The sequence below is a fragment of the Methanoculleus nereidis genome, from assembly GCF_032944295.1.
GTDB lineage: Archaea > Halobacteriota > Methanomicrobia > Methanomicrobiales > Methanoculleaceae > Methanoculleus > Methanoculleus nereidis.
In genome coordinates this window covers 1-111557 of the sequence record NZ_JABFFQ010000001.1, presented here as the reverse complement: position 1 = coordinate 111557, position 111557 = coordinate 1, and the positions used below count along the sequence as shown (strand labels likewise).

The 111557-nt window shown below is 60.7% G+C and carries 114 protein-coding genes and 2 tRNA genes (1 of these 116 running past the window's edge); 45 read left to right on the top strand and 71 right to left on the bottom strand.

Going from position 1 to position 111557, the window contains the following annotated elements; genetic code table 11:
• The 5 genes from HL657_RS00580 to HL657_RS00560 all read right to left on the bottom strand — a co-directional run.
• On the bottom strand, positions 1 to 794 hold the 5' portion of the coding sequence (locus HL657_RS00580) for an adenosylcobinamide amidohydrolase (protein WP_317294920.1). 91 nt of this gene lie to the left of the window's left edge; only the first 794 of its 885 coding nucleotides appear in the window; the start codon lies at positions 792 to 794; its stop codon lies beyond the left edge, outside the window.
• Positions 791 to 1153, bottom strand: coding sequence for an anaerobic ribonucleoside-triphosphate reductase (gene nrdD / locus HL657_RS00575; protein WP_317294919.1), 363 nt, complete (start codon positions 1151 to 1153; stop codon positions 791 to 793). Before nrdD ends, HL657_RS00580 begins: the two co-directional genes overlap by 4 nt.
• 117 nt (positions 1154 to 1270) lie before the next feature.
• Positions 1271 to 1906, bottom strand: a complete 636-nt coding sequence (pyrF, locus tag HL657_RS00570) for an orotidine-5'-phosphate decarboxylase (protein WP_317294918.1) — start codon at positions 1904 to 1906, stop codon at positions 1271 to 1273.
• Positions 1903 to 2838 (bottom strand): deoxyhypusine synthase, encoded by a 936-nt coding sequence (locus HL657_RS00565; protein ID WP_317294917.1) that lies wholly within the window; start codon positions 2836 to 2838, stop codon positions 1903 to 1905. The genes pyrF and HL657_RS00565 overlap by 4 nt, the downstream gene beginning before the upstream one ends.
• 487 nt (positions 2839 to 3325) lie before the next feature.
• Complete coding sequence (locus HL657_RS00560; protein WP_317294916.1) at positions 3326 to 4600, bottom strand: tRNA(Ile)(2)-agmatinylcytidine synthase; 1275 nt, start codon at positions 4598 to 4600, stop codon at positions 3326 to 3328.
• Positions 4601 to 4647: 47 nt separating this feature from the next.
• Between HL657_RS00560 and HL657_RS00555 the strand changes: the two genes are divergently transcribed.
• The 3 genes from HL657_RS00555 (at position 4648) to HL657_RS00545 (ending at position 9702) form a co-directional block, all read left to right on the top strand.
• Positions 4648 to 5562 carry a transcriptional regulator gene (locus HL657_RS00555; protein ID WP_317294915.1) on the top strand — a complete coding sequence of 305 codons (915 nt, stop codon included), beginning with the start codon at positions 4648 to 4650 and terminating at the stop codon, positions 5560 to 5562.
• 57 nt (positions 5563 to 5619) lie between these two features.
• Positions 5620 to 7287 carry a thermosome subunit alpha gene (thsA, locus tag HL657_RS00550; protein ID WP_317294914.1) on the top strand — a complete coding sequence of 556 codons (1668 nt, stop codon included), beginning with the start codon at positions 5620 to 5622 and terminating at the stop codon, positions 7285 to 7287.
• A 534-nt stretch (positions 7288 to 7821) separates the two neighbouring features.
• The gene (locus HL657_RS00545; protein ID WP_317294913.1) at positions 7822 to 9702 is read left to right on the top strand and encodes a HAMP domain-containing sensor histidine kinase; all 1881 of its coding nucleotides are present in this window, start codon (positions 7822 to 7824) and stop codon (positions 9700 to 9702) included.
• Positions 9703 to 9704: 2 nt separating this feature from the next.
• On the opposite strand, the gene HL657_RS00540 is transcribed toward HL657_RS00545, so the two are convergent.
• Both HL657_RS00540 and lysS read right to left on the bottom strand, forming a co-directional pair.
• A complete protein-coding gene (locus HL657_RS00540; RefSeq protein WP_317294912.1) occupies positions 9705 to 9899 on the bottom strand; it encodes a YwbE family protein in 195 nt (64 codons plus the stop codon).
• 19 nt (positions 9900 to 9918) lie between these two features.
• Positions 9919 to 11445, bottom strand: coding sequence for a lysine--tRNA ligase (gene lysS / locus HL657_RS00535; protein ID WP_317294911.1), 1527 nt, complete (start codon positions 11443 to 11445; stop codon positions 9919 to 9921).
• A 266-nt stretch (positions 11446 to 11711) separates the two neighbouring features.
• Between lysS and udg the strand changes: the two genes are divergently transcribed.
• Together udg and HL657_RS00525 are read left to right on the top strand one after the other, a co-directional pair.
• A complete protein-coding gene (gene udg / locus HL657_RS00530; RefSeq protein ID WP_317294910.1) occupies positions 11712 to 12329 on the top strand; it encodes a type-4 uracil-DNA glycosylase in 618 nt (205 codons plus the stop codon).
• A 6-nt stretch (positions 12330 to 12335) separates the two neighbouring features.
• A complete protein-coding gene (locus tag HL657_RS00525) occupies positions 12336 to 12767 on the top strand; it encodes a bis(5'-nucleosyl)-tetraphosphatase (protein WP_317294909.1) in 432 nt (143 codons plus the stop codon).
• A 19-nt stretch (positions 12768 to 12786) separates the two neighbouring features.
• Here HL657_RS00525 and HL657_RS00520 read toward each other — a convergent pair whose 3' ends face one another.
• The 5 genes from HL657_RS00520 to HL657_RS00500 form a co-directional block, all read right to left on the bottom strand.
• Positions 12787 to 13137: a DUF1622 domain-containing protein gene (locus HL657_RS00520; RefSeq protein WP_317294908.1), complete on the bottom strand. Its 351-nt coding sequence runs from the start codon at positions 13135 to 13137 to the stop codon at positions 12787 to 12789.
• Between the two features lie 58 nt (positions 13138 to 13195).
• On the bottom strand, positions 13196 to 13963 hold the full coding sequence (locus HL657_RS00515; RefSeq protein ID WP_317294907.1) for an ABC transporter ATP-binding protein: 768 nt from the start codon (positions 13961 to 13963) through the stop codon (positions 13196 to 13198).
• A complete protein-coding gene (locus HL657_RS00510) occupies positions 13960 to 15072 on the bottom strand; it encodes a FecCD family ABC transporter permease (RefSeq protein WP_317294906.1) in 1113 nt (370 codons plus the stop codon). Before HL657_RS00510 ends, HL657_RS00515 begins: the two co-directional genes overlap by 4 nt.
• Before the next feature lie 30 nt (positions 15073 to 15102).
• Complete coding sequence (locus HL657_RS00505) at positions 15103 to 16257, bottom strand: iron ABC transporter substrate-binding protein (protein WP_317294905.1); 1155 nt, start codon at positions 16255 to 16257, stop codon at positions 15103 to 15105.
• Positions 16258 to 16536: 279 nt separating this feature from the next.
• The gene (locus HL657_RS00500; RefSeq protein WP_317294904.1) at positions 16537 to 17691 is read right to left on the bottom strand and encodes an iron ABC transporter substrate-binding protein; all 1155 of its coding nucleotides are present in this window, start codon (positions 17689 to 17691) and stop codon (positions 16537 to 16539) included.
• Positions 17692 to 18025: 334 nt separating this feature from the next.
• Between HL657_RS00500 and HL657_RS00495 the strand changes: the two genes are divergently transcribed.
• From HL657_RS00495 to HL657_RS00485, 3 genes are all read left to right on the top strand, one after another.
• The gene (locus HL657_RS00495) at positions 18026 to 20011 is read left to right on the top strand and encodes an acetate--CoA ligase family protein (protein ID WP_394804634.1); all 1986 of its coding nucleotides are present in this window, start codon (positions 18026 to 18028) and stop codon (positions 20009 to 20011) included.
• Between the two features lie 140 nt (positions 20012 to 20151).
• Positions 20152 to 21555 carry an MBL fold metallo-hydrolase gene (locus tag HL657_RS00490; RefSeq protein WP_317294902.1) on the top strand — a complete coding sequence of 468 codons (1404 nt, stop codon included), beginning with the start codon at positions 20152 to 20154 and terminating at the stop codon, positions 21553 to 21555.
• Between the two features lie 142 nt (positions 21556 to 21697).
• Complete coding sequence (locus HL657_RS00485) at positions 21698 to 21925, top strand: dodecin family protein (protein WP_317294901.1); 228 nt, start codon at positions 21698 to 21700, stop codon at positions 21923 to 21925.
• A gap of 80 nt (positions 21926 to 22005) precedes the next feature.
• Here the strand turns inward: HL657_RS00485 and HL657_RS00480 are convergent, their stop codons facing one another.
• From HL657_RS00480 to HL657_RS00470, 3 genes are all read right to left on the bottom strand, one after another.
• Positions 22006 to 22530 carry an OsmC family protein gene (locus tag HL657_RS00480; RefSeq protein ID WP_317294900.1) on the bottom strand — a complete coding sequence of 175 codons (525 nt, stop codon included), beginning with the start codon at positions 22528 to 22530 and terminating at the stop codon, positions 22006 to 22008.
• Between the two features lie 29 nt (positions 22531 to 22559).
• Positions 22560 to 24725: a thioredoxin domain-containing protein gene (locus HL657_RS00475; protein WP_317294899.1), complete on the bottom strand. Its 2166-nt coding sequence runs from the start codon at positions 24723 to 24725 to the stop codon at positions 22560 to 22562.
• A gap of 254 nt (positions 24726 to 24979) precedes the next feature.
• The gene (locus HL657_RS00470; protein ID WP_317294898.1) at positions 24980 to 25282 is read right to left on the bottom strand and encodes an Hsp20/alpha crystallin family protein; all 303 of its coding nucleotides are present in this window, start codon (positions 25280 to 25282) and stop codon (positions 24980 to 24982) included.
• 160 nt (positions 25283 to 25442) lie between these two features.
• Between HL657_RS00470 and HL657_RS00465 the strand changes: the two genes are divergently transcribed.
• Positions 25443 to 25835, top strand: coding sequence for a hypothetical protein (locus HL657_RS00465; RefSeq protein ID WP_317294897.1), 393 nt, complete (start codon positions 25443 to 25445; stop codon positions 25833 to 25835).
• Here the strand turns inward: HL657_RS00465 and HL657_RS00460 are convergent.
• The 7 genes from HL657_RS00460 to HL657_RS00430 form a co-directional block, all read right to left on the bottom strand.
• Positions 25813 to 26058 carry a 4Fe-4S binding protein gene (locus HL657_RS00460; RefSeq protein ID WP_317294896.1) on the bottom strand — a complete coding sequence of 82 codons (246 nt, stop codon included), beginning with the start codon at positions 26056 to 26058 and terminating at the stop codon, positions 25813 to 25815. The genes HL657_RS00465 and HL657_RS00460 overlap by 23 nt on opposite strands.
• The gene (locus HL657_RS00455) at positions 26055 to 26582 is read right to left on the bottom strand and encodes a 2-oxoacid:acceptor oxidoreductase family protein (protein WP_317294895.1); all 528 of its coding nucleotides are present in this window, start codon (positions 26580 to 26582) and stop codon (positions 26055 to 26057) included. The genes HL657_RS00460 and HL657_RS00455 overlap by 4 nt, the downstream gene beginning before the upstream one ends.
• Positions 26575 to 27687: a transketolase C-terminal domain-containing protein gene (locus tag HL657_RS00450; protein WP_317294894.1), complete on the bottom strand. Its 1113-nt coding sequence runs from the start codon at positions 27685 to 27687 to the stop codon at positions 26575 to 26577. The genes HL657_RS00455 and HL657_RS00450 overlap by 8 nt, the downstream gene beginning before the upstream one ends.
• The gene (locus tag HL657_RS00445) at positions 27681 to 28595 is read right to left on the bottom strand and encodes a thiamine pyrophosphate-dependent enzyme (protein ID WP_317294893.1); all 915 of its coding nucleotides are present in this window, start codon (positions 28593 to 28595) and stop codon (positions 27681 to 27683) included. Before HL657_RS00445 ends, HL657_RS00450 begins: the two co-directional genes overlap by 7 nt.
• 159 nt (positions 28596 to 28754) lie before the next feature.
• Positions 28755 to 29816 carry a CapA family protein gene (locus HL657_RS00440; RefSeq protein WP_317294892.1) on the bottom strand — a complete coding sequence of 354 codons (1062 nt, stop codon included), beginning with the start codon at positions 29814 to 29816 and terminating at the stop codon, positions 28755 to 28757.
• 53 nt (positions 29817 to 29869) lie between these two features.
• Positions 29870 to 31276 (bottom strand): phenylacetate--CoA ligase family protein, encoded by a 1407-nt coding sequence (locus HL657_RS00435; RefSeq protein ID WP_317294891.1) that lies wholly within the window; start codon positions 31274 to 31276, stop codon positions 29870 to 29872.
• 107 nt (positions 31277 to 31383) lie between these two features.
• The gene (locus HL657_RS00430; RefSeq protein WP_317294890.1) at positions 31384 to 31575 is read right to left on the bottom strand and encodes a hypothetical protein; all 192 of its coding nucleotides are present in this window, start codon (positions 31573 to 31575) and stop codon (positions 31384 to 31386) included.
• Positions 31576 to 31766: 191 nt separating this feature from the next.
• Here HL657_RS00430 and HL657_RS00425 point away from each other — a divergent pair, with 191 nt between their 5' ends.
• From HL657_RS00425 to HL657_RS00415, 3 genes are all read left to right on the top strand, one after another.
• Positions 31767 to 32783: a GNAT family N-acetyltransferase gene (locus HL657_RS00425; RefSeq protein WP_317294889.1), complete on the top strand. Its 1017-nt coding sequence runs from the start codon at positions 31767 to 31769 to the stop codon at positions 32781 to 32783.
• A gap of 222 nt (positions 32784 to 33005) precedes the next feature.
• Positions 33006 to 34034, top strand: a complete 1029-nt coding sequence (locus HL657_RS00420) for a GNAT family N-acetyltransferase (protein ID WP_317294888.1) — start codon at positions 33006 to 33008, stop codon at positions 34032 to 34034.
• Between the two features lie 247 nt (positions 34035 to 34281).
• Complete coding sequence (locus HL657_RS00415; RefSeq protein ID WP_317294887.1) at positions 34282 to 35223, top strand: GNAT family N-acetyltransferase; 942 nt, start codon at positions 34282 to 34284, stop codon at positions 35221 to 35223.
• Here HL657_RS00415 and HL657_RS00410 read toward each other — a convergent pair.
• Complete coding sequence (locus HL657_RS00410) at positions 35211 to 36515, bottom strand: phenylacetate--CoA ligase family protein (RefSeq protein ID WP_317294886.1); 1305 nt, start codon at positions 36513 to 36515, stop codon at positions 35211 to 35213. The two genes, HL657_RS00415 and HL657_RS00410, sit on opposite strands and share 13 nt — an antisense overlap.
• A 109-nt stretch (positions 36516 to 36624) precedes the next feature.
• Positions 36625 to 38088, bottom strand: coding sequence for a phenylacetate--CoA ligase family protein (locus tag HL657_RS00405; protein WP_449566844.1), 1464 nt, complete (start codon positions 38086 to 38088; stop codon positions 36625 to 36627).
• 539 nt (positions 38089 to 38627) lie between these two features.
• On the opposite strand from HL657_RS00405, the gene HL657_RS00400 reads away from it, so the two are divergent.
• A complete protein-coding gene (locus HL657_RS00400; protein WP_317294885.1) occupies positions 38628 to 39737 on the top strand; it encodes an archaeosine biosynthesis radical SAM protein RaSEA in 1110 nt (369 codons plus the stop codon).
• Between the two features lie 662 nt (positions 39738 to 40399).
• Here the strand turns inward: HL657_RS00400 and HL657_RS00395 are convergent.
• The 8 genes from HL657_RS00395 to HL657_RS00360 form a co-directional block, all read right to left on the bottom strand.
• A complete protein-coding gene (locus HL657_RS00395; protein WP_317294884.1) occupies positions 40400 to 42547 on the bottom strand; it encodes a bi-domain-containing oxidoreductase in 2148 nt (715 codons plus the stop codon).
• The gene (locus HL657_RS00390; RefSeq protein WP_317294883.1) at positions 42544 to 43734 is read right to left on the bottom strand and encodes a prenyltransferase/squalene oxidase repeat-containing protein; all 1191 of its coding nucleotides are present in this window, start codon (positions 43732 to 43734) and stop codon (positions 42544 to 42546) included. The genes HL657_RS00395 and HL657_RS00390 overlap by 4 nt, the downstream gene beginning before the upstream one ends.
• Positions 43719 to 44927, bottom strand: a complete 1209-nt coding sequence (locus HL657_RS00385; protein ID WP_317294882.1) for a glycosyltransferase family 4 protein — start codon at positions 44925 to 44927, stop codon at positions 43719 to 43721. The genes HL657_RS00390 and HL657_RS00385 overlap by 16 nt, the downstream gene beginning before the upstream one ends.
• 66 nt (positions 44928 to 44993) lie before the next feature.
• On the bottom strand, positions 44994 to 46367 hold the full coding sequence (locus tag HL657_RS00380) for a nucleotide sugar dehydrogenase (RefSeq protein WP_317294881.1): 1374 nt from the start codon (positions 46365 to 46367) through the stop codon (positions 44994 to 44996).
• A gap of 19 nt (positions 46368 to 46386) precedes the next feature.
• Complete coding sequence (wecB, locus tag HL657_RS00375) at positions 46387 to 47466, bottom strand: non-hydrolyzing UDP-N-acetylglucosamine 2-epimerase (protein ID WP_317294880.1); 1080 nt, start codon at positions 47464 to 47466, stop codon at positions 46387 to 46389.
• A 37-nt stretch (positions 47467 to 47503) separates the two neighbouring features.
• Positions 47504 to 48658, bottom strand: a complete 1155-nt coding sequence (locus tag HL657_RS00370) for a glycosyltransferase family 2 protein (RefSeq protein WP_317294879.1) — start codon at positions 48656 to 48658, stop codon at positions 47504 to 47506.
• A gap of 419 nt (positions 48659 to 49077) precedes the next feature.
• On the bottom strand, positions 49078 to 49890 hold the full coding sequence (gene truA, locus HL657_RS00365; RefSeq protein WP_317294878.1) for a tRNA pseudouridine(38-40) synthase TruA: 813 nt from the start codon (positions 49888 to 49890) through the stop codon (positions 49078 to 49080).
• Positions 49887 to 50552, bottom strand: a complete 666-nt coding sequence (locus tag HL657_RS00360) for a PHP domain-containing protein (RefSeq protein ID WP_317294877.1) — start codon at positions 50550 to 50552, stop codon at positions 49887 to 49889. Before HL657_RS00360 ends, truA begins: the two co-directional genes overlap by 4 nt.
• Before the next feature lie 44 nt (positions 50553 to 50596).
• On the opposite strand from HL657_RS00360, the gene HL657_RS00355 reads away from it, so the two are divergent.
• The 6 genes from HL657_RS00355 to HL657_RS00330 all read left to right on the top strand — a co-directional run bounded on the left by HL657_RS00355 (position 50597) and on the right by HL657_RS00330 (position 56675).
• The gene (locus HL657_RS00355; RefSeq protein WP_317294876.1) at positions 50597 to 52021 is read left to right on the top strand and encodes a dihydropteroate synthase-like protein; all 1425 of its coding nucleotides are present in this window, start codon (positions 50597 to 50599) and stop codon (positions 52019 to 52021) included.
• Between the two features lie 249 nt (positions 52022 to 52270).
• Positions 52271 to 53206, top strand: coding sequence for a fasciclin domain-containing protein (locus tag HL657_RS00350; protein ID WP_317294875.1), 936 nt, complete (start codon positions 52271 to 52273; stop codon positions 53204 to 53206).
• Between the two features lie 95 nt (positions 53207 to 53301).
• The gene (locus tag HL657_RS00345) at positions 53302 to 53673 is read left to right on the top strand and encodes a Mov34/MPN/PAD-1 family protein (protein WP_317294874.1); all 372 of its coding nucleotides are present in this window, start codon (positions 53302 to 53304) and stop codon (positions 53671 to 53673) included.
• The gene (locus HL657_RS00340) at positions 53670 to 54119 is read left to right on the top strand and encodes an adenylyltransferase/cytidyltransferase family protein (protein WP_317294873.1); all 450 of its coding nucleotides are present in this window, start codon (positions 53670 to 53672) and stop codon (positions 54117 to 54119) included. Before HL657_RS00345 ends, HL657_RS00340 begins: the two co-directional genes overlap by 4 nt.
• A gap of 44 nt (positions 54120 to 54163) precedes the next feature.
• A complete protein-coding gene (locus HL657_RS00335) occupies positions 54164 to 54844 on the top strand; it encodes a small multi-drug export protein (RefSeq protein ID WP_317294872.1) in 681 nt (226 codons plus the stop codon).
• Positions 54845 to 55190: 346 nt separating this feature from the next.
• On the top strand, positions 55191 to 56675 hold the full coding sequence (locus tag HL657_RS00330) for a PAS domain-containing protein (protein WP_317294871.1): 1485 nt from the start codon (positions 55191 to 55193) through the stop codon (positions 56673 to 56675).
• 9 nt (positions 56676 to 56684) lie between these two features.
• On the opposite strand, the gene HL657_RS00325 is transcribed toward HL657_RS00330, so the two are convergent.
• The gene (locus tag HL657_RS00325; RefSeq protein ID WP_317294870.1) at positions 56685 to 57368 is read right to left on the bottom strand and encodes a M48 family metallopeptidase; all 684 of its coding nucleotides are present in this window, start codon (positions 57366 to 57368) and stop codon (positions 56685 to 56687) included.
• 116 nt (positions 57369 to 57484) lie between these two features.
• Here HL657_RS00325 and HL657_RS00320 point away from each other — a divergent pair, with 116 nt between their 5' ends.
• Entirely contained in the window at positions 57485 to 58093 is a 609-nt protein-coding gene (locus tag HL657_RS00320) for a MerR family transcriptional regulator (RefSeq protein ID WP_317294869.1), read from the top strand.
• A 404-nt stretch (positions 58094 to 58497) separates the two neighbouring features.
• On the opposite strand, the gene HL657_RS00315 is transcribed toward HL657_RS00320, so the two are convergent.
• A complete protein-coding gene (locus tag HL657_RS00315; RefSeq protein WP_317294868.1) occupies positions 58498 to 58929 on the bottom strand; it encodes a DUF61 family protein in 432 nt (143 codons plus the stop codon).
• Between the two features lie 226 nt (positions 58930 to 59155).
• On the opposite strand from HL657_RS00315, the gene HL657_RS00310 reads away from it, so the two are divergent.
• The 4 genes from HL657_RS00310 to HL657_RS00295 all read left to right on the top strand — a co-directional run bounded on the left by HL657_RS00310 (position 59156) and on the right by HL657_RS00295 (position 62987).
• Positions 59156 to 60172, top strand: a complete 1017-nt coding sequence (locus tag HL657_RS00310; protein WP_317294867.1) for a M28 family metallopeptidase — start codon at positions 59156 to 59158, stop codon at positions 60170 to 60172.
• 195 nt (positions 60173 to 60367) lie between these two features.
• Positions 60368 to 61873, top strand: coding sequence for a glutamine synthetase family protein (locus tag HL657_RS00305; RefSeq protein WP_317294866.1), 1506 nt, complete (start codon positions 60368 to 60370; stop codon positions 61871 to 61873).
• 232 nt (positions 61874 to 62105) lie between these two features.
• Entirely contained in the window at positions 62106 to 62399 is a 294-nt protein-coding gene (locus HL657_RS00300; RefSeq protein ID WP_317294865.1) for a hypothetical protein, read from the top strand.
• A gap of 201 nt (positions 62400 to 62600) precedes the next feature.
• Positions 62601 to 62987, top strand: coding sequence for a YybH family protein (locus tag HL657_RS00295; RefSeq protein ID WP_317294864.1), 387 nt, complete (start codon positions 62601 to 62603; stop codon positions 62985 to 62987).
• A gap of 154 nt (positions 62988 to 63141) precedes the next feature.
• Here HL657_RS00295 and HL657_RS00290 read toward each other — a convergent pair whose 3' ends face one another.
• Positions 63142 to 64092, bottom strand: coding sequence for a cache domain-containing protein (locus HL657_RS00290; RefSeq protein ID WP_317294863.1), 951 nt, complete (start codon positions 64090 to 64092; stop codon positions 63142 to 63144).
• A 137-nt stretch (positions 64093 to 64229) separates the two neighbouring features.
• On the opposite strand from HL657_RS00290, the gene HL657_RS00285 reads away from it, so the two are divergent.
• The 3 genes from HL657_RS00285 to HL657_RS00275 all read left to right on the top strand — a co-directional run bounded on the left by HL657_RS00285 (position 64230) and on the right by HL657_RS00275 (position 66609).
• Entirely contained in the window at positions 64230 to 64922 is a 693-nt protein-coding gene (locus HL657_RS00285) for a lactate utilization protein (protein WP_317294862.1), read from the top strand.
• Positions 64923 to 65152: 230 nt separating this feature from the next.
• Positions 65153 to 65974 (top strand): mechanosensitive ion channel family protein, encoded by an 822-nt coding sequence (locus HL657_RS00280; RefSeq protein ID WP_317294861.1) that lies wholly within the window; start codon positions 65153 to 65155, stop codon positions 65972 to 65974.
• Between the two features lie 365 nt (positions 65975 to 66339).
• Complete coding sequence (locus HL657_RS00275) at positions 66340 to 66609, top strand: hypothetical protein (protein ID WP_317294860.1); 270 nt, start codon at positions 66340 to 66342, stop codon at positions 66607 to 66609.
• Between the two features lie 310 nt (positions 66610 to 66919).
• Here the strand turns inward: HL657_RS00275 and HL657_RS00270 are convergent, their stop codons facing one another.
• The 5 genes from HL657_RS00270 to HL657_RS00250 all read right to left on the bottom strand — a co-directional run bounded on the left by HL657_RS00270 (position 66920) and on the right by HL657_RS00250 (position 72700).
• Positions 66920 to 68389: an RNB domain-containing ribonuclease gene (locus HL657_RS00270; protein ID WP_317294859.1), complete on the bottom strand. Its 1470-nt coding sequence runs from the start codon at positions 68387 to 68389 to the stop codon at positions 66920 to 66922.
• 103 nt (positions 68390 to 68492) lie between these two features.
• Positions 68493 to 69143 (bottom strand): phosphate signaling complex protein PhoU, encoded by a 651-nt coding sequence (phoU, locus tag HL657_RS00265; RefSeq protein WP_317294858.1) that lies wholly within the window; start codon positions 69141 to 69143, stop codon positions 68493 to 68495.
• Between the two features lie 5 nt (positions 69144 to 69148).
• Positions 69149 to 69910, bottom strand: coding sequence for a phosphate ABC transporter ATP-binding protein PstB (gene pstB, locus HL657_RS00260; RefSeq protein WP_317294857.1), 762 nt, complete (start codon positions 69908 to 69910; stop codon positions 69149 to 69151).
• 2 nt (positions 69911 to 69912) lie between these two features.
• Entirely contained in the window at positions 69913 to 71805 is a 1893-nt protein-coding gene (pstA, locus tag HL657_RS00255) for a phosphate ABC transporter permease PstA (protein ID WP_317294856.1), read from the bottom strand.
• Positions 71806 to 71836: 31 nt separating this feature from the next.
• Positions 71837 to 72700 carry a phosphate ABC transporter substrate-binding protein gene (locus tag HL657_RS00250; RefSeq protein WP_317294855.1) on the bottom strand — a complete coding sequence of 288 codons (864 nt, stop codon included), beginning with the start codon at positions 72698 to 72700 and terminating at the stop codon, positions 71837 to 71839.
• Between the two features lie 134 nt (positions 72701 to 72834).
• On the opposite strand from HL657_RS00250, the gene HL657_RS00245 reads away from it, so the two are divergent.
• Positions 72835 to 73845: a phosphate signaling complex PhoU family protein gene (locus tag HL657_RS00245; protein WP_317294854.1), complete on the top strand. Its 1011-nt coding sequence runs from the start codon at positions 72835 to 72837 to the stop codon at positions 73843 to 73845.
• A gap of 13 nt (positions 73846 to 73858) precedes the next feature.
• On the opposite strand, the gene HL657_RS00240 is transcribed toward HL657_RS00245, so the two are convergent.
• Both HL657_RS00240 and HL657_RS00235 read right to left on the bottom strand, forming a co-directional pair.
• Positions 73859 to 74698: a class I SAM-dependent methyltransferase gene (locus HL657_RS00240; protein WP_317294853.1), complete on the bottom strand. Its 840-nt coding sequence runs from the start codon at positions 74696 to 74698 to the stop codon at positions 73859 to 73861.
• Between the two features lie 57 nt (positions 74699 to 74755).
• Positions 74756 to 75760: a YbgA family protein gene (locus tag HL657_RS00235; protein ID WP_317294852.1), complete on the bottom strand. Its 1005-nt coding sequence runs from the start codon at positions 75758 to 75760 to the stop codon at positions 74756 to 74758.
• A 110-nt stretch (positions 75761 to 75870) separates the two neighbouring features.
• Between HL657_RS00235 and HL657_RS00230 the strand changes: the two genes are divergently transcribed.
• Both HL657_RS00230 and HL657_RS00225 read left to right on the top strand, forming a co-directional pair.
• Positions 75871 to 76464: a flavodoxin family protein gene (locus tag HL657_RS00230; protein ID WP_317294851.1), complete on the top strand. Its 594-nt coding sequence runs from the start codon at positions 75871 to 75873 to the stop codon at positions 76462 to 76464.
• 184 nt (positions 76465 to 76648) lie between these two features.
• Positions 76649 to 77410: a CPBP family intramembrane glutamic endopeptidase gene (locus HL657_RS00225; RefSeq protein WP_317294850.1), complete on the top strand. Its 762-nt coding sequence runs from the start codon at positions 76649 to 76651 to the stop codon at positions 77408 to 77410.
• A gap of 39 nt (positions 77411 to 77449) precedes the next feature.
• Here the strand turns inward: HL657_RS00225 and HL657_RS00220 are convergent, their stop codons facing one another.
• The 6 genes from HL657_RS00220 to HL657_RS00195 form a co-directional block, all read right to left on the bottom strand.
• A complete protein-coding gene (locus HL657_RS00220; protein ID WP_317294849.1) occupies positions 77450 to 77839 on the bottom strand; it encodes a VOC family protein in 390 nt (129 codons plus the stop codon).
• A gap of 102 nt (positions 77840 to 77941) precedes the next feature.
• Complete coding sequence (locus HL657_RS00215; RefSeq protein WP_317294848.1) at positions 77942 to 79306, bottom strand: PFL family protein; 1365 nt, start codon at positions 79304 to 79306, stop codon at positions 77942 to 77944.
• A gap of 8 nt (positions 79307 to 79314) precedes the next feature.
• A complete protein-coding gene (locus HL657_RS00210; protein ID WP_317294847.1) occupies positions 79315 to 79587 on the bottom strand; it encodes an ACT domain-containing protein in 273 nt (90 codons plus the stop codon).
• A gap of 112 nt (positions 79588 to 79699) precedes the next feature.
• Complete coding sequence (locus HL657_RS00205; protein ID WP_317294846.1) at positions 79700 to 80110, bottom strand: VOC family protein; 411 nt, start codon at positions 80108 to 80110, stop codon at positions 79700 to 79702.
• Positions 80111 to 80389: 279 nt separating this feature from the next.
• Entirely contained in the window at positions 80390 to 80698 is a 309-nt protein-coding gene (locus HL657_RS00200; protein WP_317295599.1) for a type II toxin-antitoxin system PemK/MazF family toxin, read from the bottom strand.
• A 17-nt stretch (positions 80699 to 80715) separates the two neighbouring features.
• Positions 80716 to 80907, bottom strand: a complete 192-nt coding sequence (locus HL657_RS00195; protein WP_317294845.1) for a hypothetical protein — start codon at positions 80905 to 80907, stop codon at positions 80716 to 80718.
• A 240-nt stretch (positions 80908 to 81147) separates the two neighbouring features.
• Here HL657_RS00195 and HL657_RS00190 point away from each other — a divergent pair, with 240 nt between their 5' ends.
• Entirely contained in the window at positions 81148 to 81639 is a 492-nt protein-coding gene (locus HL657_RS00190; protein ID WP_317294844.1) for a putative immunity protein, read from the top strand.
• Positions 81640 to 81718: 79 nt separating this feature from the next.
• On the opposite strand, the gene HL657_RS00185 is transcribed toward HL657_RS00190, so the two are convergent.
• Both HL657_RS00185 and HL657_RS00180 read right to left on the bottom strand, forming a co-directional pair.
• Positions 81719 to 82234: a hypothetical protein gene (locus tag HL657_RS00185; protein ID WP_317294843.1), complete on the bottom strand. Its 516-nt coding sequence runs from the start codon at positions 82232 to 82234 to the stop codon at positions 81719 to 81721.
• Positions 82235 to 82246: 12 nt separating this feature from the next.
• Positions 82247 to 82531, bottom strand: coding sequence for an NAD(P)H-dependent oxidoreductase (locus HL657_RS00180; RefSeq protein WP_317294842.1), 285 nt, complete (start codon positions 82529 to 82531; stop codon positions 82247 to 82249).
• Between the two features lie 540 nt (positions 82532 to 83071).
• Between HL657_RS00180 and HL657_RS00175 the strand changes: the two genes are divergently transcribed.
• A complete protein-coding gene (locus HL657_RS00175) occupies positions 83072 to 84340 on the top strand; it encodes a cation diffusion facilitator family transporter (RefSeq protein ID WP_317294841.1) in 1269 nt (422 codons plus the stop codon).
• Positions 84341 to 84458: 118 nt separating this feature from the next.
• Here HL657_RS00175 and HL657_RS00170 read toward each other — a convergent pair whose 3' ends face one another.
• The gene (locus HL657_RS00170) at positions 84459 to 84596 is read right to left on the bottom strand and encodes a hypothetical protein (protein WP_317294840.1); all 138 of its coding nucleotides are present in this window, start codon (positions 84594 to 84596) and stop codon (positions 84459 to 84461) included.
• Positions 84597 to 84879: 283 nt separating this feature from the next.
• Here HL657_RS00170 and HL657_RS00165 point away from each other — a divergent pair, with 283 nt between their 5' ends.
• On the top strand, positions 84880 to 85380 hold the full coding sequence (locus tag HL657_RS00165) for a shikimate kinase (RefSeq protein WP_317294839.1): 501 nt from the start codon (positions 84880 to 84882) through the stop codon (positions 85378 to 85380).
• 18 nt (positions 85381 to 85398) lie between these two features.
• Here the strand turns inward: HL657_RS00165 and HL657_RS00160 are convergent, their stop codons facing one another.
• Positions 85399 to 86037: a hypothetical protein gene (locus HL657_RS00160; RefSeq protein ID WP_317294838.1), complete on the bottom strand. Its 639-nt coding sequence runs from the start codon at positions 86035 to 86037 to the stop codon at positions 85399 to 85401.
• Positions 86038 to 86509: 472 nt separating this feature from the next.
• Positions 86510 to 87538 carry a dimethylarginine dimethylaminohydrolase family protein gene (locus tag HL657_RS00155; RefSeq protein WP_317294837.1) on the bottom strand — a complete coding sequence of 343 codons (1029 nt, stop codon included), beginning with the start codon at positions 87536 to 87538 and terminating at the stop codon, positions 86510 to 86512.
• 133 nt (positions 87539 to 87671) lie between these two features.
• Here HL657_RS00155 and HL657_RS00150 point away from each other — a divergent pair, with 133 nt between their 5' ends.
• Positions 87672 to 87794 (top strand): hypothetical protein, encoded by a 123-nt coding sequence (locus tag HL657_RS00150; RefSeq protein ID WP_317294836.1) that lies wholly within the window; start codon positions 87672 to 87674, stop codon positions 87792 to 87794.
• A 529-nt stretch (positions 87795 to 88323) separates the two neighbouring features.
• A complete protein-coding gene (locus HL657_RS00145) occupies positions 88324 to 89190 on the top strand; it encodes a hypothetical protein (RefSeq protein ID WP_317294835.1) in 867 nt (288 codons plus the stop codon).
• A 78-nt stretch (positions 89191 to 89268) separates the two neighbouring features.
• Here the strand turns inward: HL657_RS00145 and HL657_RS00140 are convergent.
• From HL657_RS00140 to htpX, 3 genes are all read right to left on the bottom strand, one after another.
• Positions 89269 to 89342, bottom strand: a tRNA-Val gene (locus tag HL657_RS00140).
• 2 nt (positions 89343 to 89344) lie between these two features.
• Positions 89345 to 89415: transfer RNA gene (locus HL657_RS00135), tRNA-Gly, on the bottom strand.
• A gap of 70 nt (positions 89416 to 89485) precedes the next feature.
• Positions 89486 to 90379 (bottom strand): zinc metalloprotease HtpX, encoded by an 894-nt coding sequence (gene htpX, locus HL657_RS00130; protein ID WP_048115137.1) that lies wholly within the window; start codon positions 90377 to 90379, stop codon positions 89486 to 89488.
• 138 nt (positions 90380 to 90517) lie between these two features.
• Here htpX and HL657_RS00125 point away from each other — a divergent pair, with 138 nt between their 5' ends.
• Positions 90518 to 91282: a sulfide-dependent adenosine diphosphate thiazole synthase gene (locus HL657_RS00125; RefSeq protein ID WP_317294834.1), complete on the top strand. Its 765-nt coding sequence runs from the start codon at positions 90518 to 90520 to the stop codon at positions 91280 to 91282.
• 43 nt (positions 91283 to 91325) lie between these two features.
• Positions 91326 to 91976, top strand: a complete 651-nt coding sequence (locus tag HL657_RS00120) for a putative phosphothreonine lyase domain-containing protein (protein ID WP_317294833.1) — start codon at positions 91326 to 91328, stop codon at positions 91974 to 91976.
• Between the two features lie 77 nt (positions 91977 to 92053).
• On the opposite strand, the gene HL657_RS00115 is transcribed toward HL657_RS00120, so the two are convergent.
• The 10 genes from HL657_RS00115 to HL657_RS00070 form a co-directional block, all read right to left on the bottom strand.
• Positions 92054 to 92200, bottom strand: coding sequence for a 50S ribosomal protein L40e (locus HL657_RS00115; RefSeq protein ID WP_214020928.1), 147 nt, complete (start codon positions 92198 to 92200; stop codon positions 92054 to 92056).
• Positions 92201 to 92228: 28 nt separating this feature from the next.
• Entirely contained in the window at positions 92229 to 92807 is a 579-nt protein-coding gene (gene rdgB, locus HL657_RS00110; protein ID WP_317294832.1) for an RdgB/HAM1 family non-canonical purine NTP pyrophosphatase, read from the bottom strand.
• Positions 92804 to 94387 (bottom strand): bifunctional N(6)-L-threonylcarbamoyladenine synthase/serine/threonine protein kinase, encoded by a 1584-nt coding sequence (locus HL657_RS00105; protein WP_317294831.1) that lies wholly within the window; start codon positions 94385 to 94387, stop codon positions 92804 to 92806. The genes rdgB and HL657_RS00105 overlap by 4 nt, the downstream gene beginning before the upstream one ends.
• Before the next feature lie 92 nt (positions 94388 to 94479).
• Positions 94480 to 94635, bottom strand: a complete 156-nt coding sequence (locus tag HL657_RS00100; protein ID WP_317294830.1) for a 30S ribosomal protein S27ae — start codon at positions 94633 to 94635, stop codon at positions 94480 to 94482.
• A gap of 5 nt (positions 94636 to 94640) precedes the next feature.
• Positions 94641 to 94934 (bottom strand): 30S ribosomal protein S24e, encoded by a 294-nt coding sequence (locus HL657_RS00095; protein ID WP_317294829.1) that lies wholly within the window; start codon positions 94932 to 94934, stop codon positions 94641 to 94643.
• A 96-nt stretch (positions 94935 to 95030) separates the two neighbouring features.
• Positions 95031 to 95516, bottom strand: coding sequence for a GTP-dependent dephospho-CoA kinase family protein (locus tag HL657_RS00090; RefSeq protein WP_317294828.1), 486 nt, complete (start codon positions 95514 to 95516; stop codon positions 95031 to 95033).
• A complete protein-coding gene (spt4, locus tag HL657_RS00085) occupies positions 95516 to 95716 on the bottom strand; it encodes a transcription elongation factor subunit Spt4 (RefSeq protein WP_292730558.1) in 201 nt (66 codons plus the stop codon). Before spt4 ends, HL657_RS00090 begins: the two co-directional genes overlap by 1 nt.
• A gap of 1 nt (position 95717) precedes the next feature.
• Positions 95718 to 96287: a DNA-directed RNA polymerase gene (locus HL657_RS00080; protein WP_317294827.1), complete on the bottom strand. Its 570-nt coding sequence runs from the start codon at positions 96285 to 96287 to the stop codon at positions 95718 to 95720.
• Positions 96288 to 96293: 6 nt separating this feature from the next.
• Positions 96294 to 96674 carry a type II toxin-antitoxin system VapC family toxin gene (locus HL657_RS00075; protein ID WP_317294826.1) on the bottom strand — a complete coding sequence of 127 codons (381 nt, stop codon included), beginning with the start codon at positions 96672 to 96674 and terminating at the stop codon, positions 96294 to 96296.
• Positions 96671 to 97906: a translation initiation factor IF-2 subunit gamma gene (locus HL657_RS00070; RefSeq protein WP_317294825.1), complete on the bottom strand. Its 1236-nt coding sequence runs from the start codon at positions 97904 to 97906 to the stop codon at positions 96671 to 96673. The genes HL657_RS00075 and HL657_RS00070 overlap by 4 nt, the downstream gene beginning before the upstream one ends.
• 209 nt (positions 97907 to 98115) lie before the next feature.
• On the opposite strand from HL657_RS00070, the gene nikR reads away from it, so the two are divergent.
• Positions 98116 to 98538: a nickel-responsive transcriptional regulator NikR gene (nikR, locus tag HL657_RS00065; RefSeq protein WP_317294824.1), complete on the top strand. Its 423-nt coding sequence runs from the start codon at positions 98116 to 98118 to the stop codon at positions 98536 to 98538.
• Here the strand turns inward: nikR and HL657_RS00060 are convergent.
• Complete coding sequence (locus HL657_RS00060) at positions 98535 to 98849, bottom strand: DUF2098 domain-containing protein (protein ID WP_317294823.1); 315 nt, start codon at positions 98847 to 98849, stop codon at positions 98535 to 98537. The two genes, nikR and HL657_RS00060, sit on opposite strands and share 4 nt — an antisense overlap.
• 32 nt (positions 98850 to 98881) lie before the next feature.
• Here HL657_RS00060 and HL657_RS00055 point away from each other — a divergent pair, with 32 nt between their 5' ends.
• On the top strand, positions 98882 to 100057 hold the full coding sequence (locus HL657_RS00055; protein ID WP_317294822.1) for a YcaO-related McrA-glycine thioamidation protein: 1176 nt from the start codon (positions 98882 to 98884) through the stop codon (positions 100055 to 100057).
• Between the two features lie 13 nt (positions 100058 to 100070).
• On the opposite strand, the gene HL657_RS00050 is transcribed toward HL657_RS00055, so the two are convergent.
• The 3 genes from HL657_RS00050 to HL657_RS00040 form a co-directional block, all read right to left on the bottom strand.
• Positions 100071 to 101039 (bottom strand): histone deacetylase family protein, encoded by a 969-nt coding sequence (locus tag HL657_RS00050; protein WP_317294821.1) that lies wholly within the window; start codon positions 101037 to 101039, stop codon positions 100071 to 100073.
• A 5-nt stretch (positions 101040 to 101044) separates the two neighbouring features.
• A complete protein-coding gene (locus HL657_RS00045) occupies positions 101045 to 103690 on the bottom strand; it encodes an oligosaccharyl transferase, archaeosortase A system-associated (RefSeq protein ID WP_317294820.1) in 2646 nt (881 codons plus the stop codon).
• 94 nt (positions 103691 to 103784) lie between these two features.
• Complete coding sequence (locus tag HL657_RS00040) at positions 103785 to 104918, bottom strand: glycosyltransferase (RefSeq protein WP_317294819.1); 1134 nt, start codon at positions 104916 to 104918, stop codon at positions 103785 to 103787.
• Positions 104919 to 105863: 945 nt separating this feature from the next.
• Here HL657_RS00040 and HL657_RS00035 point away from each other — a divergent pair.
• The 5 genes from HL657_RS00035 (at position 105864) to HL657_RS00015 (ending at position 110924) form a co-directional block, all read left to right on the top strand.
• Entirely contained in the window at positions 105864 to 106340 is a 477-nt protein-coding gene (locus HL657_RS00035) for a dTDP-4-dehydrorhamnose 3,5-epimerase family protein (protein WP_317294818.1), read from the top strand.
• A 13-nt stretch (positions 106341 to 106353) separates the two neighbouring features.
• A complete protein-coding gene (rfbB, locus tag HL657_RS00030) occupies positions 106354 to 107325 on the top strand; it encodes a dTDP-glucose 4,6-dehydratase (protein WP_317294817.1) in 972 nt (323 codons plus the stop codon).
• Positions 107322 to 108914 (top strand): dTDP-4-dehydrorhamnose reductase, encoded by a 1593-nt coding sequence (gene rfbD / locus HL657_RS00025; protein WP_317294816.1) that lies wholly within the window; start codon positions 107322 to 107324, stop codon positions 108912 to 108914. Before rfbB ends, rfbD begins: the two co-directional genes overlap by 4 nt.
• Positions 108915 to 108967: 53 nt before the next feature.
• Entirely contained in the window at positions 108968 to 109657 is a 690-nt protein-coding gene (locus tag HL657_RS00020; protein WP_317294815.1) for a class I SAM-dependent methyltransferase, read from the top strand.
• A 166-nt stretch (positions 109658 to 109823) separates the two neighbouring features.
• Entirely contained in the window at positions 109824 to 110924 is a 1101-nt protein-coding gene (locus HL657_RS00015; RefSeq protein WP_317294814.1) for a glycosyltransferase family 2 protein, read from the top strand.
• On the opposite strand, the gene HL657_RS00010 is transcribed toward HL657_RS00015, so the two are convergent.
• Positions 110913 to 111071, bottom strand: a complete 159-nt coding sequence (locus HL657_RS00010; protein WP_317294813.1) for a hypothetical protein — start codon at positions 111069 to 111071, stop codon at positions 110913 to 110915. The two genes, HL657_RS00015 and HL657_RS00010, sit on opposite strands and share 12 nt — an antisense overlap.
• Positions 111072 to 111118: 47 nt before the next feature.
• Here HL657_RS00010 and HL657_RS00005 point away from each other — a divergent pair, with 47 nt between their 5' ends.
• On the top strand, positions 111119 to 111436 hold the full coding sequence (locus tag HL657_RS00005) for a helix-turn-helix domain-containing protein (RefSeq protein ID WP_317294812.1): 318 nt from the start codon (positions 111119 to 111121) through the stop codon (positions 111434 to 111436).
• Positions 111437 to 111557: the final 121 nt, after the last annotated feature.

Genomic DNA, 111557 nt, shown 5'->3' with positions numbered 1-111557 from the left:
GTACAGCCGGCACACCCCCAGATTCTGCTGCCGTTAGAACTCTCAACCCATTCGCCGAGCTCCTCGTCGGCACAGGGGTAGCAGGGGCAGTAGCAGTAGTCGCAGCGCTGCCCCGGGAAGTGGCAGGGGTAGTAGGGGCAGTTCTCCTTCTGCCACTCCACCCAGTGGTCCCCACCGTAGCGGCTGTAGATGAAGAACGACGGCTCGCTCCGCATGACCTTGCCCTGCTGCCGCGCGAGGGCCTCCGGGAGGCCACGGAGGACAGCCGCGTGAACCCTGCTGCCGACTTCGGTCAGGGTTCCCGCATAGGTGTGTGCAGGTTTTGCGTCGCGGTCGCAGGCGACGGCGACCGCATCGGTGGTGGTCCCCGGGAAGTCGTAGCCGAGGTCGTGAAGCGCCTGGGCCTTCGCCCCCGTTACGGTGACGATCGTTTCAAGGAGCGCCGAATCAACCATCCCCTCCCGGCTGTAGACGATGATGTTGATGGTGTGCGGGGCGGTGGGGGACGCTGTCGGGTTCGTCACCCCGGCGGTGATGAAGACCGTGACGAAGTCGTACTGGAGCACGCAGAGGTGGCGCATCCGAACGGCGGTCATAAGGCCGAAGTAGTCCCGGAAGATCCCGTGCCGGGCGGCAAGAAGTTCGAGGTGGCGCACCGGATCGCCCACGAAGTCATGGGGCACCGTGTGATTCAAGACGGTCGTGACGTCGGTGATACCGCCGTGAACCCCGGTGCTCGCTGCCCTGAACCGGCCGCGAAGAAAAAGAGTATCGTTCCTGACAAAATATCTCATACGACGGAATAACGGGTTCGGTCTTTCAGTTCTTGCTGTTTGCCCGCGTTCCAGCCCGCAACGTCCTGGAGGTATCCGGTGACCCTGCTGATCTGCATGACATCGTGGCTCCCGCACTCGGGACAGACGGCCTTGCCGCAGAGCGGGCAGTACTCGATGCTCTCGACGATTTCGTGGTGACAGTCACAATGGTCGAGCGGGCACATGAGCTCGAGCGACGCTTCGCCGCAGTGGGGACAGGGGGTCTCGTCAACGACGAAGTGGCAGGTGTGGCACTTGTACCGCCGCTCACTTACGGGGATTTCGTCGAGACTCCGGTATTTCTCCGCCAGTTTAAGTTGTTCGGGGCTCCAGTTCATGATACCAATATCTGCAGGGGAATATATATCCCTTTAGATGCGGGATGTGCCGCATCCGCCTCAGAACACTCATAGGGTTCGTCATCTCCCTCGATGGGGATCGGAACGGAGAACTCATCACCGGCGGATGCGGGAGAAGCGCTCGGCTTCGGCCGCCGGGTTTTCCGCCTCATAAATGCTCCTTCCCACGATGACCCCGTCGACCAGCCGGGCCACTGTATCGAGGTCGCCGCCCTGCGCCCCCACGCCTGGGGAGTAGATCGCCTTGCTGCCGACGATCTCCCGGAGCCGGCTGATCCGCTCCGGACGGGTGGCTGGAGCGATGATGCCGTCGGCCCGGCAGGTGACGGCAAGTTCCGCAATGCTTTCGGCCACGCCGCCGTGGAAGAACTCGGTCGCCCCCGGATGGCTCATCTCGGCGACGATGTACGCCGCCCCGCTGTGGTTGTGCGCCACTTCGACGCAGGTTCTTGCGGCATCGGGTCCCACGAACCCGTGGGCGATCACGGCGTCGAACCCGGCGGAGAAGACCGCCTCGCAGATGAGGCGATTGGTGTTCGGGATGTCCGCGACCTTGAAGTCGGCGATGAGCGGGAGGGCGAGATCGGCGAGATCCTCGACGATCGAGAGGCCTGTCGAGAGGACCAGGGGGTAGCCGATCTTGAGCGCGTCGATGAAGGGCGCGCAGGACTCCGCGACGCTCACCGCCTGTTTCCGGTCGAGCACGTCCAGAGAGAGGACAAGTTCGGTCATCCCTCCAGCCTCTCAAGGGTTGCCGCAACGAGGAGCGGCAGGTTGATGGTCGCGTCGCCGTAGACCGTCGCGGCGGTGGCTTCTCCGGTGAGTTTGCCCCACGACCGGGCCTCGTCGAGCGTCGCCCCCGAGAGGCCGCCGAGGTCCGGCCGGTCGCCGGTGAGCTGCACCGCGTAGTCAAACCCGGTCTCGGTCATCAGTTTGCTCTGCAGGATGTAGTTCTTCGGGACGCCGCCGCCGACGAGGATGGTGCCGGCCCGTTCGGCCTCAAAGCACCGGTCAAGGAGCCCGGGCATATCGTCGAACGCGCTGACCGTGACGTTGTGCGTCTGGGAAAAGAGCCAGTACTGCAGCCCGATCATCGAGTCCTGGATGGCCGGGCAATAGATCGGCACCCCGGCCTTTGCCGCCGCGGAGAGGATCCCCGAGTCAAGCTGGCTGCCGATCCGGTCAAGAAGATCGGAGATCGAGACCGTCGAGCCTTCGGGGAGGGATGAGTAGACATCCTGCAGGAACTCCTCGAACCGGATGAACGCCTCGTTCGGGAGGAAGATGTCGTAGATCCGGTTGACCCCCTCCTCGCAGAGTTCGGCATCGGAGACGTCGGAGGCCCCATGGTAGTGGTGGCAGCCGATCGCCTCGATGACGTCGTGGGTGAGGTTCGCCCCCGTTGAGACGAGCACGTCGATATGCCCTCTCTTGATGAGGTCGGCGACGATCCCCCCCATCCCGCCGGGCACCATCGCGCCCGAGAGGCCGAAGAACTTCAGTGCTTTCTCGTCGCGGAGCATCCGCTCGTAGATGTTGACCGCCTGCCACAGCGATCCCCCGTTGTAGGCTCCGGCTTTCCCGAGTTCGTCGACGAGTTCGCCGACCGTCATCCTGGGGTGCACCCGTGCCTGCTGAACCGCGTCCCCGTACTTGAAGGTCATGATACCGTTACACCAGCTTCTGTACGAGGTATTGGCATTCATGCACGATAAGGGATCGTCTTTTCGTGAGGCTGCCGGGGAGTGCCCGCCGGGCGAAAGGGGTGCTCTGTTAAAAAATGCCATAATGTTGCGGGGCCCGGCGGTCGGGTCCCCGCTGCCAGACAGGGGATGATTGGTTATTCGACACGGGATGATCCCACTCGTCCCACCGTGTCGGAGTCCGGTATACCCGGACCATCTCTTTAGAGAGTGGACTTTCGGGCCGGAAACGGAAAGGCATCCAGAAGGCTGCCTTCGTCTTCGTTCCGTGCATACTCGGCCGCGAACTCGTACAGCCTGCCGTAAAACCCCGTCTGCCAGGGTGGCACCGTCGCGGACGGAGGGGTCAGGGCACGCATACTTTCGCCGCAGATAGTCGGCACGGGATCACCAGGGGATAAGTTAACACCCAAACGTTATAAATCTTTTTTTGTAAAGTTCATTTGGTTTACGTGATAGGGGGTGCATCACATCCCTGGCTGGATTGAAGCACGACCTCTTCCCACGCCGGGACACCGCGCACCAGCGGGCGCGCAAGATGCCGGCGAGCAGTAGGGGGCACCTCGTACCACCCGGGCTGGATCCGGCGCTCCAGCACCTTGACCTCGGGCTCGCGGCTGCGAGCCCCACAGACCCGGCACTTGTAGCCCTTTCCCGTCCCGGCGCTCGTCATCCGCTTTGCGCAGCCCGGGCAGACCGGTGGGCGGATCCGGACCACGTCAGCGAGGCGGGCGACCCCGAGTTTCTCAAGGTTCAGGCTCCCTCCTTTGTAACTCCCGGCCGTGGCCACCACGTCGCCCGGGACGAGCGCCCTCACGATGGCCCGGAACCCCTTGGTCGGCTCGTAGGCCATACAGCGGAGATCGACGCCGCAATCTTTCAGGAGAAACGAGACGTGGCCGCCGGGCCCGGTGGCCGCGGCCTGTGCGACCGTGCCCCGCACCAGGTACGACCGCCCCTCCCGGAGCGTCGCGACCGATCCCGGCACCAGGTGAGCGTCGGTTCCCTGGTTGGTGGTGTAGACCTGCTCGCAGGCAGGCTCCTCCGAGCGCACGTATGAACGCGCCTCCTTCACCCACGCCGGGCTCTCCCCCCGGATGCCGAAGAGGACGGGGTCGGGCGTATGAGGTACCCCGACCACCACGCCGTTCTCCCGGTCGACCGTGTCCCAGGTGTGGGGGTAGGTCACTTCCTCGGCGCGAAAGAGACTCGCTGTATCCACCTGCCGGGGGGTGCCCCACATCTCCCGCTTCCGGTAGGCGAGCAACTCGTAGGTCTGGTTGGGAAAAACGCTTGAAATCGCCGCTGTTGCGCCGATGAGCCCGCGCCGGTTCTTGTAGCCCCGGTAACGGGCCCCCACTGCCTCAAGCACCCCGACGGCCTCGTCCACGGTGCAGTAGTCCCGAAGCGCCGCGTAGTAAAAGTCCAGCGGCGGATGGATTTCGGAGACCGCCACGCCCGGATTGGTCTTTTTGTCGTCGAACTGCGCGAGTTCCTCCACGCACGCGGTAGCGAGCGCGAACGCCGTCTCCGGATCGCCATCGGCCTCGATAGAGATCGCCGCGTTCCCCCGGGTCTTGTGGATGACGTTCGGATTCAACCGGACCAGACGGGCGTCGACGATGCGAAGCCCCGCCTGCACGAGCCGCCGCACCAGAACCGCCCCGATATAGGTGGTGCACATCCCGCCAGGAGAATCCGTATCATCGATCCCGATCCACATACCCGATAGTTTATATTATTCTCCGGCTATATCGATTCTTACGGGTTATGTCGCAGGATCGCCTTCCTCAGATGGTCATCAGCATCATGCTCCTGGCGAATTTCGATGTCTCGGAGCGATGCAACATCCGTCCACGGAGTTTCGACCTTATCGCGAAGAAAGGCGACAGCCTCGTCATCATTAAAGTCGCTTCTCACATCGACAGCGTGAGCGCCGACATTGCCTGGGACCTCAACCTGATCGCCCGGTACCTGGAAGCAACCCCTCTCATCGTCGGGGAGCGGGCGCGCGACGCAGATCTCGAGCGCGGCGTCGTCTACATCCGCTACGGGCTCTTTGCCCTCAGCCCCGAGACACTTTACGACTACTTCGTGGAGGGGCTCTCGCCGATGGTCTACGCCTCCCCCGGGGGCCTTTACGTGAAGATCAATGGTGACCTCCTGCGGGAGGTGCGTGAGCGCTCTCAGATGTCACTCGGGGACCTCGCATCGCACCTCGGTGTCTCCCGCCGGACGATCAGCAAGTATGAGAGCGGGATGGGTACCACGCTCGATGTCGCCATCAAACTCGAGGAACTCTTCAACGCTCCGCTCGTCGAGACGATCGAGCTCATCGGCCACCGCTCCCCGGAGCCCGAGAAGTCTCTGGAATCTAAGACCGGCGATATTCTCATCGATCTCGAACGCATGGGGATGGAAATCCACGCGATGCGGCAGGCCCCGTTCCAGGCGCTGGCGCTCTTTGACAAGCATACAATCCTGACGGCATACGGTACCTCCCAGAAGGTCGTAAAGCGCGCTTCGCTCATTGGCAACATATCCCAGATCACGAAGACGTTTGCCATGTGCGTCGTCACGGATTACAAAAAGCAGAAAAAAATCGGCACAACCCTCCTTATCGGCGAAGAGCATCTCCACACCCTCGAAGACGGCTCGGAACTGATAGATATGATAAATGAGTGAATAACTTTATATAGAACCACAAACCTACCTTTCTATCGCTTAACAACGGTGATACCTATGTCAAGTCTTGGAGGACAACCAATCTTTATTCTGAAAGAGGGTAGCCAGCGTACCCGTGGCCGTGACGCACAGTCAGGCAACATCGCTGCCGCAAAGGCCGTCGCAGGCGCTGTAAGGACGACGCTTGGGCCCAAGGGCATGGACAAGATGCTCGTCGACACCATCGGCGACGTCGTCATCACGAACGACGGTGTGACCATCTTGAAAGAGATGGACATCGAGCACCCGGCTGCGAAGATGATGGTCGAGATCGCCAAGACCCAGGACGACGAGGTCGGCGACGGCACCACGACCGCAGTGGTGATCGCGGGCGAACTCCTGAAGCGTGCGGAGGATCTCCTCGACCAGGATGTGCACCCCACGGTCATCGCCCACGGCTACCGCATGGCCGCCGATAAGGCACAGGACATCCTCGACGAGATCGCCATCGACGTCAAGCCCGATGACATGGCAATGCTCAGGAAGATTGCCGACACCGCCATGACCGGCAAGGGCGCCGAGGCTGCAAAGGAGAAACTCACTGAGCTCGTCGTCAAGGCGATCACGATGGTCGCCGATGCCGACGGCAACGTCGACACCGAGTTTGTGAAGGTCGAGAAGAAGGTCGGCGGGTCCACCGATGACTCAGAGATCATCGAAGGCATGATCATCGACAAGGAGCGTGTGCACCCGGCAATGCCCCGTGCCGTCAAGGACGCGAAGATCCTGCTCCTGAACGCCGCCGTCGAGTTCAAGAAGACCGAGGTCGACGCCGAGATCAGTATCACGAGCCCCGACCAGCTTCAGATGTTCCTCGACGAAGAGGAGCGGATGATCAAGGGCATCGTCGACAAGATTGTTGCGAGCGGTGCAAACGTCCTCTTCTGCCAGAAGGGCATCGACGACATCGCCCAGCACTATCTCGCCAAGGCCGGTATCTTCTCCGTGCGCCGCGTCAAGAAGAGCGACATGGAGAAACTCGCCCGCGCCACCGGTGCGGCCGTCGTCAGCTCCATCGATGCCATCGCCCCCGAGGAACTCGGTAAGGCGGGCAGCGTTGAGGAGAGGAAGGTCTCCGGCGAAGAGATGATCTTCGTCACCGAGTGCGAGAACCCGAAGGCGGTCTCGATCATCATCCGCGGCGGCACCGAGCACGTCGTCGACGAACTCGACCGTGCACTCGAGGACGCGCTCCGGGTCGTCAGCGTTGCCGTCGAGGACAAGAAGTTCGTCGCCGGCGGCGGCGCGCCCGAGATCGAGCTCTCGCTCCGGCTTCGTGAGTACGCCGCGAGTGTCGGCGGCCGTGCCCAGCTCGCCATCGAGGCGTTTGCAAATGCGCTCGAGATCATCCCGAGGACGCTTGCCGAGAACGCAGGCCTCGACCCGATCGACATGCTCGTCGCTCTCCGCGCCTCCCACGAGAAGGGTGGCAAGAATGCAACGTACATGGGCCTTGACGTCTTCAACGCCGTATCCGGCGACATGCTCGAGACCGGCGTCGTCGAGCCCCTGCGGGTGAAGACCCAGGCAATCGCAAGCGCCGCCGAGGCAGCCGTCATGATCCTCCGGATCGACGATGTCATTGCCTCGTCCAAGTCCGCCGGCCCCTCTCCTGAGGAGATGGCTGCTATGGGTGGCGGCATGGGCGGCGGTATGGGCGGCATGGGCATGCCCCCGATGATGTGAGATCACCGTACCGCCCCACGATACGATCTGGGACCGCGATCCGGCCCCGGTAATCTCCTTTTTTTGCCCCGGGCCCACCGCTGCGTAACTCCTTTTCCTCAACGCGGGTTTGCAGGAGAGTATGTCCTGCAGATTTTTCCAGAGCAAACGGATGAAATGTATCTCCGCGGGGCATGAGCGGGAAGGTCCCCTGTGCCCGTGGAGGGTGGAGGCGGCGCCCCATCTTTTGGATCACGTTTGTCCTGCATGGCTTTTTTCATGTCGAAGAAGAACACATAATTTATGTATCCAGTTTACGCTCCGAAAGGCGCCTGAGATGTGGTGGTCGCCCGTAGCTCCTCGTCCGCCCTGCCTCATCGCTCCCGGAGATCCCTCCCTGATCGCGAAGATTAAGGTGGAGAGACATCCATTAGTGACCGCCAAGATGAAAACTCCTGTTCTCTGGAGTGAGCACGATCCGGTACAGATGGTACGACGGGCGTGCATCCGCCGGCCGTTCAATCGCGTGCCCCGTCCGCTGCATGATAACGACCTATGAAGAGCAACCGCATACCCGGTCCAGAAGACCGGCCGTTTACGTCTACTCTTATCATAGCCATCCTTCTCATCGTTATCCCTGCCATCGCCCTCCTTTCGGTCCACGACATCATGCTGGCAGAAGAGAGGATGGCCTCGGACTTCGATACCCTGCAAAGCGTCACCGAAAAGAGCGTCAGGGAATCGATCGTGGACGTGGATACCGGCCTCAAACTCTTTGACGATTCCTTAAACGAGAGAATGCTGAGCGGGTTTTTGCTTTTTCTCCAGGAGTACGAACGAGCGGGTGGGGACCCATCGAAGATGGACCTGTTAGCGCTCAAAGAACGGCTCGGGAGTTCGATGGATCTCTATGTCATCAACGCGTCAGGCGTCATCGAGTACACCACCTATCTCCCTGATCAGGGCCTCGATTTCAGGAATGTCCCGGGTTTCTACGACGAGATCACGCGGATGCGCCTTGGAGACGATTTCTCGCCCGACCGCGTGGTTTACGAGCCCGAAACCGGACAGGTGCGGAAGTACGCCTATATGCCCACGCCGGATCACCGCTACCTGCTTGAACTCGGGCTCGTGCCGGACGCGTTCGTGGAAGAACGGAACCGGTTACGTTCACGGGAAAGCACACAGGAGTTCGTCTCCTTGAACCCCTATCTCGATTCGATCCGTGTTTATGATATCTTCGGCAACCCTGTCGGGGAGGAGGACGGTCGCGCGGATGCGCGAACACAGGCGCTCATCACCGGGACGATCATCCCCGGCCGAACTGACTACGAGGTTGAGGATGCAGAGCACGAAAAACAGATCCGCTACCTCTTCATCGACCTGAAAGACCCGGATTACCCGTCGGATCCGAGCGTTGTCGTCGAGATGACCTACGATACAGGGCTCGTGCAGAGCCAGCTCGACCGGATGCTCTCCTACCGTGCTGCCGTTGCGGTTCTCGCCATCGTCCTCTGCGGCGGGATGATCTTCCTTGTAGCCCGCCGTCTCACGCGCCCCATCAAGGAGATCATCGATGACATCGACGTCATCGCGCAGGGGGATCTCGACCATACGATCCGGGTCTCGGCAACGCGTGAGGTCATGAAACTCGAGCGGAGCATCAATACAATGGTAGCGACCCTTAAAGCGGGTATGAAAAGCCTCCGGGATTCGGAAGAGACGATCCGGGAGTACAGCGGGCACCTGGAAGAGCAGGTCGAAGAGCGCACGGCGGAACTGCAGGAGTCGACCGAGAAGGCCAACCTCTACCTCGACATCATGACGCACGATATCAAGAACGCCATCAATACCGCCACCCTCTATACGGCCCTTCTCACGGAAGAGCTCGTGGGGGAACAGAGGAGTTACACCGAGAAGTTACAGAAGAGTCTCAAAAAGAGCACCGAGATCATCAGGAACGTCACTACCATCAGGCAGATCCAGGAAGAGGCTGCCGTTCTCCGGCCGGTCGCTCTCGACCCGGTCATCCGGGTGGAGCTCGAGCACTACCCTGATGTGCGGGTCACCTACACGGGGACGCCCGCACGGGTGATCGGCGATGATCTCATCTCCGAGATCTTCACAAACCTCATCGGCAACGCGGCGAAGTTCGGCGGGCCGGCGGTCGAGGTCACTATCCGTGTCGAGGAGCGTGGCGAGGAGGTACTCGTCTCGGTCGAGGATACCGGGCCGGGTATCGCCGACGAGGTGAAGCAACGCCTGTTTACCCGCCTCGGCAGTGGGGACGGCAGAAAGAGCGGTGGAGGTCTTGGCCTCTACATCTGCCGGATGCTTATCGAACGTTACGGCGGCCGGATCTGGGTGGACGACCGGGTAGAGGGTCGGCCGGAGGAGGGGACGGCCATCCGGTTCACTCTCCGGAAGGCCGCCTGATGTTATCCGATGATCTCCTGCACCCGCCCGACCTGCCCGTCGCGGAGCCGGACCTTGATGCCGTGCGGGTGGAAGGACGAGTTGGTCAGGATCTCGGCAACGACGCCCCGGGTGCGCTTGCCGGTCCGCTGGTCACGTTTGAGCACGATGTCCACCGTCATCCCGGGTTTGATGGCGGCCCTGTTCTGTCCGTTCATGACAAAAAATTGTGGGGGATCACTCTTCCCCGCCGCCCTCTTCCGCTCCATCCCCGTTCTGCCCGGGCACAGCGGTCTTCATCTGCGGGAAGAGGAGCACCTCCTTGATCGAGTCCTTGCCGGTGAGGAGCATCACCAGGCGGTCGATCCCGATGCCCACGCCGCCCGTCGGGGGCATCCCGTAGCCGAGCGCGTTGATGAAGTCGTAGTCGATCATCTGCGCCTCGAGATCGCCCTTCCGGCGCTTCGCGTCCTGCAGTTCGAGCCGGGCCTTCTGGTCGAGGGGGTCGTTTAACTCCGAGAAGCCGTTCGCCATCTCCATCCCGGCGATGAAGAGCTCGAACCGCTCCGTGAACCCTTCCTTCTCCCGGTGCTTCTTTGCAAGCGGCGAGTTCTCGATGGGGAAGTCGTAGACGAACGTCGGCTGGATGAGGTGCTTCTCGCCGAAGTGCTCGAAGAAGAGCACCAGGTACTCGCCCCGGGTCGTGGCGCTCTCGCAGCCCTCGACGCAGTGTTTGAGGCCGAACACACGGAGTTCTTCGAGGCTCATGGCCCCGATATCGATCCCGGCGTACTCGCGCACCGCCTCCTCCATGGTGAGGCGGCGCCAGGGCCGGGAGAAGTCCAGGTCGTGCCCGGCAAACGAGCAGGCGGTCGTCCTGAGCACCTTCTCCGCGAGATGCCCGAGAATCTCCTCGGTGAGGTCCATCATGTCGTTGTAGTCGCGGTAGGCCTCGTAGACCTCCACCATCGTGAACTCGGGGTTGTGGTTGGTGTCGATATCCTCGTTCCTGAAGTTCTTCGCGATCTCGAAGACCTTATCGAACCCGCCGACGACCAGGCGCTTGAGGTAGAGTTCCGGCGCGATCCGGAGGTAGAGTTTCTGGTCGAGGGCGTTGTGGTGGGTAGTGAACGGCCGGGCGTTCGCGCCGCCGTAGATCGGCTGCAGGGTGGGCGTCTCGAACTCCAGGTAGTCCCGCTCGAAGAGGAACTGTCGCAGGAGGGAGATGATCCTGCTCCGCGTCCGGAAGGTCTCGCGGCTCTCCTCGTTCATGATCAGGTCGAGGTAGCGCTGCCGGTAACGGGTCTCGACGTTCTTGAGCCCGTGGAACTTCTCGGGAAGCGGGCAGACCGATTTTGTCAGGAGTTCGAACCGGTCGACCCAGACGGTGATCTCGCCCATCTTCGTCCGGAAGACGTGGCCAACGACACCGATGATGTCGCCGGCATCGACGTACTGCTTGAAAAGCTCGAACTGCTCCTCGCCGAGGTCGTTTTTCCGGAGGTAGAGCTGGATCCGGCCCCCGGAGTCTCCGATATCGGCGAAGATCGTCTTGCCGTGCTGGCGGACGACGTAGACCCGCCCCGCGGTGCTGACCTCCTCCTCGCTCTTATCGTGCTCGATTGCGGAGAACCGCTCCTTGATTTCGGTGACGGTCTCCCTGCGGTCGAAGGTGTAGGGGTAGATCGTCACCCCGCGTTCGCGCAGTTCCTGTATTTTATCGATCTTTGCCGTATCAAAACAGAAATGTTCCATATCGCTCATTGTGTAAATCGCTCCATTCATCCTGCAGTTCGAGACCTGGCCGGAAATCCCTGTTCGGCGCTGTTCCGGTGAGGCCGGGCCGCACGCTCGCCGGGAAATTCTATATAGTGTTCACCTTCGGGGGTATTAATTTTGAGTAGCGGACTGGCCGCAGGGCTGTCCGCCTCCCCCCTCCTCGCAGGCCGATCCGTCGTGGGCAAGATAGGGCCCGGCGCCAGATCACAATGCATAAGAAGGTTATACGAGTTATCGTCAATAGTGTGGGCATGGTAGAGGATGCGGGAAGAGAGGTGGCGATCGAAAACCTTGCGGCGGTCATCGGCGAATGCCGGAAGTGCCCTCTCTGGGAGAATACCCACCATGCGGTTCCGGGAGAGGGGGCCGCCGGGGCCGACCTCATGCTCATCGGCGAAGCACCGGGGAAGCAGGAAGACCTCACCGGGAGGCCGTTCGTCGGCCGGGCAGGGAAACTCCTCGAAGGCCTCCTCGCGGGAATCGGTCTAACCCGTGACGACGTCTTCATCGCAAACATTGTCAAGCACCGGCCGCCCGGGAATCGCGACCCCCGGGACGAGGAGATCCGGGCCTGCACCCCGTATCTTGAGGAGCAGATCCGGATCATCAGGCCGAAGGTGATCGTGATGCTGGGCCGGCACTCGAGCAGGTATATCCTCTCCTTCCTGCCGGTCGAGTTCGACCGGATCACGGAGATCCGGGGGACGATCTATCCGGGTCTCCTCTTCGGCCACCCGGTCCGCCTCATCCCCACCCTCCACCCCGCCGCCGCGCTCTATAACCCGGCATACCGGGAAGCGCTGGAAGAGGATTTCCGGACCATCGGGCGCGAAATCACGGATATGGGAGGATCTGAGACACAGAACTGAAGGGCCATGGCAAAAGAGCGATCATGCGGGGCGGTTGTCGTCCGACGGGACACGGATCCCCAGTACCTCATCCTGCAGTACGGGGCTGGACACTGGGATCTGGTGAAGGGGCACGGCATACGCGGCGAGAGCGAGGAGGAAACGGTGCTCCGCGAACTAGAGGAGGAGACCGGGATCACCCGGGCCACGTTCGTCCCCGGATTCCGCGAGGAGGTCCACTACTTCTTCCAGCGCCGGGCACACACGGTCTACAAGGAGGTCGTCTACTACCTGATCGAGACCCCGGAGGAAGAGGTGACGCTCTCGGACGAGCATATCGACTACCAGTGGCTCCCGCACGACAGGGCGCTGCAGACGATCACCTTCGCGAACTCCCGAAGGGTCGTCGAGGGGGCGCACGAGCACCTGAAGGCACTCTCGAACCGGAAGGGCAAGTGACCGCGAAATCCCGGTACACTCACATTTTTCTTTCCTCCGGGAGTTCGCTCACCTCCTTTCCAAGGAAGTAACTCACGACCGTCCTGATCGCGACGAGCGCTCCGAGGACGGTCAGGTCCTGGAGCGTCGGTTCGAGGATTGTCTTGATGACGTCGGCGGCAACGAAGAACTCGAGGCCGATCAGGATGCGCGTGGTGAAGACCCAACGGATGTCACGGTAACTGATCGCCCTGATGCGCATCTCCCGCGCCAGAATCTCGACGATCGCGATCACCGCTCCGTAGACGATGAAGAGCGCCCCGAATATACCAAGGACCGTTGCAGTGATCCCGACGAGCGTCTCGAGCACGATATGTCCCCGGTCGGGCATATCGGCGAAGGAGGGCTTATATGTTACTCTTCAGGAGCCCGGAGGGCTTCCCGGGCTCTCAGGTACCTTCCGGCTCCAGGGGGACGACGAAGCGGAACCCGTTGTACCGCTCGACCGTCACGGGAACGCCGTAGACCGCCTCGATGGTCTCCGGCGTCACCACGTCGGGGCCCCCTGCGGCGTGGATGACACCGTCTTTTAGGAGGATGAACCGGTCGGCGTAGCGGAGCGCCATGTTCAGGTCGTGCATCGTCATCACCGCGGCAACGTTGTGCTCCGTCGTCACCTGCCTGACGATCCCGAGGATCTCGAGCTGGTTCTTGAGGTCGAGGCTGCTCGTCGGTTCGTCGAGGAGCAGCACCCGGGGCTCCTGCACGAGCGCTCTCGCGATGCTCACCTTCTGGAGTTCTCCGCCGCTCATCTCGTCGATGTAGCGCAGTTTCAGGTCCTCGAGGCTGAGCATCCGGATCGCCGCCTCGACGATCCGGATATCCACCTCCGTCACGTCCCATCCGATATGCGGCCGGCGGCCGAGAAGAACGGCGTCGAAGACGGTCATCCGGCCGGCTTCGCACCGTTGCGGAACGTAGCCGACCTTCCGGGCGATCTCCATCCGATCCGCGGTGAGGAGATCCGCCCCCTCGATGAGGACGGACCCGGCCTTCGGCCGCAGGATGGTGTTCATGCACTTCAAGAGCGTCGTCTTCCCGACACCGTTTGGGCCCAGGATCGCGAGAACCTGGTGCGGTCGAAGGTCGAACGTGATATCCCGGATGACCGAAGCGCTCCGGTAATTGAACGCCACGCCGTCGACGTCGAGGATCATCGCCGGTACCCCCGTAAGAGCAGGTAGATGAAGACCGGTGCGCCCAGGAATGCCGTGAGCACGGCGACCGGGAGGATGTAGGGGGCCACGATGACCCGGGCGACCGTGTCCGAGGCGAGAAGGAGGATCCCGCCCATGACGCAGGAGCCCGGGATCAGGAAGCGCTGGTCGTCGCCGATGAGCCTCCTCACCATGTGCGGGCAGACGAGTCCCACGAAGCCGATGACCCCGAGGAACGAGACGATTACGGCGGATACGAGCGCCGCGACGACCATCCCGATATCCCGGATCGCCTCGACGCTGACGCCGAGACCCTTCGCGGTCTCGTCGCCGGCGTCGATCGCGTTGTAGTTCCAGCGGTTCGCGATGAAGTAGAGCGAGGCCGCCGCGGTCACGAAGGCCATGATCCCGAGTTCCTGCCAGCTGGCCCGGCCGACGTCGCCGAACGTCCAGAAGACGACGGCGGCGAGCTGGGTGTCGTCGGCGAAGTACTGGAGAAACATCGTCCCCGCCGTGAAGAGCGAGGAGAGGGCGACGCCGGCGAGCACCATCACCTCGGGGGAGGCCCCCCGCAGTCGGGAGATCAGGAGGATCACCGCGGTGGCGAGGAGGCAGAAGATGAACGCCATCAGCGTCGTCACGTAGGGATTGTTGAGGACGACGGCGTCGGCGACCGTCGACTGCATCTGCCCGGTGCCGAGGACGATGACCGAGACGGCCGCACCGAAGGCGCCGGCGTTCGAGATGCCGAGCGTGAACGGCGAGCCGAGCGGGTTACGAAGGATCGACTGCATGGCGACCCCGGCCACCGAGAGCCCGATCCCGGCGACGATCGCGGCAAGCGCCTGCGGGAGGCGGATGTTCCAGACGATCCGGTCGGTGCTGGAGGGGTTGAGAACGGTGCCGGGGTTGAGGAGCAGGATTACCCTGTCGACAATACCGTTCACTATGGATAGGAAGACCTCATACGGGGGGATGCTCACCGCGCCGACCGATATGGATACGATCAGGAGGAGAAAGAGGACGACCACTCCTCCGAGTATCCAGAGGTGCTTTCGCCGCACGTAGCCCATGTAGTCGGCGGGGATGGCCCCGTCCGCAAAGTGCATCTCGTTATCTCCTCCTGCTCGAGCCCGGCATCAGAGGGTGATCTCCTTAAAGCCGAGGTTCCTGTACTCGTTGTTGTGATCGCCGAAGACCGGTTTCCCGACGAAGAAGGTGTAGATCTCGTCGGCCTTCTCCTCGGGGTCGATGTCGGCGAACCGGTCGGGGTAGAGGGTCTTGCCGATGAAGTAGGCGTCGGCAAGGATGGTCTCGTAGTTCACGCTGTAGAAGTTGTACGGGAGAACACCGTAGACCCGGCCTTCCTTCGCGGCGGAGAGCCCCTGGAGCGCGGGGTCGCTCTTCAGTTCCCCGATCGCCCCGTCGTTCTCCAGCTGGGTCGTCCCGAGGTCGACGAAGATGTACCCGGGATCCCAGTCGACGAGCGCCTCTTTCGCGACGTCGGCATGGGCTACACCGAGGCCGGTCGCGGCGTTCTTTGCATTCACCCAGAGGAAGGGTGGATAAGCCGGTTCGGTGGAGATGATGCCGTGGGCGCCCGCCGAAGAGACGCCGCCGATGTAGGCCGTCTTCCGCTCGCTCTTGGGGATGTCGGCGGTCCTGGCTTCAAGGTCGGCAATCGTCGCTTCGATGTAGGCGATCACCTCTTCGGCCCGGTCTTCTTTCTCGAGAACCTCGCCCATCGTGCGGAGCCCGGCGTACATCTCGGCCTTTTCGGCGTCGTTCCGGAGCGAGCCGTAGGGGAACGCCACGACCGGGATGCCAGTCCTCTCCTGGAGTTTGTCGGCCTCGGGACCGCTGGTGCTGTACGCCGTTCCGGTGGAGCCGGTCTTGAAGATGATCTGGGGCCCGATGCCGAGGATCTTCTCCGGGTCATCCTTGCCGCGGAACTCACCGATCAGGGGGAGATCTTTGAACTGCGCCCCGTAGGCGAGGGCGTAAGGACGGCCTTCCATGGGTTGATCCTTCTTCTCCTGGTCGTCGACGCCGATGACGAGGTCCTGGCTCTGCAGGTAGACGAGGTAGCGGAGGCATCCGGAACCCGAGCATACGACGCTCTCCGGCGGCGCCGGGACGGCGACCGACCGACCGAACCCGTCGGTGATCGTGACGGTCTCGCCGGCGCCGTCCAGGACGGTTCCGGTGCCGGTGCACCCGGCGGCGAGCATGGCAAGAACGAGGGCCGCGAGCACCGCAGCCGCGAGGCCTCCTCTATATCGGAACGGTGGCATACTAATACCAGTAATAGTAACACTGTTTATTATAGTTATCGAATCGTCACCTATCCGGTATGACTCAATTCTGATTCGTAATACCTGCGCTGATAATCGGCCGAACCGGTGCAACGCCCCCGGGTATGGCAGACCCCTCTGGTTCGCATGCCAGGAGCGTGGGAGGAGGACGCCATGCCCGGGCTCCGGCTGCACAGGCCGAGAGGAGAGAGGAAGTGGGTTCGTACCTGCTGCACGCATGGTTCCTTTCCACTTCCACCGGGCCTGTTCGATCCCGGGTTACAGCGGGATCTCCCCAAACCCGAGGTTCCTGTACTGACTGTTCAGGTCGGAGAAGACCGGTTTCCCGACAAAGAAGGTGTAGATCTCGTCCGCCTTCTCCTCGGGGTCGATGTCGGTGAACCGGTCGGGGTAGAGGGTCTTGCCGATGAAGTAGGCGTCGGCGAGCACGGTCCCGTAGTTCGTGTTGTAGAAGTTGTACGGCAAAACACCGTAAACCCGGCCTTCCTTCGAGGCTGAGAGCCCCTGGAGCGCGGGGTCGGTCTTCAGTTCTCCGATCGCCCCGTCGTTCTCCATCTGGATCGTGCCGACGTCGATGAAGATGTATTCGGGGTCCCAGTCGACGAGCGCCTCTTTCGCGACGTCGGCGTGTGCTGTGCCGAGCCCGGCCGCGGCGTTCTTCGCGTTGACCCAGAGGAACGGCGGGTAGGCCGGTTCGGTGGAGATGATGCCGTGAGCCCCCGCCGAGGAGACACCGCCGACGTAGGCCGTCTTCTGTTCGCTCTCGGGGATATCGGCGGTCCGGGCTTCGAGGTCGGCGATCGTCGCCTCGATGTAGGCGATCACCTCTTCGGCGCGGTCCTGTTTATCAAGCACCTCGCCCATCGTGCGGAGCCCGGCATACATCTCGGCCTGCTCCGCGTCGTTCCGCAGTGAGCCGTAGGGGAAGGCCACGACCGGGATACCGGTCTTCTCCTGGAGTTTGTCGGCTTCGCCGGCACTGGTTGCGTACGCCGTTCCGGTGGAGCCGGTCTTGAGGATGACTGCGGGCCCGATGCCGAGGATCTTCTCCGGGTCATCCTTGCCGCGGAACTCACCGATCAGGGGGAGGTCCGCAAAGTGCGCCCCGTAGGCGAGGGCGTAAGGACGGCCTTCAATCGCCCGGCCTTCTTTTTCGATATCGTCGACGCCTATGGCGAGGTCCTGGCTCTGCAGGTAGACGAGGTAGCGGAGGCACCCGGAACCCGAGCATACGACGCTCTCCGGCGCCGCCGGAACGGTGACCGACCGACCGAACCCGTCGGTGATCGTGACGGTCTGGTCGGCGCCGCCCTGGACGGTTCCGGTGCTGGTGCACCCGGCGGCGATCATAAGCACAACAAGGGCCGCAAGCATCGCGGCCGCGAGATATCCGGTATATCGATGGTTTGACATACTAAAACTAATAGACGTAATACTATTTATTATAGTTATCGAATTAACGCCTATCTCGTATGACTTATTTTCGATTCGTGTTACCTGTGCCAACGGCCGGTCGTGCCGGTTCACAGGCCCAAACCACGTGTGCCGCATCTGCTGCTCTCTCCGGCAGGAATAGAGTTCGTTCCCGCGAGGTGGATAACTATTATGGGCGGTTCGACCTACCCCTGCAATAGGACACCCGGTCATGCGCACCGGCACGACCGGCGTATTGTGAGGAATGCACATGCCAGAGAGGATGTTAACCGAATCTGAAGGATATCACCTGTTGGGCTCGTGTGGGATACCTGTGCCGCCCCACCATCTGGTTACCAGCGCCGCCGATGCCCGGGAGGCCGCTGGACGGATAGGCTACCCTGTCGTTATGAAAGTCATCTCCCCGGAGATCGTCCACAAAAGCGACGTAGGCGGAGTCATCACCGGGATCGAGGAGGCTGGCGAGGCCGAAGACGCTTTTTCGGCCATTATGCAGAACAGCGCCACCCATGCCCCCGAAGCGGCGATCACCGGTATCATCGTCGAGAAACAGATGCCGGCAGGGCTTGAGGTGCTGATCGGCGGGAAGACCGATCCGTCGTTCGGGAAGGTCATCACGTTCGGTCTCGGGGGGAAACTGGTGGAACTTCTTGAAGACGTCTCCATCCGCATGCTTCCCGTCACCGACGATGAGATTCGCAGAATGATTCGCGAGATCGAGGGCTACCGACTCATCCGGGGGTACCGGGGAGAGCCCCCGAAGGACGAGGAGGCGCTTGTGCGCATCATCGCCGCAATGGCCCGCGTCTTCATTGAAGACCCCCGGATCCAGGAGTTCGACCTGAACCCGGTCATCGTCTACGAGAAAGGGGCCAGCGTCGTCGATGCCAGGATCATCGTCGGGGATACCGTTGGGGGTGAGGCCGCCCGCCTCAGGGTCCGGGCACCCGCGGAGATCTTCTACCCGGACTCGATCGCCGTGATAGGCGCCTCGGCAAGCCCGAAAAAGGTGGGTTACTCTGTCCTCCGGAACTTGCTCTCCTTTCCCGGGAACCTCTATCCGGTCAATCCATCCCGAACGGAACTCTTCGGGCGAAAGACGTACCCCTCCGTTCTGGAGATCCCGGGCCCGGTCGACTGGGCGGTCATCGCTGTCCCCGCCCGCGCTGTCCCGGGGGTGATGGAGGAGTGCGGGGAGAAAGGTGTCCGGCTCGCCGTCATCGTCACCGCCGGGTTCCGCGAGATCGGTGGTGAAGGTGCAGCCCTCGAAGATGAGGTCGTGAAGATCGCAAAGAGGCATGGGATCCGGGTCATCGGCCCGAACTGCCTCGGGATCATGATGCCCCACCAGGGGATCAATGCCACGTTCGACCCGGTCTCGCCACGGCCCGGGGACGTTGCCTTCATCTCCCAGAGCGGCGCGATCATCACCACCGTCGTCGACTGGAGCCTCACTGAGGAGTTCGGGTTCTCAACCGTCGTCAGCGTCGGGAACCAGGCGGATCTCGGGTTCGAGCACTACCTCCGGTTCGCCGAGCAAGACGAAAAGACCCGATCGGTCACCCTGTACGTCGAGGAGATCCAGGACGGACGCGGGTTTGCCCAGATCGTGCGCGAGGTTGCCAGGCGAAAACCGGTGGTGGCGGTGAAGTCCGGGTCGTCCCGGAAGGGCAAGGCTGCAGCGTCGTCCCACACCGGCTCGCTTGCCGGGAGCTACGACGTCTATGTTGCGGCGTTCCGGCAGGCGGGGGTGATCCCGGCCCGGAGCCTGCGGGACGCCTTTAACCTGGCGGAACTCCTGGCGTCCGAGGGCTGCCCGCGAGGCAACCGTGCGATCGCCGTCACCAGTGCGGGAGGGTTCGCCGTCCTCGCCTCCGACTACGCCGAGGCGTACGGGGTCGATATGGTCGACCTCCCCGATGACGTGCTCCGCGAGCTCAACACATTCCTGCCGCCGTTCTGGAATCACGCGAACCCTATGGATATCCTCGGGGATGCGGATGCCACCCGGTTCGCCACTCTCTTCGACGTGCTGATCCGCCACCAGGATTTCTGGGACATCGTGTTCGTGATCGCCGTGCCGACCACGCTCGTCGATCCGGCGCACGTCGCGAACGAGATCGTCCGACTCTCCCGGAACACGGAGAAGATGGTGGTGGGCTGCATGCTCGGCGGCGACAGCATCAGGAGCGGGCTGCGCATCCTCCGGGGCTCCCGGATCCCGAACTTCGAAGAGCTTGAGGATGCGTTCAAGGCGGTGGGAAGCATCCTTGAGGTCAGGGCCGCCCGGAAGGAGTGAGCGGTCCTGCCTGCATCGTAGCGACCGGCAGCCGGGCGGTGACGTCCGTCTCCCTTGCATTCCCGGAAACCTTTTATATACCTCTCCCATATTCCGCCACATCAGAACGACGGGTTCCATCACCCGGGAGATGAATACGGATGCTGTTTGAGAAGATTAAGTCCGATATCCTTGCTCACAATTCATATGTCATCGGGGCGGGCGGAGAGATGGCGGTCATCGATCCGAGGCGAGACTGCCAGATCTACACGAACCTCGCAGAGCACGGGGACATGAAGATCACGAAGATATTTGAGACGCATAAGAACGAGGACTACGTCATCGGCTCCCGGGACCTCGCCCGACCGACCCGGGCGGAGATCTTCCACGGGGCACGGGAGAATTTTGAGTTCGGCACCGGCGTTCGTGAAGGGGAGACGTTTTCGGTCGGCCCTCTCGAGCTCGAGGTCCTGGAGACGCCCGGCCATACCATGGAGAGCATATCGCTCCTGCTCCGTGACCGGTCCGTCTCCGACGATCCCCTGATGGTCTTTACCGGCGACGCGCTCTTTGCCGGTGATGTGGGGAGGACCGATCTCGCCGGCGAGGATAAGCGGCGGGAGGCCTCAGAGATGCTGTATGCGAGCCTGCACGAGAAGCTTCTTCCTCTCCCGGACAGCGTGATCGTCTGCCCCGCGCACGGCGCCGGTTCGGTCTGCGGCGGGAATATCAGCGACCGGGAGTACACGACCATCGGGTTTGAGAAGGCGACGAACAAGCTGCTCTCCCTCTCGAAGGAAGAGTTCGTCGAGCGGAAGGTGAACGAACGGCTCTACGAGCCGCCGTATTTTGCCATGATGCGAAAACTCAACCGGGAAGGCCCGCCCCTGATCTACAACCTGCCGCACCTGCGGGCCTATACGGCCCGGGAGATACGGTCGCTCCTGGACCGGAAGGCGCAGGTCGTCGACATCCGGTCGCCGACGAGCTTCGCCGGCGGGCATATCCCCGGGACCCTCAGCATCTGGCGGAACGGCCTGCCCCTCTACATGGGCTACTACCTGAATTACGAGGACCCGATCATCCTCGTGGACGACTTCAACCTGGACCTGGATCACGCGGTGCGCCACTTCGTGCGGCTCGGCTACGACAACATCGCGGGATACCTCGCGGGCGGGTTTGCAGCCTGGTTCAAGCAGGGCGAGGAGATCGAGAGGAACGGCACCTGGTCCCCCTCCGACCTCGCGGAGCACCTGGACGACCCGTCGATCTGGGTTCTCGACGTCAGGAACGTCAACCACCGGGAGGAGGACGGCCACATCGAGGGCTCCCACCATATCTACGTCGGAGAGCTCGAAGACCACCTGGCAAAGATCCCGGAAGAGAGGCAGATCGTCGTCCACTGCGACGCCGGGTTCAAGGGAAGCCTTGCGGCAAGCATCCTCGAGAAGCATGGGTTCCGGCACGTCACCAACCTGCTCGGCGGCACCATCGGCTGGAAAGCGGCGAACTATCCGCTGGTTAAGGAGGAGGAGAAACCCCTTTCCGCTTCTCCGGCACTGTAGAGGCCGGGAGGGGCGGTGCAGGTTGTTTCGGGTTGTGTCTCCTCATCCACGACCCGGCATACCGTTCCCGACCGGCCGATTGTTGCATACCGGGAATCTTTATCTGGGAGGTATGCCTCAGAGTGGTCGTGGAGGAATGAACATGGCAGCAATGGGTAAGCCCTCCGTGGCCAAAGTCATCGAGTTGATCGGCAGTTCCACGACCGGATGGGAGGATGCCGCGGCAAATGCAGTGAAGGAAGCCGCGAAGACCGTTAAAAACATACGGCATGTCTATCTGAAAGAATGCACCGCGAAGGTGGAAGGCGACAGAATCGTGGAATACCGTGCCAACGTGAACGTTACGTTCATCGTGGAAAGAGAGAGTTGACCTTCTCCCATTATTCTTTTTGGGGCCTTCTTCGAGGCGAGGAGATCACGTGGGTCTCCGCCCCACCTTCCCACGCCCCCTCACTCAGTCCTCGTCTCCTCCCACCCGATGCAGACCCTGACCGGCACTCTCCCTTCAAGCGAAGCCGCGACCGGCGAGCGCCGGTAGCCGCGGTGCACGAGTTCCTCGATCAACTCCTGCGGCGCGTCGGCATCCACCCGGACGGTCAGGCGGACCTCCGCGAGGCCCGGCCGGGCGTCATCGGAGACATTGAGGAACGCCCTGAGGTCGAGGTCGCCCGCAACGTCGATCTCGATCAGGTTGACCTCGATCCCGTCCTCGGCCGCGCTGTAGGCGATACCGGCCGCGATGCAGGCTGAAAGACCCGTCAGCACCAGTTCCGTCGGGCTTGGACCCTGGTTGGTCCCGCCGAGGACGGCCGGCTCGTCGGCCGGAATAGCGAAGTTGCGGACGATCGTGGTGGAGTGCGCACCGCTGCTCCAGCTCGTGATGCCGGAGAGGGTCTTTCTGCCTGCCGCCGGATCCTTCCGCATTCCCTCCTTGAGGGTGTTCACCCTCTCCATATCGACCCCGTTACGCATCATCGTACCAGGCTCCTCCCGTATCCCTCTCGTCAGGTGATGGGTTCCGGCGGTCTTCCCGTCGACCTCATGAGCCGCAGCATCTCGTCGGGATCGGTCGTCGGGATGTCGCAGGCATAGTTGGTGCAGACGTACGCCGTCGCCTTTCCTTCGACCATCTCGACATCCCGGGTAAACCCGGCTATTCCCACTATCTCCGGGCTCTCCTCCTCGGCGGGGCGGAAGATGACGACGGCGTCGGGTGCGTAGTGCGACCGGATGGCACGGACCATCGCCGTTGTGTCTTCAGCGTCCGAAACCCCGGACAGTATCACCTCGAAGTTCGGCCCCAGCATGAACTCGAAGGCAGTGAGGAAATGGGCGTAGGCAATAGGGGACTCACGGACGGTGCCGGCAAAAACCTGCCGCATCCGCTCGCTCGTCTCCTCGAGTTCGAGGTTCGCCGTCATCCGGCCGAGGGCGAAGAGGGCGTACATGGCCACGCTGTTGCCGGAGGGTATCGCCCCGTCGTAGACCGGTTTCTGGCGGACGGGGACGTCGCTATCGTCCGGCACAAAGAAGAACCCGCCATGGCTGCAGTCCCAGTAGTGGGCGACGAGATCCCGGGAGAGTTCGACGGCGGTCTGGAGGTAGCGGGGGGCAAACGATGCCTCGTAGACCTCGATGAGCGCCCAGATCATGAACGCGTAATCGTCGAGGGTCGCGGCGAGATCGGCATCGCCGTTCCGGTAGCGGTGGAGGAGCCGCCCGTCCGGCCGGCGAAGATTGGCGAGGACGAACGCGGCTGCCTTCTCCGCGGCCGCCAGGTACTCCGGGTCGTCGAAGACCCGGGCCGCCTTCGCGAGAGCCGCGATCATGAGAGCATTCCAGTCGGTGAGGATCTTGTCGTCCTTTCCCGGGCGGACCCTCTCTCCCCGGGCTGCAAAGAGTTTCTGCCGGCAACCCTCCACGAACCACGCCAGATCCTCTTCCGATGTCGAGAAGACGTGGACCCAGGATGCCAGAGGCCGCCGCAGGCGGAGGATGTTTTTGCCCGTCCTTCGGCCGCCGGGCTGTTCCCGGTAGTTTCCGGGCTCCGTGACGTTGAAGATTCGCGAAAACCGCTCTCCGTCCTCTTCCCCGAGGACCCGGAGAATTTCGTCCTTTGTCCAGACGTAGAACTTTCCCTCCACGCCCTCGCTGTCGGCGTCCTCCGCCGAGTAAAAGCCGCCTGCAGGGTCGGTCATCTCTCGCAGGACATAGGCGATAGTCTCCCGTGCGGTTCTCGCAAACTCCTCTCTTCCCGTCGCGAGGTACGCCTCCGTATACGCCATAACGAGAAGCGCCTGGTCGTAGAGCATCTTCTCGAAGTGCGGGACGAACCACTCCGCATCCGTCGAATAGCGGTGAAATCCGTAGCCGAGGTGGTCGAAGATCCCGCCCCGTCGCATGGCATGCAGCGTCTTCTCGACCATCGTGTATGCGGGCTCCTTCCCGGTCCGGTGTCCGTAACGGAGCAGAAATATGAGATTATGCGGGGTCGGGAACTTCGGTGCATCGCCAAACCCCCCATTCTCTCCATCAAAGATCCGGAAGAAGGTGTCGTAGGCTTCATCGAGGACCGCTTCGGAGAGCTCGCCCTCACCCGGAGGGGTGCGGGCTGCATTCTGCAGCGCCTGGAGCACCTGGGCGCCGGCGTTCTCGAGTTCCTGCCGCTGGCTCTGCCAGACCTTGCTGATCCGGGGGACGAGGTCTAAAAGGCCGGTCATCCCATAACGGCTCTCCTTCGGGATGTAACTCGCTGCAAAGAACGGCTTTTTGTCGGCTGTCATGAAGATGGTGAGCGGCCACCCTCCGGCTCCGGTCAGCGCGTGGGCGGCCGCCATGTAAACCTGGTCGATATCCGGCCGCTCCTCGCGGTCCACCTTGATACAGACGAAGACGTCGTTTAAGAGTTTCGCGACCTGCGGGTCTGCAAACGATTCCTCCTCCATGACGTGGCACCAGTGGCAGGCCGAGTAGCCGATGGAGAGGAATATCGGTTTGCCCTCCTCCCGCGCCCGGGAGAACGCCTCCTCGGCCCAGGGGTACCAGTCGACGGGGTTATGGGCGTGCTGGAGCAGATATGGGCTCTGTTCGTGGATCAGCCGGTTCGGTGGAAATCCTTCCCGCACCGGCGCTTCTGGCGCTTCCGGGTCATGTCCGCGTGCCGGGTTCATGTTCCTGACGTGCGGATGCAGGCTAATAAAGGTGACTCTTCCCGGTAGAGATGGCGCTCCGGACGGGACCCCCCCCTTCGCGTCTTCGCACCCTTTGGCCCGTCGCGCTTATAGAGTGAGACGCCGGTGTTCCGGAGGGCCTGGATCATCTCATGCTTTAGCCGTCGCCCGTCATCGATTCAGGCCGCTAACGTGACCTCAGATGGGGGCTTTTGTCGGGCCAAAAAAGAAGAGACCCCACCCGCAGGACTTCTTCACTCCGCGATCGGGATCTCCTTCGTCTCCTCCGCGACCGGCTGCATATAGGGAACGTCCACGCTCAGCAGGCCGTTCCTGAAGGTCGCCTTTGCCTTGCCGGTATCGACGGGACAACCGACCGCGTAGGTGCCGACGTAGCGGACGTCACCGCGGGACGCGTCTACGGAGAAGCTGGTCTCCTGCATCTTGAAGGAGATGTCCTTCTTCTCAACGCCCGGCAGTTCAATCTCGATGTGAAGATTCTCTCCGTTTTCATCTGAGTAAGCACAGACATAGGGTGCGACTCTCAATGCTGCCATCTCATAACCTCCTCGACGGCAACAGAGGGGCGGGAGTGCTATTTAACGTTTATCGTCGTCCGGTCTCCTCACGCCCGCAATCCCGGGCGGCGGATCCCGGGCTGTGCGGCACGTGGAACGGGTGAGGGAGGTTTTATCAGGGGGGCGTCAAGTATCATGCATGAGCGAGCGGTTCATTTTCACCCGGTATCGCACCCGCTGCTACCACTGCGGCGAGGACGCCCCCCAGATCATAAAAGCGGTCTCCACGCAGGCACAGGTGATCTGCTCTGCATGTGGGGCAACCCGGATCTTCATCCCACGGTTCGAGAACACCGAAACTATCGGGATTTGCACGCCAATCGGATGTTACGACGTATGGAATATCGAGGCCGCCGGGCGCTGCAAAAATTGCGGGGTCACGGGGCCGCACGACCTCGCGATCGGGTGCAGCCACTTCACGACCCGGTGCCGCAACTGCGGTTATGCGCACTTCTACCGGTTCAACCTGGAATATATGGGGAAATGCCCTGTCAGCGAAACCGAAGAGGTCAACGCTCCTCGCGCACCATAGCGATCGCCTGTTTCGGGCACTCGTTCGCGCAGATGCCGCACCCCTTGCAGTAGTCGAGGTCGATGTTGAGTTCTTCATCGATGACCCCGTCCGGACAGTACTGGGCGCAGAGCCCGCAGGCGTTGCACGTCTCCTTGTCCACCACGGGCCGGAACGTCCGCCACGTCCCGGTCTTCCCCGACGCAGCCTCCTTCGGCCTGCTGAGCGCAAGTCTATCTCTCATATCTTCAGCTCCTCATACGCCGCTCTGGCGACGTTCACGTTCCGCTCGTCGGCAAACATCTCCCGGATCGCCTGCTCCACCGAGGGGAGGGTGACGATGCCCATCTTCGCGAGCGCCCCGAGCACCGGGGTGTTGAGGATGGGGCTCCCGGCGACCACCAGGTTCTGTGCGAGCGCGATCCCGGTCAGGTCGACGTGACGGCAGGTTCCGTTGCACCTGGCAACCGGGTGGGCGCTGTTCAGGAGGACCGTCCCATCGGCCTTGAGGCCCTGCAGGACGTCGACAACATCCATGATGCTCGTATCAAGCACAATCACGAGGTCCGGCTCGTGGATCTGGCTGTAGACTTTAATCGGTTCGTCATCGATCCGGACGAACGAGACGACCGGCGCCCCGCGCCGCTCAGCCCCATAGAACGGGCATGCCGTTGCATATTTTCCGTCTCTGAACGCCGCGAGGGCAAGAAGTTTCGCGGCCGTGACACCGCCCTGCCCACCCCGGGAATGAATCCTGATCTCATACATGGTCACTCACCCCGAACCAGGTCTCCTCGCCGGGATGCCGGTTCCGGACAAAGTCCGCGATATCGTCGTAGGTGACCTCCTGGCCGCCGAGACCGGCGATCACGCTGTAAGGCTCGACGCCTGTCTTCGACTTGATCGAGTGCGCCACCACGCCGCCGAAGCCGAAGGAGTAGTCGCGGTCGATCACCACGACCTCCCGCCCGGATAGATCGAGGTCCGGGAAGGGACGGAACCAGCGCAGGCGCATGGACCCGGCCTTTATTCCCTCGTCGCGGAGGCGGTCGATCGCCACCTCCGCCTCTTTCCCAAGCGATCCCATGGCGACGACGACGACGTCGGCGTCCTCGCACCGGTAGTCCTCGGTAGGCCCGTAGGAGCGGCCGAACCGCTCGGCAAACTCACGCTCGACATCCGCGATCACGCCTCCCGCATCGCGCATCGAGCGCTCGATGTCCCAGCGGAACCGGAAGTAGTCGGCCGGCCCGGTCATGGGGCCGTAGCCGCGGGGATTCTCCGTGTCGATGGCGTGCGGGAGGTGGTAGGGGGGCAGGAAGTCGCCGATCTCGACCGTCTCGAGCGACTGCATGATGTGGCTGAGCGTGAACCCGTCCAGGTTGACCATCACGGGAAGGAGGACCCTCTCGTCCTCGGCGATCTTGAACGCCATCAGGGTGGCGTCGTAGGCCTCCTGGACCGTGCCCACGAAGACCTGCAGCCAGCCCGTGTCGCGCTGGGAGAAGGCGTCGGTGTGCTCCGCCCAGGTGTTCCACCCGGGCCCGAGGGCGCGGTTGACGTTTGCCATGACGATCGGCAGGCGTGCGCCCGCGGCCCAGTGGACCATCTCGTGCATGTAGAGGAGACCGTGCGAGCTCGTCGCCGTGAAGGTGCGCACCCCCCCGACGCTCGCCCCGATGCAGGCGGCCATGGCCGAGTGCTCGCTCTCCACCGGGATGTACTTACTTTCAAGGGCACCGGCGGCGACGTACTCGGCGATCTGCTCGACGATCTCGGTCTGGGGGGTGATCGGGTATGCGGCGATGACACCCGGCCTCGCGGCCTTCACCGCGTCGGCGACCGCCCTGTTGCCGGTCGCGATCGTCAGCATACGCCTGCCTCCTCGCGGGAGAGCCGCTGGATGTTTCGCTCCACCTGCTGCTGCATTTCGGCAAAGATTTCAGGGCTCAGGTTCTTGAACCGGCCCTGGCCCTTGATGTAGTCTTCGAGCGGCGCGGGTCGCTTCATCGCGGCCTTCGACGGGCCGCTGATTGCAAGTTTCCCAAACTCACGCTCGTAGAGGACCCAGGTCCCGGTCTTCACGGCGAGTTTCCCCATCTCGACGGTCTTCTCCGTGGGGTAGCGCCACCCCGGCGGGCACGGTGCGAGAATGTGGATGAACTTGGGACCCTCGATCGAGAGCGCCTTCTTCACCTTCTTGTAGAGGTCGAGAGGGTAGGCGCTGCAGGCGGTCGCCATGTAGGGGGGGTTATGCGCCTCGACGATCCGGTCGAGGTCCTTCTTGGCCGTGGGCTTGCCGCCCGGAGTCGTGGTGGTGCGTGCTCCGAGAGGGGTCGATCCCGACCGCTGCATGCCGGTGTTGCCGTACGCCTCGTTGTCGTAGCAGATGTAAAGGAAATTGGTGCCGCGCTCGAAGGCACCTGAAAGCGCCTGGATCCCGATATCGACCGTCCCGCCGTCGCCCGCGTAGACGATGACGTTGGTCTCCCTCCCCATGGCTGCAAACGCCTCGCTCATACCGGAGGCGCAGGCGGCGGCTGCGGCAAATGCTACATTATAGACGGGCACGTTCATCGCCGTACCGGGATACATCCCCTGGATGACGCTGGTGCAGCAGGCGGGTACGACCAGAGCAGAGTCGGGTCCGGCGGCTTTGAGCACGTAACGCAGACACAGGGAAGAGCTGCACCCCGCGCAGGCGGACGTGCACTTATAGAGATACTCCTCCTTTGGAATCGCTGACAAATTGCTTACACTCCTCGCATTTATATTTGTCATCAATTGTAATGAGGGTTTTGCGATCTTTTTTCCGGGCACCCGGTGGCGTTCCGCAGGAATGACCGGTGAAAATACGCCGGAATGAGATATGCACAGAAAAACGGGGCGGGGGCGGTGCCCGGTTGAACCGGGATCCTGCCCGCCCCCGCTCACCCCCGCTCAGTTTCCGGCGTTCTGTCCGGGCGCGCGCCTCTCCCGCGTCGGCGCCGGGCGAAACAACCGGCGGACCAGGCCGACGTAACACTTCAGGCAGAAAGGTGTGAAGAACCAGGCCCCCATCTCCAGGAGGGGAAAGAGGCCTTTACGGCGTATCCGGTAACGGTAGCTCTCGAGGTTCATCTTCATGTAGACCGGTGCGATCTCCTCAAACCACCTCGCCCTGGTAAGCCTGCCTTCGGCGACCGGCCGCGAGATCTCGTCGAGGAAGTCCAGGATCTCCATACCCAGGGCCCCCTCTGCGGGACGGGGGACGAAATCGTCATCGATGATGAGCGGTGCCGCCTTGTACTCCCCGACGTCGCCGTTCTTCTGCAGGTCGACCGAGAGCATGATCGCCTCCCGTGAGATGTTGTGGGGCCAGCGCGGCTCGAACTGGAACATGCCGAGCGAGTAGGCGATCAGCCCTCCGTGGTAGCGCTCGATCGCCTGCATGGTATGGGAGTGGTGCCCGAGGATCAGGGTGGCCCCTGCATCGATGAGCCGGTGGGCGAGGTCAATCTGCTCGGGGGACGGGTAGTAAGCCATCTCTGTTCCCCAGTGCAGCGAGATGGCGATATGGTCGCACCGGCCCTTAAGGGACGCAATATCCCTGAAGATATCCTCCTCGACCAGCCGGTTGACCGAGACCTCGCGCGATATGGCGAGTTTGCCGATCGTATAGCCCGCAAACCCGATCGAGATGCCGTTCTTCTCGAGGGTGACCGGTTCCTGCCGGCCCTCGGTCGCCGATCCGCCGATGGCGAGGATGCCCCGGCTCTCGAGTGCCTTCAGGGTGTTTTTGAAGCCTTCGGCACCAAGGTCACCGGAATGGTTGTTTGCAACGCTCATGACGTCGAACCCGGCCTTCGCCAGGTGTCGGGCCGCATCCGGGCATGTGAAGATCACGTGATGCTTCTCTGCCGGATCTCCCGTATCCGAGAGGGTGGTCTCGAGGTTCCCGAAGAGGACGTCCTTATCCTGGAGGAGATGACGGACCTCTCCGAACGGGTACCCATTGTTCACAGTCCGGGCCCATGTATCTCCTACTGCCGTTAATCTGAGTTTTTGCATGTTTCTCACACCGAAATGCCCCACTGGCCCAGCGGCAGGTCCTGTATCAGGAACTGGTACTTGCCGCGCCGGGTGCGGGGAATTGTCTCGACGAAGCGGATGGTCACATCCACGTCGCCTTCAAACTTTTTGTCGAGTTCCCGGAGGATGCGTTCCGTATCGCGGTCGGTATACCCCGGTTTTTTCACGATCTTCATCACAACCTCTCCTTCCCTCCTCTGGTAAAACTGGAACTGCGCAACGTTGTCAAAGACGTCGGAGTGCATATTCACCGCCGTCATCGATATGAACCGGTGATCCTTCGTCACGATGAACTCCTGAAGCCTTCCCTCCACCCGCTCAAGCATTGGATAGGCACGGCCGCAGGTGCAGGGACCCTGGCCGAGAACCGCGACGTCCATGGTCCGGTAGCGGATGAGGGGGCAGACGAAGTTGGTGAGGCTCGTCGCGACCACCTCCCCCATGGCACCCGGCTCCTCGGCGGGCCGGCCGTCGCTCCCGATCAGTTCGACGATGCCGTATTCGGGGAAGATGTGGTACCGGGTGCTCTCCTCGCACTCGCCGGCAAGCACCGTCTGCTCGGAGTTCCCGTACCAGGAGAAGACCCGGCACCCGAACGCCTCGGTGAGCAGGTCCCGCTGCCAGGGGTAGAGGTTCTCGGACCCGCAGAGGACCGCTTTGACGGTGGGGAACGGCTCGATGTCGTGCTCCCGCATGTACCGCGCCAGGATCACGGCTACCGAGGGGTATGCCTGGATGAACCGGGGTTTGAACGTGCGGATCCGGTCGATGTAGGCCGGCAGAGTCTCCTCGGTCATGTGGTGGGAGGACATCAGCAGCCACCGGCCGAGGAGTGCCTGCTTCCAGTAGACGCCGTCTTTGGCGGACCCGACGATGTAGCCGCGGAGAACGACGCAGCGGTCGGTGAACCGGTAGCCGACGCGGTCCCACTGGGTCTTCATGAACGCCCATTCCCGGGCCCGGGAGACCCCTTTCTCGTAGTAGAAGCCGACCGGGATGCCGGTGGACCCGCCGGTGGTGACGTACTCGAAGGCCGCTTCCGGGTAGTTTTTGGCCTTCAGGTCGGAGAGGTTGTTCTGCAGGTCCTCCCGGGTCAGGAAGGGGAGGAGAGCAAGGTCGGCCGGCGCCTGGATGTCCCCGGGCACGAGCCCGCGCTCCTGAAAGACCCGGCGGTAGTAAGGGACGTTCTCGTAGGCGTGCTCAAGCAGGCGCGAGAGCGCCTGTGCCTGGTAGGCCGCGAGTTCCTCGGGGCTCCACTGCCGGGACCGCTTGAGGAGGGTGTAAATCTTTTTGTACGCAGAGTACGCGGGGAGGATGCGAAGTGCCCTCGCCGTCACAGAATCTTCAAGCCGGAGAGCCTTCAATCCCCGATGATTCATCCGCACACCCATCGACACTGCTGATATCGATACTCGGCATTAAACGTTGTGCTCCCGGCGAGGAGGAATGACCCCGGCAGCACGGTGGCGGCGGCAGGAGTCCCCGGACATGTGTGGGTTTAAAAGAAGTTCTCGGAGTACGGAATGGAAACCAGATCCCTGCCGGACGCACGGTAAAAATGTTTCAGGAACTCGGGGAAGAGTTTTTTCTCCGAGATGATCACCCAGATGTCGCCGTATGCACCCGATCCGTTGCCCTCCCACGAGCGGAACGAGACGTCGTCCATGGCGAGGAGTCGGAGTGCGACCATGCCCCTACCTCACGTGTTGCCGTATATAATGATTCCTGTCAGGTCAGGCACCCGCGACCCCGGGTTCCCCGGGTCAGCCGGCGATCCATTGCGGGATCCGGTGGGCCCGGAGAAAGGTATATATGGACCCGGGCGGTGATTAGAGGTCAGCGAGCAGCAGACGGCGTAGCAGGGCCGAGGTGACGGAAGGAATGACCGCGATCAGAGTTGACGACAGAGCTACCTGGGACACTTTTATCGACGAGAGCCCTTCGGGACTCCTCTTTCACAAATGGGACTACCTGCACCTGACAGCAAAGCATACGAAGAGCACGCTCCTTCCCTATGCGGTATACCATGGGGATGAGCCGATCTGTGTATTCCCGCTCTTTTGCAGGCGGATACACGGCATTAACGCTGTCTTCTCCCCTCCCCCTCTCACGGTGATACCCCACCTCGGGTGCGTGATGAGCAGGAAGTTCGGGGAGTTTAAACAGAGCAAAAAGGAATCCCTCCTCGGAATGGCCGCTAAGAGTGTCCGGGAGGAGATCCTGAACCTCTCGCCGAACTACCTCTCGATTGCCTTCGTCCCGGAGTTCAACGATATACGCCACTACCTCTGGGACCGCTGCGACGCACGGGTCCGGTACACCTACACCATCAACCTCGAGCGGCCGCTGGAGGAGATCTGGAGCAACCTCCACTACAAGCTCCGTAACAAACTGAAGAAAGCGGCGAAAGCAGGTCTCCGGCTGGAGAAGAGCGGGGATGTCTCCACGCTCCATCGGCTCATCTCCGATCGTTACCGGGACCCGTCGCTCGACATCCCGCCGATCAAGCGCGACTACCTCGAAGACCTCGTGCACGCCTACCCGGACAGGATCGGGATCTACAGCCTCTACGATGCACAGGACGAGACCGTGGCCGTGGTGGCGGCTCACGAGTACAAGCGGTTCCTGCTCTGGATGGGGACGCCGCGGATCGAGACCGTCCACGCCGGAAACGAGTATCTCCAGTGGCTCCTGATAGAGCGTGCGCAGGCCGAAGGCTACCGGACCTTTGAGAACATGGGTGCGAACAACCCGGACCTGGTATTCTTCAAGTCGAGGTTCAACCCGGACCTCACGATGTATTTCGAGATCGAGAAGAAAGATGCCCTCGGGACGGTCTCCGAGTGGGCATACCTCACCTTTTTCAAGAAACTGATGACGGCAGCCGACAGGGTCTAGGGCCCGCTTCCGCCCTTATCAGGCACCGGTCGATGCATGCAATCCCGGGATTCACGGCTCCAGACTCCCGACGATGGGCAGGGTCGGGAGGGGCACCGGGTTTCTCCGGCGGCCGGGGCTCTCCGTGCCCCGCCATGGTTAAGGCAATCGTTAAGTATATATCTGAGACTGCAGGAGGTAAAGCCCGGCCGGAGCGTTCCGGAAGGGCGGAGGAACAACAGCTTGGCAGTCGAGATCGTCACTGAAAAAGAGATCTGGGACTCGTTCATCGATGCCGGTCCGTCGGGTCTCCTCTTTCATAAGTGGGACTTCTTAACGATCACGCAGCGGCATACGGGGTATGCCTTTCTTCCCTACGGCATCTATAAGGGCGAAGAACTCGTCGCTGTCTGCCCTCTCTTCTGCAGGCAGGCAAACGGGATCTCGGTCGTGCTTTCGCCGCCGCCCATGCAGGCGGTCATACCGTACCTCGGGGTGGTTATGGGCAGGGAGTACGCAACGGCAAAGCAGAGCAAAAAAGAGTCGATGCTCCAGCTAATGGCCGACGGAATTGGGGAGGCGGTCCGGGACCTCGCGCCGAACTACCTCTCGATGACCTTCGCCCCGGGCTTTCACGATATTCGCCCGTTCATCTGGGACGGTTACCTGACCCGGATCAACTACTCGTATGCGATCGACCTCGCGCCCCCTCTCGAGACCCTCTGGGGGAACCTGAATGCGAAGCTGCGGACAGGCCTCCGGCGGTTTGAGAAGGATGGTTACTACCTGGAAGAAGGAGACGGCCTCACCCGGTTCTACGAGACGGTACGCCAGCGGTTCAGCCACCCGGAGATGGACATCCCGATGATCACCCGGGACTACTTCGAGGATATCTTCCGTGCGTATCCGGATCACGCCCACGTCTACCACCTCTACGACCGGGACGGGGACCTCAAAGGGGTCGGCACGACCCTGGAGTACAGGCGCTACATCCTCTGGGTCGGCGGGCCGAAGATCAACGGCACGTCGGCGAACGAGTACCTCCAGTGGTGCCTGCTCCGGGACGCTAAAGCGAAGGGCTTTTCGGAGTTCGAGAATACCGGGGCGAACAACCCGAACCTGAATATGCATAAGGCAAAGTACAACCCGGATCTTGCGATCTTTTTCGAGGTGAGCCGGAAAGACGGCGTGGGCAGGGTCGCGGAGTGGGCGTACAGCAACATCGTCAACAGGCCCCTGATCAAGAGGAGAATGGTCCCCTACATCCGGTAAGCGGGAGTGCCCCTCTGGACCCGGGCCGCTTTTGGATCCGCCGAAAACCGTGCAGGCTCCCACTGCCGGGGTCTTCCGGGAAAGGTATAAATATATCCTTTGAGGTATCCTGTAGCGGGCGCGGTCTGGCATGACCGATCCCCGGAAGTCAGGCTCTATGGTGCTCGAAATCGTCAAAGATAGGGAGTTATGGGATTCGTTTGTGGAATCAAGTCCGTATGGGCTGCTGTTCCACAGGTGGGACTACATGACGATCACCGGAGAGCACGCGGGATACCAGCTTCTCCCCTACGGGGTCTACAAGGGAGAGGAACTGGTCTGCCTTGCTCCGCTCTACTTCAAGAACGCGCATGGGGTTAAGATGCTCTTCTCGCCGCCGCCCATGCAGGCGGTCATCCCCTACCAGGGCTTCGTCCCGGGGAAGGAGTTTGACGGGCTGAAGCTGGGCAAGAAGGAGGCGATCATGGATCTCATTGCGAACGACCTCTCCGCGGAGGTCGACGCAATCTCACCGCACTACTTCTCCCTGACCCTTGTTCCCGGCCTCACCGATATCAGGCAGTTCCTCTGGAGGGGGTATGCTCCGAAGGTCCACTACACCTACGTGATCGATCTTACGCGCCCGGTCGAGGCGATCTGGGGCGACTTCCACTACAAACTCCGCAGCAAGATCCGGAAGGCCGAGAAGGCCGGTATGGATCTCGTACGGAGCGCCGATATCTCGACACTGTACGCGTCGATCGCCGAGCGGTTCAGCCAGCCGGAGATGAACATCCCGATGGTCAGCAGGCGCTACTTCGAGGACCTCTTCCGGGCATACCCGGACCATCTCGCGGCTTACTACCTCTACGACCGGGAAGGTGCGCTCACGGGGGCAGTCGCCACCCAGGAGTACAAACGCTTCCTGCTCTGGATGGGAACGCCGCGGATCGAGAGCGCTCACGCCGGGAACGAATACCTCCAGTGGCTCCTGGTCCAGCGTGCAAGGGCCGAAGGATACTCGTACCTGGAGAATATCGGAGCGAACACACCGGACCTGAACTTCTTCAAATCCAAGTTCTGTTCGAGTCTCGGTATGTATATGGAGGTCTTTCGGAAGGATATGGTCGGGACACTGGCGGAATGGGCCTACAGCACTATCGTCAACAAACCCTGGCTGAAGCGCAGGGTCGTCTCTCACATTGAATAGAGATCCCCGATAGTGATCGGGAGTTTCTGGATGAGGTACCGGAACTTGCCGCCTTCGGTGCGGGGGATCTCATCGACGAACTGGACGTGGACGTTCACCTCGTCGCCGAGCTGCCACCGGAGCTCCCTCGTCAACTGCCGGGTGTCCTCCTCCGTGTAGGTTGGCTTTCTGACGACCTTTATGATGAGTTCGCCCCTCTCCTCCTGGTACATCTGGAACTGTCTGATGTTCTCGAACGCTTCTGATTCGTAGTTTATGGGAGTGACGGAGATCGGGTGCCCGCTCCGGGTTATGATGAACTCCTGGAGCCTCCCTTCCACCTTCTCGAGCAGCGGATACCTCCTTCCGCACGAGCACTGCTTCTCGGTAGCGATCGCCACGTCCATGGTCCGGTAGCGGATGAGGGGGAAGACGAAGTTCGTGAGGTTGGTTGTGACCACCTCCCCCATCGCATCCGGCCCCTCGACGGGCCGGCAGTCTCTTCCGATCAGTTCGACGATGCTGTACTCAGGGAAGATGTGGTAGTGAGTGCTCTCCTCGCACTCACCGGCGAGCACCGTCTGCTCGGAGTTCCCATACCAGGAGAAGATCCGGCACCCGAACGCCTCCCCGAGCAGACCCCTCTGCCAGGGGTAGAGGTTCTCGGACCCGCAGAGGATTGCCCTGACAGTGGGGAACGGCTCGATCCCGTGCTCCCGCATATACCGCGCCAGGATCACGGCTGTGGAGGGGTAGGCGTGGATGAACCGGGGCCGGAACTTACGGATCCGGTCGATGTAGGCCGGCAGGGTCTCCTCGGTCATCTGGTGGGAGGACATGATCAGCCATCGGCCGAAGAGCGCCCGCCTCCAGTAAACACCGCTTGATGCCGCATCCACGACATGTCCCCGGAGGACGACACAGCGGTCGGTGAACCGGTAGCCGATACGGTCCCACTGGGCCTTCATGAACGCCCACTCCCGGGCCCGGGACGCTCCTCTCTCGTAGTAGAAGCCCATGGGGGTGCCGGTGGAGCCGGATGTGCATACATACTCGAAGGCCGCTTCCGGGTAGTTCCGGGCTTTCAGGTCAGGGAGGTTGTTCTGGACGATCTGCTTGGTCAGGAAGGGGAGGAGGGCGAGGTCCGCAGGCGCCTGGATGTCCCCGGGCACGAGCCCGCGCTCCTGAAAGACCCGGCGGTAGTAGGGGACGTTCTCGTAGGCGTGCTCGAGCAGGCGCGAGAGCGCCTGTGCCTGGTAAGCCGCGAGTTCCTCAGGGCTCCACCACTGCGACTGCTGGAGAAGCGCGTACATCTGCCGGTACGTACGGTAAGACGGTACCAGGCTGAGCGCTTTTACGGTGAGCGGATTCGCATGGGATGCCCATCTCAGTAGACCGGTCTTCGTATGAACATCTCCCGGGTCAGATGGGTATGTCGGGTGATACATGCTCAACCTTCACCCCCTCTCGTTCGCCGAAGCGTATCGGCAGATCCTGGACAAAGTAGCGGTACTTGCCGCGGGCGGTGAGCGGTATATTGTCGACGTACCTGATGGTGATGGTAACGTCGTCACCGCAGCTCCGGCTCACTTCCCGGTAGAGGTACTCCGCGTCGTGCTGGCTGAATGCCGATTTCCTTACGATATTCAGGACGACTTCTCCGACTTTCTCCTGGTAGAACTGAAACTGTTTAACGTTATCGAACGCATCGGTATCGATGTTCATGGCAATCCCCGGGAGAAATTCTCCTTTACCCGTCACGATGAAATCCTGAACCCGGCCTTCCACGCGTTCGAGCAGCGGGTAGTTCCGCCCGCAGGTGCAGACCCCCTCGGCTGCCGTGGCCAGGTCCATGGTCCGGTAGCGGATGAGGGGGCAGACGAAGTTGGTGAGGCTCGTCGCGACCACCTCCCCCATGGCGCCCGGCCCCTCGGCGGGCCGGCCGTCGCTCCCGATCAGTTCGACGATGCCGTATTCGGGGAAGATGTGGTACCGGGTGCTCTCCTCGCACTCGCCGGCAAGCACCGTCTGCTCGGAGTTCCCGTACCAGGAGAAGACCCGGCACCCGAAGGTTTTGGTGAGCAGGTCCCGCTGCCAGGGGTAGAGGTTCTCGGACCCGCAGAGGACCGCTTTGACGGTGGGGAACGGCTCGATGTCGTGCTCCCGCATGTACCGCGCCAGGATCACGGCCGCGGAGGGGTATCCCTGGATGAACCGAGGTTTGAACGTGCGGATGCGGTCGATGTAGGCCGGCAGGGTCTCTTCGGTCATGTGGTGGGAGGACATCAGCAGCCACCGGCCGCAGAGTGTCTTCTTCCAGAAGGTACCTTCTTTGGCGGACCCGACGATGTAGCCGCGGAGAACAACGCAGCGGTCGGTGAACCGGTAATCGACGCAGTCCCACTGGGTCTTCATGAACGCCCATTCCCGGGCCCGGGAGACCCCTTTCTCGTAGTAGAAGCCGACCGGGATGCCGGTGGACCCGCCGGTGGTGACGTACTCGAAGGCCGCTTCCGGGTAGTTTTTGGCCTTCAGGTCGGAGAGGTTGTTCTGCAGGTCTTCCCGGGTCAGGAAGGGGAGGAGAGTAAGGTCGGCCGGCGCCTGGATGTCCCCGGGCACGAGCCCGCGCTCCTGAAAGACCCGGCGGTAGTAAGGGACGTTCTCGTAGGCGTGCTCGAGCAGGCGCGAGAGCGCCTGCGCCTGGTAGGCCGCGAGTTCCTCTGGACTCCACCGGCGGGACCGCTTGAGAAGAGCGTAGGTCTTGCGATAAATGTTATATGAGGGAAGGATGCCGAGGGCTTTCGCCGTGAACGATTCCCTGCCGCAGAACCTCTCTCCCAGGCGTATCAGGATTTTCTCTCCCCTTTTCGTGTACTCTTCTGTCATACGTACTGGAACGGCACTGTTGTACCGCTTCTCGCCTCATCATCGTTTCCCGGCTCTCACCGGGCTGTCTCTGGCCGCTTCCCGGGCAGTCCGCCGGGAGCACCACCCCGCGGACGATGTTCCTCCCGGTGCATCGAGAGAGTATAGCCTCCGACGTCGTATATAAAAATTGGCATGCTGTCATCTGTTCCATTTGAGATCAGGGTTCTATGGGTGGACGGATAGCCCTCCGGGAGATGTATTGCGGGAGTGCGAATCCGGCTCTTTTTGATAGATGGTCTGATTTCCTTAAATTCCCGCATGATAATGCCATTTGGCAAACATGGCCCGATGAAATGAGCATTTGGATAAACTATAAATATGCAAAAGCCCATCAGGGGTATGTCTTAGCAAGATAAGGCGACAGTCACCGGAGCCGTGCACACCTGATGTGACGGTACATACCCGGGACAGGGGGGATAATCATTCTTCAGAAGGCCGTACCTGATAGCAGTAGCAATGCGGAGATCTTCACGGGTCTCCCAACAGAGAATGACGTTTTGAATGAGATACGGGCACTGGCCGCCGGGTTGCGCAGGCAGAACGGGGAAGGCCCGCAAAACCTCGATTTTACGGTTCCCATCGGCTGGGAGGAGCGGGTAGGCTATCTTGACGACCAGCCTATCAGGCGGTTGATCATCTTCCTCCGGTCTACAGGTTGCGAGTGGGTCGAGAAGACCGGGGGGTGCACCATGTGCGGGTTCTACTGTGCGACGTCCCGGGGCAGGGAGGTCTCGGCAGAAGAGTACGTCGCGCAGTTCGAGCACGTGATGAACGCCGTCGACCTGGGGGATTACCCGATCGTCTCGATCTACAACGATGGGAATATTTTCAACGAACGCGAGATGCCGGTTGCCGCCATCGAGAAGATCTGCTCGTATATCGACGGTTATAAGAACATCAAGAAGGTGGTCGTCGAGTCGAGGATAGATTACTCGCCGGACGAGCACGTGGCAAAGATGAAGAAGGCCTTAAACGGGCGGCAGCTTGAGGTGGCCTTCGGGTTTGAGTCCGCGAACTCCCAGGTGATGAACCTCTGCATCAACAAGGGGTTCTCGGCCAACAACTTTGATGTCTTTCATTCAAGGATGCGGGGGATGGGCGTGCTGACAAAACCGCTCCTCCTCGTAAAGCCGCCGTTCCTTACCGAAGGAGAAGCGATAGACGATATCCTGCAGACCATCTCCTACTGCGTCTCCCGCGGGATCGACTATGTGGACCTCGAGGTGACGACGGTCGAGAAGAACACCGTCGTGCACGAACTCTGGAAGAACAACCTCTACCGCCCGCCGTGGCTCTGGAGCCTGGTCGACCTCCTGCAGCAGTGCCGGGAGCGGTTCGGAGACCGTGCCCACGTCTACGTCAGCCCCTGGAACTACTCGGTCGAGTCCCTCGACTGGGCCCGGAACTGCGGGAAGTGCGATGCCGAGGTCACGAGCGCAATCGAGCGCTACAACTGCCACTTCGATACGACGGAGTTCGACGGGCTGGACGGTTCGTGCCGGGAGGAGTGGGAGAAGGCCGCTATGGTGGAAGATTCCCGCACGATCCCGGAGAGGATCCGGGATCAGCTCGCGTATGTGCGTTCTTCCCGGCTCTCGTCCTCGTAAACGCTTTCCCATATCGATTGTGAGCCCACCGTCCGATGCTCCGGCTCCCCCCGGGCGTTTTTTTGTTGGTGGGATGTTCCGCAGGAACGGAGCATGAGAAACCGTTAGTGGGGCATTGCGCCTGGATTTCACCGCCTGCGGGTATCGGGAGATCCTGGAAAAGAATGGAGTCCCGGCTCGCTCCCGGGGATACGGCTCTCCACCAGCTATACATTGCCTCTGCCCCCTCGGGGGGAGGAGGCTACAGATGTTCGCGTACAGGGTAGAGACAGGGGAGGGGGCACCCCCCTGTCGGCCCCTCTCCCGAACGGCGATGTCTTCCACGGTCCACTGCATGGGGTGACTCTGGAGAAGAACCGTGCACGGCTTTCCACCGGCTATCGCCACGCACTGCCCCCGCCCCTCGCGGGCGGGGGAGGAGGCCGGAGGCCGGGCGGGGTGGGGGTTGTGGGCATCATTTTAGTGGGGTTGAGACAGGGGATGGGGCACGCCCCCTCGAAGAACTTCGTTCTTCTCGAGCTCCTGCCCTACGGCCAGTCGCTCTCCCCAATGGCGATAAACGATGCGTGCCTCTTTCCCGACAGGGGCTTTTTGGGAAGGCTTCGTCATCAAGGCCGTAAAGGGGCCCGTCCTTAGACATCGCAAAAATTGGTTGAACTGTTTCAGAGCCCGACCCGCCCGAGATCGATCTCTCTGGGCACCCCGGTATCGATCGACTCCCACGCCGCAAACGTCGCAAGCGTCGTCGCGACGTTGTCGATAAAGTCCGGCTCCTCACCCTTCACGAACGCCAGGAGCTCCTCGGCAAACCCTTTCTCCTGGGCGAGCCACCGCCTCTCCCTCGATGCCTTCCCGTCCCGCCGGAGTTCGAGGTCGCGGAAGTCGGTGATCCTCCCGACGGCGTTGTCGCAGAAGACCTCGACCGTTTCCTTGGCGTAGGAACGGTCGCCGAGCGTCGTGTAGGTGACGGTGCCGACCGACCCGTCGTCGAAGGTCAGGGTTGCCTGGAAGTTGTCGTACTTCTGCAGGGTCCCGGTCGGCTCGATGGCCCGGGCATAGACCTGGACCGGCCGTGCCCCGGTGATGTACTGCATGAAGTCGATGAAGTGGCAGCACTCCGAGATCAGCATCCCGCCGCCCTGCTCGTCGTCGTGCACCCAGTGTTCGGGCGGGATCTGCCCCGCATTGACCCGGTAGTGCAGGACCATAGGGGTTGCTCTGTTCCCAAAGAACTCTTTCATCCTCTTCGCAAGCGGCGAGTGGCGCCGGTTGAACCCGACCATCAGCCGCTGCTCCGACTCGTTCTGGGCCGCAACGATCTTCCTGAGTCCGTCGATATCGGTGGCGAGCGGTTTCTCCACGAAGACGTCTTTTCCGGCACGCAGCGCGTCGACCGCCATGGGCGCGTGGAGGTCGTTTCTGGTCGCGATCATCACCGCGTCGATATCGCGATCATCGAGGATCCTGTGGTAGTCGGTGGTGCAGTAGGAGAACCCGTACTTCTTCGCCACCGCGTGCGCCGAGAGCCCCGTCGCGGTCGCAAGCCCCGCGAGGTTCACCGGGAGTCCCGTCAGGTGCGGGTAGAGGGCGCTCTGGGCGTGGACCCCGGCACCGATGCACCCGAGCGTGCGGGCACCGGCCGGAACCTTCCGCCTCCGTCCCTCGGGCTCCGGGAGGCGGGTGACGGTGCCGGAGGCGCCCGAACCGTTCGGGCTGTACTGCAGGAGAACCCCGATAAACCGCTCCTTCCCGGTATTGATGAGGTTGTAGGCCTCCGGCGCCTCGTCGAGCGGGAAGGTGTGAGTGATCAGGCGGTCGAGATCGATCCTCTTCTGCCGCACCAGTTCCAGGAACGCCTCCATGTTCCTCTTCTCCGTCCACCGGACGTAGATCGGGTAATCGATCCCCCGCTCCTCGTAGTTGCGGTCGTAGCGGCCGGGGCCGTAGGACCGGGAGACGACGACCTCCGCCTCTTTTGCGTAGAAGATATCCCGGGGCACGTTCATGCCGACGTTCCCGACGACCACGACCCTGCCCTTATCCCTGACCAGGCCGCCGGCGGCCTCGATGGGAGCGCTCGATCGGGTGGCCGCGGTGATGACGACCGCGTCCGCGCCGAACGGCGAGAAGGCGTTCGCCCGCTCTGTAAGGCCGTCGTAGTTCGAGACGACGTCGGCACCGAGGCTTTCTGCGAGTAAAAGCTTCTCCCGGTCGATATCGATACCGATGACCCGGCACCCGGCGGCTTTGAGGATCTGCACGGTTAAAAGCCCGATCAGCCCAAGCCCGATCACCGCCACGTTCTCGCCCACCGTGACCCGGGCGTTCCGAACACCGTGCATCGCGATCGACCCGACGGTCGTGAACGCCGCTTCCTTAAAGCCGACGCCGTCGGGGATCCTGACGCAGAGGTTCTTCGGGACCGCGACATACTCGGCGTGCACTGCATACCCGGCCCCGGCGCAGGCGACACGGTCGCCGACCTCGAAGTCATCGGAGCCGGTCGTCACCACGGTGCCGGCACAGCTGTAGCCGAGCGGTTCGGGTTTTGCAAGGCGGCTCATCGCCTGCTGGTATGCCGAGAGCGGGCCGTCCGTCCCGACCTTCTGGAGTACTTTCTTCACATCGTCGGGCCGGGCCTTAGCCTTGCCGACGAGCGACTGCTGTGCGAGGTTGATCAGCGACGACTCCGTGCCGGCGCTGATGAGGGAGTAGGCGTTCTCGACGACGACCCCCCTCGTTACGGCGGGAACGGGGACGTTCTCCACCTGGATAGACCCTGACTGCAGGTCGAGTAATACCTGTTTCATGCATGTTCCCCCCATACTCCCGACTGGCTGAGGCAGTCGAGCATCTCCGATGTCATGAAGAGATCGGGGAAGTTGTTCGACGGTTCCACGGTCGACGTCCGGATCCCGAGCAGCCGGCAGAGCGCCTCAAAAGACTGCGTCTCCGCGGTCTTGCTGTAACGCCTGCGGGCGATCTCGCGATACATGCCGTAACCGAACCGGAACGCCCGGTGCCGTAACGGGTACTTCCCGAGCGACGCCGCCGTTGCTGCCGTGGCGACGGACGGGACGAGATCGATCCAGGGCCCCGGTTCCCACCGTGGGGCGAGCCCCTGTACGTTCTTATCGAGCCAATCAAGGCAGAGATCGGCGTGATCCCGGTACCGGTCGTCCGTCCGGGAGGCATAGACAAAGGAGGCCTGGGCGAACGCATACGCCCCGGAAAGGTAGTAGGCGAAGGACAGCCCGCTCCTCGACCAGTCGAACCGCCCGTCGGGGCGCTGGGCATTTGCGAGCCACCGGGCACCTTTTGCGAGGCTTTCATCGATCCGTTCTTCGTGGAGCACGTCGTTCATCTTCGCCAGGTAGTACATCGTCACCCCCTGGTAGTGCACGCAGGGGAGTTTGAAGACGTACGGGTAGGTCCCCTTATCGACGGCGTAGGGGTAGAAGCTGCATTTACATTGGTGGTGGACGATGTTCTCCGCCGCCCGCAGGGCGGCCGCACGGGCGTCCTCGTCGCCGTAGCGTTCCGCATACCGGGCAAGGAACGCCCCGCAGGAGGCGTCGACATTCAGGTGGTCGGCGGTATACCCCGAAGACTTCAGAAAATATCCCGGCCGCCTCTCGGCCGCGAGAACGAAGTCCCGGGCCTTCCGGAGCACTTCCTCGTGCGGGTGCCGGTCCGCCGCCTCCAGGAGTGCGTCGCCGATAAATGCGGTGATCAGGGCCGAAGGTTCGTTGTAGTTGACGTGAACCTCGTTGTAGGACCCGTCCGGGTTCTGGCACCCGGCGACATAGTTCAGGATCGGGCCCACGAGCGGGTCGCCGCCCGACCGGAGCAGTGCCTTAGCGACCTCGGCGTGCACGCGGTTCCGGACGATGCCGAAGACCGGGTCGCGGATATACGCGGTCTCGCCGTCAACGATGGCAAGCTCGCGCACCTCCCGGGTAACCCGGAAAAGAAGCGATGTCAGGCGCCTGTCCATGTTATCCTCTCGATGCATTGCTTCAGTTTGAGGGCGACCGATCGCCGGTCGTAGTGCTCGGCGACGTATTCCCGGCCCCGCCGCCCCATCTCCTCCATCTTCTCCGGGTCGTCCAGGAGCGCAGAAAGCGTCGCGGCGATCGCTTCCGGCGTGTTATCGGCGATGACCCCCCCACCCGACTCTTTTGCGAGATGGGCGATCTCGCCGCTCCCGCAGCCGATGAAGGGTATGCCGCATGCCATGTACTCGTAAGCCTTGGTGGGGGCGGCGTACTCGAGGTTTTCGAGCCTCTTTAAGGGCGCCACCCCCACGAGCGATTCAGAGAGCAGCTGCGGGATCTCCTCACGCGGAAGGGTGCCCATAAAGACGATCGAGTCAGTCAGGCTCTCCGTTTTCACCAGCCTCTCAAGGTTTTCCTTCGTGTCACCGTCACCGACGATGAGGAACTTCAGGTTATAGGTGCCGTTCATCGATTTGACGGCGAGGGCCACCTTATCGAGATCCTGAGCGTGCCCAACGTTCCCGGCGTAGATGATCCGCCGCTTCTTTCCGCCGTTCGTGGGGCGGAAGAATTCGGTGTTGACGCCGTTCGGCATCAACTCCATCGGAACCGTGACCCGGTATCGCGACGAGATCCTCCGCCCGAGTTCCTCCGTCGTGACCCCGACGGCATCTGCATGCGAAAGGCACATCTGTTCGAACCTCCGGCTCATCTTCTCATAGAGGCTCCCCTCCCTGAGAAAACCCAGGCTGATCGACGCATCTATCCAGAGATCTCGGATATCGAGGATCCACTTCGCCTTATAGATCCGTTTCAGGACGTACCCCGGGATCCCGGTGAAGAGGGGCGGTGCCGACGTGACGATCGCATCGAACCGGTTCCGGGTGAGAATGAGCCAGAAGGCGGCGTGGATCGGGAAGAGGAGGTAGTAGGCCATCCTGCTTGCAAACCCGGGATTCCCTGAGTCCGGCTGCCAGGTCCAGAGCCGTACAACCCTGATTCCGTTGACCTCCTGCACATCCAACCGATTCCAGGTGCGGGAGAACGAACCGGTGGGGAACGTGGGATGCGGCGCGAGCACGGTCACGCCGATACCCAGTTTTACGAGATGTGCGGCGGTATCGTAAATGCGTGATGCATTCCCTGATTTTTCTGGTGGAAAATGTTGTGATACGATGCATACCTGTTTCATGAAACTCCTCGTGGTGTCTGGGTACGGTTACCGGAGCCCGGCTGATTGTCAAACCATGTGCGGGGACTAAAGGAGCCCCTCCCGCCCGTTCGGAGAGAGCAGAGAAACAGACGGTGGCGATGGAGATGCGATCGACCGCGCAGAGCCTGCGGGATACAGGCTTGCCGGGGCCGCGATCTCGTCCAGCGGTACCAGTTGCACCGATGAACCGTCACCCAGTATGCGGACCGCAAAACCCTGGTCGGTCCACTTCTCGTGGTCAAGAATATTGCGGGCGTCGATGACGAACTTCGTCCTCATTCGAAGCGTTGCGGGTTCTATCATCCGGAAGCAGTCGTGATCGGTGAGGAAAACGATACAGTCGCTCCCGGCAGCTGCGTTCACTGCATCCATGAGGGGGTGCGGGAACTCCACCACGTGTGGGTCGTGGCATCTGATGGAATACCCTTCGTTCTCGGCGAGCTGAATGAATTTAAATGCCGGGCTCTCCCGGGTGTCGCTGATATTACCCTTGTAGGCGACGCCGAAGATGCTGATCGTCGGGTTTCTGATGCCGGAAAGCAGGCTACGGGTGACATGTAGCACGTAGTTTGGCATGGAATCGTTGATCTCCCGTGCCGTGGAGACCATTCTGCACCGCGTTGAGTTCTCGGTCAGGAACCAGGGGTCGATGGCGATGCAGTGGCCCCCGACGCCCGGGCCGGGGTTGAGAACCGTGACCCGGGGGTGCTTGTTCGCGAGGGTGATGGCCTCCCAGACATTGATCCCGCACTCCTCCGCGAGCTGGGCAAACTCGTTCGCGAGCGCAATGTTCACGTCGCGGCAGGTGTTTTCCATCAGTTTGACGAACTCCGCCGTCCGCGTATCGGTCTGGTATATCTGCCCGCGGACGAAGGTCCGGTAGATCGAGGTCGCCTGATCGGTGGAGTCCCGGTCGTACCCCCCGATGATGCGGCAGTTGCCCGCCATCTCCTGAAGGGTCTGCCCGGGGATTGCCCGCTCGGGGCAGTGAGCGTACAGGAAGTCCCCGACAGCGACACCGCTCTTCTCGAGTCTCGGGATGATGACCCGTTCGCTTGTTCCGGGCGGGACGGTCGATTCGAGGATGACCAGGTTCCCTCTGGCAAGGTGGGGGGCGATCATGTCGGCTGCCTTCTTGACGTACGAAAGGTTGGATACCTTCGTTGCCGGATCCAGGGGTGTCGGCACGGCAATCAGAAAGACATCCGCGGCCTCCGGTTCGGTCCTGGCACAGAACCGCCCTCTTGCCTCACGGTACAGGTCTTCGAGCCCAGGCTCCTTGAACGGCAGGTTCCCGTGATTCAGGTAATCCACCAGGCTTTGCTTCACGTCGACGCCTACAACATTCGCTCCGTGAGCCGCAAACAGCAGTGCGGTCGGCAATCCGATGTATCCTAATCCCATCACGCAAATCTTCATGTGTATCTTCCTTGAGCAGTCATTGAGACCGTGCGGCTGCACAGACCATGACAATCATCTTTCCAGCGATTCCATCGCCGTAGGGATTCTCCCAGCCGGTCTTCCAGGCTGCTATCGAGCGGACTCCTTCAAGGATCTTTCCCGAATCGGCTCCTACCAGAATGTTTGATCCGACGTTCAGCGTCTCGGGCCGCTCCGTGTCGTAGCGCATCGTAGCGCAGGGAACACCGAGAACGCAGGTCTCCTCCTGGACGCCGCCGGAATCGGTTAGCACAAGTCTTGCCTGCGACTCCAGCTGCAGAAACTCCAGGAACCCGAAGGGTTTGGTGAGGTTCAACCCGTCGACACCGATGCCGAGTTCCTTGATCCGCTTCTCAGTTCTTGGGTGGACCGGGAAGACGACCGGCAGGGAGAACTCCTTCTGCACCCCCTCAAGGCCTCTCAAGATCTCCTTGAGCCGTGTCCGGTTGTCTACGTTCTCCTGCCGGTGTGCAGTGACGAGGAAGTATTCGCGGGGCTCGAGGTCGAGGTCATTTAAGACGTTGCCTTTTTTCTTCGCTATGTCGAGGTTCTGGTATATCGCATCGACGACAGTGTTGCCGGTCACGCAGATCTTTTGATTGGAGATCCCTTCCGCGAGAAGATTCTCCCGTGCAGTCTCTGTCGGGGCGAAGAGGTAATCCGAGATATGATCGGTCAACACCCGGTTGATCTCTTCCGGCATCCAGCGGTTGAAGCTCCGCAGGCCCGCTTCGATGTGCCCCACCCGCACGTGGAGTTTCGATGCCGCGAGAGCCCCGGCCATGACGGTATTCGTGTCCCCTTGCACCAGAACGATGTCGGGCGACTCTTTCAGGAGGACGTCTTCGACTCCGGTCATAACCTTCGCCGTCTGGCTGGCATGGGTCCCGGAACCCACGTCGAGGCTGTAGTTCGGATCCGGGAGTTCAAGCTCCTCGAAGAAGAGCCGGTCCATCTCATAGGAGTAGTGCTGCCCCGTATGAAGGATAAAGTAGTCAATCCCTCTGCGTTCGCACTCCCTGATGACGGGAGACATCTTGATGATCTCCGGTCGTGTGCCGAGTATCACTCCGATCATTCTACACCTTCCTCTGCATCGTACTGTTCATTCCTGCTCACTCCCGTATCCTTGCAATGAGAGCAAGCATCAGGCCCAGCATGAGTGCGACGGTCCCCGGGATCAGGAGGAACGATGCAAGCATGCCCTGTTCGATCGGGACGAGGCCCGTTTCACTGAATCCCTGGAGGAACTGGAACAGAAAGAAGACTCCGCCGAGCATCGCAACGAGCCCCGGCAGGCCGATATGCAGGAGGGGTTTTCTCTCCACAGCGAGCCAGAATATCGATCCGAGTACCTCTAATCCGTGAGACAGAGGGTTCTTGGTGGATGTGTCGAAATCACCGTACTTGCAGTTGATCGGTGTTTCTCCGATACGCAGGTGCTTCTCCTGGGCTATCCGGAGCATCTCCGATTCGGTTGAAAAGTCGTCCTTCCGCAGCGTACCGAGCATCGACTCCATGGTTTTTCTGTTCAGTGCCCGAAAGCCGCATTGTGAGTCGGTTATCGAACTGCCGGGGCTGGAGGCGATATCGAGCACTGCCCGGCCGAACCGCCGGTAGAAGGGCATCTGGTTGAAAGCCCGAAACCCGATGACGAGGTCGGCGGTGTCGGTGAGGATCGGCTCTACCAAAAGCGGTATCTCCCCGGGGTTGTGCTGGCCGTCTCCATCCATGAGGACCAGACAGTCAAAGTTGCGATCGACTGCATACTTAAGGGCGCTCTTGATCCCCTGTCCCTTCCCCTTCTGGGTCCCGTGCGAGATGACGGCCGCTCCGGCATCCCGGGCAACCTTCGCTGTGTTGTCCGTGCATCCGTCGTCGATCACCAGAACTTCGTCGACATGCTGCCGGGCTCGTAAGACGACGGAACCGATTGCAACCTCCTCGTCGAAACAGGGGATCGCCACGAGTGTCCTCATCACGCTCGACCGCCGGGAAGGAATGGCGGCAGTCTCGGCGGTCTCGCTCACCACCCGCCGGTTCCCCGGAGCTGTTGGTGTCCGTAGAGGATTGACCTGCTCCTGGACCTCATAGCGGAGGGCAGGGATACCTATCGGGCTCTCCTGTCCGATGCTCCGGGGTACATGTCGTTCGATCCATCTGTCTCTCTCTGCACCTATGTACTGTGGCAACGGCACAGTTGTTTCTTCGGCGAACCACCCTTCGACGTGAGCGGGTGGCCTCGCCCGAACCGGATCCTTGTCGTACATCCGCTTTCCCCTCTTGACGTACTGAAACGGGACTGTGCTGGCATATATTAATAGGTTATTATTAAACAAATAACATTGATTATTTTAAAAATAGATCATTTTTGTTTAACATGCGTGTGCTTAAATCTTGATCGTGGTATTTAAATGTCCCGAATCGAGAAGGAAAGGTTGTTCTCTCGCGATATAAGAGGGTGAAGCACAACCACGTTACGATTCTGGCGATATCGAGCTACATCCGGGATCGTTATCCAGAAGCATTAAGTCTGGCGGCTCCGGATGGTGGGGGTGACGTCCGATTTCCCCTGCCGCACCGCTTTTGGAAGATCTATTGTCTGCGGTCTGATCCTTTCGAAAACAGCGATAAGAAGATGGGTCTGTCTCCCGCTCCTCACTGCGCCCTGTTGCCACATTAAGAAGTTTTATATCCGGTGTGTGTCCAGCTGCCGGTCCTCCGGTACCAGGCATGCGGCCACTTCCGCCATGACGGCGTGATAGCGGTGGCGGTCGACAAGGTGCTGGCGACTTTTCTCATCGATCGGGAGTGGTGTGAGGGAGATCCCGTAGTCGATATCCCAGAGGATCAGCCCGTCAGGAGGAGCCGCAGGAATTCTCTGCCCTGCTGGTTCGGTAAGGAGGCGTGCGATATCCCCGGCGACGGCCTCGCCTCGCCCCACCCGATCGAGCGCCGTCGCCATGCACCTGATCATATTCCAGAGGAAACTTTCCCCTGTCACCTCGAAGACGGTAAATGGTCCGTCCTTAAAGACCCGTGCTGTAAGGATCCTCCTCTCCGGGTTCCGGTCGCCGACGCGGGCGAACAAGGAGAAGTCGTGCCGTCCGAGGAATTCCTGTGCCGCTTCATGCATGGCGGCGACGTTTTCTGGGGCGAAGAAATAGTAACGGTAGGTCCTCGATGCGGCGCTATACCGGGGGTGGAACCCGGCCGGCACCCCGGCCCACGCCGTACACCAGATGTCGGCCGGGAGCACCTTGTTCAGCGCTTGAACCGCCCGGTCCGGCTCATCGGTCGAGAACGAGCAGACCTGGCCCCGGGCATGCACCCCGCGATCGGTGCGGCCGGCGGTGACGAATCCTGCCTCCCGCCAGTCGTCGAAGAGCCCGAGAAGCCTGCAGGCCTCGATGAACTCGCCCTCCACTGTGCGGAGCCCCGGTTGCATCTGCGAGCCGAAGAAACGGTCCCCGAAATACGAAAAACGAAACGCCAGTTTCATTGCTGTACCGTTCGCCGGATCCTGCGAAGAGCGCCCTTGATGGACTGGCGGGTGTAGGTGTGGAGCGGGGTCATCCTCCCCCCTGCCATCGTCCGCCCCTCCCTGATTGCAGAGAGAATAGATGCCACATCCGGTTCCGCCGTGACATAGGTTACCCCGAACCCGACGTAGCGTGCGTTATGGGCGTCACTCCCGGCAACGCCGGGTTTCCCGAATCTTCGTGCGATGACCGCAGCCTTCCGGTTCGCCGACCCGGTGATGTAGCGGCTGTTGAAGACCTCCACCGCATCCACCGCACCGATACCGGCCGCGAGCCTCCTCCCGACGCCGTGGCGCCAGCGGTGGTAGGGGTGGGGGAGGATGAGGAGGGCGCCCCGGGCACGGGCCAGGGCGACGGTCTCGAAGAAATCGCGTCCTGCCGGCAGGGGATCGGTGACCCCGAGAGCGAGCAGGTGGCCCTGTCTCGTCGATATCTCGGTGCCCGGGATCACGATCACGGAGGTGTCGCATTCAAGGGCGTAGCGGGCGCCCTCCACTGTATCGTGGTCGGTGATCGCGACGGCGTCGAGGCCGACCGCCTCCGCTCGCCGGAGAATTTCCTCCACACTGCTCTCTCCATCCCTGGAGAACCTTGTATGGACATGCAGGTCGCACCGTAGCATGAGATCAGATTATTTGTCATCCTCTGAATAATAAGTGAAGTGTTATGCACATTCTCCTCCCGACCGGATCGGCAACAGCTGGAATCGTGAAGGCGGCAGCTGAGCGCTTTGGCGGCCGCTATGAGATAGATGTGGCGATCACCGGCGAGATCGCGTCGTTTCTTACCCCCGGCGAACTCCGGAGGCTGCTTGCCGGTGGCGGCTACGACATGGCGATCGTCTCCGGGATGTGCACCGCATCCTTTGCCGCCGTCGAGCGCGAGGTCGGCGTCCCGGTCTACCGCGGCCCGCGGCATGCGGCCGACCTTCCGCTGGTCCTTTCGGTGCTGGATCGCGTCCGGCTCTCAAAGACCGTCCCCGCCGACGAGTTCCTCGCAGAGACACGCCGCGAGGAGGCCTGCCGGCAGGTGGCGCTCCGCGAGGAGGAGGCGGAGGCGGATTTCATCATCCACAGCACAAAGATCGGCGGGGGTTCAAGGATGAAGGTGCTCGCGGAGATCATGGATGCGCATAAGCGCGACGATCTCCTCGCCGACGTCCGACGGTTCTTTGCCGACGGGGCCGATATCGTCGACCTGGGGTTTGGGTTCGACGCGACCCCGGACGATGTCGAACGGTGTTTTGCGGCCCTCGCCAGGGTCGAAGGCCCTCTCGCCGTCGACACCCAGGACCCCTCCCTTATCGCGGCGGCGCTCCCCCGCGCCGACCTGGTGCTCTCCCTGCACGAGGATAACATCCCCACCGTCGGGAAAGCGGTCGCACAGGCCGGGGCCGCGGCGGTCGTGGTGCCGCGTGAGCGGACGCTTCCTGAAAACCTTGCTGCCGCCGAAGCGGCCGGAATCCGCTGCCTGATAGCCGACCCGCTGCTCCAGCCGGTGGGTTCCGGCCTCGTCAATTCGCTTGCCGGGTTTTCTGAGGCTCCGCGCCCACTCTTCTTCGGGGCCGGCAACGTCGTGGAGTTGTTGGATGCGGACTCCCCGGGGGCGAACGCGCTGCTCGCGGGGATGGCGCACGAGGTCGGCGCCGCCGTCATCTTCACGAGCGAGCACAGCGACAAGACACGGGGTTCGGTCGCGGAGATGCGGCGGGCAACCGAGATGATGACCCTCGTGACCGATCGCCCGTATCCCAAAGACCTGGGACTCGACCTCCTGATCCTGAAGGAGAAGCGGCGGCGTCGCGAACCGCCGCTGGAGTATGAGAACGCTATGGATACGCATCCCGTACCGAATGAGATTACCTATGACCCGCTTGGATGCATCCGTATCGGGATCGAGGGTGACTATATCGTCGCTGTTCATAAGGGTCGTGCCGTGCGGGGAAGACACTGGGAAGACGTTTTCTATACACTTCTTTCAAATGGGTGCCTCTCCCGGCTTGATCACGCCGGCTACCTCGGAAAGGAGCTCTTTAAGGCGGAACTTGCCATCCGGTACGGGAGGAGTTTTGAACAGGACGGACCGTTTTGAACAGCCTGATACCGTAGATTTTTCACGATAGGGGGGCGGTTCCGGTCCGGGGGCCTGGTATCTCTGAAATATAATAATATTTATATATTTTCACGGTTATTTTCCGCTCTGTGGCAGCGGCGAGCGGTGCCGAACTCTTCGGGCAGGTATCCCGGTATTGTGAACCCGGGGGCTGGGAGTGCGTTCTGGGCCCGACTCCGTGATGCCGGCCGTTCTCCCTGCCGTGGTTCATAAACGTGGTGAGATTGCATGAGAAGGAATTCAACCATACTCGGGCTCGTAGCGGCCCTGGCCATCGGACTCGTCGCCCTGCCGGTTCTCGCGGCGACCACCGACGTCGATATCCGCGGCGGTGCGTACATCCCCGCCTCGCTCACGGTCGAGGGCAATACAACGGTAACCTGGACGAATTACGACGAGGTAAGCCATACCGTCACCAGCACGGGAGGGCTTTTTGACTCCGGACCGATAGAGCAGAACGAGACGTTCAATCACACGTTCAACGATACGGGGACCTACCCGTACGGCTGTACGCTCAACGCCTCGACACAACGGACACCCATGCAAGGTGTCGTCATCGTCGTCCCGGAGGGGATGGTGGTGGCCCCGGATGAGAACGTGACCCCCGGGGAAGAGTCGAACATGACGCTGGCAGCTCTGATTGCCGGGGATGAGAACCTGACCTCCTTTGCGGACGCCGTCGAGGATGCCGGACTCACGCAGACGGTGCTCGCTGCTGGAGGGCCGTATACGGTCTTTGCCCCGGATAATGCTGCTTTCGAGGTCCTCGGCAACGAGACCCTTGCTGAACTCTCGAACGATACGGAGACACTTGACGCGCTTCTCATGTATCATGTGGTGAGGGGGAACTATACCGCAGAAGATCTGGCTACAGAGGCAAACGTCACCGGGAACGAAACGGTTCTTGAGACGCTTGCCGGGGATAGTCTCAATGTTACGGCTGTCGACGGCGACCTCACGATAGAGAACGCGACCATCGTCACATCCAATCTCACGGCTGACAACGGTGTCATCCACATCATCGACACGGTTCTTGTGCCGCCGGGTTTCGTGCTGCCGCCGGAGAATGTGACCCCGGTGGAGAACGTAACTCCGGCAGAGAATGCGACTGTGGTGGAGAATGCGACTACGGCGGTACTGCCGGAAGAAAGGGTCATCCCTTAAACGATCCCACTTTTTTCTTTCCGGACCCCCGCAGGCCGGGCACGCATGCCGAACGCGAGGGCTTATGTTGCCTCCTCGCCTACCATTCAGTAGAAATGGCCATACACGGGATCAGCAGGGATCTGCTTTCAATGCTCTTCGAACTCGGATGGGAACATCATCCGAACGAGTTCGTTGCCGTGCTGCGAGAGAAGGACGGCATTATCCGGGACCTCGACCTGGTGCCCGGTACCATCGTCGGCGAGGAGAGTGCCTCGTTCTTCATCGATATGCTCCCGCTGGATACTCACCAGGCCGGCAGTGCCCATAGCCACCCGAACGGCGTCCTCTCCCCGTCGTCGGCGGACCTGCGGTTTTTTCCGACCGTGGGGCGATACCACGTCATCGTCGGATACCCCTATACGGGGAGGGACTGGCGGTGCTACCGGGCGGACGGCAGCGTGACACACCTTGAGGTGGTCGAGTGATCCGTGTGGTCGCAACGGGGACATTCGACATCCTCCACCCCGGGCACCTGTACTACCTTGAGGAGTCCCGGAGGCTTGGCGACGAACTCTCCGTGATCGTGGCGCGGGACGCGAATGTAAAGCATAAGCCGCGACCGATCCTCCCGGAGGCGCAGAGGCTCAGGATGGTGCAGGCGTTAAGACCGGTCGACCATGCGCTTCTCGGCGACCTGCATGATATGTTCAGGCCGATAGCAGAGATCCGGCCCGACATCATTACGCTCGGGTTTAACCAGCATTTCGACGAGGAACGTCTCCAGCAGAAGCTCCGGGACCGTGGGCTCGATGCGGACGTCGTCCGGATACCGGGGTATCCCGGCTCTCTCGCCAGTTCGTCGAAGATCATCGAGCGTATTCTGAATACCCGGGGCCCTGCAAGCCCTAACGGCCCTGTCGGTGAGGAGTGACGCCGGCCCAAGAGCGGGTGTTCGCCCGCGGGTGACGGTGGTTCATGTGGCAGATCGATGTATGGGACGATGACGGCGCTGATGGCCAGGCGAGCTGGCTGAAGGTCTCGGTCCCCTTCCTGCTCTGCGCGCTCTTTCTCGCCGCCGTCTGGTTCCTCCTCCCGGCCGAGCAGTGGCTTCTGCTCTTCGGGATGATGGTCGCCTACATCGTCCCGCCGCTCGGCCGGGAGACGATCATCCCGGTCTGCATTCTCTGCGGGGTCCCCTGGTGGCTGGCCGCGTTTGCCCTGGCGTTCCTGGACTTCGCCGGGGGGCTCTTCATGGCCTGGAACTTCCCGCTGGTCCTGCGCATCCCCTATATCGGGTCGTGGGTCAGCCGCTTTGTGACGGCAGGCAGGACGTTTCTCGACCGGCGGCCGTGGCTTGAACGGCTCTACTTCGTCGGTCTCGTTGCCTTTGTGGCCCTCCCCTTCGATGGGTCGGGGAGCATCGTTGGCTCCGTCGTGGGGAGGATGCTCGGGATGACGAAGACAGAGGTCCTCTCCTGCATCACCATCGGCGGCATCATCGGAAGTTTCGGGATCGCTCTTGGCATCGACTACATCGTGAACCTTATCCCGGCAGGGACCGGGTTCTGGTTCTCGCTTGCCGTCTTCCTTCTGATCGGCACCGCGCTCCTGGTGATGTACTGGAATTATTCGCGGAGACTGAAAGCGGATGCCTGAGGCGTATCGGTATCGCCTCTACCCGACAACATTTCAGATCCCTCGCCCGGGTCGGAGCTGATGCGATACAAACAGAAACTCTAATACGCGATCGGGGGGATTGATCATCCTAACCCACCCGGCAGAGATCGGGGAGAGGTCAGAGGGTGGCGGTGCGTCCCCTCTTTATAACGGCGATGGGCGGCTCCGTTCTGCCGCCCGGGATGATCAGGGTATGGATCCGCATTCAACGAACTGTTTGGCAGCAGGCGTTCCTCCGGAGCACCGCAGCGGCGATCAGGGCTTTCGAGGTGAAGGAAATATCGCCGCCGAAACCCCGGCCCGGATGCCTGGTGTTACTACCGCGATGCTAGAGCAGGTGATCGAGACCTCACTCTGCGGGACCTGCATTGTCGATCAGGGAGGGCGCATTGCCTTTGCCAACGCTTCGTTGCTTGCCATGTGGAGGTACGCGCTGTGCGAGGTGGTCGGAAAACCCGTCCCTCTCCTCTGGCTCTCCCCGGAAGAGGGGCGGGACTGCATTGACTGTGCTCTCTCCTCCGGCCGGTGGAGCGGGACGGTTGCTGCCCGGCGGAGGGATTCATCGCCTTTTGATGTCAGGATCTCGATCAACAGCGTTCGTGAACCTGTTACCGCCGATACCTGGCTCCTCCTCTCCTGCATCGACGCTGGCGTGCAGTGCAGGGCTGAAGATACACCGCGCAGCCGCCGCAGCCTTGAGCGGGCTGTTGCGGCGATGCCCGCGCGGTTCGTGGATCACGCGCAGATCGATCCGGCTATCGATGAATCGCTTGAGGATCTCGGCCGCGCATGTGGGGTATGCAGGGCCTACCTCTCCCTCTTCAACGACCCCCGGACACTTCTTGGCACCACGCACGAGTGGTGCCGGCCGGAACAGAACCCCCGGCGGGGGAAGTCCCGGGAATTCCTCACGGGCGACCTTCCCCGGTGGGTCGCGCGGATTCTCGAAGGCGAAACTGTGCTTGTGGACAGAGCGTCCGGGAAAGGGCGGCTGCACAGGGAGGAGCGCGAATTCCTGAAGCGGCATGGCGCTACCGCGGCGCTAATGATCCCGCTCCGGCTGAACGGGGCGGTTGTCGGGTTCGTCGGGTTCGATCTGGACATCGAGGAGAACCGGTTCGTGGACGAGGATGTGGCTCTCCTGTCTGCGGCTGTCCACATCATCGCGGGTGCACTTGACCGGAAACAGTCCGAATACCTCTTTCGGGAGTCAGAAGGCCTCTATCAAATTGTCCTCGATGCCATCACCGATACCGTCACCGTCGTCGATACCCGGCTCACCCTTCTTCTCGCAAACGACGCTTTCATCGCCTGGTGCGAAGACCTCGGGCTTGAGACGAATGTCGTCGGAAAGGACCTCTTTGCTGTTCTCCCGTTCCTGCCTTCCACCACCCGGCAGTTGTACGAGCGGGTCGTACGAACCGGCCGGCCGCTGACATCAGAGCGGTCTCTCAGGTGCGGTGACCAGACCGTGGTTCTTCGAGAGATGCGGATCCCTATCTTCGAACGCGGCAAGGTCGAGAGGATCGTCACCGTCTCCCGGGATATCACCGCCCAGAGGGAGGTTGAGGACCTGAAATCAAAGGCCTACGCTCAGATCGAGCGGAACATGGAACAGTTTGCCCTGCTCGCCGACCATATCCGGAACCCGCTCCAGGCGATCATGGGGCGTGCCGAACTGCTTGACGATGCCACGACACGGGAACAGATCCGGCAGCAGGTGCAGCGGATCAACGGCATCATCGACCAGCTCGACGGGCGGTGGGCTGAGTCGAGGAAACTCTCCATGTTCTGGCGAAAGTATTCCTGATCCCTTCTCTTACTTCCTATCCTGCAGCGTCCCCCACACCCGGTTCCGCTCGAGGATGACCCAGTAGCGCCGCAGTTCGGCTTCCGCCGCCCGGTATTCGGGGTAGTAACTCCCGACGAGACGCCAGAACCGTTTTGAGTGGTTCTGCTCGCGGAGGTGAGCGGCCTCGTGGACGACGACATATTCCCGCAGGGGATCGGGAAGAGCTACGACGCGCAGGTTGATGTTCAGGTTGCCGAGCGTCGAGCAGCTTCCCCACCGGGTCCTCTGCATCTTTACTGCGATCCGCCCCCGCGTCCGGCCGACAAGATCCGGGTAGGTTGCCAGGCGGTCCTGGACCTCCTCCTTCAGCATCCCGGAGAGACTTCTCCTGAGGGCGGGAACGGACGGGCAGGTGACAGTGCCCGAGGCCTCGTCAATCGCAAACAGCGCACCCGGGACCGGGCGGTGAAACTGCCCATGCAGAAGGAGCAGATCCTCCCGCCCGCGCCCTTCAACCGCCAGCCGATCAAACTCCTCGCGCCGTTTCTCGATCCAGGCCGCGTTGCGCTGCAGGAATCCCCCGATGTCGAACGATGGGGGAGCGACCACCCGCAGGGTCCCGTCCGGCCGCACCTGAAGGCGGGCAGACCGCACCGCCTTCCGGACGACGGTCGTTCTATCCGGGACATTCTCCCTCGCTCCCCTGCTCATGTATCAGTACTGGGACGGCAGCACGAAAAATCCCGTGCTCCGGCACGCACCTATACCTGATGACGACAAAGAGGTACGGTAGGGCTCCCGCTCGAGCACCCGGGCGGGTGCAGGGGATGGCATCCATGAACGAGAAGGAACTGAAGATCGGGGATATCGCGCACCTCACCGGGATCTCCGAGCAGGAGGTCAGGGCACTTGTCCAGACCTACGACAGCCTCTTTACCTACCGGACCCTCGGCCGAGCCAGGCTTTTCCCGCAAAAAACGGTCGGAACTGTCCAGAAACTCATCGAACTCTCCGGGAAAGGCCTTTCTCCGGAGGAGATCGTCAAAGAGGCCAAACTTAGCAAAAAACGGGCCGAATCTGAAGGTGCGGCAGAGGAGATCGGTCGGAACGCCGCCCCGCTCCCGCCTGAGGTGGTGATCGATCTCGGGGTGATGCGGGATACGCTGGCCCGGCAGGAACGCCGGATTGCACGACTGGTCGATGAACTCGAGCGGGAGCAGCAAAGGAGAATGGAGGAGGTCGGACGGCTCCAGATGACCGTCGACGATCTGCAGAAACGTCTCTCCAGGCAGCAGGAACAGCTCGCAGTCGTTGCAGAATGGGTGGATTACTTCGACCGGCAGATGGATGAGGCCACCCGCCCGGTGCTTGAACGGGTCCGGCGGACCGTCACGAAGAAGGACGATCCCGGGCAGCCGTCGGGCCGCTCCGGCTGACCCCATGCCCGGGTTATCTCCGGAACCGGGTGCACGGCCCCTCTCTCACCATACGTATGGCGCATCAGTAGCAATAAATAATATAAAGTGTTATAGAAATAACAAGATTTAAATACGATCCCCGCTACCGGCACGCGAGGTGATCGAGATCTCAGAGCAGAAGATGGCTACAGTATTGACCATTGTCATTCAAGCCCTGGTTGTTGGCGGGTTGATAGCCTGTATCGTTGTTGGAACACAGGATCGGCCGTCTTCAGTGGCTTCACCGGACACCGAGGCCGGGCATATGGGTTTCCACCCCGAGAGCGCCTCGCCGGCCGCTTATCCCGTTGTCGGCCACCGGCCGGAGAGCGGACCGGGCGCCGGAGAAAAGATCCTCTCTCTTTTTAGAGCACCCGGTCCCGCTAGTGCATCACGATCTGCATGGCTGTCGGGTACCTGTTCACGATGGCATACACCAGAGGTTTCCCTATCCAGAGCCTCCCACCCTGCATCCTCCGGAGAGGGCTGATCTCGCTGAGGTTCTGGAGGGCCTGCACCGCAGCCTCGTCTGCGAGGAAGAAGCTATCCGGAACTGTGGAGTCGAAGTAGAAGAGGATCGGAAGCCGGAGCCGTCGCTGCAACGCTTCCGGAAGGGCCTGCTCCAGCCGGAGGAGGACGTCCCGGTCAAAGTCGTGCCGGTTCCCGCCCTTCGTGACGGACGAGGGGTGCTCCTCCCGTAAGAGCCGTGAGAGGCGTTTGCGCTCTGAGACGACACCGTCGTTGATCCTGCCGATTTCAAGCCGCATCCACCGCAAAAGGGTCGACTCGTCGCTTGCTGATGGTCGGTCGGGCATATCCGCTCCTGTGGCGATCCTTTTTCGGGTCGGGTTGAGAGACTGATCTCGTTGCCGTGCGATATATACCTGGCCCTGGATGGCACGTCTCCCTATCCGGGACCCCGGACGCAAATTCGCCGATCCGGGTCCGAATGTCCCCCTTTATCGGATCATAACGCTCTCATCTCCCGGCGGAAAGTATATATCTCGACCCCTCCTTTCGGTGCCTTCTGCGTGATCATACATGGAACGGGATTCAGCGCACTGGAAATACACTCAACGGCATGCCTGCTCCCCCAGGGGGCCTCTCTATGTTCTGCTGCTCGCCGGCGTAGCGGTCCTTCTTGCAGCTGCCCCGGCAGCCGGCACCGGCACGCCCGGGGGAGAGTACGACCCCGGGATCGCCGCGATGCTCGCAGAGATCGATGAGTCCGAACTCCGGGACACGACCTACGACCTGCAGAACTTCTCGACCCGGGCATACGGCACCGACGGGAACCGGGAGGCGGGTGCGTACCTCTCCGCAAGGTTTGCCGCCATCCCCGGGCTTGAGGTGGAGTCCATGGACGGCGAATCCGGGAATGTCGTCGCCACGCTTCCCCGGGGCGGCAACGCCTCAGACGGGATCGTGCTGGTGGGCGCGCACTACGACAGCACGTCGACAGATCTTACCCGCGCGCCGGGGGCTACCGACAACGGCTGCGGCGTCGCGATCGTCCTGGAACTCGCCCGGGTGATGAGCAGGCACTCGTTTGACCGGACGGTGCAGTTTGCATTCTGGAACGCTGAAGAGGTCGGAAGACTCGGCAGCATCGACTACGCCGCTGATGCGGCGGCTCCGATCGCGCTCTACCTCAACTACGACTCGTCCTGCTACGATCCTCTTAACCGTTCGGTCCTCGACATCGTCTACGACGAGCGATCGGCAGGTGTCGCGGCACTCATGGCAGACTATAACACACTCTACGGCACGAACTTCGCCCTGACCGAGAACATCCATTCCTGCACCTCGGACCACATATCCTTCCGGGAACGGGGCTATCCGGCCGTGACGACACACAGCGAGGAGCACGGCCCGGCCCATACCCCGGACGACACCATCGACCGTGTGTCGTTAGGGTATGCGAAGAGGAACGCTCAACTGGGCCTCTCGGTGCTCGCGGAGGTGGCGGGGTATCGGGACGAGGGGGCCGATGCCGCCATCCTGAAGGCCCCGATGGTGGTGTGGGACCTCTCCGGAAGGCTGGACGGGGCGGATTGACGATCGGAATGGAGCCGTTATCCGTCGCGCAGGGGAGGCGGGATGATCGCGGTGCCGTTTTCACCCCCGGAAGAGGGCACTCCGTCTCCGATCCGGAGAAACCCCCCTGTATCCGGGAGCACGATGCCCTCGCCGGACCGGATGCGGAGAGGAAAACACTCATTTTTATACGGTCAAAGCCAACGTTAAAGAAATATGAAAGATTCTGAGATCCTGATGAACCCCAATGAGCTGGTACGTTTTCTCAAGAAGGATCCGGCCGATTTTACGAAAGAGGATATCATACGGTTCTGCGAGGAGAACGGAATTGAGATGGTCAATTTCCGGTACGCCGCCGAAGACGGCAAACTTAAGACCCTCAATTTCGTTATCTCCTCAAGGGAGCATCTCGACATCATCCTCTCGGACGGCGAGCGCGTCGACGGCAGCAATCTTTTCTCGTTCATCGAGGCGGGGAGCAGCGACCTCTACGTGATCCCCCGCTACCGCACGGCGTTCGTGAACCCCTTTGCCGAGGTGCCGACGCTCGAGTTCCTCTGCTCGTTTTACGACAACGACGGGAAACCCCTCGAGAGCTCGCCCGAGTACGTACTCCGCAAGGCGGACGAGGAGTTCACCCGCCGGACCGGGTACACCTTCAAGACGCTCGGCGAGCTCGAGTATTACGTCATCGGCCCGCGGGACGATCTCTACCCCGGCCGCGACCAGAAGGGCTACCACTCGGCCGAACCGTTCGTCAAGTTCGCGGACCTGCGGGACGAGGCGATGCGGCTGATTGCCCGCGCCGGCGGCCGGATCAAGTACGGCCACTCTGAGGTCGGATGTTTCTATAATGACGATACCTACTATGAGCAGCACGAGATCGAGTTCCTGCCAATGTCGGTGGAGCAGGCGGTCGAGCAGTTGATCGTCGCGAAGTGGGTCTTGCGGATGCTCGGCAACCAGTACGGCGTCGAGATCAGCTTCGCCCCGAAGATCACCGCCGGCAAGGCCGGGAGCGGGATGCATTTCCACATGCTCGTCGAGAAGGACGGCAAGAACCTGCTGGTCGAGGAAGGCAGGCTGAGCCCGCTCGCCCGGAAGATGATAGCCGGTATTCTCGACGCCTCCGACGCCCTGACGGCCTTCGGGAACACCATCCCGACCTCCTACCTCCGTCTCGTTCCACACCAGGAAGCGCCGACGACGGTCTGCTGGGGCGATCGCAACCGCTCGGTCGTGGTCCGGGTGCCTCTCGGCTGGATCGGCGCCAACGGCATGACCTGTGACGCCAACCCCGGTGAAAACGGCCTTACACCGAACCGTCCGTCGAAGCAGACGTTCGAGTATCGGGTCGCCGACGGCTCGGCCGATCCCTACCTGATCGTCGCCGGCCTCGTCGTGGCGGCGCTACACGGGATCGAGATGCCCGGCGCGCTCGAGATGGCCGAGAAACTCTACGTCAGCGGGAACATATTCCGCCCCGAGTTCAAGGAGCGGCTCGCGGAGTTCCGGCAGCTTCCCGCCTCCTGTGTCGAGTCCGCCGAAGCGCTCAAGGCGAAAAGAGCGCTCTTTGAGCAGAGCGGAATCTTCCCGGCGGGGATGATCGACAGCCGGATCACCACCCTGAAGGCCTTCGATGACCTGGGATTGAGCGAGAAACTGTACGGCAACAACGAAGCGATCCGCGAACTGGTTGAAGAGTTCCTCCACGTGGCGTGAGAGCCGGAGAATACTTTTTTTGCCGGCATTAACCGGGCACCGTCAACACCCCCCGCCCCCTGCACCGATGGCTGCGGCACGGGGCAAACTTATTATCAGGAGGGCACCAGAGGAGGTCGCTCCCGGGAGTGAGGCGGGTTTTCCGGCGGGCGGAGGACACGGCCTCCCGCTATCCCCGGGGGCCGCGCAGAACCGCGACGGGCCGCGCACGTCCGGGTGGTGAGGAAAGCGTATGAGAGGCGAAGCCGAAGAGAAGATGGGGGAAGAATCGAGACCGGTCACGTTTACCTGCTATCGTGTCACCCCGGGAGAGGAAGAAGGCACTCCCGAGGAGGGTATGAACACCTACAGCGTCGTGGTGCTGCTCCCCGACGGGGACATCAAGCACCAGGTCGTCTGGGCGCAGGCGCCCGAGGATATCGGCGATGCGATCCGGGTCCCCCCCGGTTCGCGGGTGATCATGACCGAGATGAAGAACACCCTCGTATGGGACAGCGAAGAGGTGGGGGCCGCACCGGCCTCCTGACCTCTTTTGAGACCGGACCCTTTCGGCCGTCCCGTTCCGAAGACCTGGCCGGAATACTCTCACTCATGCGGCACCGCGGAAGGGAGATTGTGCCTTCCGGTTCGCCGCGGTGTTCTGGTCTGCATAGGCGCTCGAATTCAACAGAAAGATGTCGACAGAGTCCGTTGATGTACCGGACCGACACTCTGTCATGGATGGAGTATGGTTGCCGACGAAGTAAGGAAGGCCATCGACGCGAACAACAAACGATTCTCCGAAGGTTTCCTGAAGGGCGATGCCGCAGTAACGGCATCGGTTCTTGCAGAGGACGCCGTCGTCTTCCCCCCGGACGCTCCCATGATCCAGGGAAGAGAGGCGATCGAGGAGTTCTGGAGAACGGTCATGGCCTCAGGCGTAAAAGAGGTGGAACTGACCACGTTCGAACTCTCAGGGAGCGGCGATTTTCTGCACGAGAGGGGAACGGGCATTCTCAAGGTCCACCCCCCGGGTGGAACGCCTGCCGAGCAGAAGATTAAGTTCGTCGTCGTGTGGAAGCGCACGGCGGACGGCTGGAAGAACCTGTGGGATATCTGGAACGCTACTCCCTGATGCAGGGAGCGGCGAACCCCCCGGATCCGTCAGGTATCTGAAGATGCCCTATCGCAACGGATACGAAGAGGCGTGCCGGTCACGATCGCCTCGTGTACGAAGGGCACCGCAAGGGCGTGGTCCTGTAGCCGTGTAGTTTATGAAAAAGAGGTATTCAGGGGAGCACTGTATCTTCCCCGGTGATCTCGCTTAAGTAGACCCCTGACCCCACCCACCAGGTCTCATCGACCGGAAGGACGTACCCGATCTTGAGTTCGTCGCGGTTCTCCTGCTCGGGGTTTGGCCAGATAAAGACGATGAACCCTCCTCCTGACTCTGCGGTATCCCTGAGCGCCCGGATGTTTTCCATTCCAAACGGATCCTGCCGTTCGATCAGGCTTGTGCCGATCGAGGCCTGCAGGTGGGGGTGGGCGAGGAGCGTCCCGTTGTAATCGTAGGCGTAGAGATAATGCTCCTCTGAATCGACAAACATTCCGGAAGCGTTCGAGATCTCGGCAAACGCTGCTTCCGCCTCCTGTTCACGGCCGTAGGCGGCACCGCGCTCGACGAGGTCGACCATCGCGGAGACGGGTTCGGGATACGGCTCGGTTCCGGGCCCGGCCACGTCGGAGAGGTAGACACCTGAAGCCACCCACCACGTCTCGCCAGCAGGAGCGACGTAGCCGATCTTCGGGATGTAGGTCTCCACCGCCGACTCATTGATGCCCCCGTCATCCGGCGCCGGGTAGAGGTAGGTGATATACCCGCCACCGTTTGCCGCTGTATGTGTACCGATGCGGATCACCGGCAGCCCCCGGACATCGGTCCAGTTCCCGCGGTTGGAACCGATTGCATCTTTCTCGTATGGATGGGCAAGGAGCGCCCCGTTGTAATCGTAAGCGTATACATAGAGAGCTCCCCGCGAGAACCCGCCCGCCTCGTTGTTGAATTCAGCGAGTGCTGCATCTTCTCCGGCGGCCTCCGCGTAGGCGGCGGCCTCCCGGACGAAGTCTGCAAGATCTGCGTGGGTCATATTCTCTTCCACGGTCTCCTGTTCGGAAGGGCCGCTACACCCGGCCGCGAGCACCAGAAGGAAGGCTATTCCGGCGAGGTAAATTCTATTCATATTCCCTTGTGAGGTGCAAGACCAAAAAAACACACCGGAACCTTCTTCGCCGGGAGAACGGTCTGACCTGCTCTCCCAACCTGGCTCATGGAGAGGTATATGTGGGATCGCATCCCCTATCCCGGGCAGGTGATCGGATGGCGAATGTTACCCAGCAGATGGCAAAACCCACGGAGTACAGTGCAGTCAACCTGATGAAGGATGCCGGGGCGGATGCGGAACGATGGAGCCGGATGCCGGATGATGCGGCGATCAAAAGGACGGTTGAGGCGATCGAGGCACGGAACATCAGGGTGAGCCTCGTCGATACGGTGGAGGACGCGCTCAGGACCGTCGTTGACCTGCTGCCTGAAGGAGCTGAGGTCATGAACGGCTACTCGACGACCCTGATCGAGATCGGATACGACCGGGTGCTCAAAGAGAACCCGAAGGGATGGCGGGACTATCACGCGGCCATCACCGCCGAGGACGACACCGAGAAGCGGCACGCGCTCCGCCGCAAGAGCGTGGCCGCCGACTATTTCCTCTCCGGGGTGCAGGCGATCGCCGAGTCGGGCGAGCTCGTTGCGTGCGACAAGACCGGGAGCCGGACGGGAGCGTGGCCTCACGCGGCGGCACACCTCATCCTCGTCTCCGGGACGAACAAGATCGTGCCGACCATCGACGATGCGCTTCAGCGGTGCCGGGAGTACGCCCTGCCCCTCGAGAACCAGCGTGCGCAACACGCCTACGGCACGGGGAGTTACATCGGCAAGCACGTGATCCTCGACCGCGAAGAAGTCGACGGAAGGGTAAACCTGGTCCTGATCCGCCAGCCGCTCGGGTATTGAACCCGGCTGCCCCGCGCGGCGGCACCGGGCCTGCCTGCTAAAGGAAAAGAGCGGCGTCTTCATGGCAGGCGTATGCCCGGTCTGTCTCATTTTTCGGGTGCGGGTCAACCGGATTCATCCTCTCTGTCCGGCCATGCAGGAGCGGTGTGGTCGCGGCTGTGGCGGTGCTCCCCCCTTCTTTCCTCCTCCAGAGGGTTTAGTATATCTGACTTCCCGTGCCACCTTAATGCATGGAGATCGCAGAAATCCTCAGCTTCCCCGTTCCGCTCTCCGACATCACGCTTGAAAGCGTTGTTCTCGCCGTGCTTGTCGCGATCATCGGGTGGATCGTGGTGAAGGTGCTTACGTCTGTCTTCACAAAGATGCTCTCCCGGGCATCTAAACTGCCCACCCTGGTCATCGAGTTCCTGGTCAGGTTCTTCTCGGTCCTGCTCTACGTGATCCTCGTCCTCATCGTCATCGCGACGCTCGGGTTCGATATCTCCTCCGTGGTGCTCGGGCTCTCGGCGGTGATCGGGCTCATCCTCGGTTTCGGCCTCCAGGATACCGTCACCAACCTCGCCGCCGGGGTCTGGCTGGCGGCGTTCCGCCCCATCGACAAGGGTGAGTTCGTCGAGGTCAACGGCATATCCGGGACGGTCACCTCGGTCGGCATCATGGCGACCGAGCTGCTGAAGTTCGACAACACCTACATCACCATCCCGAACTCTCTGGTCTGGGGGAGCCCGGTGATCAACTCCACCCGCATGGATACCCGTCGTGCCGAGGTCAAGGTCAGGGTCGCTTACGACAGCGACCTGAATACAGCGATCCGGGTCGCCACCGACCTGATGGCGGCCCACGAACGGGTGCTCCCATCGCCGGAACCTACGGTTCTCGTCACCGAACTTGCCGACTCTTCGGTGAACCTCTCCCTGCGCGCGTGGGCGAAGACGTCCGATATGTGGGACGTGCAGTGGGATCTGACCCGTGACATCGTCGGGGCGTTCAAGGAGGCCGGAATCGAGATAGCCTTCCCGCAGGTGGACATCCACCTGGACCGGGCCCAGTAGATCTCTTCTATTTTTGCAGATCCGCACCCGGGGCCTTCCCGGTCCGACGAAAATCCCTATGGGCTTGGTCCCTGTGGCTTCAGGGCTCTGCGGGGCTGAAGATGTCCCTAACTGCTTCCGGTGCGAGGGGGGAGTCACGCACAGTGTCGGTTTTCAAGCGCTAGCAGGCATTCCTGCCCGGAACGGTCAACATATTTTTTTAAATTAATGCCTGGTGTTAATGAAATTAAATCATTGCATCAGAGGTATATTTATAGTTTAACTTTGTAACGTAATGCAATGGAGGTATAATTGTGGCAATAACCGCGATAATGAACATAATCGGTGGATTGGTATTATGTGCAGGAATTATAGGAGTCCTGCCCGTGCTCGGGGGCGTCCTTGAGAAGGCAGGCAAGTTCCTGGGCGGTTTCCAGGTCATCATAGGGATCATCATGATGATCCTCGGACTACTGGGGATCTTCTCACTGCAGGGTATCGTTGCCTTCCTTGTCGGGGTCATCCTCCTGACCGGCGCGTTCCACGTAGTCCCGGGTCTCGGTAAGTATCTCGAGAAGTTCGGTACGTGGCTGGGTGGCTTCCAGACGATCATCGGTGTCGTCGCGATCATCATCGGTATCCTGGGGCTTCTCTGAGGATTCACCCCAGGGGTGAAGGTGGCAGAGCGGGAACTCTTGCGGCTGAAAGCCCGGGATGAACGCAAGGCCGCCCTTCTTTTCTTCTTTCAGATCTTAAGGCTCTGTTGAAACCCTGTTCCGATCTTCATCCTTTCCCTGATGAGGGTGGTGTCACACCAGGCCTGTCCCCGGGCCGGCCTTTTTTCACGGGCATATCCTCATGCAGTGGACCGTGGTTGCCTGCGCACCTCCGGTGCTCGAACTCCTGCCGTGCCGCCGGTCGTTTATCGCCATCAGGGGTGGGGCTGACGGGGAGGGGGAGACCCCCTCACCGGGTGCGCCCGAAGTCGATGAAACCCTTGTAGGGATCGACCGCCATCAGGCGGACGCGCACCCTCTGGCCGACCCTGAGCCCCTGCTCGCCCAGCACGACCCTTCCTTCGGCCGGCGGGTCAATCAGCCGGACATACGTCCCTTTCGCCGAGGCGCCGGTGACAAACGCTGCAAATGTCTCACCGATCCTCTCCCGGAGGAGGACCGCGGCCGCGGCCTTCCGGACGTAACGCTCGACCTTCTGTGAGGCCTTCTCCCGGTCGGTGAGCCGGGCGGCGAGGTCCTCGAGTTCGTCCATCGTGTAGGGCGGGTCGCGCTCGCCGCCGACGGCTGATTTCACCAACCGCTGGATGATGAGGTCGACGTAGCGTCGGTTCGGGGCGGTGCCGTGGGTGTAGTCGGTGACGGCGAGGGCGAAGTGGCCGATCGGCTCGTCGCCCGGCCGGAACGCCACGTACTCGCCTGCCCCCATCAGTTTCACCACGGTCAGTGAGAGGTCGGGGAAGCGGTCGGGGTCGGCCGCCTTCTGCCGGATGAGAAACCGGGTGAGCGCTTCGGCGTCCGGCTCGGCGGGAAGGTTCTCGCCGCGCTCCGCAGCCTCGGCAACGATCCCCTCCCAGTTCTTCGGGATGCGGACAACCCGGTGGATCATGGGAAGATCGGCGGCGTTCAAGAACGCCGTCAGGGTTCCGTTCGCCGCGACCATGAACTCCTCGATCAGGCACCGCGCGCGGTTCTGCTCCTGAACGACGAGACCCATGACCCGGTTCTCCTCAACGACCGGTTCGGCTTCGATCGTCTCGAGGGCGAGCGCTCCCTGTTCCGTCCGGCGCTTCTTCATCTGCATCGCGGCCTCGTCCTGGAGGAGGACCTGTTCCGCGAGGCCCGGCGTCTCTGCAACCATCTCCGGGATGGCCCCTTTCCCTTCCAGCCAGTCGCCGACCTCCTCGTAGACGAGTTTTGCCCGGTTCGTGACAATCGCCCGGTAGACGTCGCCGGGTAGCGTGCTCCCATCGGGAAGAACGGTGTATTCGATGACGACTGCCATTCGGTCCCGGCCAGGCAGGAGTGAGGTGATGCCCGCCGAGAGGCGGTCGGGAAGCATTGGAAAGGTCGTAACGCCGGTGTAGACCGAGGTTCCGTTATGGGCGGCGTGCCGGTCGGTCCCCGAGCCTTTCGGGACGTAGACGTCGACGTCGGCGATGGCAACCCGGACCAGGATCTCGCCGTTGCTCTCTCTTTCGCAGACCTCGATCTGGTCAAGGTCCTCCGAGTCGTGGTTGTCGATCGAGGACCAGAGGAGCGAACGGAGGTCGCGTGGGTCATCGAGGGTCTCCGGGAAGACTTTGGCGTCGAGGCCCTCGACCTCGCGGAGGACGGGTGGCGGGAACCCGGGGATAAAACCGTACTGCTGCATCGCCGTCCACGCGATGCCCTTGAGGTTGACGGGCTGCTGGTTCTGCATCTCTGCTTGAGTGATTCGTTTACGGGTATAAAAAATGGCCTGTGGGGGCCTTCGCCCTATTCACGGCGGTTTCGGGCCGCTCCTACCATGCTCCCCGGACAGTTCACCGGATCTCGATCCGCTCCCCCGTTACCATGTAGTGCGCCTTCTCCGCGATCTTGCACGCGTGGTCCCCGCAGCGTTCGAGGTATCGAGCGATCATGATGTAGTTCGTGCACCTCGCGATCGTCTCCGGGTTCTCCGTCATGCAGGCGAGGCATTCGCGGAGTATGGAATACCTGAGGGCGTCGACCGCCTCCTCCCTCTCTTCGATGCCGCGTATCGCAGTGAGGTCTTCGCGTTCGAAGGCGACCAGCGCGTCCGCGATCATCCCCTCGACGAGATCCGCCATCTGGGGAATCCCTATAAGGCCTCCTGCGTGCGGCGCGTCGGCGAGTTCGGGCACGACGGCGGCGATGTCTTTGCCGTAGCGCCCGATGCGGTAGAGGTAGGTGATCGTCTTCAGCGAGGCCGCAATCGTCCGCAGGTCTTTTGCCATCGGCTGGTGGAGAGCGATGAGCCTCAGGCATTTCTGCTCGATCTCGTGATCCTGGTCCGCGATCCTCTGCTTGTCCCGGGCGACCGACTCGATCAGCGCCGCGTCCTGGGTCCGGAGCGCTTCCATCGACCGGTGCAGCATGCCCTGCGCGAGGCAGCCCATCGCGAGGACGTCCCCTTTCAGGGACGCAAGTTCCGCATGAAATTTCTCTGCCATTGTATCTACCCGAATCGTCCCGTGATGTAGTTCTCCGTCAGTTCTTCGCCGGGATCTTCGAAGATCCGCGAGGTTTCGTCGAATTCGATCAGTTCTCCCATGTACATGAACCCGGTGTATTCGCTGACCCGCGCCGCCTGCTGCATGTTGTGCGTGACGATGACGACGGTGTAGTTCCGGGCAAGCCGGATAATGAGGTCCTCGATCTTTCCTGTGGCAATGGGGTCGAGGGCGGAGCAGGGTTCGTCCATCAGGATCACCTCGGGTTCGACGGCAAGGGACCGTGCGATACAGAGCCTCTGCTGCTGCCCGCCCGAGAGGGCGAGCGCCGGTTCATGGAGCCGGTCTTTTACCTCGTCCCAGAGCGCTGCGCCCTTCAGGCTCTCCTCGACGATACGGTCGAGCGCACCCTTTTCCCGCACCCCGTGAATGCGGGGGCCGTAAGCGACGTTCTCGTAGATGCTCTTTGGGAAGGGGTTCGGCTTCTGGAAGACCATGCCGATCTTTTCGCGGACTGCATACGCGTCCGCATGGCCGTCGTAGATGTCCTCCCCATTGAAGAGGACGTTTCCGGTGATCCTCGACGAATCGATGAGATCGTTCATCCGGTTGCAGCACCGGAGCAGGGTCGACTTCCCGCATCCCGACGGCCCGATGAGCGCCGTGACCGTCTTCTTCGGGATGCGGACCGTGATGTCGATGAGGGCATGTTTCTGCCCGTACCAGAGGTTGAGGTCTTTTGTCTCGAGAATTGTGGAATTGTCCATTTCTACATCACCTTCGCGTGGTTGTATCGCCGCCGGACGAGGATTGCGGCGAGATAGATCGAGAGAACCAACAGCAGGAGCACAAACGCGGTCCCGTAACTCTGCGGGGTTGCCCCTGGAATGCTTGTGGTGAGGACGAAGAGGTGGTAGGGAAGCGCCATCACTGGCTCCGTGAGCGACGACGGCAGGAACCTGCTGCTGAAGACCGCTGCCGTGAACATGATGGGGGCCGTCTCGCCTGCGGCGCGCCCGATGGAGAGGATCGCTCCGGTGAGGATCCCGGGAAGCGCGGGGGGGAGGACGACCCGCGAGATCGTCTGCCACTTCGTCGCCCCGAGAGCGTAACTTCCTTCCCTGAAGGAGCCGGGGATTGACCGGAGCGCCTCTTCGGTCGTCCGTATGATCGTCGGGAGGATCATCAGGCCGAGGGTGATCTGTCCGGCGATCAGCGAGACCCCGAAGCCCAGGAAGAGAACCAGGAACGCGAACCCGAACAGCCCGAAGACGATGGACGGGGTTCCGTTCAGCAAGTCCACCGCGGCCCGGATGCTCCGCGTCAGCGGGGTCTCGGCCGTGTACTCGATGAGATAGACGGCGGTCGCGATCCCGAGGGGAAGAGCGATGGCGAGGGCTCCTCCCACGAGGTAGAGCGTCCCGGCGATCGCGGGGAAGATCCCGCCTTCTCTCCCGAGGTCGCTCGGCGACCCGGTCAGGAACTCCCAGGAGATCGCCCCGGCGCCGTTGACGACGATCTCCGCGAGGATCACCCCAAGCGCCGCTAGCACGATCGCGACCGAGAGCGATATCAGGAGGAACGCGCACCGCTGCGAGGTTCTCGGGGAGACAACCCTCCCAAATGGTGCCGATGCGGCGTGGGGTATGCGCGAGGCCGCCGCTGTGAGCGCTCGATGCGGCCCGGACCGTGCCGTCCCCTGCATCCGGCTGACGATGATCCTTGCCGTGCTGTTGACGACGAGCGTGATGAAGAGCAGGACCACCGCGACGCCGAAGAGTGCGTGGTAGTGCGTGCTCCCGAACGCGACTTCGCCCATCTCGATGCCCAGCGTCCCGGTCAGCGTCCGCACGGGAGAGAAGACGTTGGTTATCGGGTCCGGGATGACGGCGGCGTTCCCCGTGACCATGAGCACCGCCATCGTCTCGCCGATGGCGCGTCCCATCCCGAGGATGATCGCCGCGCTGATGCCGGAGAGCGCACCGGGGACGATGATGTTTTTGATCGTCTGCCAGTGGGTTGCTCCGAGCGCGAGGCTGCCTTCCCTGAACTCACGGGGGACCGAACTGATGGCGTCCTCGGCGACGCTCGTGATCGTCGGGATGGCCATGATCGCGAGGAGGATCGAGCCTGCGAGCCAGCTCGATCCCGACGGCTGGTCGAAGGCGATGCGTATCCAGTCGGTCAGGAGGATCAGGCCGAAGAACCCGTAGACGACGGAGGGGATACCGGCCAGCAACTCGATGGCGGGCTTTATGATCGTTCTCGTCCCGGAACCGGCGATCTCAGCGATGAACACAGCGCTCCCGATGCTGAGCGGGACGGCGATGGCCATCGCGAGCGCCATCACCAGGAGCGTGCCGGTGATGAGCGGAAGTACGCCGTAGGCCGGGTGCTGGCCGGCCGGGTTCCATTCCGCGCCGGTCAGAAAGTTCCAGAGACCCGTCTCGAGGACGATCTGGTATCCGTCGCGGAGCAGGAAGACGATGATGAAGAAGACTGCGGCGATCGCGACCAGTGCGGCGCAAAAGAGGAGTTTCCCGACGGTCCAGTCGACGAGATGCCTTGTTGCCCCGGCAGGAGAGGGGCCGACCCCGGTTTCGGGCCGCCGGATCCTCCTGAAGTCCCGGAACGGAACCGGTGCAGCCTGTTCTTTCTTCATGGTCACTCCGACGATCAAAAGAGAGGCGCGGTCATCTCCACACCGGGATGTAATCGAGGCTCGCCACGATCTCCTGCCCCTCATCGCTCATGATGAACTCGAGATACTGTTGCACAAGCCCCTCAGGCTCTCCACTCGTCAGCATAAAGAGCGGCCGGCTGATCGGGTATAGCCCGCTCGATACATTCTCAAGCGTGGGTTCGATGATGGTTCCGTTGACGTCCAGCGCGAGCGGTTTCACGGCGTCGGTGTAGCCGAGGCCGACGTAGCCGATCGCGCCGGGGGTCCGGGATACCTTCTGCTGGATCCCGCCGTTCGAGTTGAACTCCTCCTGGGTTTTGACGAAGTCCTCTTTCTTCAGCACATACTCGGAGAAGAACTCCCGCGTTCCCGACGCACTGTCTCTCCCGATGACGACGATCGGCTGATCAGGCCCGCCGACCTGGTCCCAGGCCGTGTAGGTGCCGTTGTAGATGCCCCGCACCTTATCAAGCGTGAGACTCTCGACGATGTTCTCCTGATTGACGATGAGAAGGATGGCGTCGCTGGCGATCTCGTGCCTGACGATATCGGGATAACCTGCGGTCTCCTCGGGTTTGAGGTCTCTCGAGGCCATGCCGATGTCTGCGGTGCCCTCACCGACGGCCTTGATCCCGACGCTTGAGCCTCCGCCGCTCACCATGATGGCGGCGGAAGCGTCTTTCGCCTCGAATGCTTCCTTCGCTCTTTCGGCGATGGGCAGTACCGTCGTCGATCCCGTCACCGTGATCTGCTGCGACGGTGACGTTGCGGCACCGCCCTCATTGCCGAGACATCCTGCTATCATGAGAAGAACCACGAGAGTGCCGGCGACGGCAACCGCGATCACGTCTCCTGACAGATTCTTTCCTGTCATGGTAGAGAGAAAGGAAGAGAGCGGGCATATGGATTTTCGACATTGAATATTTTCGAGAACAGTGGGACAATACCTGTATATACTTTATTGGGGGGATCAACAATTATATTCACAAGAATAGTGATACGTGTCTTATGGAGTTTCGGAAGGTTCAGAGGACCGGGGGGTCGTCGTACGTCATCTCTCTTCCCAAGGAGTGGGTTCAGTCGATGAATATCAAGAAGAACGAACCTCTCCCGATCAAGATCCAGGCCGACGGAAGCCTGCTCATCCTCCCCCGCCCTTCGGAGGAGAAGGAGCCGCGAACGAAGGAGTTTAATGCCGATACAATAGAGAACCCCACGTTCCTGTTCCGGTGCCTCGTGGGCTCGTATATCGCCGGATACACGGCCGTCCGGGTATCTTCCTCCGCAAAACTCTCGCCTGCAACCCGCAAAGCCGTCCGGGACTTCAGTTCAATGACCATCGGCCAGCAGATCGTCGAGGAGACCGACTCCTCTATCCTCATCAAAGATATCTTGAACCCCTCAGAGATGCCGTTTGCAAACAGCGTAAAACGGATGTTCGTGATCATCGGGACGATGTTTACCGATGTGATGACCGCCCTCGAGACGAAGGACCGGGCTCTCGCAGAAGACGTCATCAACCGGGATGTCGAGGTGGATAAACTCCAGTGGCTGGTCTCGCGCCAGTATCATCTCATGTTCTGGGACGCAACTCTCCGGGAGAAACTCCACGTGTCCGTTGAAGAAGCTTCGAACTACTATGTCGTGAGCAGGACCCTTGAGCGGATTGGTGATCACGGTGTCCGGATCGCTTCTCACATCCCCGTTCTCCTGGACCATGGGGCTGATCCGGAGATCGTCGCCGATATAAAGGTAGCCACGAAAAACGCCATGGATATCCTACATTCAAGCATGCGGGCTCTCTTTTCGTCGAATATTGTTGATGCCAATCGCACCATCGATATGGTCGCCGGCCTCGCGGGGATGACCGACGGGATCAGCGCACTCGCGCACCGGGAAGAAGGCGAACTTGCCCAGTCGATCGGCTATATCGCGGAGAGCATCCGGCGGGCGGGCGAATACTCGAGCGATATCGCCGAAGCAATCATCAACCAGCTCATCCGTGAGAACGACGGATGAGACAGGGATGCGGTCACCTGCCCTCTTTCTCCCACCAGACCGCCGCGGTCGGCCGCACTGTCGTCTCGACATACTTCCCGGACTCGTTTTTGCGGAGCGCCCGGGCGAAATACTCCCTGACCGGTGAGAGATCCTCCATACCGGGGTTGTGCATCGTCACCCAGGTCTGGACGGCCTCTTCGGGGGAGTCGTAGACCGCGTCCCAGACGGCGTGATAGATCCGGACGTTCGGGTAGATCCCGGCGTCGTGGAGGATGTTGACGGGGTAGATGTAGTCCGGGTAGCCCTTCCGCACGGTCGCTGCCTCCCCGAAGACCGCCCGGTAGAGCGCCATCTCGTTGGGGTTCCGCCACTCGCCCGCGTGCCAGAAGAGGTAGACCGCCCGGAGAGCCGCGGCGTCGAGTTTCTCCAGGGCAGCGGCGAGGTCGTAGAACCCGAGCGAGAACGCCGCGACGACGACGTCGTGCGGTTCTATGTCCCTGCCGATCACCGTATCCTCCCACCGCATCGTGGCCGTGGAGTAGTTCGTGCGCCCTTCCGCCGCCATCCGCTCCCGGAGGACGGAGAGCATGCCTTCCGAGGGATCGAGGGCCGTCACGTGGGCGGCGGTTCGGGCAATCGGCACAGCCAGCCTCCCCGTCCCGGCACCCATATCGAGCACGGTGTCCTCCGGCTGGATGTCCAGGATCGCGAGTTCGTGCTCGGTCGCCTTCTTCTCGTCCCGGGTGACCCGCCGGTAGGCAGCAGCGCGTTTGTCCCAGTGGGCGGCGGGATCGCGGTCTTTTTCGGCACGTTCGGGCGAACCCACGTGGAGCGCCTTCCAGAGCTCGTTCCAGTCAATGATCCGGTGCATGGTTCTTCCTTTCTTCGCGAAATATCATAAGCGCTCGCTCGCAGCAGTGGGATGCGACTATGGTAGCGGCCCTTCTCCGGCATCCCAGAGATCCCGTCCGCGATCGGTGACGTCCCCCGGGAGATCTACGAGTTCGATGGGGTATGGGGCGAAGAACGACTGGTTCATCAGGTACGGTTCCTGGAACCGGATCACCCACGACCGGAGCAGGCCGCGGGGTTCGGCCAGCGTGGCATGGCCGTTTTTATAGCGGTCAATCAGCCTGATGCAGTAGGCTCTCTCCTCGTCTGAGATGCGGTCGGCGAAGTATCCGAGGGCGTGCAGGAGAACGTTGACGTTGCCGGTATACCGGGGAGCCCGTGCGAGCGCGATAGAGAGCATCCGGCGATATTGGAGGAAGAGTTCTCCCGGTTCAACCGCTGCCCGGGACGCGACGAGCCGTCCCATCTCCCGCAGCATCTTCTGGCTCAAGGCGAGCAGGAGGAGTTTGTTCTCCGCGTGGAACTGCACGAGGGCTTCCCGATTTCGGGTCTCCTCGACACCCCGGAACGCCGCCAGGGTAAAGATTGCGGAGAGGAAGTGGTCGCGGATCCGCTGATTGTTGAGGCGGAGTTCGTCCTCGACGGGAAGGTCCGGGTACCGCTTCAGCACCTCGCGGGCGAAGAAGCCTGCGGACTTTGCTATCGCCGCGGACTTCTCCATCGACGGGTACACCCGCACGTTCCGGGTTCCGGAGGTTGGGGAGCCGCCTTTGAGGATAAACCCGTCGATCGGGGGCAGGGGATCGAGAAACCCGGCTGCAAAAGCGGACATCTCGGCAGTGACGTCCCGCCCGGTAGCCGGCTGCACAAGGCGATCGGAACCGCCTGTCCGGACAATCCTGACGGTCGAGCGGGGGATCCCGAGCCCGATCTCGACCTCCGGGCAGACCGGGATGCAGTCAGCGTACTCCCGCAGGTGTGCCACCGTGGGGGAGGGTATCTTCGAGCCGTCGTAGCGGCACGGGTCGAACTCGATGCAGCGGCTGACGACGAGGCGGGGGCGCGGGTATTCTCGGGTCATGGGGTTCACGATACGGCGGGGTGCATATGAATCCTTCTGGTGGTGGGTGCGGGTATACCTGCTGGACTGTATCCGGAACCCTTATTCACCCGCCCAAAAGAGATACGATCATGAAGGTGCTTGGGATCAGCGGGAGCCCGAGAGCAAGGGGGAACACCGCCCGCCTCCTCACGGAGGTTCTCCGCGGGGTCTCCGATGTGGGCGGCGAGGCGAGCGCCGTCAGTCTCTCCGAGTATGTCATTGCAGGCTGCGTCGGTTGCGAGCGGTGCAGGCGCGACCTGACCTGCACCCGCTTCAATGACGGCATGACCCTATTGTACCCCCGTATCGTGGAAGCGGATGCACTCGTTCTCGGCTCGCCCGTCTACCACTACAACGTCACCAGCCAGATGAAGGCGTTCATCGACCGGCTCTATGCCTTCTACGACTTCACCGATGAGCGCCCCCGGGGTTATTCCAGCCGTCTCGCGGGCCGGGAGCGCAAGGCCGTGGTCTTCGCGGTGGGTGAGCAGGCCGACCCTGCCGACCTCGGCGTTGCACTCGAAGCGCTCTCCCTGCCGCTCCGGCCGCTCGGCTATGAGGTGGTTGCCGAACTCCCGGTCCTAAACTGCTTCGAGCCGGGGATCGTCGGGAAGAAGAAGGAGGTGCTTGAGCAGGCGTACCGGTGCGGCCGGGATCTTGCGGCGGCGCTCTCCGGGGCCTGAGGTGGCAGCGCGGAGCAGCACCCCCGTATGGAGAGTGGGGACGTCGGCCCGGTTCAGATATGCCCGCAGAACGGCCCCGATACCGGACTGACGCCGAACGGTGTGGGTATCCGCCTGTTGGGGATAATCTTATGTACGGTGAACCGCTCCTCGAATCACCGTTCCGGAACGGTGCAGGTGGCGGATGCCGATGAGAACTACCACGACGTCGAGATCTGTGTGGCTCTTTTTCCTGCTGGTCTTCCTGTTATCCCTTCCCACGTACGTGCTCCGTCTCGCCGCTCCATACAGCCTGCTGATGGTTTTCAACCCCTTCATCGCGGCCTCGATCCTCACCTACCGGGAGGCGGGATCGGGCGGCGTGAGGCTTCTTTGGAAGAGAACCTTTGATTACAAACGGATCCAGCGGAAGATCTGGTATATCCCCCTCCTTCTCCTGATTCCGGCCGTGACCATCCTGCAATATGGACTGATGAGACTGATGGGGGTGGTACCCATCCCTCGCCTGCAGTTCCCGTTCCTGATGATGCCCGTCTATCTCCTGGCCTTCTTCATCCTCGCAATCGGTGAGGAGGTGGGCTGGTCGGGATACGCCCTCGATCCGCTGCAGGACCGGTGGGGTGCTCTCCCCGCGGGCATCATCCTGGGGGTGGTGTGGGCGCTGTGGCACCTTGTGCCCTACTCCCTCGTGAACCCGCTGCTATGGGTGGCGGCCCAATGCGTCGCGACGGTGATGGTACGCATCCTCATGGTCTGGCTCTATAACAACACGGGAGGGAGCGTATTCGGCATGATCCTGTTTCACGCCATGGTCAACATGGGATCGGTTCCCGATTACGGTTTCCGGTACGACCCCGTCCTGGTGGCCCCCACCCTGACCGTCATGGCTGCGGTTGTGATCTTCATGCGGGGGCCCGGGACCCTGGCCCGCTACCGCTATGCCTGAGCGGTCCGCTGCCACGATTCGAGGAGTAAGGCAGACTCTTCAGGAGAGCTGCTCGACGATATCCACGAATACGCCGGCCGGGTCTTTGAGGATGAAGTGCTTCTGGCCCCATTCTTCTTCGGTGTAGGGATACACGATCATCACGCCCTCAATCTTCTGCGCCTTCTCGTACTCTTTCCCGGCATCCTCTACGTCGTAGGTGACGATGATGCCCTTTCCGTCATACGCATCGTGGAGAAACGGGGGCTGGTTCGGGAGGTTCGGTCTCATGAACCCGAGCTCGATGCCGTTTTCATGCTTTAACTGGATATACCAGTCTGCCTCAAAGACGATGTCGAAACCGAAGTGGTCGACGTAAAAGTCCCTGCACTCTTCGAGGTTCGGCGTGATGACGACGGGGTACTGTACGGATACATCTATCGGCTCCATATCGCATCTCCTTCTGTCGGCACGACCCCTTCGAAGAAAAGGTTTGCCATGGGTCGCTTCCGGCGGGCGGACCGCCGGGAAAAAGGACGGCCCCCTTGCCCCTCAGTTCTTGAAACTGTGAATCGGTGCGGGGATCCGCCCGCCACGGTTGATGAAGTCGGCGCACCCGAACCGGTTCACCTGCTGGACCGGTGCATGACCCAAAAGTCCGCCGAACTCGACGGTCTCGCCGACGTCCTTTCCTACCACCGGGATCAGCCTGACAGCGGTGGTCTTATTGTTGATCATCCCGATTGCAGCCTCGTCCGCGATGATGCCGGATATCGTCGATGCGGGTGTGTCGCCCGGGACCGCGATCATATCGAGGCCGACCGAGCATACGCAGGTCATCGCCTCGAGTTTCTCGAGCGTGAGGGCACCGCGGTTCACCGCATCGATCATCCCCTGGTCCTCGCTGACCGGGATGAACGCGCCCGAGAGCCCGCCGACAAACGAACTCGCCATGATCCCTCCCTTCTTCACCTGGTCGTTTAGAAGGGCAAGCGCGGCCGTCGTCCCCGGTGCTCCGGCCGACTCGAGTCCCATCTCCTCGAGGATCCCGGCGACGCTGTCCCCGACGGAGGGCGTGGGGGCAAGGGAGAGATCCACGATCCCGAACGGGATCCCGAGCCTCTCCGACGCCTCCTGCGCGACGAGCTGGCCTGCACGGGTGACCTTGAAGGCCGTCCGCTTGACTGTCTCGCAGAGCACCTCGAAGTTCTTGCCCCGGACCCCCTCGAGCGCGTGCTTGATGACCCCCGGGCCGCTTACGCCCACGTTGATGACCGCATCGGCCTCGGAGACGCCGTGAAACGCCCCGGCCATGAACGGGTTGTCGTCGGGGGCGTTGCAGAAGACGACGAGTTTCGCGCAGCCGAGGGAGTTGTTCTCCTTCGTCGCCTCGGCCGTCTCCCGCACGATCTCGCCCATCAGTTTTACGGCGTCCATGTTGATCCCGGTCTTCGTCGAGCCGATGTTGACCGAGCTGCAGACCCTCCCGGTCGCGGCGAGAGCCGCCGGGATTGAGCGAATGAGGGCTTCGTCGGTCGGGGTCGTGCCTTTCGAGACGATGGCCGAGTATCCCCCGAGGAAGTTGACCCCCGTATCCCGTGCGGCTTTATCAAGCGTCTTTGCAACCTCTACAAAATCCTCCGGGGACCTGCAGGCCCGCCCGCCGACCAGCGCGATGGGGGTTACGGATATTCTCTTGTTCACGATCGGGATCCCGTACTCGAGCTCGATCTCCCTCCCGGTCGAGACGAGGTCTTTCGCCAGCCGGGTGATCTTGTCGTAGATATTCCTGTTCAGGGTATCGAGATCGGCGTCGCAGCAGTCGAGAAGGCTGATACCGAGCGTGATCGTTCTCACGTCGAGCTTCTCCTGCTCGATCATCTTGTTGGTCTCGTTCACCTCGAGAATATTGATCATGGAACCCCTCAGATGCGGTGCATCTTCGTGAAGATGTCTTCCCGCTGGCACCGGATCTTAACACCGATCTCCTCGCCGAGGTCGTCGAGTTCGGTTACCATCCCGGCATACGGTTTTGTCGATCTGCCGGTATCGACGATCATCATCATGTTGAAGTATCCCTGCACGATCGTCTGCGAGATGTCCTCGACATTGACCTGGTTCTCGGCAAGATACGTGCAGACCTTCGCGATAATGCCGACGGTGTCCTTCCCGACGACGGTAATGATTGTCTTGTTCATGCTCTCCTGTCCCTGTATGGTATTGATCTCTTCCGGCATTAATCCGATGAGGACAGCACCGGGAAGGGGGTGAAAACGTCCTTCCCAAAGAAGAGGAGGGTTCAGGGGGGTGCTACTGTGCGCTCTCGTCCGGCTGGATCACGCCGAACGTGTTCCCCTCGGTATCCCTGCAGTACGCCAGCCATCCGACGCCCGGCACCGCCATCCTCGGAAGGGCGATGCTCCCGCCGGCTTTGAGCACTGCGTCGAGGGATTTGTCCAGGTTGTCAACGCCGATCGTGCAGACGTATGCGTTCACGGGCTGCCCTTCCGCAGGCGCCGGACCCCGGCGTAACATGAGGCCGCCGTTGATGCCGGGCTCGGTCTCGGGTCCGGTCATCATCATCCAGTAGCGGTCTTCATCCTTCACCTCGGTCCCGGGCGGGCTCCACTCCTCTATCTCCCAGCCGAAGACGTCCTGGTAAAACTTCACCGCCCGCTCCGGGTCGCCGGCATGGATCTCGAAATGTACTATCCGGTTCATGCGATTCATCCTCCTTCTGCTGCCTGGCGGCAGAGGTTACATACGACCCCTGACTTAGTTGGGACGGAGATATATCTTTACGGTGGATTGATCTCTGCAGTGCGGCTTCCCTGTCTTGACTGGATGTATCTCGGGCCGCACGCATATGCTATCCCGCGTGGGAGAGGTGCGCACCGGTGGTTCAAGGTCTGGTGGAGCCGGCGGGTGGGCATGCGGATGAGGGTTACCTCCGGCCGTGTGCCTCTTTTGATCGGAGATCCTTACCAGCCTTCACCTCGATCAGAGTCTGAACAGGGCGACAAGTTTTGCATTGACCTCCGCCTTGAGGTCGTCATCCAGTTCTCCAAGTTCACCGACCATCAGGTCTTTCAAGACCGTCGCGATCTTGTCCAGCCGGATCACCGAGTCGACTTTGAGACCGCTCTTCAAAAAGCCTGCATGTGAAGAGGTTATTATAACTCCGGCGGAACTCGTTCCTGTGTGAGTTTTTGATGAGATGAAGGCGAGGACAACATCGCGGGCGCCCTCGTGGAGGACGAGCGCCGGGCGCAGTTTTGTCGTTGTTAAATCGGTGAAAGGAAATGGTATCAGAACGATCTATCCCTTCATCGATACACGACCCTGACATCGCTGACGGTATAGAGATCGGGCTCCTCGTCCAGGAAGGTGGAGAGCGACCGCTCGGAGAGTTTCATCATTGCGAGACTCTCCCTCTCATTGAGGAGATCGTCGATCTTTTCGGTGAGCACTCTGATGCTCTCTTTAATCTCCCTGACGTCCGTTTCGATGTCAGTCATGATGCATCCTGTGTGAGAATTATGCAGATGGTCGGTTGGACATGCCATCAATCTTTGTGTTTGGGATCGGGTTCCCGGCATGGTATGGCGGAGGTATCGGGTTCAGGCATCGGTCTACGTCAACGTACGTTGCCTTGGAGGTGGTGTATCAACGCTACGTCAATTCTGGTTGACATAGCCTCGCGACCTAACGGTGTCGTTGAAGAACACTGAGAAATAACATCCGGGAGTCATTAGTTCATGAAAAAGTACAGCAGAGACGACCAGACAACGATGGCGGCCTGGGCCGCGGACTGCGCCGAGCGGGTGCTCCCGCTCTTTGAGAAGGCATACCCGGAGGATGACCGGCCGCGGAGAGCCATCGAGACGGCCCGAACGTGGGTCAGGACAGGCATCTTCAGGATGGCTGAGATCCGCGGGGCGTCGCTCGCCGCCCATGCCGCCGCCCGCGACGCCAAAGAGAATGACACGGCTTGCTTTGCTGCCCGCGCCGCGGGCCAGGCGGTGGCGACCGCACACGTCCCCCAGCACGCCTATGGGGGGGCTTATTACGCTTTGAAAGCCGTCGCGGCGGCGGACCCGGCGAACGCCGTGGTGAATGTTACCCGGGAGCGGGCGTGGCAGGCGGAGCGGCTCCCCGTGGGGTTGAGGGAGGAGATTATGGAGAGGATTGTTGTTGAGGAGCGCGGGGGCGGGGTTTCTGTTAAACTGAGGAAGGGGGAGGGGTTTTGAGGGATTCGTGCCCCGACCGAGGGCTGATCGCGACAACCACATCCTACACCCTGTCTCATGCATCCACTCCAGAACCCGATCACCCCACCTCCCGCAGATCCCTCCGCACCCGCCGCCGCATATACCACTCCGCCACCGCGCCCAGCGCATGGTAGACCGGGTTGACCGGAACGTCCACGTAGTAGCGCCTCCCCTTCTCGAACCACCCCTTCCCGGCCCAGTAGGCGTGGTCCGCGGGGCTCCGGTCGCCCAGCTCGTCGCAGGGCGCTCTCCCGATATGAAACGCCATCACGTCGAAGAACCCGGGCCTCCTCGGCGTTTCCCTCCGGAGCGCGGCGAGAAAGGCCTTTGCCGCCGCCTGCAGTTTCTCTTCGTTCTCCCGCAGCCGGTAGGCGGGGAGCGGCCCCATCTTCGCGTGGGAGAAGATCCCCGCCCGGGCGACGACCTCGAAGCCCCAGATGCGGGCCACCGCGTTGAGGTAGTCCAGCACGTCCTTATCCCCCATCACCCCGACGGTGGTGAGAAGCAGCGCCTTCTGCCGGAAGAACCGGGGGCGGTGGAAGATGTAGGAGTGGCGGTCGATGAAGACCTTCATCAGCCCCGAGACCTAGAACCCGTACACCGGGGTGGCGAAGATCACCCCGTCCGCGGCATGCATCTTCTCTTCCAGGAGGGCCGAATCGTCCTTGATGGGGCAGTACTCCTCCCCCCGGTCGAAACAGGTGTAGCACCCGCGGCACTGCTCCAGGCCGACGTCCCCGAGCATGACGTACTCCCAGTCAACCGCTGCCTCCTCCTGGAGAATCTCGCGGATCCGTTCGGCTGCACGGTAGGTGTTTGCTTTCCGGGCGCTGCCTATGATGACCAGGACCTTTATGGGCCGATCTTCCATGGAAGAGTGAAGGTAACTCTCATACATAGACTTTCTTCCCCTGTACCGTCAGGTGCGTGCGGCTGTATGGGGGAAAGGGGGCACAGAAAGAGATTAAATGCAGAACAGGGTGAATAAAACGGGCAGGGCCGTTCAGGCGTGCCCGAATCCGCCCCGGTCAGTCCGGCTCTGTCAGGAATCCGGTGACCAATCACATAAACAGTTCCGGTGCCGCGCTCATCGCAACGTGCTGCTGCCCGGGCATGACGACGACCCTGCTGTTCGGCAACGCCGCATGCACCGCCGCCCCTCGCCCGGGCCATCGACCGCGCCGATCCCGGGGTCCGGGCAAGTATGATCCCCCGGGCGACAAAAATACTCAGAGCGGAGGGTGAAAGTGTAGTCCTTCGGGTAGGCCCGCTCACGCTGGTTGATGAGTGCCCTTCTAATGGTGCTGCTCCCGTATCCTCCGCCGTGAGGGGCTGTCACGGTGCCGCTGTTTCTTCCCCATCAAATAGGCTATAATGGTTAGATTAATGGAAACATCACGCCAAGGAATGCATGACGGGGCGATCCGGTATGCAGGAAGAGGTGCAGAAGAAGGCGGGGCCTGATCAGACGCCGGAGTCCGTCATCCTGCGTGTTGCGTATTACTCCCTTGCCGTCAACGCCGGGCTGGTCGTCGCAAAACTGCTACTCTCGGTCTATACGGGGAGCCTTGCCCTCCGTGCGGACGGCATACATTCGTTCGTGGACGTGGTCGCCTCGCTTGCGCTGATCGTGGGGGTGTACCTCTCCTCGCGCAAACGCCGGGATTTCCCGTATGGGCTTTATAAGGTGGAGAATGTCGTCGCGGTAGCCATTGCCCTCCTCATCTTCTTCACCGCCTTCGAGATTGCGGCGGAGGCGGTGACGGGCGATGCCGCCGCCCAGCCCTACAGCGGGTGGGTCCTCCTCGCCGTTGCCGCCTTCATCCCGGTGCCGTATATCCTCGGCACCTACGAGGTGAACGTGGGGCGGAAGTACAACTCCCCAAGCCTGATCGCGGACGGGAGGCAGCACCGGGTGGATGTCCTCTCGTCCTCGATCGTGTTCTTCGCGCTCCTCGGGCAGTTCTTCGGCATACCCCTGGACCGGATCGCAGCCGTCGTTGTCGCTGTCTTCATCGTCCGGGCGGGCTGGGGGATCTTAAAAGACAGCATGCGAACTCTCCTGGATGCCTCGGTCGATTACGATACGCTCAACGAGATCCGCAGCATCATCCTCTCGGATCCGAAGGTGAGCGGCATCAAGAGTATCACGGGGCGCAACTCCGGGCGCTACATCTTCGTGGAGGCGATGGTTGAGATGGCGGAGTCGGATTTTGGGAAGGCGCACCGAGAAAGCGAGCGCATCGAGCAGGATATACGGCGTCAGGTGCAGAACGTCGAGCGGGTCCTCATCCACTATGAGCCCAAAAAGAAGACGCACCTGCGGTATGCGGTGCCGCTGCAGGACCGGGAGGGGTCGATCAGCGCTCACTTCGGTGAAGCGCCGTATTTCGCGATCCTCGACTATGACGTTGAGAAGAACCAAATCGAGCGCCAGGACACCATCTCCAATCCATTTACGGATGTGGAGAAGCGGAAGGGTGGACAGGTGGCGGAGATGCTGCTCGCGCAAAAGATCGATGTGGTCTTCGTGCATCACTCGCTCGCGGGGAGGGCGGCAGGCTACGCGCTTGAGGCGGCGGGGGTCGAGATGAGGGCGACCTCCGCGACAACGCTTGCGGAACTGATCGACGATGTGGTCGTGAATCATGGGGAAGAGACCGGCGCTTCGCCCCGGTGATCTCTTCGTTTATAGATCCGGATGAGATGCCTCGAACCGACCGGGAGCATTGGACTATGAGGGAGAATTAAAATCCTGGCCTTTCTATTGCATCCCGATATTTCGGTCCGGTTGCGTCTCAGGGCGTTCCGCTGTGCCTCACGCTGACGGCAACGACGATGGCTCCGATGATAAGAGCAACCGCTCCCGCCGCCGCCCAGGTTGGGGATGGGCCGACGACCTCTTCGCAGTTCGCGATGCATAATATCGGACGCATCCGAAGAATTCCCGTGCCCTGCAGAAGCCATAGCAGGCCGAGGGTGACTACAAAAGCGCCGAGAAGTGCTCCAATTATCTGGCTTGCCTTCATGCTCGATCGACCGCCAATCTTCGATACCGGTAAAAATACCTTCTGCCTCGCAGGTTGTGATGTCGCCTGGCACCGTTCCGGGTTATGAGCATGGCCGGGGTAACTCCAGGCGATTGCACCTTCTGTCAAACAACCTTCATCTTCCCCGAAATCCCACCTGGATAGCAATAGAGGGTTCCGGGAGAGCAGTATGCATCACCGCGAAAACATCATCCTCATCGGGATGCCCGGCGCGGGGAAGAGCACCGTGGGCGTCATCCTTGCAAAAACGCTTGGCATGCAGTTCATCGATACGGATATCCTGATACAGGAGCGGGCCGGGAAGATGCTGCAGGAGATCCTTGATACGGACGGGCCGGATGTCTTCAAGCGGATCGAGGAGGAGACGATCCTCTCCCTTCACCCCCGCAATGCCGTGATCGCGACGGGCGGCAGCGTGGTCTGCAGCGAGGACGCGATGGCGCACCTGAAGTCAGAAGGGCTGGCCGTATACCTGAAAATTCCGTACGAGGAGATGGAAAAGCGGCTCAAGAACATCACGACCCGGGGGATACTCCTCCTTCCGGGCCAGAGCCTCCGCGAGATGTACGACGAGCGGGTCCCGCTCTACGAGAAGTACGCCGATCTCACCGTCGCGTGCTCGGGCGAGGATCTCGAATCCGTGGTCGGGCGCGTGATCGAAGCGTTGTGAGGGGTCCGGGATGGGGGGTTATGACCCCATTTCTGCAACCAGGAACCGCCCCTCCTCATCCTCGGCGAAGCGCACCGTGACCGTCTCCCCCTCGTGCACGCCAAAATCCGAGTAGGGTTCGTTCAGGAGAGTTCCCCGCAACGACGCGCCGTCGTCTGACTGGCCTTCCAGGCGGACCCACACGCCTTCGGGGATTGTTTCGCGGTCTTTCGAGACAAGGATCACCGATACGTCGTCGAAGCACCCCGGAGCCCTGAACCTGTCGAGGTCAACTCTCTTTCTTACCGCCTGGAGCTGTTCCGGTTCGTAATAGAGGCGCCATCGCTGTTCCTCGAGCAGCGAGAGATCGTTCGCTTCATCGTTTGAGAGGAGTGTATACGTTCCCACCTCGTCGGAGTGAAGTATGAGTCCCTCGCCGTGATTCTCGAAGTTCGCGACGATCTCCGGCGCCCCTCCGGGCTCGGTCCGGCACAGGGTATGGATACGAAAGGTGATGCCCTCCTCGTGGCCGACGTAAAAGAAGCCGATGCACCTGTCCGCGTCCGGCCGCATCAGTCCCTTCGCGGAGAGGATGCGGGAGATGCCGGGACCGATCTCCGCGATTGCCCACCTGTTGATGATCTCTCTATCTGAATAGGGTGTCGTCCTGTTGTTCATGGTACGTGGTACAGGGTCTTCATGTGCAATGTGAAAGCAATTTCGAAATGTTCATGGAAAGTCCCTGACTTGCTCTCCCTGTCAATAAGAAGTATCTGAGTTGAGGAAGGGCCCGATATCGTCCCCGTCCGGGCATCAAGATCCCTTGCAGATCACCTACGAAGTTAAGCGCACCGTTGCCGGGATGCTCTGGGACGGCATATCTCCCTGAGCAGGTCGTCGAAGAGACCTCCGCGCTGTATGGCATCCCGGAAGAGTGTATGAAGGAAGTGCTGGCCGCAGTTCCGACTTAAATCTCCCTTGTAGACCATATTTCCTCTGGCGAATCTCTTTTGATCATCCCTTCTTGGCAGTCTTTCCCTCTTTTTAAGATGGTCTAAGGAGAGGCCTCAATGTTCATGTATGGCCGGACGTGTCCGGACCGGAGGGATCCTGTTCTTTGCCATACGAAGACTTCCCTCATCACCGATTATTATTCGCACCTGCGGATCAGAGCCTGAGTTGCACACCGCAGACTTCCGCCCTGTCCGTTATGAACCCCGAAATATACCGGATAAACGGAAATTCCACGTTTTTCCAATTCTTCCCTGATAAACGTATTGTCGTTGTGATCGTTCCAGGACATGATGTAATGACTTTCGTCAACGGGCAAACCATTAACGGCCAGCCTTGAGGCATCTTCCAGAGAAACCGTTATTGTGTCAAAGTTTTCAAGGGCTTTTGGGATGCCTTCTGCAAACGCTTCAGGACAGAGAATTGCGAGACCACTTCTGGGAACCGAAAGCACACAGTCAAGATGGAGAATCTCAGGCACCAATGGCACACGAATTACATTGAAGGCATCACCCAGGAAATTTTTCAGCCAGCGATATCCGGCTTCATTTGAACCCACAGCGGGATTCATCGAGTTTCCCACCAGGATCGTGGTGCCAAGAACAATAACGTCGCCGCCTTCCAGCAACGGTTTTTCGTCACCGGGAATTGCCAGTGGTTCTGTATGCGGCATGGCAACCCACCTGACACCGTCAACGCATTTTTTCCGTAAAATTTCACTGAAACCCGAGATGTCTGTTTTTCTGATAGGGGTTCTAAGATTGCATTCAATAATGGTATTTCCGATGATCACCAGATTGTCACGGGGAAAATCCTGAGAGTATCCGTTTATCAGGATTTGTTCGCCATAGTTCTCCCGAATGAATTCCGGAGTTATCTCTTTTGGGCGAAGAACCTTTACTCCGAGTTTTTTCAGAACAGTGATAAAAGCCTGAGTTTCTTCTTCAAGCATTTCGGATTCGCTTTTCCCCGTATCCGGATGTATCATATCTGCAAAGTTCATTCCGGCCGTTTCCCGGGCATAGGCAGCTTCATCCTCCGGCAGAATCCGGAGAGCATTTTCAAACCATGGTGCCTTAAGGTCCGGTGTCATTCCGGTAGATAATCCGACGATAACTTCCTGAAGTTTTCCGTATTCGGACTCTACATGGATTTTTGCGTCTTCCATATGGTTTTCCACTTCCCTGGGAATCCGTGTCGGGTCCTCTGAAATGAGTCCCTCTCCGGGGTTACATTGCCGGTTCGAAGTAGTTTGGATCGGAAGTGGTTATAAAATGCGGGGAATATGGGGGGGTCGCCTGATGAGAATAGATGAATCTCAAAATCAGTCTTCATTTATCGGCAGAGATTTCCCAAAAACTGCAACGGAAATAAAAATGATGGGCACGTCGAGATTCGAACTCGAGACCCCCGCCGGCGAATGAGTCGTCATTACGCCGGCAGTTTTCGATTCTGGCGCCTATAAGGGATTTGATGATTTTTCAAAAACCTTGTGTAATATAGAGAATAGCCTGGAGAAGGGGAACGGGGTTGATACCCTTTTGATCTCTACAAGGTCCATGTAGAAGGGTTTAAGCGGTTTTGCACTGTCGGGGACTCTGTGATATCAGAAACGACCTATAACGATTATGTTAACTGACAGTCTACGTGGGGAAGTCAGATAAGAACTCCCGGTGATATCGAATTTTTATACTGACAATGAAATTAAATTGAGCGAGAAGTTGGGAAAAACCTTCGGGAAACCGAGGGGATACTTTGCCGGACGGTATCGCCCCAGCAAGAAAACAATCCACTCGCCTGAGCAGAGGAATTTAGCAAAGAATATCTTCTGAATAGTCAAAGAGGGATTGTGTCTATGCAAAAAGAGCTGTTAGGTATACCAGCGCAATGGAATAAACTTCCTCAAATCTTTAAAAACAATGATATGTTAGTCGCTGTGTCAGCCGTTTGAACATGCCGCTGGCCTGGAAAGGAAGTATTTATAGTATGAACATGGGTAAACGGGTAAAAATTGTAGCCGTTGTCGTGGTTTGCGTACTATTTGATATCGTTCTTCATCTTGTTACAAGCGCATACAGTACTATGCCTGAGAATCCGAACTACAGCATAGTGGCAGCGTTGCTCGGGACGGAGATTACTGTATCTCTCTGGGCGCTATTCTCTTTTTCCGGTGCTGCTTATGTTTATTGCCGCATCAGAAACGTGATTCCGGGAGAGGGAGTAAAGAAAGGGGTGCGGTACGGGTCTGCAATAGCGCTGATCTGGCTTTTTGCCATGCTGGAGGGGGTATCCCTATTTGGCAATCCAATTATTAACGAATTTGTGGTTGGCCTCAGTGATGCAATACCTGTTTTTTTAATGGCGATTCTATTGAGTTTGCTAAATGCTGAGAAAGGAGAGAATGCTGGGGTAAAGCCGTTTACTCTTCGACAGAAGATGATTGCCGTATCCATATTCACAGGGATATTCTTAGTTGGACGATACGCTGCATATGTCACAGAAGTGATCCAATCCGGATACCAGACAAGCCTGTTTTATACATTTTTCTGGACGCTCCTTATGGGTGCCTGTATTGGGGTAGTATGTATATTGCTCGGGAATATCGGAGATACGTTGTCCCTGGAACGTAGAGCAGCGAAATTTGGATTCCTGATTTTTGGAGTTAACTGGGCTACGTTCCTTCTTTTTATGCCCTTATTGTTTTCCGGCTATTTAATCGACGTGTTGTCCAGAATCATTATAGACACCCTGCTTGTAACGATCGGATATTACCTGACATTTAGTCCCAGCTCTGAAAGAAACAGCCTTAAATGTGGGTAAATTGCACGATAACGTGGTTTCTGAATTCAAAAAAACACGCGCAAAATCAGTCCTAATGTACAAAAGCGAGCAGGAAAATGGGCTCGTCGTGATTCGAACACGAGATCTTCGCCGTGTGAAGGCGACGTCATAACCAGCTAGACCACGAGCCCCATGCATCGACCGGGAATTGAACCCGGGCTATTGGCTTGGAAGGCCAAAGTCATACCACTAGACCATCGATGCAATGCACGATCCGCTTACATAAGTAGGCCGTGCTGAATATTAAATATTGGGTGGGAGAGGAGCCGGGCCTTTAATACCCGCGCCGCTGCGCCTGCAACTCCTCGAGGGCGGCCACCCGCTTCTCCAGCGGCGGGTGCGTGGAGAAGAGCTCCATCAGGGTGTTTCCCGAGAGGGCGGGGATGATGAAGAAGGCGTTTGCGCCCTCTACTTCCTGTTTCTTCTCGGCGGGGACGTAGTCCATCCGCCCGCTGATCTTCTGGAGCGCCGATATCAGCGCCCGGGGATTCTCCGTCAGTTCGGCGCTGCCCCGGTCCGCCGCGAACTCCCGGTAGCGGGAGAGCGCGCGGGTGAGCAGGGTGCTCAGGACCCAGACGAGGATCGAGACGATGTAGACCAGGATCAGCGCGCCCATGTTGTTGTCGCGGTTGCCGCCGCCACCGCCGAAGAGAGCCATGAAAAACCAGTTGCGCATGATCAGGAAGGCGAGCATCGATATGAAACTCGCCATCGTCAGGGTCAGCATGTCCCGGTTCTTCACGTGCGACATCTCGTGGGCGAGCACCGCTTCGAGTTCCTCGCGGTTGAGCGTCCGCATGATCGAGTCGGTGACCGCCACGACGGCGTTCTTCGGGCTGCGCCCGGTCGCGAACGCGTTCGGAACCGGGGAGGTCATGATCCCGACCCTCGGTTTCGGGAGGCCCGCTCTCGTGGCGAGGCTCTCGATCATGCGGTGCAACTCCGGGTACTCGTCCTCTTCGACGATCCGGGTGCTGGTGCTCCAGAGCACCAGCTTATCGGAGAAGAAGAACTGGAGGAACGCCATCCCGGCGGCCACCAGCAGGAGGAACTCAAAGGGGAATCCCAGGGCCGAAAGGACGCCCAGGAAGATCAGGTAGACTATGAGGAGCAGGAATGACGTGAGAAACATCCTCATAGTGAGACCGAAGTCGCGCGTCCACTTCATGATAGAAACATGTTGTGCCGGATCGCTATTAAGGTCTATGCCACTCTCTCCGGTTGCTTCCGTTTGAACCGCGCTCCGGTGCGTTTTGCGCACGCGCCAGTGCCCTTATCTCTCTCCGGTGCCATAGATAAGAATCGGATGACGCTGAACGAAGTGACCATCAGCAGGGCCATTCTCGAGGAGCAGCACCGGGCGCTCATCGACCACCTCGAGATGGACGCCGCCGTCATCGGCGGGGGACCCTCGGGGCTCGCCTGCGCCGCGCTCCTCGGCGGGCGGGGTGTCCGTTGCGCACTCATCGAGAAGAAGCTCAGTATCGGTGGCGGCATGTGGGGCGGGGGGATGATGTTTCCCCGGATCGTCGTCCAGGAAGAGGCACGCCGTCTCCTCGACCGGTTCAATATCGCCTACAAGGAGTTCGAAGAGGGTTACTACGTCGCCAAATCGGTGGAAGCCGTATCTAAACTCACCGCAGCGGCCTGCGACGCCGGCGTCGAGTTCTTCAACCTCACCTCCGTCGAGGACGTCATGGTCCGGGGCGATGGCAGGGTCGGCGGCCTCGTCATCAACTGGACGCCGGTCGATATGGCCGGACTGCACGTCGACCCGCTCACCATGGCCTGCACCTACACCGTGGATGCCACCGGTCACGACGCCATGATCGCCCGGATGGTCGAGCGTAAGGGCGGCGAACTCAGGGTGAAGGGCGAGAGTTTCATGTGGGCCGAGCGTGCCGAGTCACAGATCCTCGCTCACACAAAAGAAGTCTTTCCCGGCCTCTTTGTTACCGGGATGGCGGCAAACGCCGTTGCCGGGGAGTGCCGCATGGGGCCGATCTTCGGGGGGATGCTTCTGTCCGGGGAGCGTGCCGCAGAACTTGTTGCAGAAAGGCTCGGCCGGTAACACTTCAAAATTCTTTTTACTCTCCCGGCGGTTACCAGTAAGTATGGAAGAGATCGATCCGGAGTCACTGGCCGACGTCGCGTACGGGATCTTTGAGGTTTACCTCAACCGCGAACTCCGCCTCCGCGGCCCGTACCTGTTCGAACTTGTCGAGCAGGGAGCTGATTTTGAGGCGGACGTCCGTGAGGTCTTCGGGAAGTTCCAGGAGGACTACCCGGAGCTCGCAGAAGCTCTCCTCCGCCGGTTCGGCGGGATCGATGCAATCTACGCACCCCTCAGGGAGGGCGAAGGGGTCTTCCCCTCAAAGACGACCCGGATGTACTGGATCGTTCAGGATGCCCCCGGCCCCCTCGCGCGAGGCCTCGACGACGATCAGGTGGGGAAATGGCTCCTCTTCGTTCCCGGGAACGCGGTGGACGAGGCGTGGAAGAAAATCCGGGACGAAACGATGCAGGGAACGCTCGGCATATCCGCGAAAGTCAGCACCGCCAAGCCGAACCCGGACTCGCGTGACGAGCGGTCGGTCATCTACGTCTATACTCGGGACTGGGCGGACGAAGAGGACGTGATGCGGGTCCGCGAGCGGCTCCGCAACCTCGGCTTTGAAGAGCGGATCGGCTACAAGCGCAACATCGAGACCTACCGGGGCGAGTACAGCGAAGAGGGTCGAAAGGTCACCTATTACAGCGCCTGAAAAGCGGGCTCTCATCGCTGGTGCCGCAACATCAAGAAAAGAGTATACCGGGTCTCGCTTCTGCGCGCCCGGGTGCGTTACGCCTTCCGTTCCTTGGACTTCGCCCGGAGCTCGTCCGAGCCGCATTTGCGGCAGCGGGTCGCGCGGATTGCGTTCCGGGCGTTGCATTTCATGCAGATCTTTACGTTGAGCAGACGTGCTTCAGCTTCGGGAAATCTTGCCATGTCGAAAACACCACTTGTCAGTTTGGTACTATTCGTGCTTGCTACTATTAACAGTTCTGCCTTCTTTGGTCTCCCGCTCGACCCAGGCGCGGAACGCCTCGAGCGCCCGCGCCCGATGAGAGATCCGGCTCTTCTCGGCTAGGGGCATCTCGGCGAGCGTCTGCCCGCTATGCTCGAAGATCGGGTCGTAGCCGAACCCTTCCTCCCCCCGGGGGGCGACGATCGTCCCCGGGAGGATGCCCCGGAAGATCCGGATGCCGTCCTCGCGGGCGAACGCGATCGCCGTCTCGAAGTGCGCGCTCCTCTCCGCGACGCCCTCCATGAGTCTCAGCACCCCGGCATTGCCGATGGTGTCGTGGACGTAGGCGGCGTACGGCCCCGGAAACCCGCGGAGCGCGTCGATGAAAAGGCCGGTATCATCGACGATCAGCGGGCGCGAGATCACCCGGTAGGCGAACTCCGCCTTTTCCCGGGCGATCTCTCCGACGTCGTCGTGGCGGAACTCCGGGCACTCCAGCGGGACGTGCTCGACCTCCAGCACCCCCGCAAAGTAGGCGGCCACCTCCCGCGCCTTGTTGGCGTTGCTTGTCACCACCGCAAGCCTCACAGGTAGCGCCCCCGCAGTTCCACCTCGTGCTCCCGGGCAAGGGCCTCGTCCGCCCCCGGGAACACGCTCGCGTAACCCCTCATGAACGCCTCCTTCAGCTCCTCGAAGTTCTCCGTGGTGCTCTCGAGCGTCTGGAAGAAGACGTGGAGGTCGACTCCGCGCCCCTCAATCTCCGAGGATGTCGACGCAAGCCCGAAGTCTATTAAGACGCACTGACCGTCGCGGACGATCATGTTGCTCGTCGTCAGGTCGCCGTGGATGATCCCCGCTCCGTGCAGTCTCCCGACCGCCTCACCCGCGAGCCGGATTGTCTCCGGTGTGGTGACGTACTTCAGCACCTCACCTTCAACGCGCTCCATGACGATCGTGTCCGCGGTGATATCGCGGATCACCGGGGTGGGGACCCCCGCCCGCCGCGCCGTCGCCATCAGGCGGGCCTCCGCCCGGGTCCGCTCCACGATCAGCCGACGATCGAGCGCCGGGTTGCGGTAGCGCTTGCCTATCCGGCGCTTGACCACGTTCTCCTCCCCGATCTCCACGACCGCCTCCGCGCCCCGGGCGACGCCCCCCTCGTGTGGCCCGATAGGAAAGACCTCGCCGGGCTCCGTCCGCCAGACGACCTCCACCTCGTCCGCACGGTAGCCCGGCCGGATCTGCGACTCCTCGAGGGGGAGCACGACGCCGTGCTCCAGCATGATCTTACCCGTATAGGCGATCATCGCGCCGTTGTCACCGAGGTACGTCCGCTCCGGGACGGCAAACGACGCTCCCCGGTCCTCGCACATCACTTGGAGCATCTCCTGCAGCCGTCCGTTCGCGCCGACCCCGCCGACCAGCAGCACCTCGTTCTTGCCCGCGTGCGCGAGCGCGCGCTCCGTCACCTCGACACACATCGCAAACGCGGTCTCCTGCAGGCTGAAACAGACGTCTTCGAGCGGCGCGCTACTCTCCTGGGCGGCGCTGACGAGCCCGGAGAAGGCGAGGTCCATCCCTTTCACCGTGTAAGGGAACTCGATGTAGTTCCCCTGCCGCGCAAGGGTCTCGATGACCGGGCCGCCCGGGTGCGGAAGGTCGTGGCTCCGGGCGAACTTGTCAAGCGCGTTTCCAAGGCCGATATCCAGCGTCTCCCCGAATATCCGGTAGCGGCCGTTCAAGTAGCCAAGCACCTGCGTGTTCGCGCCGCTTGCATAGAGAACGATCGGATCCGAAAACCCTGTCGCCCACCTCCCGATCTCGACGTGCGCCACGCAGTGGTTCACGCCGACGAGCGGCACATCGAGGGCGATCGAGAGGGCGCGTGCGGCGGTCGCCACCGTCCGGAGCGACGGCCCGAGCCCCGGCCCCTGGGAGAAGGCGACCGCCTTAATTCGCTCCGGCTCCGTGAGCACCCGGGAGACGACCTCCTTCATCACCGAGGCGTGGTGTTGCGCGGCCTCACGCGGGTGGATCCCGCCCTTCGGCGGGACGTACGGCGACGAATGGAGGGCGACCAGGTCTTCTCCGAAGAGAGCGGCGCTGAGGTTCCACGCGGTCCCTTCAAGGCCCAGCACCAGCCCGTCATCGGGCATTACATCCGGCATAAAACAGGTATCGCTCCGTTTGTTCGTTACGAAAAAGACCGGCTGCGGCCCATGAACCATGGCCGCGGCCGTATTGGTATCAGGGTGAGGACCTACTTCCGGAACTCAGTGTAGCCGCACTTGCCGCAGGCCACGCGGTCCTTGTGCTCAGCCATCAGCACGCCGGGGCCGCACCGGGGGCAGTGCCGCTTCTGCAGGACCGCCACGTCGCCCTTGACGTCGTAGCACTCGTGTCTCTTGATCGCCATGCTCTTCACGCCTCGCTCTCTGCCTTCGGCTCACCTCGCTTGAGCAGGTACTCCCGCTCGGTTGCCTTCTTGGTCTCCTCGTCGTCGTAGATTCGGGCACGGCCGAGAAGTTCCATCTTCCCGAACCGGGTTCGTTCAAGGTCCAGCACGAGAAGGCTTGCATCCTTGTTCTGCAGCGCGGCAAGCTTCTCCTGAATGCTCTTCCGCGAGGGCGTTGGTCCGTCGAAGGTGAGAGTAAACTCAAGCTCTCTTCTGCTCAACACCTCGTTCCTCACATCACGGGTAATTTCGAAGTCCATCGATATCCCTAAAATATTGTTGGGGGGTTTATTTATACTCTGGGATGGGACGCGGGAATGCATTTTGATACGCGGGAATGCATTTTGATGCATCCCTCACTCGCGCACGAAAACCGTCAGCATCGATGCGGCTTCCCGCTTCGCTGACGCATCAACGAGCCGGAGGACGACGCCCTCCTGCGGCTGGCCGTAGAGGACGGCAGCCCCGGCCGGCGCGGCGAGGACGAGCGGGATGACCGCAAGATCCTCCTCGCCCTCGACAAAGATCACCCCGGGCGGGTTACGGACCACGTCGGTGATCGCATCCACGAGTTCGTCGGTGATCGTGCCGGGAGGGTTCTTCGCTGTCAGCCTTCTTGCCCGGAGCAGGGGTGATCGGGTGCAGGGGATGCGCATCGTGTAGCCGTCGATGATGGCGACATCCGGGACAACCCCCGCGGCGAGGAGGTTGTGGGTCACCACATCGCCGACGGCGTAGACCGCCCGGCCCTCAAGCCGATCGAGGAGTTCGCCGATACTCCCATAAAGGGTGCCGAACGGTTTTTTGAAGAGATCTCTGTGCGCTTCGGGTAGCCGGAGCATCAACGGACCTTCAGCGCGTACCGGCCGGCCATGGTGATGTTCATCTTCTTTGCAATCTCTGAGTGCTCCGGATCGATGATCACAACGTAGCCCGCCCAGTCTTCGCTCAGGTTGGCCGTGCCGCAGATCACGCAGCTCTCTCCTTCCACGACCCGGTGGCACTCGCGGCAGACCTTGACCACCTTCTTACGGACGACCATCTTACGCCGCTCCCTTCTCCTTCTCCTGTTCGAGTTCTTCTTCCAGCCAGGCCGTGGTCCCGAGGCCCGACTGCCGCATGGTGAGGCCGATCTTGCTCTCGCGGGGTTCACGCTCGTTCAACGAGAGTGCAACAATCCGGGCCCGGATGCCGTCGCCGACAGTAATAGCCCGCTTCGAGTCCTGACAGATCAGCCTGCCGTTCTTCTCATCGTAGTTGATATATTCGTCTGATATCTGGCTCACGTGAAGCATGGCGTCGATGGGTCCAAGGCTGACAAAAGCACCGAAACTCGTCGTCTCCACCACCTCGCCCTCGATCACTTCCTGGAGCGCCAGGCGGAGCACCGCCGCCTCGAACCTGACATCATAGTAGACGGCGCCGTCGCCGGGGATCAACTCCCCCTCACCGACATTGAGAATGTTTGTGACCGCAATGAAGATGCCGATCTCCTTTGCGATGCTGCCTTCCAGCTGTTCCTGCAGTACGTTGAGGATAACCCTCTCCAGGTCTTCCCCGAGACGGTGCGGCGGAACGCGCACCTTGTCCTCCAGCGTCATTTTAAAATACATTTTTAACTATCCCCTCATCAGCTCCAATGTTCGTTCTCTCCGCATCGACACAACGCCGATTCCCTCATCAAGGAGGGCATTCCGGAGCTCCCGGTCATTCGTCACCACAATGCAGCCTTCCTCCCGGGCGTACTCGATCATCCGGTCGTCCACATGCTCCGCGGTACTCCCGCTCGGGACGACCGTCGAGCGCCGGGCCATCGCAAGGCCCACGCGGGCGGCAGACGCATCGCGGCCGTGGCCCCGGGTGAGCCCCGAGAGCTCGCCGATCACCTCTTCGAGCACTATCGGCTCGAAATCCCCGAAGAGGCCCATGAGTTCGTCATACAGGTCAATCCCGAATTGGGCCGGCATCAGGAGGGCGTTCGTATCGAGGAGTACCCTCACTCGACCAGAATCCCCATGCCGATCAGCCGCCATCGCCCGCCGACCTGCCTGCTGATAGCGATCCGTGCGCCGACCTCTGCGCAGACCGCCCGCTTCAGCTGGACCTCCACCTGGTTCTTCTTTGTGTTCACAATCACGCCGACGGTGACGGCGGTCCCGACCGAGAGCATCAGCGGTTCCTTATGCTTCAAGGGCTCGATGATCTGCTCGCTGTCCGCGCCGACTACCCGATCCATGAGCGTGACATCGAACTTCAGCCGTTCCCAGACCGGCGGCAGTTTCCCCACGAGCCCGGCAACCTGCCCGGCGAGGGCATCGCTCTTCGTCAGGGCCGGATCGAGTTTCGTCGCGACGCCGAGGAGTCCCCCGGGCGATGCATCGGTCACGCCGGTCTTGCCTGCGTTGATGGAGGTGATCTTCGTCTCAATCGGCTCCCATTTCGTCCGGTTCTCGATCTGGACCTGTCGACCGGGCCGGATCTCGATATCGTCGCCCTCATGCAGGACACCCCGAATGAGCGAACCCCCGATGACGCCGCCCTTCACGTCCCGCCAGCTGCAGCCGGGTTTATTGACATCGAACGACCGTGCGACGAGCAGCAGCGGGTCGATCTCCGGGTTGCGTTCGGGCTCCGGGATGACCTCATCGAGGGTCTGGATCAGGGCACCGATATTGACTCCCTTCTGCGCGGAGACCGGGATGATGGGTGCGTTCTCGGCGATGGTGCCCTTGATGAACCGTTTGATCTGCTTGTAGTGCTCCAGCGCCTCAGCCTGGGTGACCACGTCGATCTTGTTCTGGACGATGACGATCTTTTTTATACCAATCAGCTCGAGCGCCATCAGGTGCTCCTTGGTCTGGGGCTGCGGGCAGACCTCGTTTGCAGCGATAACGAGCATCGCACCGTCCATCAACGCAGAGCCGGAGAGCATCGTCGCCATCAGCGTCTCGTGGCCCGGGGCATCGACGAACGAGACTGTCCTGAACGGGACCGCCTTTCCTCCGCATTTCGGGCATTCCGGCTGGGAGGAGTAGCCCTCCGTCCCCGTACATCCCTCACATTTGTAAAAAGTTGTATCCGCGTAGCCAAGCCGGATGGAGATGCCGCGCTTGATCTCCTCACTGTGCCTGTCCGTCCAGGTACCGGTCAGCGCGCTGACCAGGGTGGTCTTGCCGTGATCAACATGACCTACGAGCCCAATATTGACACCGGGAATGAATGCATCTCGCAAAAGTTTTCGAACCTCCTTATCCAATATATAGTGACACTACTTATACATAATCGGTAGTGGTTGTTCTGTCGTTCCCTACCGCACTATTATATTACACACCGGTCGATCCCTGTGCACCACCGGGGGTTTGGCATACGAAGTATGAATAATGCATTGGTTGTTAGCGAATATTTATACCCTATGAAGAGAGATATGGAACTGATCGTAATATGTCAGGTGATACCGAACTTTCACGTATCGGGATCTCTCTACCCAAGAACCTTCTCGACAAATTCGACGAGATCCTGAGCCTCCGGGGATATTCTTCCCGGTCCGAAGGAATCCGGGACTCAATACGAAGCTACATCACTCACTATCAGTGGATCTCCGATGTAAAGGGAGAACGCCAGGGTGTCATCACCATGGTCTACGACCATGACCAGCGGGGACTGCTGCAGACACTCACCGAGATCCAGCACCAGTACGCACAGAACATCCAGGCGTCCCTTCACTCACACGTGACTCACAACAAGTGTCTCGAAGTGATCCTGATCCGTGGGGACGGGGTCGTACTGAAGGATATTACCGAGAGGCTGATGGCACAGAAAGGTGTTGAGGCAGTGAAACTCACCACCATACCGGTCGAGAGTTAACCGCCGCCCTCGCAACTCTGGTCGATCCCTTTCTCCCACACCTCTTCGAGCTGCTTCTGGAGTTCTTTGTGCTCTTTGAGGTATTCCTCGAGAGAACGCTCCCCTCTCTCCGCGTCGCTGGTCGGCTTGTCGGTGCTGATGAGTTCATCTACCCGGTAATAGAGTCCGGTGCTGTCGAGTTCGGCGTACTTCCAGCCGTCGATCTCCTCGACCCGCACGACCTTCCCCGTTGTCCCGGTGCGGGGGTACCGGACGACTGCGCCCACTGCTACATCATCCGTGCTCATAACGAGGTAAGGTACATCTGCCATACTATTAAGGTATCACCTCCAAGGTATCTTGAATGCCAATCACGATTCACCCGGTAGAGAAACTGTACTTTGACGGGACGCATCGCTCCCGATCTCCCGAGGAGACCCGGGCCGCCGTTGAACCGCTGATGACAGAGATCGGCGTTACCGAGATCATCGACGTCACCCCCCTGGACCGCCTCGGGATCCCGGTCTACTCGGCGGTTCGGCCGGGAGCGGCCCGGGGAGCGGTTCGCGTCCATGCTGGAAAAGGGAAAGAACCGGTCCATGCCCGGGTCTCGGCGATGATGGAGGCACTCGAGCGTTATTGCGCTGAGTATCGGGGTGACCGGATGGAATATGCGACCTACGAGGAGATCGGTCCGGGACGGGCAGTGCACCCCGAAGACCTCCTCATCCCACGGAAACTCGAGCAGGGGGAGAAACTCCACTGGACACCGGTGTGGGATATCTTAAACGATGAGGAGGCCTATGTCCCGAGCAACGCCGTCTTCCATCCCTACGACTCGCTTGGCATGGCGATACCCCTCTTTCGGAGCGACTCAAACGGGCTTGCGTCGGGAAACGTTATGGAAGAGGCGATTCTGCACGCCCTTTTTGAGGTGATCGAGCGGGACGCGCTCAGCATCGCCGACCAGAAGCGCGACCTCGGCTGTCGCCTGGTCATCGAGAAGGAATGCGCCGCCCGCGAAGTCCTCGATCGGTTCGAGGAGAACGGGATCGATATCCACCTCTGGCTGCTCAACGGGAAGACCGGCATCCCCACAGTCGCGGCCGCCGCGGACGACACCGTCACGAAAGACCCGGCGATGCTCGTTATCGGGTCGGGGACGCACACCTGCCCCGAGATCGCGGCGCTTCGTGCCCTGACCGAGGTCGCTCAGAGCCGGGGGAGTTATCTCCAGGGTGGTCGCAATGACCCCCAACGGGAGATGATCCTTCAAAAGGCGGGGTACGAGCGGCTGAAGCGGATCAACCGGATGTGGTTTGCCGATGCAGATGCCGTCGATGTCGCCGACGTTCCCGACACGAGCACCACGCGGTTCGACCTCGACATTCAGCGGGTGCTTGAGGAGGTCGCTCCGCACACGGACAGGGTCTGCATCTGCGACCTCTCGAGGACCCCGGTACCGGTGGTGCGAGTCGTCGTTCCCGGGTTTGAGGTCTCGTATATGGACCCCGACCGGAAGCGACCCGCGCAGGGTTGAGGCCCTTCACCGGTCAGCAGAATCGGACCTTTTTGAGGAGTTCCACGACCCTCTCCGTGCTCCGGTTCAGGGGCCGCTCAGCAGGCTCGAACCGCTTCCCGGCGAGGGCCTGGAATACTGCATGAATCGCCTTCCCGATCGACGGCCCGTAGCCTCCTTCGAGCGTCAGCGCGAGGGGGAGGTCCGTGCCGTCGATCAGCATCCCGGCAAGCATGCCGTAGTCATCGGGTTCGAGATTCATCCGACCGTGCTCGTCGTCGGAGAGGGCATCCTGTCCTGCCGAGATGATCAGGACATCGGGCCGGAACCGGACGAGCGCCGGTATGAAGACCTTCTCGAAGACATACCGGTAATCGGCGATGGTGGACCCTGCCGCAAGCGGGGCATTAAGGGTGTAGCCCCGGCCCGCGCCGGTGCCGATCTCGTCCACCCACCCGGTCTTCGGGAAACTGTTCTCCTCGTGCACCGAGCAGAAGAGCACCCGGTCGCTCCCGTAAAAAGCCTTCTGGGTGCCGTTGCCGTGGTGCAGGTCCCAGTCGAGGATCGCCACCCGGTTGACCGACAGGAGCGCTTTCGCTGCCGCGATGGCGGCATTGTTGAAGATGCAGAACCCCATTGCCCGGTCGGGCTCGGCATGGTGTCCCGGCGGACGGACCAGAGCGAAGAGGTGCTCGCCGTCAAGCGCACGCTCCACTGCTGTAAAGGTCGATCCGGCGGCATACAATGCTGCTTCGAACGAGTGGCAGGTGACGTAAGTATTCACATCCAAAAAACAGGTTCCCGTCGCCATCTCCCGCACCCATCGGACGTATCGGGGGTCGTGAACCCGCTCCAGGTCGCTCTCGGTACCCTGGACCGGGGGGCGCCACCTTACGTGTGCCGGAACCCCGGAGAGGGCTGCCCGTAGCCGGGCACCCGACTCGGGGTGAGCCTCCATATCGTGCCGGGTAAAGATGTCACCGTAGATGACTGAAGAGCGCATCCTCGTTAGTTGATGGTGCGTCCCTGCAGGATATCCTCTTCGGTGACGTCGAACGTCTGGCCGGTGCCTGCGATCCGGTACGGTCCGGTTGCCTTCACCTCGCCCGACCACCCGGACGTCGCGTACGGGACGACGAACGTGCCGTTCACGCTCTCCTGCCGGTAAGTAAACTCTCGGCCGGTGTTCGTGACGATGGGGACTTCGATGATTCCCTCGCCCCTGATCGTGGCTCCGGGGACGTACTCGAATATCTTGACGGCTTTGAGGTCGGGCCCACCTTCACCGACGTTGCTGAAGATGTTCTGGGGCGTCTCGTGGACGAGTCGGTAGTGCTGGAGCGCCGGCACCCGCTCAAGCGGCTGAAGGATCGAGTCTCCCCGGTACTGGTAATACATGTTCAGCAGCGTTGCGCCCGAGCCCGCCGGCGCGTTCTTATTGTAGGCCTCCACGGCTGCCGCACCTGCGGTTGCGTTCATCTGCTCGGTGCGCGTGATGACCGGGAGAGAGGTATTTGCCGATTCCGCGTCACGGTACTCGGCATAGATCACCTGTGATGTCGGGTCGGTCATGGATCCATCGAAGTTGTGGAGCCGGGAGACCATCGTCAGGTAGTACTCCTGGTTGTTGAACGGCACCGCCTGGTAATCCGACGAACCCGCGCTTACCGGGAGGAGGAAGTAGGGCTGGAAGGGTTCCTGACCTACCTCGGGGTCGGCCCACGTCGCCGGGGCGTGGAACTTCGAGGTGTCGAGCTGGATATCGGTGATGACGTAGCGGGTGCCGATGTTATCGAGGATCCTGTTTGCGACCTCTTCTGAGGTTGAGACGAAGTACTGGGCCGATCCGTTCGGGCCGGCAACCCCGTGCTGGAAGGGGTTGTTGTTCGGGATCCGCTTCGAGAGGAAGGTGATCCAGTGACCGTAGTCCCACCAGGACATGACGCCATAGGCCTCTTCGGGGTAGGCGAAGGTCTCTTTGTCATAGATCGCGTAATAGTCGACGCCGGGGTCGGGGGTGTTCTCGCCCATCCACTCGAGGGCACCCATCCACTGCGAGTCGATACCGCCGTACTTCGCGTTGGTGCCGAGGGCTATATTCCCCATGAGGGATGTCCCGGCAAAGAGGAGCGTGACGGCGATGACCGCGGCGAAGGCCCCGACTTTGAGGTAGTCCGGCTGGTTCTTCGGGGGAACTTTTGTCTTCCGGGCGTCGGGGCTCTTACCGCCCTTCTTCCCCTTCCTTGCCGGCTCCTCCTGCTTCACGGTGGCCACCGGACTGGAGGATGCCTTGCTGTCACTCCCCCTCCCGAGGAGGCGTGCAACGTCTTTCCAGGTCGCGTTTATAACCGCGCCTGCGAAGACCGCCGAGAGCAGGGCGATGTTTGCGGCGAGATAGTACTCGTACCGGACGTGCGCGGCGGTCGAGGCGAGGATGATCCCCGTCCAGATCAGGACGAAGACGTGGGTCGGGTTCACCTTCTCGCGGTTCTGCCAGAGGAGGACGGCAGCCCCGCCGGCCGCGAGGACGAGGCCCCAGTGGAACGTCATCCAGGCCGCATCGAACGACCAGGGCCGGGCTTCCTGGACGGTCGTACTTGTGGCTCCTCCGCCGAAGAAGGCGAGGAGGTTTGCAATCAGAAGGTTGTAGATGTCCGGCAGGGCAATGTAGAGCCCCGCGACGGCGACGGCCGCGACACCTGCGAGCGCCGCCGGGAAGTAATACTTTGGACGGCCTTTCAGGAAGACCGAAAGGCCGTAAAGCGCGAGCGTGCCTGCAATGAGGCCAGAGTAGACGATGACGTGCCCGACGGTGTAGCGGGAGAGGTCGAGTCCGGGGTGCGGGAAGCCGAATGCCGCTGCTCCGACAATGACGACGCCGAAGACAACCGCGTTCACGAGAACCAGGTAATCGCTCGATCTCTCCTGGAAGGAGTCCAGGATAAACTGGACCAGGGTGAAAGTCGTCACGATGAGCGCGAAGAGAACTATCGTCGACATGTTGAAGAATCCGAGGAGGTATGCGATACCGGCGAGGGCCGCTATCATCACCGGGATCTTCAGGGTCTCAAGATTTTTTGGGGAGAGCGGCCGGTCGCGCGCTGCAAGCAGCGCCGCAACGTAAGCGAGGGCGAAGATCGTCGAAAAGAGCGTCTCCGCGATATGGTGATCGACAAAGCCGAAGAGAGATCGGTAGGCGTAGTTGCTGCCGATGACCGCAATCAGGCCCGCCGCGATGAGGCCGGTCTTCCAGTCGGCAATCTTTCTCGCAAGCAGGTAGGTAACCGGCACCATCACGACAGCCATCAGCGGCGGAACCCAGGACGCCACCACCATGATCTCGGGGCGCGTTGCTGCACCAGTGAGGACGCAGAGCGCTGCTGCGATCTGAACAAAGAGCGGCCCCCAGTAGACGACGTCGCCGGTCGGGTAGAGCGTCATGTGATCGAACCAGGCGTAGCCCGGGAAGTTTGCGACGCTCTGCTCCACCTGGCGCAGGCTGTACCAGGGGTCGTTGCCCAGGAGATTGACGCCTTCGGCGGTCACCAGACCTTCCGAAGGGATGCCCCGCGTCCAGAGCGTGAGCAGGGCGAACAGAACGATAACGCCAATGATGATGTATGGTTGGTACTTCTTGAGATCCATCTGAGCCATCGGACACTCCTTGTTACGAATCTGTTTTCCTTCGAACCATTAATAATCTTGGCGTATCCGTGACGCCGGAAAAAAGGGGTGAGTTTCAGTATATTTACACCAACTGCGCAAAGATCTTCTCGAACGCCTCGGCCTTCTTCTTCCAACTGTGCTCCTCGATCTCGGGACGGGCACACCCCGGGGAGAGGGCCCGTTCGTCGACCCGCTCCAAGAACTCAGCTCTATCCCGGTAGACAGCGATGTGGTCGCCGCCCATCCGGAGCATGTCGGGGATGGGGGTTGAGAGGATCGGTTTTCCGCATGCCGAGTACTCGAAATACTTGTTGGGCAACGCAATATCGACCCACTGCGGAGGAGAGAGCGGGATGAGGCAGAGATCCATCGGCGCGATGTAGCCGGGGAGGCCTTGGTAATCAACGGCCCCGGTGAAGTGCACTCGACCGGCAACCCCGAGCCGGGCCGCGAGCGCCCGCAGTTCGTCCAGGTAGCCGGTGAAGAGCGAACCGCCGACGATCAGGAGTTCTGCATTAGAATGCCTTTCAAGGACCTTCGGGAACGCCCGGATCACCTCGTCGAGGGCGTACCACCGCTCGACCGCCCCCGCAAACCCGAGCACGAAGGCATCGGGGGCGATCCCGAGGGCTGAACGCATCACGCCGCCGTCCATCGGCCGGAAGAGATCGGTGTTGACGCCGTTCGTGATCAGCTCGGCATCGTAGCCGTATCCTTTGAGCTTCGTGACGAGTCCGGGCGAGACCGTCGTGACGACGTCGCTGTGGTCCAGGTTGTAGCGGGTTACGGTGAGGACGCCTTCCCGGAGCAGCCATTTCATCGCGGGATTTTTGTAGTAGGCGGCGGCGGAGTCGGGGAACCAGTCTTTGAGATCGAAGACCACCGGGATGCCGGACTTCTTCGCCGCCCGGACCATCGCCGTCCCTGCGAGGACGTGGGCGCCGACGACGACGTCGATATCGTGGTCATGGATGATCTCGCTGATCACCCGGTAGTGGCAGGGTGCGTTCAGGGTGTAGTGGAGGAACGGGCTCTCGACGGGAAACCGTGTCGCCTCGTGGACATGAAGGAGGGTCTCGCGCTCCTTGCCCCGGCTGACGTGGAAATGAGGCACGTGGACCTCGTGCCGTGTCGCGAGCTCCTCGAAGATGTTGTGGTGCCTCGAGGGGATCGGGTGGTGGATGTAGTCCTGGGTGGAGAGGAGCAGGATTCTCATTGGTCTTGCAACCTTGCGATCGGTTGGAAGTATTTAATGATGATCCTCAACTTCGCTGATTACCAGCCCTGGAGACTGGCCTGGGTATTCGTAGCTCCCGATAAATAGACCTCTGGTTGGACGACCCTCGCTCAGTAGAGGATATGCCGAATCTGGTGGTCCGGTAAAACGTTCAACGCATGTGGGATTATTTATGCTTTAGTCTCCGGTAATTCGTCGTACCTGCTTTACCCACTCATCTGTTTTTCTGTACGGGTCGGTATGTACGCCTTTGAGAGATTCACGAAGAGCCATTGGGGTGAGGGGAATACAGGAAGCCCTGCCTGCGTGATTCGGATCAAGATTCAGCATAAAGGCAGAGCCTTGAATGGTTGAGGCCCTTTCCCTGCCTCATAGGGATAGAACGCTGGTCTGCCGGCCTTGCGCTTGCTGGCATAGGTAGACCGTTTCCTACGTTTACAAAAACTGCCTGGTTCTTTTCGCTCGGCAGAACCGTGATATCATAAGTCTCGTGATTTTCATGAGCCACGGAAAATCGGGAGTTTTCTGGCGTTAATGGGATTTTTTTGTGTCTCCTGCGTAATTAATAGTGTTTTTTGACTGGTTCTGGAGGCCATTGGATCAGGCCAACTGGTCCGATATCGAAAAGAAATGGAATTGTATTTGTAACAGTACTTATCAAGTTTAAATAAAAAATTTTTATCTCAAGAATCTGGGTTAGATCTCTGAAGTGATAAACGGGATGTTAAGGGTTGATTCTTGTTCGCGTTTAACGTTTCAATGAAACTAAATGGCAGTCTTTAGATATGGATAAATAAATCGCGGTAAATTTTTCGGAATGTACTCAAAAATAGATGATAAATCTGCTGTTGCAGACCTCCAGGGATACTGATGCATTCAGTTTCTGAGTCCTGGTTGGCTATCGTAAAATTCACGGTGACAATAATGAAGAACAGCATCGATGGTGTCAAAATCAAGAAACTCAACGTCATCCCCGATGAGCGGGGTTGGTTGATGGAGATCCTCCGTTGCGATGACGAGATCTTCGAGCAGTTCGGCCAGGTCTACTGCACGACGGCCTACTCTGGCGTTGTTAAGGCGTGGCACTACCACAAGAAGCAGACCGATAACTTCACCTGCGTCCACGGGATGATGAAGGTCGCGCTCTACGACGCCCGTGAGGACTCTCCCACCTACAAGGCCCTTATGGAGTTCTTCGTCGGCGAGAAGAACCCGATCCTCATCAGCGTCCCGCCCGGTGTCTACCACGGGTTCAAGGGGATCGGCACCGAGACGGCGTTCTTCGTGAGCATTCCGACCCTCCCCTACAACTACAAGGAGCCCGACGAGTTCCGGCTCCCCCCGGACACCGCTGAGATCCCCTACGACTGGGGGCTTGCCCCCGGCCTGAGGCACGGATGAGGGGAGAATCAAAATGACCATGCTCGTCACCGGCGGCGCGGGGTTCATCGGGAGCAACTTCATCCGCCATATGCTCGCGGAGCACCCCGAAACCCCGATCGTCAACCTCGACGTACTGACGTACGCAGGCAACCCGGAGAGCCTCCGGGATGTTGCCGATAATCCGAACTACACCTTTGTCCGGGGCGACATCTGCGACCCTGCTACGGTCGCGGCCGTCTTATCGCACCACCCGATCGAGACCGTCGTCCACTTCGCCGCGGAGAGCCACGTCGACCGCTCGATCGCCAACGGCTCCACCTTTGTGCGAACGAACGTCCTCGGCACCTTCACCCTGCTCGATTACGCGCAAAAGCACGGTGTCGGGCGGTTCATCCATGTCTCGACGGACGAGGTCTACGGGAGCACCCGCGAGGGTTCGTTCACGGAGACCGATAACCTGAACCCCTCCAGCCCCTACTCGTCGAGCAAGGCCGGCTCCGACCTCCTGGCCCGCTCGTTCTTCATCACCCACGGCCTCCCGGTGATCGTCACCCGCTGCACCAACAACTACGGCCCCTACCAGTTCCCCGAGAAACTGATCCCGCTCTTCGCGACCAACCTCCTCGAGGGGAAGAAGGTCCCGGTCTACGGCACCGGCCAGAACATCCGCGACTGGCTCTACGTCCTCGACCACTGCCGGGCCATCGACTTCATTCTCAGCCACGGGGAACCGGGGGAGGTCTACAACATCGGCGGCGGCGCGGAGAAGACGAACCTTGAGATCACCGCAAAGATCCTCGAACTCCTGGGGAAGGACGAGTCGATGATCGAGTACGTGCCCGACCGGAAGGGGCACGACTTCCGGTACTCACTGGACTTCGGGAAACTTCGTGATCTTGGCTGGAAGCCGGCGTATAGTTTCGATGACGCCCTCGCGGCGACGGTCGCGTGGTACGCAGAGAATGACTGGTGGTGGCGGCCGCTGAAGGGGCGGTCGATATGACCTTCTCAAACGTCCTGATCCTCGGTGCCAACGGCATGCTAGGGCGCGACCTCGCGGCGGTCTTCCCCGGCGCCCGGCTCTGCGGACATAAGGATCTCGACATCACCGACGAGGCCGCGGTAAAGGCGTACATCCTTGATGTGAAGCCGGATCTCGTCATCAACGCGGCAGGGTACACGAACGTCGACGGGTGCGAGGATGACCCCGAGACGGCGTTCGCCGTCAACGGCGACGCCCCCGGCTATATCGCCGCCGCCTGTCGCGCGGTGGGCGCCCGGCTGATCCATTACAGCACTGACTACGTCTTCGACGGCTCGAAGACTGAGTACGTCGAGTCCGATGAGCCGAACCCGATCAACGTCTACGGCGCATCGAAACTCCGTGGCGAGCGGAAGATCGCGGAGAAGATGGACGACTACCGGATCATCCGGACCTCCTGGCTCTTTGGCCGGCACGGCAAGAACTTTGTCGAGACGATCCGGCACCTTTCGCAAGAGAACGAGACCGTCCGGGTGGTGACCGACCAGGTGGGCAAACCCACCTACACGATGGACCTGGCCCGGAAGACGGCCGAGATCGCTGACTGCCCGCCCGGGATCTACCACGTCACGAACGACGGGGTCTGCTCGTGGTACGAGTTTGCCCGGGCCTTCGCCCCGAATATCGTCCCCTGCACGAGCGCCGAGTTCCCGCGGAAAGCGAAGCGCCCCGCGTACTCGGTGCTCCTGAACACGAAGACGAGTCCCATGCGCCCCTGGAAGGAGGCACTGGAAGACTACCTGCGCCCTTCGGTGAGGAGATCCATGAAAGGCATCATTCTTGCGGGCGGGACCGGGTCCCGCCTCTACCCCTTAACGAAGGTGACGAACAAGCACCTGCTCCCGGTCTACGACAAGCCGATGATCTACTACCCCCTCCAGACACTCGTCGCCGCGGGTATCAAGGACATCATGATCGTCTCCGGGCGGGGGCACGTGGGCCATTTCCTTGAACTGCTGGGCTCCGGCAAAGATCTGGGGGTCCGGCTCACCTACGAGATCCAGGAGGGCGCCGGCGGGATCGCCCAGGCGCTGGGGCTTGCGGAGGAATGGGCCGGGACAGATAACGTCGCGGTGATCCTCGGGGACAACATCTTCCAGGACGACATCAAAAAGGACGTTGAGTCGTTCGGGTCCGGGGCAAAGATCTTCTTAAAAGAGGTCACCGACGCCCACCGGTTCGGGGTCGCCGAGGTGAAGGGGAGCAGGGTGCTCGGGATCGAGGAGAAGCCAAAGGTCCCGAAGTCGAACCTCGCGGTGACCGGGCTCTACCTTTACGATGCCGGGGTCTTTGAGGTTATCAAGACGCTCAGGCCGTCCGGGCGGGGCGAATTCGAGATCACGGATGTGAACAACGCCTACATCCGGCGGGGTGCGATGGAGTTCTCGGTTCTTCCGGGGTTCTGGAGCGATGCAGGGACGTTCGAGAGTCTCCTGCGGGCGAGCGTGATGGTTCAGAGCCACGGTGTCCGGCAGGGTGCTGCTGGAACGTCCAGCCACGAAGCGGTAGCCAGTCCTTCAAAAATTGTCGATGGAGATAAGACCGGCTGATCCGCGGTTCTCTACGGGATAGGTCCTGAATACAGCATCATCTGGTGAAGATCGTGTCGAAGAATGAGTTGTATCACGATAAAGGCAATAGTTACTTCTCCAGCATCCGGTGGGATGTAATCTCGTTAATTCCTGGTGGAGATCACAGGATACTGGAAGTTGGTTGCGGAACTGGAGATACGCTGATCAAACTTCGAGAACTTAACAAAGCCCGGGAAATTGTCGGGATAGAGTTGAACTACGATAGTTTACAGGACAATTGCAACCGGCTTGATACCGTCCTGGTTGGCGATGTAGAGGAGCTCGATCCCGCTTTTGAAGAAGGCCACTTCGACTATATTATCTTCGCCGACGTTCTGGAGCACCTCGTGAACCCTCCTGCTATTCTACGACGGTACTCACGGTATCTTAGAGGCACAGGATCGATAATCGCCAGTATTCCGAACGTTAAGAACTACAGAGTGCTGCTCGATCTAATATTATACGATAAGTTTGAGTATGCAGACGCAGGGATCCTGGATCGGTCACATCTCCGTTTTTTTACCCGAAGGGAGATGTGCCGCCTGTTTGATCAAGCCGGTCTGGATGTTGTCTCGGTGCAGTCGAAATTTGGGAGTGGACACCTTGGTAATCTCGATAGGCACCTGAATTACACGTTGGGCAAGTACTTGCCGGGAAAATCTTTCTTAACTGTCCAGTATCTTATCACAGCGACAAGAAGGAATGCCGAAGCATCGCTGTGATTTGTGGGGTGAATTGTTACACTTACTGCGGGATGTATGGGAGGATGCTTCGATCCGGGCGGGCGTTCGATTGCTGAGTTCTCCTGGACAGGGCTGTTCTGGGTGTAAAAGTTCCAATATAACACCAAAACCTAAATGACTGGTGTAATCGATATAAATAACCATAATGCCTCGCGTTGCGATTATAATTTTGAATTGGAACGGATGGGCAGATACTATCGAATGTATTGATTCCATCCACCAGTTCTCTAATTCAGACTACGATATCATATTGGTCGATAATCACTCAAGCGACGGCTCTATAGAGAATATTCGGCGTTACTGCGAGGGAGCAGGTGAGATTGGGCCTCCTGACAATTCTTCCATCCACCTTTTCGAAGTGCCTGAGGACGAAATAGAACGTCACGCATTCGATCACGCGTCATATGAGCGGTTGGAGCCCTGTTGCCGGTTGATACTTATAAAAAATAATGAGAACTATGGGTATGCCAGAGGTAACAACATCGGCATTAAGTTCGCCCTCTACGTCCTCAAATCAGAATATATTCTTATTCTCAATAATGATGTAATCATCACGGATAAAGAAATGCTCGGTAAACTCACCGAAGCAGTTAATCGGAATGCTCGTATAGGGGCCGTGAGCCCGGTGCTCCGGTCAACGACAGGTGAGATACAGAGGACCTGCACGGGAAACATCCCCGGTTTCCTTGATTTTATATTTGTTTATACGTTTATCGGTCAGAGATTGTTTAGAGAGAACAGAATCCTGAAGAGGCACTTTAATTATGACTACTCTTTTGAGCAACCAAAAGAGTTTGGAGTTCTAGGGGGTTCTTGCATCCTCTTCAGGAGTCAAACCCTCACAGATGTCGGTCTCTTCGATGAAAACACATTCCTTTACTGGGAAGAGTATATAATCGGGCGTAAACTCGCCGAACGTGGCTGGAAACTGCTCTTGAACCCTGAGACCGGGGCCGTTCACAAGGGGGAATCCTGTATAAAGAACCTGAACCTGAAGAGTTGGGCAAGATACTGGTCAACCAAGAGCGAACTTTACTACATCGAGAACTATGCAGCACTGAATCCTGTCAAAAGATCCATTATCAGGTTCGCACTTCTATTGGAGACCACGTTAGCCCTATGTGACACGGTTCTAAAAGGGAATGAGAGTAAATTTGATCGAGTATATGAGTTGAAGATTATCTCGGTCTTATTAGGGAGCTCTGCTAAAGACCCTTCTGAGTCACCAGGAGAGTTAGTAGGTTAGCGGAACGACCCTCCTGCCTGCCCGCCCGGCCTGCACCACTGCAACCCCGACATGCTCGCGGATTTTTATCTTGCGGGGGTGAAGGGTGCGGAGCGGGAAGACCCCGCCCTTCAGGGTGGGGATGAAAGCGGAGCCGCCCTTCGCCACACAATTACCAGAAGTAATATATTATTATAAGGCGCGATACTGGTTGTATGCTTCAGGCCTACAAGTATCGGATGTCTCCTTCTCCGGAGCAGATCTCGCTCCTCGTGCAGCACATCCATGCCTGTCGGTTTGTGTATAACCATTCTCTGGAGCAGAAGATCCGGGCATACGAACAGGAAGGGCGAAAACTCTCCTGTTTCGACCTGAACACCCACCTCCCTGCCCTCAAAGAGGAGCATCCGTGGCTCAAAGAAGTCAATTCCCAATCGCTCCAGAGTGCAAATAAGAACCTCGACAATGCCTTCACCCGGTTCTTCCGCGAGAAGAAAGGGTTTCCCCGGTTCAAGTCAAAGAAGAATCGGTAACGTCTCAGATCTTCTGTAATTTGTCTGAGCCCTGTCTCCTTGCCTGATCATTCCCTCTCCATGGTCAAATACCTTCTGCCGGTAACCCACTCCTCGTTGATGTCCATCAGGATGGATCCGA

Excerpts from the sequence above, each read along its gene's own strand:
- nrdD (WP_317294919.1), bottom strand. The coding sequence starts at position 1,153 with ATGAACTGGAGCCCCGAACAACTTAAACTGGCGGAGAAATACCGGAGT.
- pyrF (WP_317294918.1), bottom strand. The coding sequence starts at position 1,906 with ATGACCGAACTTGTCCTCTCTCTGGACGTGCTCGACCGGAAACAGGCG.
- HL657_RS00565 (WP_317294917.1), bottom strand. The coding sequence starts at position 2,838 with ATGACCTTCAAGTACGGGGACGCGGTTCAGCAGGCACGGGTGCACCCC.
- HL657_RS00560 (WP_317294916.1), bottom strand. The coding sequence starts at position 4,600 with ATGTGGATCGGGATCGATGATACGGATTCTCCTGGCGGGATGTGCACC.
- HL657_RS00555 (WP_317294915.1), top strand. The coding sequence starts at position 4,648 with ATGTCGCAGGATCGCCTTCCTCAGATGGTCATCAGCATCATGCTCCTG.
- thsA (WP_317294914.1), top strand. The coding sequence starts at position 5,620 with ATGTCAAGTCTTGGAGGACAACCAATCTTTATTCTGAAAGAGGGTAGC.
- HL657_RS00545 (WP_317294913.1), top strand. The coding sequence starts at position 7,822 with ATGAAGAGCAACCGCATACCCGGTCCAGAAGACCGGCCGTTTACGTCT.
- HL657_RS00540 (WP_317294912.1), bottom strand. The coding sequence starts at position 9,899 with ATGAACGGACAGAACAGGGCCGCCATCAAACCCGGGATGACGGTGGAC.
- lysS (WP_317294911.1), bottom strand. The coding sequence starts at position 11,445 with ATGAGCGATATGGAACATTTCTGTTTTGATACGGCAAAGATCGATAAA.
- udg (WP_317294910.1), top strand. The coding sequence starts at position 11,712 with ATGGTAGAGGATGCGGGAAGAGAGGTGGCGATCGAAAACCTTGCGGCG.
- HL657_RS00525 (WP_317294909.1), top strand. The coding sequence starts at position 12,336 with ATGGCAAAAGAGCGATCATGCGGGGCGGTTGTCGTCCGACGGGACACG.
- HL657_RS00520 (WP_317294908.1), bottom strand. The coding sequence starts at position 13,137 with ATGCCCGACCGGGGACATATCGTGCTCGAGACGCTCGTCGGGATCACT.
- HL657_RS00515 (WP_317294907.1), bottom strand. The coding sequence starts at position 13,963 with ATGATCCTCGACGTCGACGGCGTGGCGTTCAATTACCGGAGCGCTTCG.
- HL657_RS00510 (WP_317294906.1), bottom strand. The coding sequence starts at position 15,072 with ATGCACTTTGCGGACGGGGCCATCCCCGCCGACTACATGGGCTACGTG.
- HL657_RS00505 (WP_317294905.1), bottom strand. The coding sequence starts at position 16,257 with ATGCCACCGTTCCGATATAGAGGAGGCCTCGCGGCTGCGGTGCTCGCG.
- HL657_RS00500 (WP_317294904.1), bottom strand. The coding sequence starts at position 17,691 with ATGTCAAACCATCGATATACCGGATATCTCGCGGCCGCGATGCTTGCG.
- HL657_RS00490 (WP_317294902.1), top strand. The coding sequence starts at position 20,152 with ATGCTGTTTGAGAAGATTAAGTCCGATATCCTTGCTCACAATTCATAT.
- HL657_RS00485 (WP_317294901.1), top strand. The coding sequence starts at position 21,698 with ATGGCAGCAATGGGTAAGCCCTCCGTGGCCAAAGTCATCGAGTTGATC.
- HL657_RS00480 (WP_317294900.1), bottom strand. The coding sequence starts at position 22,530 with ATGATGCGTAACGGGGTCGATATGGAGAGGGTGAACACCCTCAAGGAG.
- HL657_RS00475 (WP_317294899.1), bottom strand. The coding sequence starts at position 24,725 with ATGAACCCGGCACGCGGACATGACCCGGAAGCGCCAGAAGCGCCGGTG.
- HL657_RS00470 (WP_317294898.1), bottom strand. The coding sequence starts at position 25,282 with ATGGCAGCATTGAGAGTCGCACCCTATGTCTGTGCTTACTCAGATGAA.
- HL657_RS00465 (WP_317294897.1), top strand. The coding sequence starts at position 25,443 with ATGAGCGAGCGGTTCATTTTCACCCGGTATCGCACCCGCTGCTACCAC.
- HL657_RS00460 (WP_317294896.1), bottom strand. The coding sequence starts at position 26,058 with ATGAGAGATAGACTTGCGCTCAGCAGGCCGAAGGAGGCTGCGTCGGGG.
- HL657_RS00455 (WP_317294895.1), bottom strand. The coding sequence starts at position 26,582 with ATGTATGAGATCAGGATTCATTCCCGGGGTGGGCAGGGCGGTGTCACG.
- HL657_RS00450 (WP_317294894.1), bottom strand. The coding sequence starts at position 27,687 with ATGCTGACGATCGCGACCGGCAACAGGGCGGTCGCCGACGCGGTGAAG.
- HL657_RS00445 (WP_317294893.1), bottom strand. The coding sequence starts at position 28,595 with ATGACAAATATAAATGCGAGGAGTGTAAGCAATTTGTCAGCGATTCCA.
- HL657_RS00435 (WP_317294891.1), bottom strand. The coding sequence starts at position 31,276 with ATGGGTGTGCGGATGAATCATCGGGGATTGAAGGCTCTCCGGCTTGAA.
- HL657_RS00430 (WP_317294890.1), bottom strand. The coding sequence starts at position 31,575 with ATGGTCGCACTCCGACTCCTCGCCATGGACGACGTCTCGTTCCGCTCG.
- HL657_RS00425 (WP_317294889.1), top strand. The coding sequence starts at position 31,767 with ATGACCGCGATCAGAGTTGACGACAGAGCTACCTGGGACACTTTTATC.
- HL657_RS00415 (WP_317294887.1), top strand. The coding sequence starts at position 34,282 with ATGACGATCACCGGAGAGCACGCGGGATACCAGCTTCTCCCCTACGGG.
- HL657_RS00410 (WP_317294886.1), bottom strand. The coding sequence starts at position 36,515 with ATGTACGCGCTTCTCCAGCAGTCGCAGTGGTGGAGCCCTGAGGAACTC.
- HL657_RS00405 (WP_449566844.1), bottom strand. The coding sequence starts at position 38,088 with ATGACAGAAGAGTACACGAAAAGGGGAGAGAAAATCCTGATACGCCTG.
- HL657_RS00395 (WP_317294884.1), bottom strand. The coding sequence starts at position 42,547 with ATGAAACAGGTATTACTCGACCTGCAGTCAGGGTCTATCCAGGTGGAG.
- HL657_RS00390 (WP_317294883.1), bottom strand. The coding sequence starts at position 43,734 with ATGGACAGGCGCCTGACATCGCTTCTTTTCCGGGTTACCCGGGAGGTG.
- HL657_RS00385 (WP_317294882.1), bottom strand. The coding sequence starts at position 44,927 with ATGAAACAGGTATGCATCGTATCACAACATTTTCCACCAGAAAAATCA.
- HL657_RS00380 (WP_317294881.1), bottom strand. The coding sequence starts at position 46,367 with ATGAAGATTTGCGTGATGGGATTAGGATACATCGGATTGCCGACCGCA.
- wecB (WP_317294880.1), bottom strand. The coding sequence starts at position 47,466 with ATGATCGGAGTGATACTCGGCACACGACCGGAGATCATCAAGATGTCT.
- HL657_RS00370 (WP_317294879.1), bottom strand. The coding sequence starts at position 48,658 with ATGTACGACAAGGATCCGGTTCGGGCGAGGCCACCCGCTCACGTCGAA.
- truA (WP_317294878.1), bottom strand. The coding sequence starts at position 49,890 with ATGAAACTGGCGTTTCGTTTTTCGTATTTCGGGGACCGTTTCTTCGGC.
- HL657_RS00360 (WP_317294877.1), bottom strand. The coding sequence starts at position 50,552 with ATGCTACGGTGCGACCTGCATGTCCATACAAGGTTCTCCAGGGATGGA.
- HL657_RS00355 (WP_317294876.1), top strand. The coding sequence starts at position 50,597 with ATGCACATTCTCCTCCCGACCGGATCGGCAACAGCTGGAATCGTGAAG.
- HL657_RS00350 (WP_317294875.1), top strand. The coding sequence starts at position 52,271 with ATGAGAAGGAATTCAACCATACTCGGGCTCGTAGCGGCCCTGGCCATC.
- HL657_RS00345 (WP_317294874.1), top strand. The coding sequence starts at position 53,302 with ATGGCCATACACGGGATCAGCAGGGATCTGCTTTCAATGCTCTTCGAA.
- HL657_RS00335 (WP_317294872.1), top strand. The coding sequence starts at position 54,164 with ATGTGGCAGATCGATGTATGGGACGATGACGGCGCTGATGGCCAGGCG.
- HL657_RS00330 (WP_317294871.1), top strand. The coding sequence starts at position 55,191 with ATGCTAGAGCAGGTGATCGAGACCTCACTCTGCGGGACCTGCATTGTC.
- HL657_RS00325 (WP_317294870.1), bottom strand. The coding sequence starts at position 57,368 with ATGAGCAGGGGAGCGAGGGAGAATGTCCCGGATAGAACGACCGTCGTC.
- HL657_RS00320 (WP_317294869.1), top strand. The coding sequence starts at position 57,485 with ATGGCATCCATGAACGAGAAGGAACTGAAGATCGGGGATATCGCGCAC.
- HL657_RS00315 (WP_317294868.1), bottom strand. The coding sequence starts at position 58,929 with ATGCCCGACCGACCATCAGCAAGCGACGAGTCGACCCTTTTGCGGTGG.
- HL657_RS00310 (WP_317294867.1), top strand. The coding sequence starts at position 59,156 with ATGGAACGGGATTCAGCGCACTGGAAATACACTCAACGGCATGCCTGC.
- HL657_RS00305 (WP_317294866.1), top strand. The coding sequence starts at position 60,368 with ATGAAAGATTCTGAGATCCTGATGAACCCCAATGAGCTGGTACGTTTT.
- HL657_RS00300 (WP_317294865.1), top strand. The coding sequence starts at position 62,106 with ATGAGAGGCGAAGCCGAAGAGAAGATGGGGGAAGAATCGAGACCGGTC.
- HL657_RS00295 (WP_317294864.1), top strand. The coding sequence starts at position 62,601 with ATGGTTGCCGACGAAGTAAGGAAGGCCATCGACGCGAACAACAAACGA.
- HL657_RS00290 (WP_317294863.1), bottom strand. The coding sequence starts at position 64,092 with ATGAATAGAATTTACCTCGCCGGAATAGCCTTCCTTCTGGTGCTCGCG.
- HL657_RS00285 (WP_317294862.1), top strand. The coding sequence starts at position 64,230 with ATGGCGAATGTTACCCAGCAGATGGCAAAACCCACGGAGTACAGTGCA.
- HL657_RS00280 (WP_317294861.1), top strand. The coding sequence starts at position 65,153 with ATGGAGATCGCAGAAATCCTCAGCTTCCCCGTTCCGCTCTCCGACATC.
- HL657_RS00270 (WP_317294859.1), bottom strand. The coding sequence starts at position 68,389 with ATGCAGAACCAGCAGCCCGTCAACCTCAAGGGCATCGCGTGGACGGCG.
- phoU (WP_317294858.1), bottom strand. The coding sequence starts at position 69,143 with ATGGCAGAGAAATTTCATGCGGAACTTGCGTCCCTGAAAGGGGACGTC.
- pstB (WP_317294857.1), bottom strand. The coding sequence starts at position 69,910 with ATGGACAATTCCACAATTCTCGAGACAAAAGACCTCAACCTCTGGTAC.
- pstA (WP_317294856.1), bottom strand. The coding sequence starts at position 71,805 with ATGAAGAAAGAACAGGCTGCACCGGTTCCGTTCCGGGACTTCAGGAGG.
- HL657_RS00250 (WP_317294855.1), bottom strand. The coding sequence starts at position 72,700 with ATGACAGGAAAGAATCTGTCAGGAGACGTGATCGCGGTTGCCGTCGCC.
- HL657_RS00245 (WP_317294854.1), top strand. The coding sequence starts at position 72,835 with ATGGAGTTTCGGAAGGTTCAGAGGACCGGGGGGTCGTCGTACGTCATC.
- HL657_RS00240 (WP_317294853.1), bottom strand. The coding sequence starts at position 74,698 with ATGCACCGGATCATTGACTGGAACGAGCTCTGGAAGGCGCTCCACGTG.
- HL657_RS00235 (WP_317294852.1), bottom strand. The coding sequence starts at position 75,760 with ATGACCCGAGAATACCCGCGCCCCCGCCTCGTCGTCAGCCGCTGCATC.
- HL657_RS00230 (WP_317294851.1), top strand. The coding sequence starts at position 75,871 with ATGAAGGTGCTTGGGATCAGCGGGAGCCCGAGAGCAAGGGGGAACACC.
- HL657_RS00225 (WP_317294850.1), top strand. The coding sequence starts at position 76,649 with ATGCCGATGAGAACTACCACGACGTCGAGATCTGTGTGGCTCTTTTTC.
- HL657_RS00220 (WP_317294849.1), bottom strand. The coding sequence starts at position 77,839 with ATGGAGCCGATAGATGTATCCGTACAGTACCCCGTCGTCATCACGCCG.
- HL657_RS00215 (WP_317294848.1), bottom strand. The coding sequence starts at position 79,306 with ATGATCAATATTCTCGAGGTGAACGAGACCAACAAGATGATCGAGCAG.
- HL657_RS00210 (WP_317294847.1), bottom strand. The coding sequence starts at position 79,587 with ATGAACAAGACAATCATTACCGTCGTCGGGAAGGACACCGTCGGCATT.
- HL657_RS00205 (WP_317294846.1), bottom strand. The coding sequence starts at position 80,110 with ATGAACCGGATAGTACATTTCGAGATCCATGCCGGCGACCCGGAGCGG.
- HL657_RS00195 (WP_317294845.1), bottom strand. The coding sequence starts at position 80,907 with ATGACTGACATCGAAACGGACGTCAGGGAGATTAAAGAGAGCATCAGA.
- HL657_RS00190 (WP_317294844.1), top strand. The coding sequence starts at position 81,148 with ATGAAAAAGTACAGCAGAGACGACCAGACAACGATGGCGGCCTGGGCC.
- HL657_RS00185 (WP_317294843.1), bottom strand. The coding sequence starts at position 82,234 with ATGAAGGTCTTCATCGACCGCCACTCCTACATCTTCCACCGCCCCCGG.
- HL657_RS00180 (WP_317294842.1), bottom strand. The coding sequence starts at position 82,531 with ATGGAAGATCGGCCCATAAAGGTCCTGGTCATCATAGGCAGCGCCCGG.
- HL657_RS00175 (WP_317294841.1), top strand. The coding sequence starts at position 83,072 with ATGACGGGGCGATCCGGTATGCAGGAAGAGGTGCAGAAGAAGGCGGGG.
- HL657_RS00170 (WP_317294840.1), bottom strand. The coding sequence starts at position 84,596 with ATGCGTCCGATATTATGCATCGCGAACTGCGAAGAGGTCGTCGGCCCA.
- HL657_RS00165 (WP_317294839.1), top strand. The coding sequence starts at position 84,880 with ATGCATCACCGCGAAAACATCATCCTCATCGGGATGCCCGGCGCGGGG.
- HL657_RS00160 (WP_317294838.1), bottom strand. The coding sequence starts at position 86,037 with ATGAACAACAGGACGACACCCTATTCAGATAGAGAGATCATCAACAGG.
- HL657_RS00155 (WP_317294837.1), bottom strand. The coding sequence starts at position 87,538 with ATGGAAGACGCAAAAATCCATGTAGAGTCCGAATACGGAAAACTTCAG.
- HL657_RS00150 (WP_317294836.1), top strand. The coding sequence starts at position 87,672 with ATGAGAATAGATGAATCTCAAAATCAGTCTTCATTTATCGGCAGAGAT.
- HL657_RS00145 (WP_317294835.1), top strand. The coding sequence starts at position 88,324 with ATGCCGCTGGCCTGGAAAGGAAGTATTTATAGTATGAACATGGGTAAA.
- htpX (WP_048115137.1), bottom strand. The coding sequence starts at position 90,379 with ATGAAGTGGACGCGCGACTTCGGTCTCACTATGAGGATGTTTCTCACG.
- HL657_RS00125 (WP_317294834.1), top strand. The coding sequence starts at position 90,518 with ATGACGCTGAACGAAGTGACCATCAGCAGGGCCATTCTCGAGGAGCAG.
- HL657_RS00120 (WP_317294833.1), top strand. The coding sequence starts at position 91,326 with ATGGAAGAGATCGATCCGGAGTCACTGGCCGACGTCGCGTACGGGATC.
- HL657_RS00115 (WP_214020928.1), bottom strand. The coding sequence starts at position 92,200 with ATGGCAAGATTTCCCGAAGCTGAAGCACGTCTGCTCAACGTAAAGATC.
- HL657_RS00105 (WP_317294831.1), bottom strand. The coding sequence starts at position 94,387 with ATGCCGGATGTAATGCCCGATGACGGGCTGGTGCTGGGCCTTGAAGGG.
- HL657_RS00100 (WP_317294830.1), bottom strand. The coding sequence starts at position 94,635 with ATGGCGATCAAGAGACACGAGTGCTACGACGTCAAGGGCGACGTGGCG.
- HL657_RS00095 (WP_317294829.1), bottom strand. The coding sequence starts at position 94,934 with ATGGACTTCGAAATTACCCGTGATGTGAGGAACGAGGTGTTGAGCAGA.
- HL657_RS00090 (WP_317294828.1), bottom strand. The coding sequence starts at position 95,516 with ATGCTCCGGCTACCCGAAGCGCACAGAGATCTCTTCAAAAAACCGTTC.
- spt4 (WP_292730558.1), bottom strand. The coding sequence starts at position 95,716 with ATGGTCGTCCGTAAGAAGGTGGTCAAGGTCTGCCGCGAGTGCCACCGG.
- HL657_RS00080 (WP_317294827.1), bottom strand. The coding sequence starts at position 96,287 with ATGTATTTTAAAATGACGCTGGAGGACAAGGTGCGCGTTCCGCCGCAC.
- nikR (WP_317294824.1), top strand. The coding sequence starts at position 98,116 with ATGTCAGGTGATACCGAACTTTCACGTATCGGGATCTCTCTACCCAAG.
- HL657_RS00060 (WP_317294823.1), bottom strand. The coding sequence starts at position 98,849 with ATGGCAGATGTACCTTACCTCGTTATGAGCACGGATGATGTAGCAGTG.
- HL657_RS00055 (WP_317294822.1), top strand. The coding sequence starts at position 98,882 with ATGCCAATCACGATTCACCCGGTAGAGAAACTGTACTTTGACGGGACG.
- HL657_RS00050 (WP_317294821.1), bottom strand. The coding sequence starts at position 101,039 with ATGCGCTCTTCAGTCATCTACGGTGACATCTTTACCCGGCACGATATG.
- HL657_RS00045 (WP_317294820.1), bottom strand. The coding sequence starts at position 103,690 with ATGGCTCAGATGGATCTCAAGAAGTACCAACCATACATCATCATTGGC.
- HL657_RS00040 (WP_317294819.1), bottom strand. The coding sequence starts at position 104,918 with ATGAGAATCCTGCTCCTCTCCACCCAGGACTACATCCACCACCCGATC.
- HL657_RS00035 (WP_317294818.1), top strand. The coding sequence starts at position 105,864 with ATGAAGAACAGCATCGATGGTGTCAAAATCAAGAAACTCAACGTCATC.
- rfbB (WP_317294817.1), top strand. The coding sequence starts at position 106,354 with ATGACCATGCTCGTCACCGGCGGCGCGGGGTTCATCGGGAGCAACTTC.
- rfbD (WP_317294816.1), top strand. The coding sequence starts at position 107,322 with ATGACCTTCTCAAACGTCCTGATCCTCGGTGCCAACGGCATGCTAGGG.
- HL657_RS00015 (WP_317294814.1), top strand. The coding sequence starts at position 109,824 with ATGCCTCGCGTTGCGATTATAATTTTGAATTGGAACGGATGGGCAGAT.
- HL657_RS00005 (WP_317294812.1), top strand. The coding sequence starts at position 111,119 with ATGCTTCAGGCCTACAAGTATCGGATGTCTCCTTCTCCGGAGCAGATC.